Origin of the sequence: Sphingomonas sp. (assembly GCF_030145815.1) — a bacterium.
In the GTDB taxonomy this organism is placed as follows: Bacteria; Pseudomonadota; Alphaproteobacteria; order Sphingomonadales; family Sphingomonadaceae; genus Sphingomonas.
Genome location: NZ_JAIXHL010000015.1, coordinates 1 through 112,361 on the forward strand (window position 1 = coordinate 1; position 112,361 = coordinate 112,361).

A 112,361-nucleotide genomic window follows, 5' to 3' on the forward strand; every position below is an offset into this window, starting at 1 on the left:
TCGCTCAAACCCAGTCTCCTTGCGGAGCCTGAATCAGATCGCACGCCTCACATCAATGGGTCCTGACCCTAGTGATCGCCGGCCGGATCGCGCATCCGGGTTCGTCGGCATGGGCGCAGTTGGTGAATTTACAGGCAAGCGTCCAAGCGACGATGTCATCGAACACCTCGGCGACGCCAGCCCGAACCTCGGACAGCGCAAGCTCGCGCATACCAGGCGTATCGATCAGCCACGCGCTTGCACTCGGGCCATGTCCGAGGCGGTGCATCTGGCGCACCGTGGTCGTGTGAAGTCCCTTGCCGTCGGTCTGGCGTACCGGCTGAGTCGCGATGCGATCCGATCCGGTCAACGTATTGACGAGGGTCGATTTGATCTGCCCCCCGCTGAGTGGCCCAGAGACTATGATAGTCTGGACCACGATAGCCTCACCCCATCTCTGGTCCGGCCTTTGTGAGAAAAGCCGGCTTCTTTTGCATCAGGGCAGGCATGCCTGCCCTGATGCAAAAGCGCGCTCCATCGGGGTTTGGTTGCCGAGGGAGCTATGCGGACGGTGTTCGTTGTAGTCGCGCCGCCACGCCTCACATTTTACCCGTGCGTCGTCCAAGCTCAAGAACCAGTATGCGTTGAGGCACTCGGCCCCGACCCGGCCGTTGAACGCTTCGGCGAACGCATTATCGGTGGGCTTGCCGGGTCGACTGAAGTCCAGCACCACATCGTGCTGGTAGGCCCATAGGTCGAGGTCCTTCGAGATAAACTCGGGACCATTGTCCAGACGGATGCGCTGAGGACGGCCATATGTCGCTGCGATGCGGTCGAGCGTCTCGACCACGTCAGCGCCGCGATAGCTCGTCCTTACGTCGAGCGCTGGTGACACGCGCGTGAAGTTGTCCACGATCGACAGCACGCGGATCTTGCGCCCGTCGAACAACTGGTCCGACAGGAAGTCCATCGACCAGCACTCGTTGGGCGCCGTTGCCGTTGTCCGGTCGTCACGCAGCTTTGCCTTCACCTTGCGCTTGGGTGTCTTGTTGCGCAGCTGCAGCCCCAGCTCACGATAAAGGCGGTGGGTGCGCTTGTGGTTGATCTCCCAGCCTTCACGCCGCAGCAGTACGTGGATGCGTCGGTACCCGTAGCGAACTCGGGTCGCAGCCAACTCCTTGATCCGCATTTTAAGCCGGCCTGATCGAGACGGCGGGACTGATAGCGCTGGGTCGATCGATTGATCGGAAATGCGCCACAGGCTCGCCGTTCGCTGACCTGGTAGCTCGCCTGCAAATAGCCGACGATCTCCCGGGCTCGACCAGGCCCTACATTTTTCGGCGGATGACGTCCTGCAGCATCTCCTTGTCCAGGCTCAGGTTGGCCACCAGCCGCTTCAGCCGCAGATTCTCCTCCTCGAGCACCTTCAGCCGCTTCATCTCCGATGGCATCAGCCCGCCATATTTGCTGCGCCATCGATAGTAGGTCTGGATCGAGATGCCGGCCTTCCGGCACACTTCCTCAACCGTCGTCCCGTCCTCAGCCTGCTTGAGGATGAACGCGATCTGCTGCTCACTGAACCTCGATTTCCACCAGCAAATTCCCTCGTCCGGCAACATTCAAACCTAACCGGGAATTTCTCACCAAAATCGGACCAGTTTCGAGGGCTCAGGTCAATCACGCGACGCACAGTTTAAGGTCTCAATCGTAGCGACGAGCCGCACTGCTGGAGCATCGCCGAGGGTAGGATCTTGAAATTGAGGGTGGCGAACTTCAATGCCCGGTCGATCAACGTAAAGCGGGTCTAAGGTAACGAAGTTTCGTGTGACGTGTGACTGCTTCGCGCGGCACCGCGTGACGGAGCTCAACGAGAAATCGGACTATTGGTTCGAGGCGCAGGGGTTGCTGATTGAGCAGTGTGCGCATCTCGGTTGTGACACGCCAAGGTTTAGGTCTTGAGGTGATCGGCTATTTTCTCGGCCAGCATTAGCACAGCCAAGTTGATATTGGCGCTAGGTATCGCGGGGAAGGCCGATGCGTCCGCAACTACCAATCCCTCCATGCCCTTGACCCGACCCCTGTTCGACAGCACTGCCATCCGGTCGTCGTTCGCGCCCATGCGGCATGAACAGCTAGCATGCCACACCCCCGCTACGGCGGAACGCACGAACGTCTCCAACTTGGCGTCGTCGGCAAGCAGCACACTGAGTGCTTCGCCCTCCATTATCATGCGCTCGATGAATGCGCGGCGCACCGGCTTCGGGCCGTCTAGGCACAAGGCAGCGATCCGCGTCAGGACGCGGTTCTTCAGGTTGATCGTCCCGATCTGTCGCACCTTTTCGCTATAGCTGGCCGGAAACGGATCCGCGATCGCCGAGGCGAGTTCGGGCGACAGGTGGATCGCCGCCATGCGCCGGAAGCCATGCATCAGCCGCTGGACGTCGCGGCTGTCGGACAAGAGGTTGAAGTCAACCTGCGCTGCCTGGCGCGGATCGGCCGAGAGCAGCCGCACATGTCCTTCCTCCGAAAGAGGACGGTTGATCCAGAATGCCAGCGTGCCGAGCCGCTCGCCCACCGCGTGCCAGGCCGCCTTGGTCGAGACCAGCCCGAGCATATCTCCCGCCGGATAGCGGGCGGGATCGCTCGAGAAGCGGACGCCCAGCATGATATGCCGGCGCTCGTGCCGCAGGCGGGAGGCCGACGGCAGATAGGAGGCGATCGCGATCGACGGATGATCCGAGAGTCCGCGCCCGACGCCAGGCGAGTTGATCCGTACCCGGATACCGAGCGCTTGAAGATCGTCCGCAGGGCCGATGCCGCTGCGTAGCAGCAATTCCGGCGTGAAGAGCGCGCCGGTCGACAGGATGATCTGTGCGCCGGATATCTCCTCCGCGCCGATTCTGACCCCTATCGCCCTGCGACCATCGAACAGCAGCGCATCGACGCGCGTGCTGGTCCGGATGTGCAGGTTGGCGCGCGCGCGGACGGCCGGGGTGAGCCACGCCATCGCGGCGGTGACGCGGTGCCCGTCGACATTCGAGATCGGCAACGGAAAGTGACCGTCCGCGAATTCCGCGTTCTGGTCGGCGAGCAGTGGTAGTCCCGCCGCCGAAAATGCTTTAGCGAAGGCAAGCGCCTGCCCCGGCCAATGCGATTGCGGTATGCGGCGGATCGGGAGTGGCCCGCTCTTCCCGTGCAGCGGTCCATCAAAATCGAGATCGGTTTCGAGTTTGCGGAAATAGGGCAACACGTCGCTCCAGCCCCATCCCTCCGCGCCGCGTGCAACCCAGCCGTCATAGTCCCATGGCAAACCGCGATTGGCGAGTTGGCCGTTGATGGCGGATCCTCCACCCAACACGTGCCCTTGCTCGTATCGGCGCAGCGGCAGATCGACCCCGGTGGCGCGATTGCCCAGCGGGTCGATCGTGATCCGGCGATCAATCCAGGTGAAGCGCGCGTCGAGATAGGCGCTGCCGGGATAGCCGTCGAGGATCGCGGCCGGCTCCATCCCCGGCGGCGTGTCGGGGCCCGCTTCGATCAGCAGGACCTTGTTGGCGCCTCTTTCCGAAAGGCGGCTCGCCATCACGCAGCCCGCCGATCCGCCGCCGACGACGATGTGGCTATACTGCATCGCTCAGCTGACCACGTTGACGCATTTGACTTCCTGGAAGATGCGCAACCCTTCTATGCCACGCTCGCGGCCAACTCCGCTCAGCCGGCGCCCCCCTCCGGACGCGAAGGCACTGAGCGCGCTCCCGTTGACGTTGACCGTACCGGTTCGCAGTCGACAGGCGACATCGACCGCAGTCTGTACGTCCTTGCCGAAGACGTGGCCGGACAGGCCGTAGGCGGTATCGTTCGCCATCGCCACGGCATGATCGATATCGCGGTAACCGATGACGCAGGCGATCGGGCCGAATATTTCCGCGCGCGCGGCGGGATTGGTCATGTCGTCCAAATCCAGGATGGTCGGCGCAAAATAGTGGCCGCGGGTCGGCCGGGGCGGCCGCGTACCGCCACAGACAACCCGAGCTCCGGCATCGACCGCGATCTTCACGAAATCTTCGCAGCGCTGCACGGCGTCGTCGTTGATGAGCGGCCCCATCACCGTCTTCGGATCGTCGGCCGGGCCGATGACAACCCCAGAGAGCATGTCAGCTATTGTGACAAGGATCTCGGGCTTGGCTTCCTGCGGCACGAAAATCCGCGTGCCTGCGACGCAGACCTGGCCGGAATGGGGTACGCAAGCACGATTGCCGGCGGTTCCGGCGAGTCCGGCGGCGTCGGGCAAATAGATCTGCGCCGATTTGCCGCCCAGTTCGAGCTGCACCCGTTTCATCGTTCCGACGGCCTGCCGGGCGACCTGTTGCCCGACCAAGGTCGATCCGGTGAAGCTTATCATGTCGATCGCCGGATCGGTGCCGAGCAGGATTGCGCCATCGGAGCTGGCTTCAGCCAGGACATTGAAGACGCCTGGCGGTAGCGCTGCGGCCTCCGCCGCCTCGCCCAAGATCAGCGACGAAAGTGGGGTCAGCGGGCTGGGCCGCAGGATCACGCAATTGCCGGCGATCAGTGCGGAAATCACCTTCCAGATGCTGATGACGAACGGAAAATTATATGCCGAAATGGCGACGACCACGCCGATGGGCTCATAACGCCGGAAGCTCTGGACGGTGGTCGAACCGGTGAAACGCTCGCCCAGCGGAAGCGGATTGTCCTCGACTTCCGGCAGTTTGAGAAACAGATCGATCAGATCGGTGGCGTGCTTAAGCGGCAGGTCAAGCTGACCGGCCCGTACCGCTGATGTCCGAACAACACCGGCCTCCGCGACCAAAATGTCTTCGATCCGCTGCCGATTGCCGTTCAGCCAGGCGATCATGGCCCTGAGGCAGGCCGCGCGGTCCATGGCCGGCATCGCCGGCCATGGACCGTCGTCGAAGGCAGTTCGCGCGGCTGCGATCGCGTAGCCGATTTGGTCCCCCGATACGCCGGTCACCGCGGCGAAATCCGAGCCGTCTGAGGGATTGGTGACGGTGAAGCGCGTGCCTTTGCCCGCGACAAAGCCGCCGCCGACATAGTGCCGATGGGCTTGCTCGATCCCCATGGTCTGATCACCTTTCGTCGCTCTCGCGCACGACTATCGTCCTGTGAAGGCGGGCGCGCGTTTCTCCACGGCTGAAGCAACGGCCTCATGTTGGTCGTCGGTCTGCTGCACGACCGCCTGCATCGCGGCTGCGATTTCGAGTGCGGCGGGCAGGTCGAGCCGTTCGGATTCGCGGAGCAGTCGGCGATTCAGCCTGATGGAGTGCGCCGGATGCCGTGCGATTTGATTGGCGAGCGACAGTGCCTCATCCATCAACGCCTCTGCCGGCACGACCCGCGATACGAGCCCTAATTCCAGCGCGCGGTGCGCATCGATGGAGTCGCCGGTCAGCGCCATCTCTGCGGCGGCAGCGGCACCAATTGCACGGGTCAAAAACCATGCACCTCCCGCCGCCGAGGTGAGACCCAGCTTAATGAAGCTCTCCGCGAACACGGCCCTTTCGGAAGCGATCCGCAAAGTACACATGGTGGCGAAGTCCATCCCCGCGCCCATGGCGGGCCCGTTCACCGCGGCGATGATCGGCACCTCGAGATCATAGAGAGCGCGCGCGATCGTCTGAACGCCGGTCAGGTAGGTTCGACGGATTTCGGCAGCGTTTCCCGCAAAATGGTTCGTACGAGCGTACATGTCCTTGAGGTTGCCGCCCGCGCAGAAGACATTGCCCGCCGCCGTCAGGATAGCGCAACGTATCCCGATATCCGCGTTCACGTTGTCGCAGGCGCTGACGATTTCTCGCGTGAGCAGCGGGCTCAATGCATTCTTCGTGGCAGGATCATCAATGGTCAGGATCGCGACGGATCCGTGTCGCTCCACCCGGAGCACCGATGGCTGATCGTCCATCGTCATACCTCCCGCTCGGAACGGCCCACCTGCTCGCGCGCGGTCAGCTTCAATATTGGGCCGGGGAATTCGTCCGGCCTGTCGAGGATCGCGCAGACATGGCGACCGACCTCGATCTCGGTGAGCCATTCGGGCTGCGCCCGTTCACGCTTGCTCCGGCCGTTGACCATGGAAACGATCATTAGTTCGCGCAGCTCGGCCCCACCTTTACGTTCGCGCGCGATGCCGCGATACATCATGCGCAACGCCGCCTGCATCATCGAGATGAAGGTCATTTTCGGGACGATGAAGTCCGCGGTGCCGCCGCCGATGCCGATGCACAGTCCATCGTCAGAAAGCCGGGGCAGAAAAGTCTTTGCGGCGATGAAATGCGTGAACAGATTTGCTGCGGCGATCGCCGAGAGCTCGTCGACATCCATCTCCATCAGCGGCTGCAGCCGGGCGGGGGCATTGACCGCGACGACCACGGCATCGATGCCGCCGAATTTTGTCACTGCCTCTTCCCAGAGCGCGGTGGCGCCGGCTTCGGTCGCGATATCGCCGACGATGACAGCGAGTCGCTCCGAAGCCTCGCTGGCCGCAAGTTCGTCCAGCTTATCGGCGCTCCGTCCCGCCGCGACCACCGAACGTCCGCTGGCAAGTGCCGCCGATACGATGCCCAGCCCGACATCTCCGGTCGCCCCGATTACCAATAGCCTGCCGTGCTTCACCATCGCTCTCCTGTCCGCGCATCATCAATGTGCGCAATCGCATCACTGGATGGCACAACACCCCTCATTGAAATAGGTAGCTATTTAAAGGCGCATGGTTCTGATGCTTCGCGCCGATGATGGAGAGGGATATGCGCGTGACATTCACTCTGGTGGATCGACCGGAGATCGCGGTGGATATCGCCGCGGGGGAAAGCGTGATGCGGGCCGCAGTCGATAACGGGGTTCCCGGTATCTATGGTGATTGCGGCGGTCAGTGCGCGTGCGCGACCTGCCACATTTATATTCACGAGGAGTGGATCGATCGCGTCGGCCGCGCGCCGGAGGGGTCGGTCGAGGGTGCGATGCTCGAAGGCGCGCCCGCCGACGTGCAGGCGAATTCGCGCCTCGCATGTCAGGTTATTTGCGAGCCGTCCCTCGACGGACTCATCGTGCTGGTGCCGGAAGGCCAATAGAAAGGTATTGCGATGACCGGACTGGATGCTGAGACGGTAGCCATTGAAGCGATCGACGTCAGCCAGCCTGCCTTGTATCGCGACGATGCGTGGCGGCCTCTGTTCGCGAAACTGCGCGAGGAAGACCCCGTACATTATTGTTCGCACAGCCGGACCGGGCCATATTGGGCGGTGACCCGCTATGAGGATATCGTGCGCGTCGATACCGACCCCACGACCTTTTCCTCATCTTATACGCGCGGCGGCGTGACGCTGGAGAACCGCACCTCCAGCCAGAGCTTCATGCAGATGGATCCGCCCGCCCATACGGCCAAACGCAAGAGCGTGACGCCGATCGTTGCGCCCAAAAGCCTGGCGCAGATGGAAACGCTGATCCGCGAACGCGCCGGCCGACTTCTCGATACGCTGCCGCGCAACGAGGAGTTCAACTGGGTCGATATGGTGTCAATCGAACTGACATCGATGATGTTGGCGACGCTGTTCGGGCACCCGATCGAGCAGCGTCGCCAGCTGGTGCACTGGTCCGACGTCCTCACCGCCGATCTGGAAGATCCTGACAGCCCGATCCGCAGCGAGGAAGAGCGACAGGACGTCATGCGCGATTTCTACATGAGCATGGTCGGTACCTGGAAGCGGCGGCAGGAGGAGGAGCGGGGCTTCGATATCATCTCGCTTCTCGCCCATGACCCCGACATGCGCGACGCATCGCTTCAGGAAATCACCAGCGTTTTCGGCCTTTTCCTGGTCGGCGGCAACGATACCACGCGCAACTCGATGTCAGGCGGCCTATGGGGGCTGAGCCAGAGCCCGAACGAATGGGCGAAGCTGAAGGCCGATCCTAGGCTGCTCGGTAACGCCGTATCGGAGATCATCCGTTTCCAGACACCGGTGCTCTACGAACGCCGAACCGCGACATGCGACGTCGAGGTCGGGGGCAAGCGGATCGCGGAGGGAGACCGCGTGGCGATGTACTATATCTCCGGCAATCGCGATGAGGCGGTGTTTCCTGATGCCGACATATTGAAGGTCGATCGCCCCAATGCGCGGCAGCATCTGTCGTTCGGCATGGGGCCGCATCGCTGCATCGGCTCGCGATTGGCGGAGATGCAGTTGCGGATATTGTGGGAGGAAGTTCTTGCCCGCAACATGGAGATAGAGGTGTTGCAGGCACCGACCTATGCTTTCTCCAATCTCGTGCGCAGCCCTGTGAAGCTGCCGGTGCGGATCAAAGGATGATAGGCGGGGAGCCGTTTCGCACGGAGCTGCTCGCTGGGAAGACCGCCTTCATTGCGGGCGGCACGAGCGGGATCAATCTGGGCATCGCTCAAGCCTTTGCGCGGGCCGGCGCGCGCGTGGGAGTGGCCGGCCGCAATGCGGACAAGGCTGCTGCTGCCGTCGCAATCCTTCGGGCCGAAGGCGCGCAGGCGCTGGGCCAGTCGATGGACGTTCGCGCCTATGATGCTGTGGAAAGGGCACTCCACGAAACCCACGACCGGCTCGGGCCGATTGACATCGTCATCTCCGGGGCCGCAGGTAACTTCCTGGCGCCTGCGAGCGGCATGTCGTCCAATGCCTTTCGTACTGTTATTGACATCGACCTGATCGGGACGTTCAACGTCTTTCGCGCAAGCCACCGCTTCCTCAACGCACCGGGCGCGTCGCTGATCGCGATCAGCGCGGGGCAGGCCGTCAGTCCTGTGATGCACCAGTCGCATGTCTGCGCCGCAAAGGCGGGGATCAACATGCTCGTCAAGGTCCTGGCAATGGAATGGGGGCCCTCTGGCATCCGCGTCAACGCGATCTCGCCGGGCCCGATCAGCGAAACCGAAGGCATGGCGCGGCTTACACCGACCGCGGCGGATAAAGCCGCTTGGACGCAAAAGATCGCGCTACGCCGTTTCGGTGAGAAGGCCGATGTGGCGAACATGGCGATGTTCCTTGCCAGTCATTCCTCAAATTATGTGACCGGCGCGATCTTCGGCTGCGATGGCGGCTGGACGCTGGGCGACTCGTCCGGGGCAATCCCGGCCCCGGCGACTGAGAAGGCCCGATGACCAAACCCAAGGGGCTCGCTGGCCGGCGCATTATCGTGACGGGTGCAGCGCAGGGGATCGGCGCGCCGCCGCCCCGCCGCCCGACCTCGGCGAACAGGTCACGATGCCAATGCCGACAAGCTGCGATCGGTCGAGGCCGATAGCGGCGCGCTTGCATCGCGCTTTAGTGCCATGCTGTCGGTTGTTGGGCGCCGTTCCGGATATAGCGGGTATGTTGATGTGGTTCCTGCCGGAAGATACGCGTCGCCTATTGGTGTATGCCGCGTGCGTGCTTTCCGGCGCGAAGGCGAAGGCACTGGGTGTCTTCGCGACGCTGGGCCCTTCGCCCGCAGGAGCCGCCGTGGCATTGGCGCAGCAGACTGCTGCACAATGCCCGCGCGTGATCCGGATGCGAAGACGCTGCTCAGCGAAAGCCGGAGCCTAGCTGCCGCTCATGCCCTCGCGATGGAATCCGACGCACAAGCGGTGCTGATCGGCGGACCCGACCCGCGTGAAGTAATGTTCGCCAGCACGTATGTCGCCGGCATCATTTGCCGACGTCGATTAAGGGTCAGATATCGGCATCCCACAACATGACCATTTCTTGGCTCAGAAGAGCTTCATCGATTTTGGCTTCCGAGACGATTCTGTTGCTGGTGTTGATGTGCGATAAGGAGACCATATCCTTCTTCAGAACAGCCTCCATCATTCGCGCTCTGCCTATTCGGCGACGCTGCATCAATTCAGATTTATCTCTAAATATTGATGGGAATGCTGCGATCCCTACAGCATATAGTGTTTTTAAAAGCAGCTCGGTTGCGGGGTTTCCGGCCATCTCACCTAATAAGGAAATGGTCTGGAATTCTTCATCCTGAAATTGCTCGAGTGTCTGGGCACGGGAAGGGCACAACATTTGATTCACAAGGGATTGTGCTCGTTCGCACATTTCAGGGTCATTGCATGAGATCGCTTGGAGACTGGCCGCATCGATGAGACTCCCGGTAATTTCCAACATGTCACGCAATGTTGTCCTTCGGGTCATCAAATATGCTGTGGCTGGTCCAATTACGCCCCCAATGTCTGGACGGCGACTGTAGATGCCTCCTCTTGTGCCACGAACAACTTCCACAAGCTGTTCGTGCGCAACAAGATTGACCGCTTGTCGAAAGGTAGGGCGGCTGACGCCAAATGTGGCCATCAGCTCCTTTTCCGAACCCAGGAATACGTCTTGACCGCGTGCCAGCGAGAGACGTCTGAGCCGTTGCGCCACTCTGGCGGTAAGAGGGCGGAGGCGGACATCGTTTGCGATCATTCTCGACGATCCACAGCGTTGCTGGTCGCTTGAGTTGACGGGATCCGGACCGACAGGCCTTCCCGCGTACGATGAGCTTTGCGGGTGTAAGGCAGAATGTGAACTAACATGCTCGCTTGGAAATCCACTGCCTCATTGAAGGCGGGTGAACGATAGCAATTATCAGCGGACCCAAATGACCGCAATGTGAGCGGAAAGCTGTCGCGCGATCTGAAGCCCCACATCGGAGCCCTTGTCGCCTCCGGTACCCGGTGCCTCCGATGCTTGGAAGTCAACCTGGTATTTGGGTGGGAGCCAGGACAGCTGCTTACGATGTTCCTGCCAGCGCATCGCGCAGCCGCTGTACCTGCTCGTTGAGCGCGATCATCTCCTTCACCTCGAACCCAGAATTGCGGAGCAGCGCATCGGTAAGGCAGGCGGTTTCGCTGCGCAGGCCATTACCTTTGGCGGTGAGGAAGACCTGCACCTGGCGCTCGTCGGCCGGGTTGCGCTGGCGCGAGACGAACCCGGCTGCCTCGAGCCGCTTCATCAGCGGGGTGATCGTGCTCGGCTCGAGCGCGAGCCGGTCGGCGATCGCGGAGATCGTCTGGCCGTCCTTCTCCCACAATGTGCTCAGCACCAGATATTGCGGATAGGTCACGCCGAGCGAATCGAGCATGGGCTTGTAGAGCCGGTTGATCGCGATCGTCGTCGAATAGAGCGAAAAGCAGAGCTGCGCATCGAGCGGCAGCGGTTCGCTGGTGGTCCGGGCCATCAAATCCTCACTTTCGAATCAGGCATTTATCACAAAATGTATATCGCGATAATTTAATGCTGGACAAGACCGATCCAGCGGATGTAGCTAAACATTATCGCGATAATGAATATCGCGGAAGCAAATGAAAGGAGATTGATCATGACTAAGTCGAACAAGCTTCTCCTCGCCGCCGCTGCCTCGCTCGCTCTGGGTGCTGCTCCCGCCATCGCCCAGGACAAGACCGCCGAGCCGGTCAAGTCGGTGGTGCTCGTCCATGGCGGCTTCGTCGATGGCTCGGGCTGGATGGACGTCTACAAGATCCTCAAGAAGGACGGCTACAAGGTGACGATCGTCCAGAACCCGACGCTCTCGCTCGAGGATGACGTCGCGGTCACCAAGCGTGCGATTGCCGCCGCCGATGGCAAGGTGATCCTGGTCGGCCACAGCTATGGCGGCGTGGTCGTCTCCGAAGCGGGTACCGATCCCAAGGTCGCCGGCGTCGTCTACATCGCCGCTTTCGCGCCGGACAAGGGCGAGTCGGTCTCCAGCCTGATCGCCAACCCCGCGCCGGGTGCTCCGGTGCCGCCGATCCTGCCGCCCAAGGACGGCTTCCTGTTCCTCGACAGCGTCAAGTTCGCAGCCTCCTTCGCGGCGGACGTCCGCCCCGATCTCGCGGCGTTCATGGCGGACTCGCAGGTCCCCTGGGGCGTCGCCGCGCTCGACGGCAAGGTGACCGCCCCGGCCTGGCGGGTGAAGCCGAGCTGGTATCTGGTGGCAAGCGAGGACAAGATGATCCCGCCCGCAGCCCAGCGGCAGATGGCCGCCCGTGCCGGTGCCAGGGTCGAGGAAGTCGCGGCCAGCCACTCGCTCTACGTCTCGAAGCCCGCCGCCGTCGCCGCGATCATCGAGAAGGCCGCGAAGAGCCCTGAATAGACCGTCATCCTTGACCATATTTACTGGCGTCGGCTCCCCGGGCCGGCGCCAGCCGCATCATAAGGGCAGCTTTCGCAGATCGCTCCTTCTAGGATGAAGTGAGGGCGTGTTTCGGCTCGGCGGGTAGCTAACCGGTTCGAGCCGTCCGATCTCGCGCAATGCGTCGTCGGCTATGCATTGGCAATGCTCTGCCAACTTCTGACGAGCCGGGCACATGTATCATTCGTGGTTATGGCCCGTTCCTGCTTCATATGGGCCGCATAATTTTCGTCTTGCTGCGGCATTTCTCTCCGCTCCGCTTCCAACTTGCCGTTTGAAACGAGATTAGGAAATCGACGCCACCCTATTCGGCCAAGCCCTTCAACGGCATCTTCGAATCGGCGAGCAGCGCAGGGTCTATCGCCCGCCGCTCGACCACCAGCTTGCGGCCCTGGACATAGTCCTTGGTGGCGTTGACGCAGTCGAGCGCGATGATGTGGCCTTCCTTCGAGTAGAGGACCGAGAAGCTGCGGGTCGCGGGATCACCGCGGACGATGGTGGCGTCGTGGCCGGTGGAGAGGCCGACGGTCTGGAGCTTCAGGTCATACTGGTTCGACCAGAACCACGGCACTGCGTCATAATGCGCCTCGACGCCCGCGATGGTCTTGGCCGCGACGGTCGCCTGATCGTTGGCGTTCTGGACCGATTCCAGCCGCACCGGCATGTCGTCGGCATAATGGTTGGCGTGGAGCGCGCAGTCGCCGATCGCGAACACATCGGGCAGCGAGGTGCGGCAATGCCCGTCGATCGCGACGCCGTTGCCGCCCTCGGCACCTGCGTCGATCAGCGGCTGGACCGCGGGGACGATGCCGATGCCGACGATCACCATCTGCGCCGCGATGACGTGGCCGTCCTTGAGGCGGACGCCGGTGACCTTGTCGCCGTCGGTCTCGATGCAGTCGACCGCGACGCCGAGCCGGACATCGACGCCGTGCGCGCGATGCTCGGCCTCGAAGAAGCGCGACAGCGGTTCGCCCGCAACGCGCGCCAGCACGCGGTCGAGCGCCTCGAGCAGCACGACCTTCTTGCCCGCCTTGGCCAGAACCGCCGCCGCCTCAAGCCCGATATAGCCGCCGCCGATCACCACGGCCTGAGCGACGTCGGTCAGCTCGGCGACCATGCGGTCGGCATCGGCGCGGGTGCGCACGGTATGGACGCCCATGGCATCGCCCCCGTCGCAGCCGAGCCGCCGCGGCGAACCACCCGCCGCCCAGATCAGATGGCCATAGCCGATCGTCTCGCCGTCTTCAGTGGTGACGCTGTGCCCCTCGGGATCGACGCGCACGACGCGACGCCCGAGCAGCATATCGACCTTGCGCTCGTCCCAGAAGGCGGCGGGGCGGATCAGGATGCGCTCGAACGCCTTCTCGCCCGAGAAATATTCCTTGGACAGCGGCGGGCGCTCATAAGGCAGCTCGGGCTCGTCGCCGACGATCGCGATGCTGCCCTCGAACCTGGCCTGCCGCAGCGCGATCGCCGCCTGCGCGCCCCCATGCCCCGCTCCCACGATCAAGATGTCATAGCTGATCGCCATCTGCCTTACCTTCCTCCGGCTTGAGTTTGTGGCGCGCAAAGAAGCATTGCGACTGCGGCTGCGACCGATCCGAAAGCCGCCGGATCAGACAGTGATGCTTCCTTCATTCGCGGCACCCAGGCCGTCCCGATAGACTTGACCTTCACCGTGCGGCCCCGGCCTCATCGATCGGCATCAAATACCGCGCGCTTTGGCTGGCCATACGGTCTGGTTGGGCAGGTTGACCAATATCTTGTCCGCATTGGCCGAAGCATCAGCCTTATGCTGAATGCGCCGTATCGCGGGCTCTGGCTTTCGAGCCGAAACAGGGCGGGATAGGTTCGATGCGAACCATGAAGGTGAGGTGCATGAATTTCATTGCGCAACTGCGGGCCTCGCTGAACGGCGCGCCGGAACAAAGCCTGTTTGAATATCGCCGACGCGATTACCCGCGCGGTGAGATCAATACGATTGCCGAGCGGACGATAGCGCTCCTCGACGCGGCTTTGGTGCCTCACGCTGCTCGAATCGGTGTCGTCGTGCGCAATCGGCCGCTTCACGCGGCGGCAATGCTCGGACTCATTGCCTATGGGAGGGCACTGACCACCATCTATGCGATCCAGTCGCCTGAAGCGATGGCAGCGGAGGTCGAGGAAACGCGGTTCGGTGCGGTGATCGCGGACGTGGGGGACTGGACCCCGGCGCTCGAAGCGGCGGTTCGTGCAACAGGCGCTGCTGCGATCCTGCTCGACCACGATGCGATCGCGATCGAGGCGGCTGCGGGTTTCGAACGGATGGAACCCGGGCCTCGTCCATTGATCGAAGGGGAACGCGGCATCGAGATCCTGTCGAGCGGCACGACCGGAAAGCCAAAGCGGATTCTGTTTCCCTTCCGCATGCTGACGCGCGCCGTGGAGAGTGTCGCCGCAGCGCGGACGGGCATCGATCCCGAGCCCGATATCCTCACCTGGCCCTATGGCGGCATCGGCGGGATGTGCAATCTGGTAGCCGGGGTCATGCTCGAACGGCACACGACCTTGCTCGACAAGTTCAACGTGCCCGAGTGGATCGAGGCGGTGCGCAAGCATCGCCCCAAATTCCTGAGCGGCCCGCCGACGGTTGCGCGAATGGCGCTCGATGCGGGCGTGACGCGCGAGGACATGTCGAGCGTTCAATATTTCTTCGGCGGCGGCGCCGCCTTTTCACCTGAGCTGCAGGACGAGTTCGAAGCAGCCTATGACCTCAAGGTCATCTGGGCCTATGGTGCGACCGAGTTTTGCGGGACGATCATCAGCTGGACGCCGGCGCTCTACGAAGCCTATCGCGACAGCAAGCGCGGCGCGATTGGAAAGGCGCTTCCCGGCATCGAACTGCGTGTCACCGATCCCGAGACGGGCGAACCCGTGGCTGCCGGCGAGGTCGGATATCTCGAAGCGATCGTGCCGGTAGTGAAGGAAGGCTGGATCCGTACCACCGACCTGGTGACGATCGATATGGACGGCTTCGTCTTTCACCGCGGGCGCGGCGACGGTGCGATCGTCCGGGGCGGCTTCAAGGTGCTGCCTGAAAAGATCGTTTCGGCTTTACAGGAGCACCCTTCAGTCCTTGATGCGGCCGTTGTCGGCCTGCCCGACGTACGGCTGGGCGAGGTTCCTGTCGCAGCGGTCGAGCTGCGTGACGGTGCACCCCGCGTCGGCGAGGAAGCGCTGCGCGACTACGCCAAGAAGATGCTGGTCGTGCACCATGTGCCGGCCCGCATCCTCATCCTAGACCAGCTGCCGCGCACGACGTCGCTGAAGGCCGATCTGGGCGCGATCCGGCGCTTGTTCGCCGAAACCGAGCCGGTCTGAACCTCGCCTCCCATCGGCAACGAAAAAGGGGAGCCGGTCGAAACCGGCTCCCCTTTCTGTTCGACGCCTATCCCTTCAGAACTCGAACCGGACCTCGAAGCCATAGGTGCGTGGCGCACCGACAAACCCTGCCGTGTAGCCAAGGCCTGTATTGGCCAGCTCGGTGCCGCTTGCGATATATTCGGCGTTGAGCAGATTCTTGGCCCACAGGCTGGCGCTGATGCGGCTGCCGCCGATATCGCGCAGGTCGACCCGCGCGTTCACCAGCGTATAGTCCCGCATGATCGACGTCGGGGACACGCGCTGTTGCGCCGCGACCCAGTTATTGTCGGACATGTTGGTCTTTGTCTGATGGTAGAGATCGACCCGCGGCGCGAGCTCTCCGGCATTGCCGAGCGGTATACGCAGCCCGAAATTGGCGCCGATCGTCCATTCCGGCGTTCCGGCAAATTGCGAGCCGGAAAGATCGACGCCGTTGGCGATCCAGCGGCGATAGGCTGCATCGACATGGGCGATATTGACGCCGAAATCGATGAAATCGACCGGTTGAAGCTGCAGCTCGACCTCGAAGCCCTTGATCGTCGCTTCCGCCGCATTGACGATCGTCTGGGTGAAGACCCCGTTGATGAGCGACCCCTGGTTGCGCTGGATGTTGCGATAGTCCTGGGTATAGGCGGCAATGTTCAACCGTCCGCTGCCGGTACCCATGCGGAAATCGGTCTTCATGCCGATTTCATAGTCGGTCACGTCCTCGGGCAGGAACGGCGTGAACTGGGCCGGCGTCGTCGCGGAAATGTTGAACCCACCCGTGCGATAGCCGGTGCGATGGGCGAGATAGACCAGTACGCCGCGTGCGATCTTATAGTCCGCGGTGAGCGAATAGGTGAACTTGTCATAGCTCTTTGAATAAGAGGTCATGCACGGGTTCAACGGCACGCCGGCGCCATTGACCAGCCGACAGCTGCCATTGCTGACGATGTTGCGTGTTGTGAGTTGGCGAAGATCATGGGTCTGCCGTCCGCCCGCGGTGAGCGAAAGCCCGGGCGCGAAGGCCGGGCGCCAGGTGAACTGGGCAAAGGCCGAATAGCTTTGATTGCGGACCGGGTCGGCGAAGGTCACGCGGTCGCCCTGATAGATGCCGCCGGCGGAGACACCGCCCTGGCCGCCGGTCTGCTGGCGGTCGCTGCCGCGCTCGAGGAAATAGAAGCCTCCCAGGATATAGTCGAGGCTGCCGCCGAAGATCGTGCCAAGCAACTGAAGCTCATCGCTATATTGCCGCACCGTCATGTCTTCACGCGACGGGAAATAGGGAATGATGCTGCCGGCTGCATCGGTGAATGTCAGGCTCGAGCCGTCAAGATCGAACGGGATGCTGGAACTTACGAAGCGATAACCCGCGATGTTCTTGAGCGTGACCCCTTGGGCGATGTCGATCTCGGTCACGTTCGAGACCGAGAAGGTCTTGATCTTCGTCTCGAGGACAAGGTCGCTGGTCGTACTGTGAAACGGCAGCGCGTTCACCCGGTCGAGTTCGGCGACCACGTTGGGGGCGGAACCAAACCCGATCCCCGGAAGCCGGCCGAGCAGCTTATAGCCGATGCCGTTTTCGTCGGCGCGGAATCCGCTGACAACCGTCCGGTTCTCGATACCATCCGCCGGTGACAGGGTCAGCGACACCCGCCAATTGTCCTTGTGCTCGTCATCGAGTTGCTGGCCGGTGGTGACATTGTTGGTGAACCCGTCGCGACGCTGGAGCGATCCGGCGACGCGCAGCTTGGCCCAGTCTGCCAGCGGGACGTTCACTGCGCCTTCGAGCCGCCAGGCATCGTAGTTGCCGTAGCCGCCGACGACATAGCCCTCGAAACGATCGGTCGGCGCCTGCGGCGTGATCAGCATCGCGCCGCCGGTGGTGTTGCGGCCGAACAGCGTCCCCTGCGGCCCCTTCAGCACCTGAACCGATGCTACGTCGAAAAAGGCGGAGTTCAGTCCCTGCGGACGGTTCTGTACGACATCGGCAAAATATACCGCCACCGCCGGATCCTTGGTAATATAGGGATCGAACTGGCGCTGGCCGCGGATCGCGACCTGCAGCACGTTTGAGCCGAATGCCGAGGGCTGGATCGTGAGGCCTGGCACCTTCTGGGGCAAATCTGCGACCGTGACGATGTTCGCTTCGACCAGCGAATCCGAGGTGAGTGCGGTCACCGCGAGCGGTACGTCCTGCAGCCGTTCCTCGCGACGGCGCGCAGTGACGACGATCTCCGGCGTGCCGCGCTCGAGCTGCGGATCGACCTGGGCGTCAGGCACGCTGGTCTGGGCAAATGCCGGTGCCGTGCCCGCGGCGATGCCCATGACGAGCGGTGCCAACAGGATTCGTGTGAAGCGGGTCATGCGACGTTCCTCCCCATGATGTTTTGTTTTGCTTTGTTTTGCTGTCCGTCCGGCTGAGCCAAATTACCGAACCCGCCGGACGTGCCGGCATCCTGCCGCGCCGTTCAATGTGACGAAACGTCAATTCCTTCCTTGAGCCGAACGATCACGGATATGCTGCGGTGGCTGGTTCAGCCCGGCGGGGCGAGCGATGTGAGATAGGCAGTCATGGCCGCTGAAGGCTGTTTGCGAGACGGGTTGTAGAAGGGTGACAGCACGGTGAGCATCTGTTTCAGGTCGCGCTTGCGGGTCATCTTGCGGTGGCTCGCAACCCTGATCCTCGACTTCTCCCGCTGCGCCTCCGACATGCCTTCCCGGTCGATCGCGATCAGATAATCGGCCACGCTGTCCATGAAGCGGGTCAGGTGGCGATAAGCGTAGAGATAGCCCCAACAGCGATAGAGCCAGGCAAGGGGACCGCGCCCGTAAAGCGTGTGATAGACATCGAAACAGACGTGCCGGTGCTCGAACTCTTCGGCCAGATGCCATTTCCAGAGCTCGAGCGCAGCTGGGTCGGCGCTACGTTCAAGCAGCGGAAGGACCTGAAAGAAGGTTTCCGCATTGCTCGATCCAATCGCCTCGAAGCCTTCCGAATAAGCGAGGTTGAAGCGCAGGGACCGGTTCTCGAGCCAGTCCCTGTATTCTGCCGCGAGCCGCTTCTCGAAATCGATCAGGCCGGGATAGCCCTTTTCGCGCAGCATCTTGTTGAAAGCATTGTGGCGCTTGCAATGCTCGACTTCCTGCTTGTTGAAGACCTCGATGTCGCGCGAGAGTTGCGGGTCGTGACGTGCCACGCTGGGCTGAGCCTTGAGCATCACCCGGACAAGATAGGGCTCGATGTGCGAGGGTACGATCGACGCCGCATTGCAATGCTGCGCCAGTTCGCTGTTGCGCGACCAGTGCGGATCGACCGAGCCGAATTCCATCTTGGGATATCGTGGGGTCATCGCGGCGGGATAGGCCAGCCTTGCCCGCGCGCACATATCGCCGCGTCATTCAGCATATGGGTGATGGAGCGGCCTTATCTCTTGTTCCTGTACGAGATGCGGCAAAGGGTAGCGCAAAGCCGGAGAGGAATTCATGAGCAAAGCCACGCTGCCGCATCTCGCGCACCATGCAAATGAGACGCCCGACCGGCCTGCGGTGATCATGGCGGGCGCGGGCACGCTGCTGACCTATGCCGAACTCGAGGCGCGTTCGCATGCGCTGGCCGGCCAGCTCGCGGCACAGGGCATCAAGGCCGAGGACCATGTCGCGATCCTGATGGAAAATCGCGCGGACTTTCTGGTCGCGGCCTGGGCCGCGCAGCGCGCCGGCCTCTATTACACGCCGGTCAACTGGCATCTGACCGCCGACGAGGTCAGCTATATCGTGCAGGACTGCGGCGCACGCGCGATCCTGTCGAGTGAGGCAAGGCGCGACGTGCTGACGGGGGTGGCCGAGACCTGTGCCGATGTGGCGATCTGGCTGTGCGATTGCGGTGGTCCCTCCGGGTTTGCGCCCGAAAACGGCAACCCGCCAGCGGCTGCCGACTATGCGTCGCTCGAAGGCTCCTCGATGATCTATTCGTCCGGCACATCCGGGCGACCCAAGGGGATCAAGCGCCGTATCACGGGCGCGACGTTCGGCCAGCTTGGCGCGGGCGACCAGATGCTTCGCGGCCTCTATGCCTGGGACGCGGATACGGTCTGCCTCAACCCCTCGCCATTATACCATGCCGGGCCGCTCAACTTCGCGATGTCGACCCACCGGTCGGGCGGAACGGTCGTGCTGATGCGCGACTTCGATCCGCTCGAGGCGCTCGAGGCGATCGAGAAATACCGGGTGAACAAGGCCTGGTTGGTGCCGACGATGATGATCCGCATGCTCAAGACGCCGGATCGCGACCGCTATGACATCAGCAGCATCACGCATGCGGTCCACACCGCGGCGCCCTGTCCGCAGGATACCAAGCGGGCAATGATCGACTGGTGGGGGCCGGTGCTCTACGAATTCTACGCCGCGACCGAAGGCAATGGCCTGACCGCGATCACGCCGCAGGAATGGCTGGCACATCCCGGTTCGGTGGGGCGCTCGCCCGATGTCCGGATCGTCGGGGAGGATGGCGCGGTGCTGCCGGCCGGCGAGGTGGGCGTGATCTATTTCGCGTCGGACTGGACGGTGTTCGAATATCACAATGATCCGGCCAAGACCGCGGAAGCGCATGACCGCAACGGTTGGACGACGATCGGCGATATGGGGTATCTGGACGAGGAGGGCTATCTCTACCTCACCGACCGCAAGACCAACATGATCATCGCCGGCGGGGTGAACATCTACCCGCAGGAGGCGGAAAATGTGCTCGCCGTCCATCCCGCGATCGAGGATGTCGCGGTGATCGGTGTGCCGCATCCCGAATATGGCGAAGAGGTGAAGGCAGTGGTGCAGCTGGCGGCGGGACAGTCGGCATCGACTGAACTGGCGGCCGAACTGGTGGCGCACTGCCAGTCGAAGCTGGCCAAATACAAATGCCCGCGCAGCGTAGATTTTGTCGAGGCGCTGCCGCGCATGCCCAATGGCAAGCTGCTCAAGCGCGACTTGCGCGCGCGCTACTGGAACGATGCGAAGATCCGCATCTGATCAGTGGAAGGTGCGGCCGCCATCGACTGCCAGAACCGTGCCGGTGACATAGGAGGACGCTTCGCTGCTCAGGAACAGGATCGCCTCGGCCAGCTCGGACGGGCGCGCGACCCGCTTCATGGCATATTGCTGGACGAATGGCGCGTCGTCCGGGCTGGCATAGCCACCAAGCACGCCCTGAACCATCGGCGTATCGACGATACCCGGGGCGATGACATTGGCACGGATCCCCGGTGCGAGCTCCGCGCCCAGTGCCTTGGTGAAGGCGACAAGCCCCGCCTTGGTCGCAGCATAGGCAGCGATGCCCGGCGCGTTGGGCAACAGCGCCTGCCCCGAGGCGATATTGACGATCGTCGCGTTCCCGGTGACCTGCAAATGGGGTAAGGCCGCGCGACAGATCAGATAGGGCGCGGTCAGGTTGATCGCGACGAACCGGTCCCAGCTTTCGCGATCGAGCGCGTCGAGCGGCTGCGATCCGGCGATGCCCGCACTGTTCACGATGCCGTCGATTCCGCCCATCGCCTGCGCCGCCTTCGCTACGGCCGCGAGCAATTGAGCTTCGTCCGCCAGATCGGCGAGCATTGCCGTTCCAGCGGTTGCCTGGGCTGCCGATCGCAAGAGGTCGTCGCGGCGATCCAGCAGCGCCAGCGCCGCGCCTTCGCGAGCAAATAATTCGGCCGTCGCGCGACCGATGCCGGAGGCCGCGCCGGTGATCAGGATCCGTCGCCCGGCCAGCTTCATGCCACGGCCTCTGCCGCCCGCCGCGCAGGTGCCAGTGCCAGCCTGAACAGGGCGGCCGCACACAGACCCACAACCACATACATGATCGTCAGCGACCAATGGACCTGCATCGGATCGTGCAGCACGAAGGTGGTGATGAACGCGACCGAGGGGGGGCCAAGGCACATGCCCATCAGGTTGAACACCAGCACGAACAGCGCGGATATGCGCCCGCGATATTCGTTGGGCGTCACGATCTGGAGGTGCGCGACGGCCGGGCCGGTGAAAGGCTGGAGAAAATGGAGCAGCGCATAGGCGGGGATGAATAGCCAGAGGATGCCATCGGCAAGCTGGAAGGCGATGATCGCCATCGCGACGCCGATCAGGCAGGCATAGACGAAGTATCGCAGATGCGCGTCGCGCTGGCCGCGCGCGAACCAGCGATCGACGAACCAGCCGCCGAAGATGAAACCGGGAATGCCGCTGACCGCGCCGACGGTGCCGAGAATGATGCCGACCTCCGCAACACCGAGGCCGTAGCGGCGCATCAGCATCGCCGGTGCCCAGGCCGCAGTGCCATAGGCCATGACCGCAACCAGCCCGAAGCCGAGGAAGTGACAGATGAAATAGCGGCGGTTGGCGAGGAGGAAGTGCATCACGCCCCGATCGGGAGCGTCAAGGTCGAGCTTGCGGTGCCGGCGAACCGGCTCGGGAACGAGGAACATCAGGGCGGCGATGCCGACGCCGGGCAGCCCGGTGACGAGGAAGACCAGCTGCCACGGCTCCAGCACGCCGACACCGGGCAATGCCATGGCACCCATCGCCTCGAACTTCGCGATCAACGCGCCCCCTGCCATATAGGCGAGCGCGCCACCGATCGACGATCCCGTTGCGAACACGCCCAGCGCCAGGGCCAGGCGTCTGGGCGGAAACAGGTCGGCGATCATCGAATAGGCGGCGGGCGATAGCGACGCCTCCCCGACACCTACGCCGAAACGAGCCAGAAGCAGATGGGTGTAGGTGGAAGCGAGCCCGCAAGCGCCGGCCGCCAGCGACCACAGGGTCATGCCGAAATAGATGATCTTGCGCCGCGAATAGCGATCGACGAGCCATCCGATCGGCAAGCCGAACACGGCATAGAACAGGCCGAACGCCACGCCCTGGAGCAGTCCGATCTCGAAATCGCTGACGCCGAGGCTGGCCTTGATCGGTTCGACCATCAGCGAGATGATCTGCCGGTCGAGATACGACATGATCGCGACGAGCAGCAGGATCGTCACGCTGAACCAGGCGATACGCGGCGAAACCGCCGATGGGACGTCGGTTTCCGCACCAACCGTGTCGACTGTCCTCATCCCCTGACCTCATTTCCTTGCTTTGGGCATGATGGGTCAAGCCCAGGCGCCGGTCACGCCCGCGCGCCGATTGCGCACATCTATGCTCGATCAGCGCGGAAGTTGTTCTTCGATCGCTGCGAGGATCGCCGGGTCGGCGGGCAGCGTATCGGGTGCGAACCGGGCGGTGACGCTACCGTCCGGAGCGACCACGAACTTCTCGAAATTCCATTGCACTTCGGGTGCTGGGTTCACCGCGATGCCGTGGCTCTCCAGCTTGGCACGCATCGCGCCGCCGCTAGTGCTGACGGCGGCAGGCTGCGCTTCGATCAGAGCAGCATAGAGCGGGTGCTTGTCCGGGCCGGCCACGACCATCTTGGCGAACATCGGGAAATCGACGGCGTAGGCGGACCGGCAGAAGTCGGCGATCTCGGCATCTGTTCCCGGCTCCTGCCCGCGGAAATCGTTGGAGGGAAACCCCAGCACTTCGAACCCCCGGTCGCGATAGGCGCGGTACAGCGCCTCGAGCCCTTCATATTGCGAGGTCAGGCCGCATTTGGAGGCGGTGTTGACGATCAGCAGCGCCTTGCCGGCATGTTCGGCGAGCCGCGTCTCGCGGCCGTCGATCGTTCTTACCGGGATGTCCTGAAGCTTCGTCATGGCGACGCAATTCCTTTGCCGTTCGTTGGCGGATGTGAGCGGTGCTGGTTCCAATCCAGCCAGCGCAGGATTGCGCCGCCCATGACCAGATCGCGCGCCTGTCCTTTGAGCCAGGGCAGCTCCTCGTGGAAGAAGCGCACCAGCGTCGGATAGGGGCAGGGCAGGCGGCTGAGGTCCGATCCCCAGAAGGTCCGTTCGGCGCCAAAGGCGTCGAACAGCCGGCGCAGATAGGGGGTGACGTCGGGCCAGGGATGGCCCGCCGCGCTGTAGCCGGGCAGGCAGGTCGCCTTGATCGCAACATTGGGCAGCGCGGCCATCGCGATCACCTCCTCAACCTGCGCGAACGCCGTTGCGCCGGTCTCGTGAACCCGCGCACCCATATGATCGATGATCAGCCGCAGCGCGGGATATTCACGCGCGATACGGGCGAGCAGCGGCACCTTGCCGGCAGGGGCGATCATGAGCGGGACATTCTGCGCCTGCGCTTCGGCCCAAAGCCAGTGATCGACAGTCTCGGCACCCAGGATGATCCGGGCGCCCAACATGCCGGGCTGATGCCGCCACCGGGCCAGCGAACGCAGATCGGGCGGGAGACGCCCCATCACCGCGAAGCGGTCCGGGTGCGCCGCGGCGGCGGCGAGAACGAGGTCGTTGCGCTCGCCTTCCCAGGAAGGCGGGACAAGGATTGCGCGGGTGACGCATGCTGCGTCCATCGCCGACACCGCCTCGGCTGCGGTCATAGGATTGTCGCGCTGGGCCCGAGCGGTCCGGCCATTCGCGCCGGCGCGCGGCCATGGACGCTCGGGACAATCCTTTCCCCAGATATGGATCTGCGCATCGACGATCATGTGCCGGCGATAGCATCGCAGCAGCGATCCGGCCCATCACCTGTGTGATCAAACGCCCGGTTGCTTGATCCAGGAAGATGGACGGAGAATCGTCGCCCGCGAAGGAGAGAGTGCATGACCGGCCGCCTGCTCAGTCCCATCGGCACGAACAGCGTCGAGCGCCATCCCATCGCCCCGCGGCTCGATACGCTGAACGGCAAGAGGATCGGCCTGCTCGACAACACCAAGAAGAATGCGGGGCTGCTGCTCAAGGCGGCAGGCGAAATCCTGCAGCGCGACCATGGCGTGGCGGAGGTACGCGCCTACCGTAAGATCAGCTCGTCGCCGGGCGCTCCCGCGGCGACGCTGGACGCGCTGGCAGCGTGCGACGCAGTGATCAACGCTTATGGCGACTGCGGCTCGTGCACGTCCTGGTGCATCCATGATGGCGTAACGCTGGAAAAGCGCGGCGTGCCGACGACGACCATCAACAGCGACGCGTTCGTGGTGCTCGGGCAGCAGGAGGCGATCGCACTGGGCCTGCCCGGACTTCCAATCGTGATGGTGCCCCACCCGATGGGCGATATCGCAGCAGAAATCGTTGTCGAACGTGCGCACGGAATGATCGAACAGGTGGTGCGGGTCCTGACCGGCAGCGCGGCGCAGCTCGAGAGCGACTATACCGACCGCTATATCGGCGAGAGCAACAATTTCGCGCGTAGCAACATGTTCTGCGAGATCTGATCCATGACCGACGACCGCTATCTCGACCTGGCCGACGATCTCGACTTCGAGGCGGCGAACGAGGCGCTCTATCAGCTGGGCGTGACCGACGGGCTGCCCGTGATCCCGCCGACCGAAGCGCGGGTGGCGCGGATGCTGGCCGGGACACGCCGCGATGCTGGCCAGTCGCTTGGCGCGATGGGGCCGGGTTACGGCAAGGCGACGATCGAGAAGATCGCGGTCAACGCAGTCATGGCAGGTTGCCGTCCTGAATATCTGCCCGTGCTGATTGCCGCGTGCGAGGCAATGCTGGAGGACGAATTCAATCTCTATGGCATCAACGCCACCACCCATCCTGTCACGCCGATGCTGGTCGTCAATGGTCCCGCGGTCGAGCGGCTGCGCATCAACTCGGGCTATAACTGCATGGGGCCGGGCTGGCGTGCCAATGCGACCATCGGACGGGCGATCCGCCTGATCCTTATCAATATCGCCGGAGGATCACCGGGAAATGGCGACCGCGCAACGCACGGCACGCCCGCCAAATTCTCCTTCTGCATGGGCGAAAACGAGATGGCATCGCCCTGGGAGCCGCTGCACGTCCGCCGAGGGTTCGACCCCGGAGTGAGCACCGTCACCGTTCACGGCTCCGAAGCGCCCCATGAGATCAATAATCATACCAGCGAGGACGGAGAAGGCATCCTCAAGACCTTCGTCAGCACGATCTCGACGCTGGGCCATAACAATAGCTACCTTGGACATGGCGAGGTCGCGATCTGCATCGGCCCCGAACATGCCGATACGATCGCGCGCGACGGCATCGGCCTGCGCGAGGTTCAGGAGTATCTGTTCGCGAATGCGGGCAACACCCTGTCCCGACTGGTCGGGATCACCCGCGACAATTACGACGCCATGGCGCCGTTCAACCGTGACTCGGTGAGTGATCCGTTCGTGCCGCTGGTGTCGCGCCCGGAGGATTACCTCCTCTATGTGGCAGGCGGCGTCGGCAAGCACAGCATGGCAATGCCGAGCTTTGGCCTGACCAAGTCGGTGACCAGGGCGATCGAACTGGATTGACCGGTCAGGGCTGCGCCGGAGCGCCCCGCCGCAGCCGTTCGATCACATCGTCGAGGTCGCGCTGCCCTTCATAGCGGCCGCCCATGTCAAGGATCAGCGCGGGGTCGACCGGCGCGTTCAGCACATGATCGACAGCGAAGCTGCGATGCGCGATCCGCCAGCCGCCGTCGCGCCGCGTGAAGCTGTCGCCATAGCGGACACGGTAGATACGATCGACCGCCGGGGTACCCCTATGCTGCTCGACGGCGAGGCACCAGCTTTCGACGAATGCGGTGTCGGCCGCGGTGAATTCGATCAGGTGATTGGCCACCATATGCGACGCACGGGGAACGCCGGGGTGGCGCGCCGCGACCGTCGCGATGAAATCCGCCACCGGCACCGCACCATCGCCCTTGTCGATGATTGCGTCGGGGTGGAATACCGTCGCGAGCAGAGCCATGTCGATCCGGTCGATCGCGCGGCAATAGAGATAGAGCTGCTCCTCGATCTGCAACCGGTCGACGATGCGTTGGGGCGACCAGTCGCGCATTCTAGGCTGCGCGCCGGTTGCCGGTATCGGCGATCGCCGGCCAGAATTCCTCGCGGCTGCAGGTCACGAACCCGCCGGCGAGGCGGCGCCGCCAGAACTGGACGCTGCCGAAATCGTCTCGCCAGGCCATCAGCCGGCGCGTGCGGTGGTTGAGCGCATATTCCTTGCTGAACCCCATCGCGCCATGGACCTGATGGCCGATGCCGATCGCGGCGTCGGCGGCATCGCCCAGCCGCGAGCGAGCGGCAGCGATGAGCGTTTCCCTGCCCGCGTCCGCCGCTGCTTCAGCAATACCCGCGGATGCGAGCATGTGCGCGGCGAGTTCGGCCAGCATCTGCTGGATCACCTGGAATTTCGAGATTTCACGGCCGAACTGCTTGCGCTCACCCGCATAATCGATGCTGCGTGCCAGCGTCCATTCGATCGCCCCCAACATCTGCCCTGCGCGCAGAATGGCGGCGGTGCGCAACGTGGCGGACGTGTCGAGCGCGACGATCGCGCCGAGTGACCCTCTCAGCGTGTCGCGCGGCTCGTCCGCCGCATCGAGCGCAGCTTCCATTTCCCAACTTGCCGAGGCGCTCAGCGAAATTCCGGACGGGGTGACCGCCAGCACATGATCGACGCCGCCGCCCCAGGGCACCGCATGCAGCACGGCCGCGCCATCGTCGGCAAAGGCAAGCGCGATCAACCCGTCTGCGGGTTCAAGTCCGGCCTCGGCCAGCAGCTTGTTGCCCAGCATCGTTTCGACAATCGGTCCGGGTGCAGCCGCGGCACCCATGGCGCGCAGGATCGCAAAGGAATCGCCGATATCCGCGCCGATCCCGCCCTTGCCCTCGGGTACCAGCATTCGGGTGACGCCATTCTCCTCCAGTGCCTTGTAGAGCGCCGCCGGCAGCATGCGCCGTTCGCTCGCCTCGATCCTGCTCTGATCGAGCGTGTCGGCAAGGATCTGCTCGACCGTTTCGCGGAAGAATGCGCGGTTCTCGCTCATCTCAGGCCAATCCCTCGCGCGATGATTCCGCGCAAAATCTCGTTGGTACCACCACGAATGGTGAAAGCGGGCGCATAGACCTGCGCATGGCTCAGCAGGCGCCTGAGCCGCGCATTGCGGCCATTGGCGGTCAGATCTTCTGAGGCGACGAGGTTGCGCACGACGCGCACCGCCTCCTGCTCGAACTTGGTGCCGAGGTCCTTGACGATCGAGGCCTCGAGATTGGGAGACAATCCGCGCTGGATCATGCTGGCGACCGACATTGAAAGCTGGCGCAGCGACAGGAGATGCGAGAGCAGCCGCCCCAGTTCCTCAAGGCTCGCCGGCTGGGCGTCCGGGCCGAGAATGTCGATCAGTTCGGAGACCAGCCGGAAGCTTGACAGCCACCGTTCGGGTCCGGATCGTTCATAGGCGAGTTCGGCCGAGACCTGGTTCCAGCCATTGCCTTCCTGCCCGATCAATGCGTCGTCCGGGACGAACACGTCCTCAAGCAGCACCTCGTTGAAGTCATGTTCGCCCGCCATCGAGATGATCGGACTGATGGTGACGCCCGGCGTCTTGAGATCGACGATCAGCTGGCTGAGACCGGCATGGCGCGAACCCTCGACCGTCGAGGTACGAACGAGCGTGATCATGTAGTGAACGCGGTGCGCATTGGTGGTCCAGATCTTGCGCCCGTTGATGCGCCAGCCGCCCGCGACCTTTTCCGCGCGCGCCTTGAGCGAGGCGAGGTCCGACCCCGATTCCGGCTCGCTCATCCCGATGCAGAAATAGCAGTCACCCGCAGCGATCCGGGGCAGATAGAAGTCTTTCTGCGCGTCGTTTCCGAACTTTAGCAGAACCGGACCACTTTGCCGGTCCGCTACCCAATGCGCGCCGACGGGGAGCGCGGCGGCGAGCAGCTCCTCGTTCATCACATAGCGTTCGAGCGCGGTTCGCTCGCCGCCGCCATATTGCCTGGGCCAGGTGAGGCCGATCCACCCCTGTGCCGCGATCCGCTTGGTGGTTTCGATATCGAAGCCGAGGCCGATCCTTTCCGGCGGCGGCAAATGTCCTTCCGCGCGTTCGCGGGCGACGAAAGCGCGGACCTGCGCACGCAGCGTCTCGGCGGCTTCGGGGAGTTCGGGCAGATCCAGATGGAGCGCGGTCGCGGACATAGGCTCAGGCCGTGATGTGCGAACCGCCGTTCACCGACAGATGCTGTCCGGTGATGAAGGCGGCGGCGGGAGATAGCAGGAAGGCGATGGAATTGGCCGCCTCCTCCTTGGTCAGGAACCGGCCGAGCGGAATATTGGCGAGATAGCGATCGCGGAACTTTTCGCTGCGCACCGTCTCGGTCATCGCCGTTTCGACGACTCCGTAGGCGACCGAGTTGGTGCGGATCCCGTAGCGGCCCCATTCACGTGCGGCCGACATGGTCAGGCCCAGTACACCGGACTTGGCCGCGCCATAGTTGATCTGGCCGATCGTGCCCTTGCGGCCCGCATCCGACGAGATGTTGACGATGGCGCCGGGATCGCTCTCCCCGCTCTTGGCGCGAGCGATCATGTCCATGCCGACCGCCTGAAGCATGTTGAACGCGCCGGTCAGGTTGACGTCGATCACCGCCTGCCAGTCATCGGCGGTCATCTTGTCGATCATCGCAGTGCGGGTGATGCCCGCATTGTTGACCAGGCCATGGATACCGCCGAAGCGCGCAGCGGCCTCCGCCACAGCCTGTTTCACGAACGCGCGATCCGTGACGCTGCCGGCGATCTTCATCGCCTTACTCGAATCGAACGATGTCAACGCCGCGTCGAGTTGTTCTTCGCTGCGATCGAGCAAGATGACATTGGCGTCGAGCGCAGCGCAAAGCTGTGCGGTCGCAAGCCCGATCCCCTGTGCGGCTCCCGTGATCAGGATGGCGCGGCCTGACAGGTTCATTGGATTGGTCACGAAATTATTCCCCGAAATCTAAGTCTCGCGATCCGGTATGACGCGGCACGCTCAGGGGGCAACCGGCGCAGGGCAAGCATCACGGGGATGCTGAAACAGCGTCATGAACGCTTATCCGGGCATGGTCGCGCCACCATTCACCCGCAGGATCTGACCGGTGACATAGCGGCTGGCATCGGAGGCGAGGTAAAGCATGGCATGGGCGATGTCGGCAGGCTCGCCGGTCGCGCCGATCGGCGAGCGGGCAGCGTTGCGGCGGAGCGTTTCCCCGAGTTTTTCCGCTGTCATTCGTGCCTGGCCGGTCATCCCGGTCAGGACGAAGCCGGGCGCGACAGCATTGACGCGTATCTGCTTCGGCCCGAGTTCGACCGCCAGGCTGCGTGTCAGCATATTCACCGCGGCTTTGGTCATCGCATAGACCGACAGGCCCGCCATCGGTTGGTCCGCGGCGTTGGACGACACGTTGATGATCGTGCCGCCTCGCGTCCCCATTGCGCGCGCGGCGGCTGCGCAGCCCCAATAGGTGCCGTCCATGTTGATCCGCACGATGCGCGCATAGGCATCCGGCTCGGCATCGACCAGATCGAACAGGCCCGCCGTCCCAGCGACGTTCGCCCAGATATCGATCGGGGCGATGGACGCGGCGAACCGGGCCAGCCGTTCGAGCGCCTGGGGAGCGGACAGGTCGGCAGCAAATGCATGCGCGCGCTTGCCGATCTCGGCTGCGCGTGCGGCCAGCATCTTTCCATCGATGTCGGCCATCACGACCGTTGCGCCCATCGCGACATAGAAGCGTGCCGTTTCGAGCCCGATGCCAGATGCCGCCCCGGTCACGACAGCGAGCCGGTCGTCCAGCCGATACACCGCGAGCGGATCCATCACTTGCCCTTATAGGCAGGCGGGCGTTTCTCCACCGCAGCCGCGACCGCCTCATGCTGATCTTCAGTTTGTTGAACGACGGCCTGCATCGCCGATGCGATCTCCAGTGCAGCGGATAGATCGAGCCGCGCCGATTCGCGCAGCAATCGCGTATTGAGCCGGATCGAATGGGCGGGATGCCGGGCGATCCGCTTCGCAAGTGCCTTGGCTTCGTCGAGCAGCGCGGCGTGCGGCACCACGCCACGGACAAGTCCGATCTCGAGCGCACGTGCAGCATCGATCGTGTCGCCGGTAAGCGCCAGTTCCGCCGCCGCTGATGCGCCGATCGCGCGATTGAGGAACCATGCCCCGCCGGCCGCCGAAGTCAGGCCGAGCTTGATGAAGCTCTCCGCGAACTTTGCCCGTTCCGACGCGATGCGCATGGTGCACATCGTGGCGAAGTCCATCCCCGCGCCCATCGCCGCGCCATTGACCGCTGCGATCGAGGGGACTTCGAGGTCATACAGCGCGCGCGCGATCGTCTGCACGCCGGCCTGATAGGTCCGGCGGATTTCCGCCGCATTACCTGCGAAGTGATTGGCGCGGGCATACATGTCCTTGATGTTGCCGCCCGCGCAGAACACGTCGCCTGCGCCCGTCAAGATCACGCAGCTGACGCTCATGTCCGCATTGGCTTCGGCGCAGGCGGCAACCAGCGCGCGCGTCAGCTCGGGGCTCAGCGCGTTGCGCGTCGCGGGATCGTCGATCGTCAGGATCAGGATCGGCCCCTCACGCTCGGCCTTGAGGACGGGGCCGCTCATGCAAAGGCCCTTTCGAGCGCCGTTTCGGGTTTGCCGATCTGGTCGCGTGATTCCAGTCTCAGGATCGGTCCGGCGAAGGTTTCGGGATCCTCGATGATCGCGCAGACATGCTCGCCGACCTCGGTGTCCATCACCCAATGCGGTTCGGCGATATCGCGCTTGCGCTCGCCATTGATCATGCTGATCAGCATGAGCTCACGTATCTGCGCACCGTCGCGATATTCCCTGGCGAAGCCGCGGTACATCATCCGTTGTGCCGCCTGGAGCATCGAAAGCTGCGCCATTTTGGGGAGGATAAAGTCCGCCGTGCCGCCGCCGATCCCGATCAGCATCCCGTCTCGCGGCAGCTGCGGGAGCATCGCCTTGATCGCATGGAAATGGGTCAGCAAATTGGTCGCATAGACCTCCGCCATTTCGGCGCTCGACCATTCGAGCAGGGGCTTTGTCGCATTGGGCGCATTGACCGCGATGGCGACTGCATCGATGCCCCCAAACGGCGCCTGCGCCGCCTCCCACAATGCGATCGCAGCCTCGACCGAGCCGAGATCGCCGACCACGGTGGCGATGCCCGAACCGTCCTCATAGCGAACAAGGCGCTCGGCGTTTCGGTCCCCGGCGACAAGCCGGAAGCCTCGTGCGTGCGCGCCGCGGACGATGCCCTGTCCGATGTCCCCGCAAGCGCCGAGGACGAGAAGCCGCTTGGCTGCCATTTTGCTGTTCCTTCCGGGCACGATCCTAGCCGCGGTGTCGCGCGCTGACACCGTGGTGCCGATGATCAACACATCCGTGCTGGGATGGCTGGAATAGCCTAGGCTGTCGCGGCAGCCGGCTTGCGGGCGTAGCGATCCAGGACTTCCTGAAGGCCCTGCGGCGGCAACCGGTCGGCGGGCTTGTAGAAGGGCGACAGGATGCGCTTGAGATGCGCCTTGGCGTGCCGGCCGGTGACCTGCTGCACATGCTGCTGCCGCGCGATCGAGGCGGCGCGTTCCTCCGCGCTCATGCCCTCGCGGTCCTTCTCGAGCAGATAGGTCTGCACTTTGCGCACATGCCCGCGGATATGTTTCACCGCGTAGAAGAACGCCCAGATACGATAGAGATAGGCGATCGGTCCGCGACCGAACAATGCGTGATAGACGTCGTGCGCCACCTCGCGATGCTCATATTCCTCGGCCAGATGCCATTTCCACATTTCGACCGCCTCGGCATCCGCGCCATCAAGGAATGGCGCGAAATCCTCGAAGAAATTGTCGACCGCGACGGAGCTGACCGCCTCGAATCCCTCCGAATAGGCGACATTGAAGCGCAGCGATTTGGTCTTCAGGAAGCGATCGTAATCCGCCTCATATTCCTTCTCGATCGCCAGCATGCCTTCATAACCGTCAGCGCGCAGCGCCTTGTTGAACAGCAGATGCTGCCGGCAATGCTGCATCTCCTGCTTGATGAAGATCGCCAGATCCTTGTGGAGTTTCTCATGTCTGGTGGGCAGCGCTGCCTGCGCTTGCAGCATCACCTTGACCAGATAGGGTTCGATATAGGCCGGGACGGTCGATGCCGCGTTCTGCATCTGCGCGAATTCGCGATGCGGCGCCCAATGCGCCCGGACTTTCGAGAAATCCCATTTGGGAAAGCGTACCTGCATCGTGCCTCTCCGGATGCGGCGGTTCTAAAATCCGCCATGGCCAGAAAATAACATATTGTCGGCTTTTCGGGGAGGAGGGGGCGGCATATCACATATGTGATCCGTCTGCTATGGACAGCACGGATGTGATTGAGGCAGCTTGCGGTTGCCGATGGATCGCAAGCGCTCGTCAGCAGCGCCGAAATTAGGAGAGAACCGATGGCACGTCGCCGTTCGGCCCCGTCGCGAGACCGTATTCTGGTTCGCGCGCCGATTGAGAACAAGACCGTCAAATCTGCCGGTCGAGTGCTTGAAATCCTTGAATATTTTGACGATTTGCAACGCCAGTCGACGGTGATGGAGATCGCCGATGCGCTTGGCTATCCCCAGTCCAGCACCTCCGCGCTCCTTCGCAGTCTGGTGAGCCTCGGTTACCTCAATTATGATCCAATGGCGCGCACCTACATCACTTCGAGCCGCGTCGCACTCCTTGGTAGCTGGGTGAACTCGCAGTTTTTTGCAGAGGGCGCCATCATCTCCATGATGAAGGAGCTGAACGAGCAGACGGGTGACACCATCGTCCTTGCTGTCCGCAACGGTCTGCATATCCAGTATATCCATGTGATCCAGGCGACCAGTCCGGCGCGACTGCACATGACGCTTGGGACCGTGCGGCCGCTCGCCGCATCGGGCGCGGGCTATGCGTTGCTCAGCACCATGACCGATTCTGAGATCACCCGGCTGGTGATGCGGATCAATGCCGAAGCGCAGGATGGCGAAGCTCTGGTCAAGATTCGCGACCTGCTCGAGGAGATCGCCGTGATCCGGCGCAAGGGCTATGCCTTCACCTGCGACATGGTAACCCGCGGCGGCGGCATCGTCGCCGCGCCGCTGCCCCGGATCAGCGGCCAGCAGCGCATGATCGTCGGCATCGGCGGCATCAGCGAGGTGATGCGCGGGCGGGAGGAGGAGCTGTCCAAGGCTCTGATGGAACAGATCGACGCGCGTTTCGGCCGCGGCAGCCGCAACGTCGTGCAGATGCCCAACCGGGAACCATCGCGCATTGTCATGCCGAGCCTGCAAACTGCGTGATGCGCTGCGTGCCAATCTGACCAATCGGGGGATCGAATGACGAACATGAACAAGGGCGCGGCACCCCTTGCCGGGCGCCGCGTCCTTGACTTGTCGCGTGTGCTGGCCGGCCCCTGGTGCACGATGGTGCTCGCGGACCTGGGTGCCGAGGTCACCAAGGTCGAGCATCCGCGCGGCGGTGACGACACGCGCCATTGGGGGCCGCCCTATACTGGTGGCGAATCGGCCTATTATCTGTGCGCCAATCGCAACAAGCGCAGCATCGCGCTCGATATCTCGAAGCCAGAAGGGCAGCGCATCGTGCGCGACCTGGCAGCGCGGGCCGATGTGCTGGTCGAGAATTACAAGCTTGGCGGGCTGGAGAAGTTCGGCCTCGGTTATTCATCGATCGCCGAGATCAACCCGCGCATCGTCTATTGCTCGATCTCGGGCTATGGGCGGCGCTCGCCCATCGCGGAGCGGCCGGGCTATGACTATGTGATCCAGGCCGAGGGCGGGTTGATGTCGGTCACCGGCCCGGTCGATGGCGAGCCGATGAAGGTCGGGGTGGCTGTTGCCGATCTCTTCACCGGCATGGCGGCGGCGCAGGCGATCCTGGCGGCGCTGATCGCCGCCGATCGCGATGGGGTCGGGCAGCATCTCGACATGGCGCTCTATGATTGCCAGCTTGCGATGCTGGCCAATGTCGGCAGTGCCGCGCTTGTCGCCGGCACCGAGCCGCGCCGCTATGGGAACGGTCATCCGACGGTCGTGCCCTATCAATTGTTCGATACCCTCGACGGACAGGTAGTGGTCGCGGTCGGCAATGATGCGCAGTTCACGGCCTTCGCAACCCGTCTGCTCGACCGGCCCGATCTCGCGACGGATGAACGGTTCGCGAAGAATGGTTCGCGCGTCGCCAATCGCGATGCGCTGCTCGCGGAGATCATGCCGCTGATGCGCGAGCACACGACCGAATGGTGGTTGGCGGGTCTGCGATCGGTCGGCGTACCGACCGGCGCGGTGCGTCAGGTTGGGGAAGCGCTCGCCGCGCCGGAAGCGACTGCGCGCGATATGGTCGCCACGGTCGCGCATCCCAGCGCGGGCGAGGTGAAGCTCGTTGCTTCCCCGCTCAAGCTTGGCCGTACGCCGGTTGTCTCGCCGGTCGCCCCGCCGATGCTGGGCCAGCACAGCCGGACCGTGCTGGCAGAGCTCGGCTATCGAACCGACGAGATCGAGGCGCTCCTCGAGAGGGGCGTTATCGCCTGAACGCGGTCACGTATGTGATGAAACAGACAGTTGCACACGCAGCTTTGGAAAGCTGACACAATGTCAGCTATGCCGCGGGCAGGAGAAGGATGAACATGGCGGGAATCGACGTCGTCATCACTGGCATCGGACAGTCTGCGGTCGGGCGAAAGCTGGCGCAGTCGGGCCTCGAGCTGACCGTGGACGCGGCGCTTGAGGCGATCGCCGACGCCGGGCTGACTGTCGCCGACATCGACGGCATGTCGACCTTTCCGGGCCGCCGGCCCGATGCGATCCCGTTCTCCCCAGTCGGCACGATGGATCTCAAGGAAGCGCTCGATTTCAAACTGAACTGGTTTGCCGGGGCGATGGAAGGGTCGGCGCAGCTTGGTTCCATCATCAATGCCTATGCTGCGATCAAGGCGGGGTTGGCGCGGCACGTCTTGTGTTTCCGTACCGTCAAGGAAGGGTCGGGCGGGGCGTCGTGGAAGGAGAATGCCGAAGTCCGCACGCAACGCGTTCGGCTCGACGGCGAATTTCAGTATATTTTCCCCTATGACGCGATCTCGGCGACCAACTGGTTGTCGCAATATGCGCAGCGCCATTTTCATCTGTACGGGACCCGGCGCGAGCACCTTGGCGCGATTGCACTCAACGCGCGGCGCGGCGCGATGGACAATCCCAAGGCGCTGTTCCGCGATCCGATGACGATGGACGATTATCTGTCGGCGCGGATGATCAGCACGCCGTTCGGGCTGCTCGATTGCGATGCACCGACTGATGCCTCGACTGTGATCCTGCTCTCCGCAGCGGATGCGGTGGCGGACCGCAGCAAGCCGGTCGTGCGCATCGACTCGGTGGGTGGCGGTATCCATGGCCGCGCCGCCTGGGACCAGGCGGAAATGCCGCGCATGGCGGCACATGATGCGGCGCGGATGCTGTGGTCGCGAACCGACTTGAAGCCTGCGGATGTCGATGTCGCGCTGCTCTACGATGGCTTCAGTTTCCTCGCATTGACCTGGCTCGAGGCAATGGGGTTTTGCGGGATCGGCGAGGGCGGCGCCTTTGTCGAAGGCGGCAGCCGAATCGCGCGTGACGGCGCGCTGCCGCTCAATCCGCATGGCGGGCAATTGTCCGGTGGGCGCACCCATGGCTTTGGTTTCATTCACGAAGCTGTGGTCCAGCTTCGCGGGCAGGGCGGGGCACGGCAGGTTGCCGGAGATCCCAAGGTTGCAGCGGTCACCAATGGCGGCGGTCCGATGGCGGGCGCGATGCTGCTGGTGCGCGACTGAACAAGATGAGAGGATGATCATGACGAACCCCAACTGGTCCCCCGGCACGCAGACGACTACGGTCGAAGTGCTGCGGAGCGCCTTGGCGAAGCGCGGCCCCAACTGGGAGTTCGTGGATTATTCGGGCGAGAAATACACGCTTGGTTTCCTCGACGCGCAGAGTACGAGCCTTGCCCATGCCTTGCGGGCATCGGGCGCGCGTGCCGGCGAATGCGTGATATCGATCCTCGACAACTGCGTCGAACAGCTGCTGCTGCTGTTCGCCTGCGCAAAGATCGGCGCGGTCCATGTCCCGCTCAATACCGCCTATAAGGGCGAGTATCTGCGCCACCAGGTCGCGGATTCTCGGGCCGCTGTGCTGGTCGCCGAAAAGGAATATGTCGAGCGGCTGATCGCGATCGAGGGCGGCCTGCCCGACGCCCGGGTGCTGCTGATCAAGGGCGAGCTGCCGGAAGGCATGGCGGCGAACAAGCTCGAGATGCGTATGCTCGCCGATGTGCTGGTCCCGACCGAGGAACCCACGGGCCATGAGAGCAAGCCCGGCGATCTTGCGATGCTGGTCTACACCGCCGGCACCACCGGCCCCTCCAAGGGCTGCATGATCAGCCAGAACTATCTGTGCAATCAGGCGCGACAGCTTGCGACCTGCCTTCACTATGACGGGGATGATGTCGTGTGGACGCCGTTGCCCGGCTTCCACATGAACCAATATTCCGCGACCGTCCTGTCGTCGATGATGGTGGGCGGGAAATGCGCGATCTATCCGCGCTTCTCGGTGTCGCGCTTTTGGGACGAGCTGGAGCGGGTCGGCGCGACCGTCACCCATATCCTCTCGTCGATGGTGCGGTTCGTGGCCGAGGCGCCCGACAACCCCGCCTCGCTGCGTTACAAGGGCAAGCTGCGCGTGGCAGGGGGCGCGCCGTTTCCTGAAGAGCTGCAGACGATCTGGCGCGAACGCTTTGCGCCCAAACATGTCCATGCGCCCGTTGGCTATGGCCTGACCGAATGCGCGATCGTCACCAGCGTCGACATGACCGTGCCGCGCCCCACCGCAAGCTCCGGCACCCACAATGACGATTTCGAGGTGATGATCGTCGACGATGACGACGCCGAGGTTGCGGCCGACACGCCCGGCGAAATCCTGGTCCGCCCGAAAAAGCCCCATGTGATGTTCGAGGGCTATTGGGGCCGGCCCGCCGAGACGATGAAGGTGCTCAAGAACTTCTGGTTCCACACCGGCGACATCGGCAAGTTCGACGCTGACGGCTGGTTCTACTTCCTCGACCGGAAGAAGGACTATCTGCGCCGCCGCGGCGAGAATATCTCGTCGATGGAAGTGGAGGGGGTGTTCAGCCTGCATCCCGCTATCCAGGAAGTCGCCGTCCATGCCGTGCTCGCCGACCTGGAGGACGATGTGAAGGCGACGATCGTCCTTGTCGAGGGGGCGGCGCTGACTGAGGAAGAACTGTGCCGCTGGTCGGTTGAAAACCTGCCCTATTTCGCGGTGCCGCGCTTTATCGAGTTCCGCGCGGCACTGCCCAAGAACCCCGTCGGGCGTGTGCTCAAATATGAGCTGCGCGATCAGGGGATCACCGAGGCGACCTGGGACCGCGAAACCTCATCGGTCGAACTGGTCAAGCGCTGAGCTGAACCGCCTTTACGCAGGGTGCGGATTGTTGTAGTCAGAAAACCAACAGCATGTCAGTTTTAGGAAGAGGATCGATGCCATGAAGGTTGAGGATCTCATTATCGTCAGCGTCGACGACCATATCGTCGAGCCGCCCACCATGTACGACCAGCATCTTTCGGTGCAGCACAAGGCGATCAAGCCGGAACTGCGCAAGGATGCTAACGGCGCGGATTTCTGGCTGTACGAGGGCAAGCGCACCGGCTCGATCGGGCTGAACGCCGTCGTCGGCCGGATGAAAGAGGAATATGGCTGCGAGCCGGTTTCGTTCGAGCAGATGCGCAAGGGCGCGTGGGACATCGATTCACGCATCGAGGACATGAACGCCAACGGGATCCTGGCGTCGCTCAACTTCCCCAGCGTGGTCCGCTTCGACGGCGCGCTGTTCCACGAGTTCGACAACAAGGCGAACGCGCTGACGCTGTTGCGGGCCTATAATGACTGGCATATCGACGAATGGTGCGGCAGCCATCCGGGCCGCAACATCCCGCTGGCGCTGGTGCCCTATTGGGACATCGATGCTACGGTCGAAGAGATCAAGCGCGTGTCCGCAAAGGGCTGTCACGCGATCACCTTCAGCGACAATCCCTCGCTCAAGGGACAGCCGAGCATTCACAACGAGCATTGGGAACCGCTCTGGAAGGCGTGCGCCGACCACGACATCGTGATCAATATTCATATCGGATCGGGCGCGCAGGCCCCGCATGCATCGATGGAATCGCCGATCGATGCCTGGATCACGACCATGCCGATCTCGATCGTCAATTCAGCGGCGGACTGGCTGCACCTCAAGGCATTGCAGCGTTATCCGCTCCAGGTCTCGCTGTCCGAAGGCGGGATCGGCTGGATTCCCTATTTCCTCGAGCGAGCCGACTTCGTCCATGAACATCACAAGGCCTGGACTCACGCCGATTTCGGAAAGAAGAAGCCGAGCGACGTTTTCCGCGAACATTTCCTGACCTGCTTCATCGACGACGCCTTCGGCCTCGAGAATCTCGACAAGATCGGCGAGAATAATGTCGCCTATGAATGCGATTATCCGCACTCCGATACGGTGTGGCCGGAATCGGCCGACCGCCTGAGGGCGACGCTGAGCGGTATTTCCGACACGGCGATCGAGAAGATCACCCATGGCAATGCGCTGCGCCTGTTCAACTTCGACGCTTTCGGAATGATGGGCGGCCGGGAGAACTGCACCGTCGGCAAGTTGCGCAAGGCAGCCCAGCATATCGACACCGCGCCCCGAAGCTATGGCGGACCCGCCCCACTCGCCGAGGGCGAGGTCGCGCGCCGGGTGACCTCGGGCGACATCACCAAGATGTTCATGGACGTCGCCAAGCAGGACGGCGAACTCGAAGCGGCCGAGTGAGATGGGTGCCGGTTATCAGCGGATGCTGCCCAGGCTCGACGATCTGAACCGCTTCTATTGGACAAGCGGCGAAGACGGCGTGCTGCGCATGCTGCGATGCCAGGATTGCAGCCTCTGGGTGCATCCGCCCCAACCGGTCTGTCCGAAATGCCTGACCAAGCATCTCGCCCCCGAGCCGCTGTCCGGACGAGGCACGGTGTTCAGCTATACGGTGAACGAGAAGGCGTGGGGCCCGGGCCTCGAGGTTCCCTATGTCATCGGCGTCGTTCGGCTGGACGAACAGGACGGGCTTCAGCTCACTACCAACATATGCGGAATCGCATCCGATCAGGTCCACATCGGCATGCGTGTCAGAGTCACGTTCGATCACGATGAGGATATCTGGCTTCCGATGTTCGAACCCGAAGCAATGCGCAACGCGGCCTGATACGGCTGCGGCGATCAAGGAGAGAGATTGTGGCTGTAACGGCTGTACTTGAACGCGAACCCGAAACCCGCATTTTGCCCTATGCGGTCTATGACGGCGATGGACATCTCTATGAGACGATGGACACGTTCCGCCGCCATCTGCCCAAGCAGTTTCACAAGGATTTCCAGTATGTGCAGGTCGAAGGCCGCACCAAGCTGGCGATCAACGGGCATATCAGCGAATATATACCCAACCCGACCTTCGAGGTCGTCGCCGCGCCGGGCAGCCATGAAATCTGGTATCGTGGCGAGAATGCCGAGGGCAAGACGCTGCGCGAGCTCACCGGCGATCCGCTGGCCTATCAGCCCGAGTTCGGCAATCCCGAAGCCCGGCTGAAGCTGCTTGACGAGCAAGGCGTGCACGCCCAGCTCATTTTCCCGACCCTGGCCTCGATCATCGAGGGGCATATGGGCAACAATGTCGAACTGATGGCGGCGCTGGTTCATTCACTCAACGCCTGGGTGCTCGACGAATGGAGCTTCAACTACAAGGACCGGCTCTATCCCTGCGCCTATATTTCGCTGGCCGATGCCGAGAAGGCCGAACAGGAACTGGATTGGGCGCTGAAGCATGGCGCACGCCATATCCTGATCCGTCCGGCGCCGGTGCCCGGACTGTTCGGCCCGCGTTCCCCTGGCCTTCGCGAGTTCGACCGTTTCTGGGGCAAGGTCAACGAATCGAATATCTTCGTCGTCCTGCATGTGTCCGACAGCGGCTACGATCAGATCTATCGCTGGTGGGGCAGCGGCGCCAACGAAATGGTCGCGTTCGACCGCTCGGATCCGTTGAAGGCATGCATGGATACGCAGGGGCGCTCGATCGCCGACACCATCGCGGCGCTGATCGCGCATGGCGTGATGGATCGCTTCCCGAACATTCGCTGGATGTCGGCCGAGAATGGCTCGATCTGGGTTCCGCATCTGATGAAAATGTTCAAGCGCGCCCATGGCCAGATGCCGCAGGCCTTCAAGCGCCATCCGATCGATACGTTCCGAGAGAGCGTGTTCGTCGAGCCCTATTACGAGGAGGACCTGAACGAGCTGCGCGAATTCGTCCCGGTCGAGCGCCTGGTGTTCGGCAGCGACTGGCCGCATGCCGAAGGGCTCGCAATGCCGCTCGACTTCCTCCACGAGGTGAAGGATTTCACGCCGGCAGAACAGGAGATGTTCATGAGCAGCAACTTGAAGGGCCTGCTCGAAGGCAAGCGCTGAACATCGCGATAGGCAAGCTATGCCGCCCGGACCCTGGGTCCGGGCGGCTTCTCTATGCCTGTTGGCGAACTGAGGCGATCGCGCGATCTGCGGGCGAGCCTTTGACGGTCGGCGTGAACAGCAACGTCAGGATGTCGATCTCGGCCTGTTTCAGGTCATCCGGCGCGACGATCGCAGGATTCTGTCGCATCGTTGCAGGACGCGCCGCCATGCGCTCGATCGCCGAATAGATGATCACGCTGCGCGCCAGTGCCGATTTCGGATCGACATCGTCAGGGTGCGCCGCGAGGATGCGTTCGGCGATCGCATGGATCAGCGGCATTGCCGCTTCCTGACGGACGGCGAGGAAGGCGGGATGCGCGCTGTCCGACAAATAGTTGCGGACCGTGAGGATCGCTCGATGCCGGTCCCAATAGGCACTGAAGGCATCGATGAAGCGCGTCGCATGTTCTGCAGGCGAGGCCGATGTCCAGTCGCCGCGTAGCGCCTCCTGGACCTCATCCATGTCTGCCCCGGCCTCATGGCTGAGGGCCAGAAGGATCTCGTCGATATCCTTGAAGTACAAATAGAATGTTTGCGAAGCCAGTGTCGCAGCGCGGGCAATGGCACTGGCCGTCAGCTTGTGCGCCGGCTCGACCGCGATCAGCTGACGGGCCGCATCGAGCAACCGCCGCCGGCTTTCGGCTCCCTTGCGGCCGATCGACTGTCCATGCTTGTTCGTCTCGTCCATCGCGCTGTGGAACGCCGCGAGACGCTCCCTGTCAAGCGCGGGCGGACTCAGCTTCGCGATTTGGGCATGCCCAGCGACTTCTCGGCGATCAGGCTGCGGTGCACTTCGCTGGTGCCGCCATAGACGGTCATGGCGATGGCCCGCCGCATCGTTGTTTCGACATAGTCCATGTCGGGGTCGACACCGCGCACCAGCGACCCGGGTGCGCCGGCCTCGACGATCGCGCTGGCATCCCGGTACATGGTTTCAGTCGTGAACATTTTCGCCATCGGACCATAGCTGATGTCGTGGATGCCTTCGACATCCGCCCACACCTGGCGCCGGCAGAGCACATCCGCCACTTCGTCGTTGATTGCGGCACGAGCCAGCACGCGACGAAGGAACGGGTTGTCGATCGGCGCCGCGCCATTGCCGCTCGGCTTGCGCGCCCAGGCGAGGGCTCGGCGCATCATTGCGGTCTGCGCCGCGTGATAGCCTGATCCACCATGTTCGAAGCCGAGCGCCGATGCCATGACGCGCGCGCCGTCGCCGACCTCGCCGATGCGGTAGCGATCCGAAATGCGGACATCAGTGAAGTAGGTGATGTTCGTCTTCTCGTCCTGCAGTGTATAGACCGGGTGCAGTTCGATGCCGGGCAGCTTCATCGGCATGATGAACATCGTCAGGCCCTGGTGCTTCTTGCCGCTATTGTCGGTGCGGGTCAGCATCAGGATATAGTCAGCCTGGTGGCCGTTGGTGGTGAACATCTTCTGCCCGTTCAGCACCCATTCGTCACCCTCGCGTACGGCACTGAACTTGGTCCCGAACACGTCCGAGCCCGATTGCGGCTCGGAGAAGCCGAGCGCGCCCAATGCTTCGCCGCGGGCGATGGCGCCGACGATCTCTTCCTTTGTTTCCGGCTGCGACCAGAGTTGCGCCATCTTGGCGACGAACTCGGTGACAGCGATCGGCGTGCGGGTCCAACCGATATCTTCCCACATCGGTGCAGCGGCCATCACTTCGTAGCGGCTGCGGACTTTCTGGCCGTCGGCGCCAAGGTCTGGATAGGCATGGCCAGCCTCGGCCAGCTTCTTGTGGAAGCCGGGATGGTGGCCCGCGGTGGAGTGATGCTTCTTCGCTGCGATATCGGGGGCCATCTGCCCTTCGACGAAGCTGCGCAACTCGGCGGCATAGGCGTCGGCCTCTGCTCCCCATTCGAAATCGATCTCCACCTCCCCGGCGCGGGGCAGGGCTACGGTCTCGCCGTCCCAAAGGCGCGCGGCGATGCGGTCGAGCTCGGCATTGGGGTCGCCTGCGATCAGCGACAGCAGCTTGGCGCGACGGAAATAGAGCTGGACGTCATATTCCAGGCTGAGGCCATAGCCACCAAAGGTACGCACCGAATGCTGCACCGCCTGGTCCACGCTATGGGCCGCCCACCAATAGGCCATCGCTGCGCGCGCGCCTCCTTTGGCATCGCCCGCTGCAATCGAGGCAATGGCGCGCCATGCCAGCAGCTTTGCCCCGTCCATATGCGTCGCCGCGTCGGCCATCGGATGCGCAATGCCCTGATAGGCGCCGATCGGCGAGCCATAGGCATGGCGCTCGACCGAGTAGGCGGCGGCGAGCTCGAGCGCCCGGCGGCCAAGGCCGGCCAGATAGGCAGCGGTGAGGACCTTCCATTCCTCGCCCGCGGCGGCGAACTGCGATATCGCAGTGTCGCCGGTCGCCAGCACGAACCGCTCGCCCGCTCCGCTCGACAGATCGAGATTGGCGACCGCGGCGGCGGCGATATTAGGCGCTTTCGCGGCATTCAACCCGGTCAGGGCGACGAGGTCGTTTCCGTCAAGCGCGAGCACGACATGGGCGCGCGACCCGCCGAGCACCGGTTGGGCCACACCCGGCGCAACCGGGTTGAGCGCAAGTGTTGCGATCGCCCCGCTATCGACCGCGGACAACAGTGCGGCGGGGGCATCCAGCCGGTGCAGCAGCGCGATCGCCACGATCGCTTCGATCAGCGGCACGGGCGCGACATGGCGGCCCGCTTCCTCGGCAACGATCGCCGCATCCATCAGCGTCATCCCGCCATCCTGCGGTTCGATCGCCCGGATACCGACAATGCCCAGCTCAACCAGCTTGTCCCACAGCGCCTGATCGACCCCTGTATCCTCGGCGGCGCGCAGCCGCTCCGGCGTCGCCTCGTCTGCGAACAGGCGGGCGACGGTGTCCTTCAGCATCGACTGGCTTTCGGAGAGGGCAAGCTTCATTGGACGGAATCCTTCAGGCCTTCTTGTTGACTGCAGTCATTTCTTCGAGATTGGCGAGCGTGACCCGGCCTTCGGCGGCCCAGGCATTGGCATGGCCCAGAGAATGGGTGTCGAAGCACGCCTGGATCGCGGCATATTGTCCCATGATGTCCATCGTCTGATTGACCGCGCGCTTGGCCATGAGCAGGCCGTGCGGATGCTTGGTCGCGATGTCGTTCGCCAATGCCAGCGTGGCTTCATGCAGCTGCTCAAGCGGGACGACGCGATTGATCATGCCGACCTTCTCGGCCTCTTCGGCATTCATCCACCGGCCGGTGAACAGCATTTCCTTGGCCTTGCGGGGGCCGAACTCCCAAGTGTGGCCGTGATATTCGACGCCGCCGATCGCCATGTTGATCACGGGATCGGAAAAGCGCGAATTGTCGGCCGCGACGATCAGATCCATCGGCCAGATCAGCATCAGCCCGGCCGCGACACAGGCCCCCTGAACCGCGGCGATGGTGGGCTTGGGAAGGTTGCGCCACTTGTTCGAATAGCCGAGGAAATGCTTGCTTTCCCAGCGGTACATCCGAAGCAGGCCGTTCGCGCTGACATCGTCGAACATCGACAGCCAGGGTTCGTGCTTCACCACTTCCGCGGAGATGTCATGGCCGGCCGAAAAATGCTTGCCGCTGGCGTTCAGCACGATGACCCGGACATTGTCGTCGGCGATCGCCTTGTCGAACGCGGCGTCCAGTTCCGTCAGCAGCGGCGGGTGCTGCGCGTTGTTCGCCTCGGGCCGATTGAGTGTGACGATCGCAACGCGGTCGCGGACTTCGTACAGGATAAAACTCATCTTGCTGCTCCTCAGCGCATCGGCATGCGGATGGCGCCATCGAGACGCACGGTCTCGCCGTTGAAATAGCCGTTTCGTACCATTTCCAGCACCAGGCTGGCATATTCAGCCGGGGCCCCGAAGCGTTTCGGGAAGGGGACCGATGCCTCCAGTACGCTGCGCACATTGTCCGGCACGCCCAGCATCGGCGGCGTCGCGAAAATGCCCGGCATGATCGTGTTGATGCGGATCGCCGAGCCGGAGAGATCACGCGCGATCGGGAGCGTCATGCCGACCACAGCCGCCTTCGACGCTGAATAGGCCGCCTGACCCATCTGCCCGTCCTGGGCTGCAGCGGATGCGGTGCAAACGATCGCGCCACGCTCCCCGTCCACCGGGTCGAGCGTCAGCATGCCCGCCGCCGAACGGGTGATGCAGCGGAATGTGCCCACCGTGTTGACCATCAAAACCCAGGCGAACTTGTCGCTGGGGAAATACCTGATCTCACCGGTCTTCTTGTCGACGCCGGCAGTCTTGATCGAGTTGCCCGTCCCGGCGCAATTGACCAGCACGCGCTCCTGGCCATTTGCCGAACGGGCCTTCTCGAACGCCGCATCGACTGACTCGTCGGACAGCACATCGACCTTGCAGAAAATGCCACCGATTTCGGCGGCAACCTTCTCGCCCAGTTCCTCATTGAGATCGAAAATGGCGACTTTCGCGCCTGTTTCGGCGATCGCCTTCGCGGTTGCGTGCCCGAGGCCGGAGGCACCGCCGGTGACGATCGCGGAAATCGAGGAATCGAGTTTCATAAGCGTCTGCTCCAGGAAGCATTGTGAACGTATCGGCCCCTTCAGCCTGTCGGACATTGCGGTATGTCTCGCGCCGTCTCTGCGCAATGGAGCGGCAGCCAAGCGCATGGTTGTGATGCGTCGCGCCAAGGATACTAAACGGCGTCCGCATCCGATAGGCTCGCGCGGGGCAACAGGATATCGACATGGCCATCGCTGAACGGCTTCGGTGCAATCTCGAGCTACCCGTGATGGTGGCGCCGATGTTCCTCATCTCAAATCCGGCGCTGACGATCGCGGCATGCAAGGCAGGGATCATCGGAACCTTCCCATCACTGAACGCGCGCAGCGCGGCGGACTATGAGAGCTGGCTCGAGCAGATCGGCGCTGCGTTGGATGAGACTGATGCCGCCTATGGCGTGAACCTCATCGTCGGCAAGCAGAATGGACGGCTGGCTGAAGATCTGGCGATTACAGTGCGACGCCAGGTTCCGCTCGTGATCACCTCCTTCGGAGCGGATCATGATGTCGTTGCGGCGGTACATGACTATGGTGGCACCGTCTTTCACGACGTCGCCAGCGCGCGCCACGCCGAGATCGCAGCGCAGGCGGGGGTCGATGGCCTGATCGTGTTGACGGCGGGTGCCGGGGGGCACACTGGCTGGCTCAACCCCTTTGCAGTGCTGAACGAGGTGCGCGCCGTATTCGACGGCACCATTCTGCTGGCCGGGGGCATGTCAACGGGGCGGGATGTAGCGGCAGCGCGGATGATGGGAGCAGATCTTGCCTATATGGGTACCCGCTTCATCGCGACGCGGGAGGCATCGGTACATCCCGACTATCACGCGATGCTCATCGCATCGCGCGCAAAGGATGTGCTGGCGACACGCGGGATCACCGGGACGCCGGCGAATTTCCTGACCAGATCGCTCGCTGCCAATGGACTCGACCCGGCCTTGTTTCAGGCCGCGACCGGCCCGCTTCGCGTGCTTGACGAACGCGGACTCAGACCCTGGAAGGACATCTGGTCCGCCGGGCAGGGCGTCGGTGCGATCACGGACGTGCCGTCCGTCGCCGAACTGGTCGAACGCTGGTCTACCGACTACGCGGCCGCGATCGGGGCGGTTAGCGTGCCTTGAAGGCCGCGAGCGCGGCCTTCGCCTCATTGCTTCCAGACGTCGCGATCGCCAGTTCGCGCTCCACGTCCAGGCCTTCGGCAAGCGGCATCCCGCTCGCGCGTACCGCTTGACGTATCGCGGCCTCGGCAGGGGGACGGTTGCCTGCGCGTTGCAGTGCGAATTCGACTGCGGCCTCGATCACGTTCTCGCTGATCCGATCGATCAGCCCCCAGGCCAGCGCGGTGACCGGGTCGATCGGGTCGCCGCTCAGCATCAGGTCGAGCGACCGCGTCTCGCCGATCAGGCGGGGCAAGATCTGCGTCGCCCCATAAGCGGGTATCAAGCCGAGTTTCACCTCGGGCAGGCCTAGCACGGCATCAGGGTCGGCGATCCGAAACTGCAGTCCCAATGCGATTTCGAGCCCGCCTCCCAATGCGTAGCCGGAAAGCGCGGCGACCCCGATTTTCGGAAATGCCCGGAGCCGCTGGATCAACGCATGCATGTGACGGATGCGCAGCTCGCCATCCGCGCCCTTCTCCTTGAGGTCGGAACCGACGCAAAAAGCGCGCGGCGAACCTGTGATCACCAACGCGCGGCTGGCATCGTTCTCGATCGTGTCGAGATGGGTGTTGAGCTCAGCCAGCATCGCGGTGTCGATCGCGTTCAATCGCTCCGGGCGATTGAGCATGAGCACCGCGACATCGCGGTCATCGGTCCGCATTATCCTCATCACGGCTCACCTTCCTATCTCCGCAGTCCGCAGCGCAAGGCGCCGGTTAGAGCATCGCATATTCGATGCTTTCTGGTTGCGTTGGCGGCAGCGGGCGATCGGGTTAGATCGCGTAGAATCGAGTGTATTGGAGGATAGCGATGGGACATGTGATCGTCACAGGGGGACTGGGCGGATTGGGGCGCGCGGTCGTGACGACCTTGAAGTCCCGGGGGCATCGCGTGGTTGCAGTCGATATCGCATCGGGCGAGAGTGACGCGGACCGCGTCATCGCAGGTGTTGATCTTGCCGATGAAACGGCGGTGGCGGCAGCGTTCTCCGAGGCGGCGGGTGCGTTGGGCGAGATCGATGCGTTGATCAATGTCGCCGGCGGTTTCACCTGGGAGCCGGTGGAAACCGGGTCGATGGCAAGCTGGGACGCGATGTATCGCATCAACCTGCGCACCGCGGCAATCAGCTCGCGGGCGGTGCTGCCTCACCTGAAATCAGGTGCGATCGTGAATGTCGGCGCGGCGGCATCCGCCGCGCCAGGCATGGGCATGGCGCCCTATGCGGCCTCGAAGGCAGGCGTCATGGCGCTGACCGAGAGCCTTGCCGAAGAGCTTCGGGACAGGGGCATTCGCGTTAACGCAATTCTGCCGACCATCCTCGATACGCCGGCCAACCGCAAGGACATGCCCGACGCCGATCCGGCGGGCTGGGTGAGTCTCGAAAGCGCGGCGGCGGTGGTGGCATTCCTGGTCTCGCAGGATGCCGCAGCGATCACCGGGACTGGTATCAAGCTTTCACTCGGTACAGCGGGCGTCTAGATTCCACATCATGACGCGTGCTGATGCTCTCTTTCGATCCTCGTCGCCGCACGCGTTGGGCCGCAAGGGGCGCGAGACGCGTCAGCGCCTGGTCGACGCGGCCGCATTGTTGCTCACTTCGACCTCGCCGATAGATCTCACCGCGATGGCGATCGCCGCCGAGGCCGGAACCGCATCGGCAACATTCTACGTCTATTTTCGCGATGTGCAGGATATTCTCTATGCGCTCAGCGAGGCGGCGACCGAAGACATGCTGGCAGCATTTTCGAAGCTCGACATCTTCCGCAGCAACGCGCGGGTCGCGGAAGACAGCGAGGCATTCCTGAAGATGCTTGCCGAGCAATGGGAGCGGCACAATGCGGTGCTCTATTATCGTATGATGGAGGCGGACCGGGGGGATCCAAGGTTCACCAAGTTACGCGGCCGATGGGCGGAAGCGGTGCTCAGCCGCTTTTGGGAGTTGTTGAAGCGGGCGCCGCATCTGGAGCCCCCGCTGGATGAAACCGATGCCTATGCCGAGAGCATCGTGCTATTCGCATCGATTGAACGGCTCGCTGCTGCGGTGCACCGGGAACCCCGGCTGACTATATCGGCGCAGCGTATCCGCGCCGCGCAGGCGCGCATATTGACCCGCATGATCGCTCCGCAAGGTTAGGAAGGGGCCGGCTCGCCGGCCCCTGCGCTTCAGAGACCGATCGCCTTGCGGGTCAGACTGGTCTTGAGCCGCGCCCCCTCGGCCGACAGCGTCGAGATGGGCACGCGATACACCTTCATCTGCGCGGTGAAGGTAACGAAGCCGCCCGCATCATTCACTTCATAGACCTTGCCCAGCACGCGGCCGTCGGCGTCGATGATCGTTTGGTTCTTCTTTACGGCAATCGTAGCCGCGGGCGCGGCCTGCGCTGCCAATGCTTGCACCGGCGCGGCGAAGAGGAGTGCCGCGCACATGCACGTCAGATAGGGTTTCATGGTTTGATCGGTCTCCAAGCCTGTCCGCGGACAGCACGAACAACTCGCACTTGCCGCGATGCAGCATGGCTTGCAATCGTATTCTTGATGGATTGTCAGAATTAACGAGTAGGCTGTCTGTTCTTGCTTTGGGAAGGGCGTCGAGCGGGAAGCGGGATCATCGCGACCGAACATGATCGCTCTTGTTCGCTATAATGTTCGGCCTCGATCGTCATCGGCCCGCAAATGAAGACGGCGGACCGCAAGGCCCGCCGTCTCGTCATGACAATCGTCAGTCGGGTGTCAGAATTTCAGCTTGGCCTGAACACCATAGGTGCGCGGTTCGTTGTAGAACAGTGACGCATACCCGGCTGAAGTCGCGGTATTGGCACCACCGACCGCATAGACTTCATTGAACAGGTTGCGGGCGAAGACGCCCAGCGTCAGCGGGGTTCCGCCGACATCGGTCCAGTCCAGCCGCGCGCCAACCAACGCATAGGCACCTTGGCTCAACTGTTTGTCGTTCTTGAAGGGGCTGAAATAGGTCCGGCTCGCCCGATAGACATCGGCATTGAACGTCAGGCCGCCAATATCCGGGCCGAGAGAGGTTTCATAGCTGACATTGCCGCCCAGGGTGAGCGCCGGCGCATAGGGGAACGCTGTGTCCTCGGGCTTGGCGGGGAAGGCGTTTCGCGATGCAAGGACTGCCGGGGTTCCGGTATCCAGATATTTCGCATCATTGTAGCTGATAAAGCCGCCGAATGTGAGGCCGCGTGTCGGCGTGATCGTCGCGTCGATGTCGAAGCCCTGCACCCGCGCCTTGCCGGCATTGATGATGATCGTACCGGCCGATGGGTCGTTATTGGGATTACCGTCGCCATCGAAATTGTTGTTGGTTCCGTTAACGCCTCGCTGCGATCCGTTGTACGTGCCTCGGAAGACATCGATGTTGAACGTGCCGCGCACGCCGCCGGCAGACCAGCGCGCCTTCATGCCGATCTCGGCATCGACGACCGTCTCGGGTTCATAGGTCTGGAACGGGGTCAGGATCCCGCCAAGAACCGGCGTATTGACGCCGCCTGCGCGATAGCCGCGGCGAACGGTAGCATAGAGGAAGATGCTCTCCGTCGCCTGATAGTTGACGCCCAGGTTCCAGGTCCACGCCGCGGAATCCGCGACGGCTTGTGTCCCCTTCACCGTCACGGGCGCGCCGTTCACCGTGAGCGTTCCGCCGTTCCGGCACTGATCGAGCGATGCGACAGGCGTGCCGGGAACATACGGATTGTTCGCGCTATAGCCAGTCGCGCACGACGTGGTCTTGTCCCATGTGTGACGGACACCCGCATCGATCTTGAAGCCGCCGCCCAGGTTGAAACTGGCTTGTCCGAACAGCGCTTTGCTTTCCTGCGTACGGTAGCTCAGCACAAGCGAAGCCGGCAGGCGGGGCGTGAAGGGAGCGACGATCAGACCGGTGCGGCCGCTGGGCTTTGATTTGAGATAGAATGCGCCGAAGATGGTATCGAGCCGGTCCTCGAGGAAGCTTCCCTGGACCTGGAACTCCTCGCTGAACTGGCTGAAATCCTGAAGATTCTCAGCCGTTGTCAGCCCCATCTCGGTGCCGTCGGTATCGGTCATGCTGTAGTGATAGGCGGTTCGATAGCCCAGAATGTTCTTCAGCGTGATGTTGCCGAGGTTGAGCGTGGTCGTGTTCGACAAGCCCTGAAGCTGAACATTCTGGAAGACGCGCGGAGCGGTGAAGTTCTTGCGAACCCCCGCCGCCTGTTGCCGCGCGAGCGCGAGATCGACATCGCAGGAGGCCGAGGTGCCGCAATCGAAGAAAGTGTTGAAACCGGGAAAGCGCGGCGTGATCGTTCCGGGATAAAGATAGGTCAGGACGGCAGCGTCGCCCTGCCGCTCCCAGCGGATGTTGTCATAGACAGTAGTGTTCTGGAAATCGCCGAGTTCGATCAGCAGCGACACGCGGAACGACGTGTCGTTGATGTCATTCAGATCCTGCCCGGTGACCTGGGATATCGTGTGTCCGTCGCGCTTGTTGCGCTGGCCGGCGACGCGGATCGCAACCTTGTCCTGGACGATCGGCACATTGAGCGCGCCTTCGACAACGATCGCGTTGTAATTGCCATAGCTGGCCGACAGATAGCCGCCGAGTTCGTGCGACGGCGCCGTGGGATAGACCAGCACCGCGCCGGAGGTCGAGTTGCGGCCGAACAGGGTACCCTGCGGCCCTTTCAGAACCTGGACCGACGAAAGATCGTAGGTCGGGATGACACTGGCCACATAAGGAAGCGGCACATCGGCAAAATAGGTAAGAACCGGCTGCGCGGCATCGCCGATATTCGAGCGGCTCTGCGCACGGATCACGATCTGCGGGTTGGCGCTGCCGCCCGAGCGGCCATAGGTGAGACCAGGCGTCGCCTGGGTCAGCTGATCGATCGAGGTGATCGAACGCTCGGCCAGCATTGAGCTGTCGAATGCGGTGACGGCAACCGGAACGCGCGACAGGGCTTCCTCGCGGCGGCGGGCCGTCACGACGATTTCTGCCGCGCCGGCGTCGTCCTGTGCGGCCGGCGCGCCCGGATTCGCAGCCGTTTGCCCGGCCGTTTGGGCCGGCAATGCCGCGCCGGCCACAGGCTCGTCCGCGGCGAAGGAAGGCGTGGAGATCAATGCGGCGATTGCACTTGCGGTCAGCAAGGCGCGCTTGGAAACAGGCTTCATATCCCCTCCCTCGGGTCCATCATGGCCGTATCTGGTCCGGCTCTTGAGTAACATACAGCATGTCGGTTCTTAGGCCATGCGGCGGACGGTTTCAGCACATTCCTGTTGATGAACCGTCAGAAATCGCTGTGGCTACTCGTCCGCCACGGTGGTTCGCCGCATGTCGCGACGGTAAAGATCGTCCCGAAACGGGGTGGCGCGGTGCATCGTGCAGCGATTGTCCCACATCACCAGATCGCCATCGCGCCAGACATGGCGATGGACGAAAGGCGCACTGGTCGCATGCGCGGTAAGCGCGTCGAGCAGCGCGCGACTCTCACCTTCCGGCCAATCAACGATCCGTTCGGCATGCGAAGCCAGATAGAGGGCGTCGCGGCCCGAGGGATGGCGCCGCACCAACGGATGCTCCGCGCCCGGCAGGTTGCGTGCTTCTTCCTCGCTCAGGGTCGGAGCGCCTGCCAGGCGACGGGACCGGTCGAGCGAATGGTGGACGATGAGCGTTGCGATCCGGTCTCGGGTGGATTGATCGAGCGCATCATAGGCCGCGCGCATATCCGCGAATTCGGTATCACCGCCTTCAGGTGGAAGCGTCCGCGCTGCCAGGAATGTGTAGCGCCCCGGCGGATTCCGGAACGAGCTGTCGGTATGCCACAGCCGTGCGGGCTTCTGGAGCAGCCTGCGCCGGTCGTCCGCGGCCAGCCTCTGTCCCGCTTCATCGACATTCGAGATGTCGCTGAGTTCGTCGCGTTTCAGGCGTCGTTCGGTGTCCTTGCGATGAACCGTGATCGAATGCTGGAGCGGGCCGAACAACGCGCTGAACGCGATCTGCGCATCGTCATCCATCGCCTGCTGATCGCGAAAGACCAGCACGGCATGTTCGTCGATCGCCCGCTGCAGGACCGCAACCTGATCGTCGTGCAACGATTGCGAAAGGTCGAGGTCCACCACCTCGCCGAAAAACTGGGGATGAAGCCGGTTGATTCTCATTTGGCACCTATTTCGATGACGATTTTTCCGGTTGCCGACCGTTCGGCCAATGCCGCGAGCCCCTCGGCGGCGCGCTCGAGCGGCAGGCGCCGGGAAATATGCGGACGGATCGCTCCGGCAGCGTGCAGCGCGACAATTTCCGACAGATATTCGTTCCGCCTGTCCGGGTTCCGGCGGGTGAAATCGCCGTAGAAGACCCCGACGAACGACGCGCCCTTGAGCAGCAGCAGATTGAGAGGAGGCGTCGGAATCCCCGCGGTGAAACCGACGATCAGATGTCGTCCTTGCCACCCGATGCTTCGCACAGCGGCTTCGCTGAGCGGGCCGCCGACGGGATCTAGGATCACGTCGATCGGTCCCTCGGCTTTCAGGGCGTCCGTGAACGCGCGCTGGCTGTCGCGACCCGACAGATCCGCCGGGTAGACAATCGTTGCATCCGCACCCTGATCACGCGCGAGCGCCGCCTTTTCGGGCGAGGACGTAGCCGCGACGACGCGCGCGCCAAATGCCTTGCCAAGCTGGATCGCCGCGACGCCGACGCCGCCGGTCGCACCCAGTATGAGCAGCGTTTCTCCGGGACGAAGCGCTGCCCGGTCGCGCAGTGCATAATGGCTGGTCGCGAAGGTGACGATCAGGGCGGCGGCTTCATCGAATGGCATGCCCGCCGGGATTGCGATGCAATTCACTTCGGGAACGATGAACTGGGTCGCAAGGCCGCCCCATGCTGCCGTGCCGATGACCCGCTCGCCGACACGAAAGCGGGTAACGCCGCTGCCGACCGCCCGCACCACGCCTGCGACTTCCGACCCCGGTGCGAAGGGGCGCGGCGGGCGAATCTGGTAGAGGTCCTGGATGAGCAGGATGTCGGGGTAGTTGAGCGCGGCGGCATGCACATCGATCAGCACTTCGCCAGGGCCGGGGGCGATGTCGGGCCTTTCCTCAAGCACGAGCGTTTCCGGCCCGCCGGGGAGGTGACTGAGCAGCGCCCGCATCATATACCGCCCCCAACCGCGATATCGGCACCGGTGGTGTAGGAAGCGGCGTCGGATGCCAGGTACAAGGCGACGCCGACGATCTCGTCGGGCTGTCCGAACCGCTTCATCGGGATGCCTGCCTCCATCGCCGCGGTATTCACCCAGTGCCGCGCGATGTCGGTTGCGAACATACCCGGCGAAATCGTGTTGACGCGCACCGTCGGGGCAAACTCGCGTGCGAGGCCCAAGGTCATCGCATTGAGCGCGGCCTTGGCGCCGGCATAGGGGATGATGCCCGGTTGCGGGTTCTTCGCGCCCAGCGACGAGACGTTGATGATCGATCCGCCGCCGGCCTCGCGCATTCGCGTGCCGAGCAGCGCGGCGAGACGGAACGGCCCCTTGAAGTTCACTGCGATGATCTTGTCGAACAGCGCTTCGCTGGTGGCCAAGCTGCTGGGTTCGACCGGGGACATGCCCGCATTGTTGACGAGTATATCGACCCGTCCCCATTCGCTCCAGGCCGCGTCGGCGAGCGTCTCCATCTGGCTCCATTCACCGGCATGCGCGGCGAGGGGGAGTGCGCGCCGGCCGAGCGCACGGACCTCCGCCGCGACTGCCTGGCATGAGTCGAGTTTGCGGCTGGCGATGACGATGTCCGCCCCTTCGCGAGCGAAGGCGAGGACCATCTCGCGACCCATTCCGCGACTGCCGCCCGTGACGAGCGCAATCTTGCCTTGGAGACGGCCGGTCATGGTCTCGCGCCACGGTTGCGAGGCATTGCGTGGTTCATCCAACTCTCCTTGGCTGGACAATCGTCCAGCCAACTGCCACCTGTCCATTGTCATGGACCAGCGATCACATATGCATTGGACAAGGGGCCGCCGGTGAGCCTCGAGCGGCCGGTCACCCGGCAGGAGCAGCGGCGCCTCACGCGTCGCCGTATCGCCGACGCTGCGCGCCAGTGTTTCTACGAGCATGGTGTCGCCGAGACTTCGATCGACCAGATTGCGCGGGTGGCGGGGGTCGGGCGGGCGACCCTCTATCTTCACTTCGCGAACAAGGACGCGATCCTGCGTGAGTTGCTCGCCGCCAATATGCGCGGCGTACGACTGATCTTCCGCGAGCTGTGCGATGCACCGCTTGTCGATGTTGCCGCCGCCCGGCATTGGCTGAGCGAATATGTCGCTGCGCTCAAGCGGCATCGGGATGCGATGCCGCTGTTTCACCTCGGCCTGGCGAGTGATGCGGACGCGCGCGCCTTGTTGCGCGAGCACCGCGCCCTCGTGTCGACGACGCTTGCCGAGCGGTTTCCGGCCCTGGCGACGTTCGACGCGCGCGATCGCGCGCGGCTTGCTCTCACGCTCGCCCGGATCGACCAGTTCGCCAGCACAGCGGCGGAAGACGACGCCGCGATCGATGTGGAAGCCGGGCTGGATCTGGTTTCGGAGGAGCTTGCCGCGCTGCTGGACGATCAGCCCGCATAGGCGGCCAGCGAACCGCCTTCCGATGCGAGCTTGAGCAATAGCGCTGCAGGCTCGACCCCCATTCGGCGAAGTCCGTCCACGACATGGGTCAGCCCGATCGCGTCGGCATGGAACATGGGTCCGCCCGTCTGCGCGGGCCAGCCATAGCCGGTGATCCATACCAGATCGATGTCGGACCCACGTAGCGCGATCCCTTCCTCCAGGATCTTTGCGCCCTCATTGATCATCGGCAGCAACAGCCGATCGAGGATTTCCCTGTCGGAAATGTGGATTGATCCGGGAGCTACGCTTGCGAGGTCGGCGATCACATCGAGTGTCGTCTGCGAAGGCCAGGGCGTCTTGTTCTCATAGTCATAGTAGCCAGCGCCGCTCTTCTGTCCCTTGCGGCCAGCTGCGACGAGGCGCGATTTGACGCTGTCCGTGTCGCCCTCCCAGCCGATATCGAGTCCGGCAAGATCCAGCATCGCGAACGGCCCCATCGGAAAGCCGAACCCGGTCAATACCCGGTCGATGTCCCAGGGCAGTACCCCCGCCAGCACCATCGCATCGGCATGGATCTGGCGCGCCGCCAGCATCCGGTTGCCGATAAATCCGAAACAGACGCCGGAGACGACCGCCGCCTTGCCGAGCTTCTTGGCCAGGGCCATCACGCTCGCAAGCACCGCTTCGCTGGTCTTTGCGGCTCGCACCACCTCGAGCAGCCGCATGACGTTGGCCGGGGAGAAGAAATGCATCCCGAGCACGCGCTCGGGCCCGACCGCACTGGCGGCGATGGCGTCGACATCGAGGAACGAGGTATTGGTCGCGAGAATCGTGTCGGGCCGAACGATAGCGGAGAGCGTGCCGAACAAGGCCTGCTTCGCCGCCAGATTCTCGAAGATCGCCTCGACCACCAGATCGGCGTCCGCGAGCGCCGGTAGATCGAGCGTCGGGGTCAGCGCCGCGATCTGTGCCTCCGCCTTGTCTGCCGCGAGCTTGCCGCGCTCAACCCGCGATTGCAGCGTCGCCGTGATATGCGCCACACCCCGGTCCAGTGCTGTCTGCTGCGTCTCCACGATCGTCACTGCGAATCCGGCGGCAAGGAACGCCATCGCGATGCCGCTCCCCATCGTACCGGCGCCGACGATGCCGACCTTGGTGACGGGGATCAGCGGCAAGTCGGCGCGCAATCCGGGTATCTTCTGCGCAGCGCGTTCGGCCATGAAGACATGGCGGAGCGCGGCCGATTGCGGACCGGCCAGCAGTGTCTGGAATTCGGTACGCTCGATCGCGAGACCCTTTTCCCATGGACCCGCGACCGCTGCCTCGACGCAGCGGACGATTGCCTGCGGGGCGTCTAGACCATTTAGTTGCTTTGCGTGCGATGTGCGGAACCGGTCGAACAGGCTTGCATCCTCGCGATCTGCAGCCACCTTGGCCTCGGAATCCCGTATCCGTTTGGGCGGCTCCCCTGCATCGACCAATTCCTTCGCAAAGGCGATCGCGTCCTCGCGCAACGCGCCTTCGGCCGCCAGCCGGTCGATCAGCCCGATGGTCAACGCTTCCTTCGCGCCGACCTGCCGTCCACTGATCAGCAGGTCCAGCGCGGCCTCCGCGCCGGTGATGCGCGGCAGGCGCTGTGTACCGCCGCCGCCGGGTAGCAGGCCCAGATTGACTTCAGGCAGACCCATCCGCGCCGATGGGACCGCGATGCGGTAGTGAAAGGTCAGCGCAGTTTCCATGCCGCCGCCAAGCGCCGTGCCATGCAGCGCCGCCACGGTCGGCTTGGGGCTGTTCTCGATACTGTCCTGCAACGCGAAGAAATCGACTTTGGGCTGAACCTTGCCCAGCGATTTGAGGTCGGCGCCAGCAATGAAGGTACGGCCCGCGCAGATCAGCACGATCGCTTTCGCCGCATCGTCGCTCAGCGCGGCCATCAGCGCGTCGTATAGGCCGTCCATCAGGGCGGGAGACATTGCGTTGACGGGAGGAAAGTCCAGCGTGACGATGGCAACGCCATCCTCGATGGTGAGTGAGGTACCCTCATTGATTGCAGTCATTGCATGCTCCGTCAGCGGCTGGGCTGGATCTGGTCGAACGGCACCGCCTTGTCGGGGCGATAATCCTGGGGAAGACCAAGCAGCCTTTCGGCGATGGTGTTGAGCAGCATTTCGTCCGCGCCGCCCGCGATGCGCAGCGTGGGAACGGTCAGCCAGCTATGCGCCCAGTCGTCCTTGGGAAAGGCATGCGGATCGAGTTCTGCGCCCATCGCACCCTTCAGATCCATCGCGGCTGCTGACAGCCGCTGCCGCAAGCGCATCGACACCAGCTTGTGGATCGATCCTTCGGCACCCGGCTCGGCTCCTTCCTGCAGCGCCATGAACGTCTTGGTGCGGATCGCGACCAGCGCGCGTTGCTGGCGGAACGCATTGGCGATCTCCCGGCGGGTGCGTCCGTCCTCGATCGCGGGCTTGCCGTCGATCGTCGTTGCCTTGGCCAGCGAAACGAATGAATCGAGCGCAGGGCCGAACCCGGCCTCGTCCGCGGCCGAATAGCGTTCGATCATTAGCGTATCGATCGCAACGCCGAAGCCGCCGCCGACCGGTCCGAGCCGTTGGCTGTCGGGAATGCGAACCTCGTCGAAGAACACCTCGTTCACATCCTCCTCGCCATTGGCGAGGCGAATGGGGCGAACGGTGATGCCCGGCGTCTTCATGTCGAGCCAGAAATAGGTCAGGCCCTTATGCTTCGCGACGGTCGGATCGGTTCGGGTGACGATCACGCCATAATCGGAATATTGCGCCCAACTCGTCCACAATTTCTGTCCGTTGAGAACCCAGTCGTCGCCGTCGCGAACGGCGCGCAACCGGATGCCTGCAAGATCAGACCCCGCAGCGGGCTCGGAAAAGAGCTGGCACCAGATTTCCTCGCCCTTCAGCGCGGGATGCGCAAAACGCTGGCGCAGATCTTCGGAGGCATATTTCAGCATGACCGGGATCGGCTGGCCGAGCGAGATGCCGAAATAGCTGGTGCCGAAATTGAACTTGGCCTCTTCCTCGGCGAAGATTGCCTGCTCAAGTTCGCTCAGGCCGGCGCCGCCATAGATTTTCGGCCAGGAGATGCCGGCATAGCCGGCATCATATTTGGTGCGCTGCCAGCGACGGGCAAGGGCAAGGTCGTCGGCTTCGCTCAAGCCGCGGCGCGCTTCTACGCCGAACTCTGCGGCATGACCGGCAAGCCAGGTGCGGACCTGGCTGCGAAAGGCATTCAGATCGGACATTATGCGGCCTCCAGATAGCTGGCGATGCGGTCTTCCCAATAAGTCGCGCCGCCCGCCTCCAGCGCGAGGCTGCGTGCACGGCGATAGTGGAGGTGGGGCTCGGCCTCCCAGGTCACGCCGATACCGCCATGGACCTGGGTGGTTGCTGCAGCGGCATAGTCATAGCCATGGTTCGCGTTCAGCCGTGCCGCCGCGACATAGGCTTCGGCATCATCATCGCCATTTTCGAGCCGCACCGCCGCATCGAGAACCGACGCGCGCGCCAGTTCGTTCGCGACATAGATTTCCGAGATGGCGTGCTTCACCGCCTGGAACTTACCGATCGCCTGACCGAATGCCTGACGCTGATTGGCATAGTCCGCGGCCATTTTCAGGCAAGCTTCGATGCCGCCGACCCCCTCCGATGCGAGGTGCAGCGCGAGCCGCGCGAGGCATTGCCGGGCGACCAGCGCTGCGTCGTTCAACGGCAGCACCGTTGCGGTTGCGCCGTCGAATGACAAGGCGGCGAGGCAGCGGCTGTTGTCGATGCTGGGGATGGCAGCGCGGGTCACGCCGGCGCTGTTGAGGTCGATCAGCGCGATCGCCGGGACGCCGCCCGCGTCGCGGCACAGGATCAGTGCCATATCGGCAACGGCGCCGCCCAGAACCGCGGTCTTCTCACCGGCAACGCGGCCGTCGGGCCCGATTGTCACGGCAGGGTCGAGGGGGAGCGGCTCGTTTCCTTCGCTGAAGGCAAGGGCCACGATCTTCTGGCCGCCGGCAAGCGCGCCAAGCAATTCGGGCTCGTCCCCGAGCTTGAGCGCGTGCGCCGCGGCGAAGCCGGTTGCCAGAAACGGTGCGCCTGCCAGCACCCGCCCCGTTTCTTCGGCCACGATCATGGTCTCGACCAGCGAGAGCCCCAAACCGCCATCGGCCTCGGCGACATTCATGGCGGTCCAGCCCATGTCGCGCGCCGTTTGCCAATAGCCTTCATCATATTGGCCGCTGGTCTCGAGCAACCTGCGTAGCGTCGCGGGATCGGCCGTGCCGGACAGGGTGCGACGTACTTCTTCGCGGATCTGGTTCTGCTCGTCGGAATAGAGATAGGGCATGGTCGTTCATCCACTCCTTTGCATCTGTCCCTGATCCATTGGAGGGCGGCGCGTAAAGGGCTGGCGCGTGCTCGCGCCAAGTATCCGATATGTGCTGCGCAACGCGTTGACCTTTGGACCTCCGGCGCGCCAAGCCCGTGGGGAAGGAGAAGGGCGATGTTTGCAGAGGGGTTGTTGCGGAATTCCCGTATCCTTGTCACCGGCGGGGGCAGTGGCCTGGGCAAGGAGATCGCGCGGGCCTGTGTCGCGCTCGGCGCAACCGTCTATCTGTGCGGCCGCCGTTCCTCGGTGCTCGAGGAAGCCGCGGCGGAACTGGGGACGGGCGCGATCCCGATCGTGTGCGACATCAAGTCGTCCGAGGCGATCGAGGCGATGCTCGATACGATCTGGGCCAGCGGTCCGCTTACCGGACTCGTCAATAACGCCGCCGGAAATTTCCTTGCCCGGACGGAGGACCTGTCGATGCGCGGGTTCGATGCCATCGCCGACATCGTGTTCAAGGGCACGTTCCAGATGACGCAAGCCTGTGGCAAACGGTGGCTCGCCGGAGGAACCAAGGGATCGGTCGTGTCGATCCTGGCGACCTGGGTGTGGAACGGATCCCCCTTCGCGGTGCCCTCGGCCATGTCGAAGGCCGGGGTTCATGTCATGACGCAAAGCCTGGCAGTGGAATGGGGCGGGCGCGGCATCCGGCTCAATGCGATCTGCCCCGGCCCGTTCGAGACCGAAGGGGCCAGCGCGCGCCTCAATCCCACGGGCGACAGCCGCTTCGGCTGGAACCCGATGGGGCGCCACGGCACGCCGCAGGAACTGGGCAATCTGGCCATATTCCTGCTCGCGCCGGGCGCCGAGTTCATCAATGGGCAGACCATCGCGATCGACGGGGCCGCCTGGCAAGGCACGGGACAGAATTTCTCGGCATTGACCGAGTGGAGCGACGCGCAATGGGCGGACGCCAAGGCTGCTGCCCGCGGGATCGACGCGCGCGACAAGGCCGCGCGCGGCTGATCATTCAGGCTGCCGGGCCATGGTCCGGATATCGGCCCAAGGTCCCGAGCAGCAGCGCGGAGAGACCGGCCAGGGGAATGACGATCCACAGAAACAAGTCATAGGCCCCGGTGGCGTCGCGAATCGTTCCCGCGATCCACGGTCCCAGCCCGACGCCTGCGAGCAGCGCGGACGTGATCCAGCCGAACAGGCTGCCGAAGCTGCGCATCCCGAAATAGCGCGTGGAGAGATAGATGACCGAATCATATTCGCCACCGATACACAGGCCGAGAAACGCGATGGCGACGATCGCCATCGGAACCGAGCCAGGGAAAGCGAGCAGCAGCGCTGCGGCGATGATCGGCAACGCAACGCTGATGGCGCCGACCGGCGGACCGGGCAGCCGGTCCAGCATGAACCCCACCCCCAGCCGTCCGATGATCGAGAAGATGCCGGCGATCCCGGCGGCATAGGTCGCGTTCGCGCGGCTCAGCCCCATTTCCGACAATAACGGCACGAGATGAAAGACAAAGCCGACGATCACGCCAGTGATGATGATCGCCGTAAGCAGGAGCTGCCAGAATTGCCGCGTGCGGACGCCTTCGCGCAGCGTGTACCCGGTCACGGCATCGGAAATCTTCTTGCCGCTGCCATCCCGTTCGAAGCGCGCGTCGTGAAAGAAGAACCAGAGCACGGGGACGACGACCAAGGCAAAACCGGTGCCTAGTGCAAGATATGCGCCTCGCCAGCCCAAACCGTCGATCAGCAGCCGGGTGATCGTCGGCAGGCATGCCTGCGCGAGGCCAGTGCCCGACAGCATGACCGCCAGCGCCAGCCCGCGCCCGGCCGAGAAATGCGACGATACCGCGGTCGACCATATCGTCGGCTTCAGGAAAAGCGTGGCGACCCCGAACACGGCCCACAGCGCCCACCAGCTGTAGATCGAGGGACCCGCAAGCGACAGCGAGGCGGTAGTGGCACAGACCATGATCGTGCCGGGGATCGCCATCCGCCGCGCACCCCATCGGTCGATGAAAATCCCGAACAGGGGCGACAACGCTACGCCAAGCAGCGCGGGCGCCATCAGCGCCGCCGATATGTCCGCGCGCGACCAGCCGAACTCGGCTTCGAGCGGGGCCACGAACACGCCGGTCGCATAGATCTGAACACTGCCCAGCGCGACGCCGCAACAGGCTGCGACGACCAGCGCCCAGCCGGTTCGCCATTCAGCAAGCGTTTGACCGCGCGAGGGTTCAGGCGCTGACGGGTGATGCATCGATACGCTCCAGTTCGAGCCGGATTTCGGCATGACGGGCCGCGGTTAGCGGATAACGAAAGGCGACCCAGGCAGCCGCGCAGCACAAGAGGATCGGCAGGCCGATATAGAGGATCTGCAGGCCCATCATTGCCGACGCGGCGTTGGTGGCGCCGGGCGCGGGGTTGAATGCGAACAGCGACAGCGCCCAGAACATCAGGCCGACGGACACGGCTTGGCCGATCTTCCAGACCCCGATCAGCAGCGCGTAGAGCAAACCGGTCCGTTCCTGCCGCGTACGAAGCCGCTCCTTGTCGCTGACATCGGCGATCATTGCGCGGGGCAGCAACGACGAGCCGCCATAGGCGATGCCGACGATGCCCTGGGCCAGCAACAGCAGGACAAGCTGTCCGGCCGGTACCGCCCAGATCGCCACCTGACCGGCCGCATAGACCAGCGCGGCGACGGCCAGCGCGTGATGCTTGCCGATCGCAATGGCCAGCCGCGACCAGAGCGGCGTCAAGGCCATGCCGGCGATGGCATGAACGATGAACAACAGACCCAGATCGGCCGCGTCCAGCCCCTTGGTCCGCGTGAAGTAGAACAGCGCCAGCGTCGATGTCGCGCCGCCGGTAATTCCGAGTAATGCCTCACAGGCAAGCAGGCGCTGAACGGTGCGGTTGCGCATCATCTCCAAATAGTCGCGCAGTCCGCCGCCCTGGCGTTCTGCCACCACGGGACGTTCGCGGACCAGCGCCAGCGTGATGCTGACCATCACGGGCGCAAGAACGATCACCAGCCAGGCCATCGCTGCCATGCTTGCCGCCTGCCCGGTAATGCCGGCCATGCCGACAAGCTTGGGCATGAGCATCGCCCCGATCATGCCGATCGAGAAGGCGATCTGCCACCAGCCATAGATGCGGGAGCGTTCATGATAGTCTGGTGAGACATTGGCGGCGAGGGCGAGCTGCGCCAGCGTCATGATCGACCACCCGGCATAGGCTATCAGCAGCCAGCCGGTGAGGTAGAGCGGACCGACACCCGGTCGCGCCATGAACAGCATGCCCATTGAGAGCATGATGATGGGCGCGGCGATGGCCAGCCACGGGCGATAGCGCCCGAACCGGGTCTTCATTCGGTCCATCACCCCGCCGATAAACGGATCGAACCCGATATCGAGCAGGCGGACGACCATGAACACCGTGCCGACCATCGCGAGGTCCAGCCCGAGCGTCCCGGAATAATAAGCAGGGAGATAGATGACCAAAGGAAGGCTGAGCGCTGCCAGCGGAATGCTGGGCCCGGCAAGCGCGAGCATCACATGGCGGGGCAAATGTTTGGGCGTTTCGGTCATAGGATCGCCTGCGCGCGCGCATCGGACTCGAACCGCGCGATGAAGTTTTGGGGGTAGGGGATTGCCGGCGCCGACACCGTATCGAGCGCGGTGCGCTCGGCGGCGGTCAGCTCCAGATCGGTGGCGGCGAGGTTGGTGTCGAACTGTTCTTCAGAACTGAACCCGATGATGGCGGTTGCAACGGCGGGCCGTTCCAGTACCCAGGCAAGTGCGACCGCAGCAACTGGCACCCCACGCGCATCGGCGATCTGCTTCAGCACATCGACGATGCGGTGACCCTGCTCCCGGTCGAAGGGCAGCAGGTCCATCGAAGCCAGGCGGCCATTCTGTCCCCCGGGATCATCGCGCGTGTATTTGCCGGAGAGGAACCCGCTCGATAGCGGACTCCACACCATCGTCCCGATCCCCGCGTCCAGCGCCAGCGGCACATATTCCTGCTCGATGTCGCGGGCGATGAGTGAATAATACATCTGCCCGGTCACGAACCGGGCCAGCCCGTTCGCCTGTTGCATCGCGATTGCCTTGGCGGCGAGCCAGGCTGGCCAGTTGGAGAACCCGATATAGCGCGCCTTGCCCGCGCGAACCACGGCATCGAGCGCGGTGAGCGTCTCGTGCAGCGGGGTCAGCGGATCGGGGCGGTGGCAGATAAAGACATCGACCCAGTCGGTCCCGATGCGCGACAGGCTGGCATCGATCGATCCATGGATATGCCGGGCGGAGAGGCCGGCATTCTGCAGGCCCTGATCCATCCTCATGCCGACCTTGGTCGCGATCACCGCTTCGCCGCGCCGCTTGCCGAGCGCCCGCCCGAACAGCGTCTCTGACTCGCCTCGATGATAGACGTCGGCGGTGTCGAAGAAATTGAGTCCGGAGTCGAGTGCGCGATTGACGAGCGTTGTGCACGCGCGCGCGTCAATTGCGGCCAAAGGCCCCTTCCACGCGGAGCCGAGGGTCATCGTCCCGAAGGCGAGCTTTGAAACCAGCAGCCCGCTGTCGCCGAGCCTTGAATAACGCATCCGCTTCTCCCGATCGGGAGAGTGGGCGCGCATGCCGGCAAAGCCAAGCGGAGCCCCCATGCGAACAGATAGGCGATGAATCGCGGCCCCCGGTGGCGGGGGAAGCGCTTTTGGTCCTAGCTGCGGTTGAGGCGAGAAGTCCGAGAAGCGCGCGGGAGAGAGAAAGCGATGAACGGCCCTGTTCGGCCACTGCCCGCGGTCAATGGCGATAACCGGCCTTTCTGGACCGGCGGTCGCGATGGGCTGCTGATGATCGCACGTTGCGCCGATTGCGGCTATCATGTGCATCCGCCGGCGCGCTTCTGCCCGGCTTGCGAAAGCCGTACGGTCGCGCCGCAAGCCGTGTCGGGACGCGGGCGGGTCTATAGCTTCACCGTCAACTACAAGGCCTGGGTACCGGACCTGCCGGTGCCCTATGTGCTGGCGCTGGTCGAACTCGACGAGCAGGCGGGTCTGCGGTTGCCGGCGAATATCGTCGGCTGCGATCCGGACGATGTCGAGATCGGGATGGCGGTCTCGGTGCGGTTCGAGACGGTCGAAGATCTCCATGTACCGCTGTTCGGGCCTGCGGCATGAGCGGTTACGGCGAGAAGGAATGCGCGATCACCGGGATCGGCATGTCCGAAGTATCGCGCGGCGCCAGCAAGACACCGCTGAACCTCACGATCGACGCATGCATGGAAGCGATCGAGGATGCGGGACTGACGCGCGCCGACATCGATGGCGTGTCGAGCTATCCCGGTGGCGACAATAATGCTTCGGGCTTTTCGCCGGTCGGCGTGCCCGCATTGATGGATGCGCTTCGGATCGAGCCCAACTGGTATTCGGGCGGCGGCGAAACGCCGGGACAGCTGGGCGCGGTATTCAATGCCATCGGCGCCATCGCGGCGGGGCTTTGCAACCATGTCCTCGTATTCCGCACCGTCTATGAAGCCTCGGCGCGCAAGGGCGGGACCTTTGCCAACGCCTTGTTCAAGGGGCATGAGCGCGCTCATGGCCAGCTTGCCGAATGGGCGCCCTATTGGGCGCTCTCGGCGGCGGTACAGCAATCGCTCTATTTCCAGCGGTTCATCCACGATTATGGCGCGCGGCCCGACCAGGTCGGCTGGATCGCGGTCAACAACCGGCGCAACGCGGCGCGCAATCCCAAAGCGGTGTATCGCGACCCGATCACGATCGGCGACTATCTGGCATCCCCGCTCATATGCACGCCCCTGCACCTCTATGATTGCGACGTGCCGTGCGATGGCGCGGTGGCGCTGATCGTATCGCGCCGTGAGATTGCGCGCGATCTGCGCAACCCGGTGCTGCGCATCGAGGCGGTCGGGTCGGCACTCCATCGCCGCTACAGCTGGTCGCAGATCGAGACGCCCGCGACGCAGGCGACCCAGTCGGTGGCGAAGATGATGTGGTCGCGCACCGATCTCACGCCTGCCGATCTGGACATGGCGCAGCTCTATGACGGCTTCACCTACCATACGCTGGCCTGGCTCGGGTCGATGGGAATTTGCGACCACGCCGACGCCGCCGCCTTCGTCGAAGGCGGCAAGCGGATCGCGATCGAGGGTGAGATGCCGATCAACACCGGGGGAGGTCAGCTCTCGGCCGGACGCCTGCATGCTTATGGTCAGCTGCACGAGGCCTGTACCCAGTTGTGGGAGCGCGGCGGCGCGCGGCAAGTGCCCGGCGATGTGAGGGTGAGCGTAAACTGCACGGCCGGTGGCCCCCTGGCGGGCTGCATGCTGCTGGTGCGAGAGTAGGTGATGCGGGTCGGATTCATCGGTCTGGGCGATCAGGGTGGCCCGATGGCGCGCATGATTGCGGATGCGGGCTTTCCGCTGATGGTCTGGGCACGGCGGGCGTCTGCGATCGAGCGGTTTGTGGCGCGCGGGGCAGGGGTTGCGGCAGATCCTGCGGCGCTGGCGTCAGCTTGCGATCTGGTCTGCCTGTGCGTGACCGGTGATGCCGATGTACGTGAACTGCTGATCGATCGCGGCATGATCGCGGCCCTGCGCAAGCGAAGCCTGGTCGCGATCCATTCGACCATCAACCCGAAAACCTGTGTCGAGCTGGCGCAAATGGTTTCCGCCCGGGGCGCCGCCTTGCTCGATATGCCGGTGTCGGGATCAGGGCATGCCGCGCTCGCGCGCAAATTGCTGGTGATGACGGGGGGCGATGCCGGTGCGATCGCACGGACGATGCCGGTGCTCGAGAGCTACGCCGGAACGATCATCCGCATGGGCGATGTCGGCGCCGCGATGAATGCGAAGCTGGTCAATAACTTGATGGCCGTGGTCAATATCGGCCAGGCATTCCACGCGCTTGCGCTCGGCCGGAAGGTGGGAGTCGAGCCCGCGGCGCTGCGCCAGGCGCTGATGGTGGGAACCGGGCGCAGCTTTGCTGTCGATCTGATCGCGCGGCTGCATGTGCCAAAGCGCGCGCATCATGTGCGAGGGGTATTGGTGAAGGATGTCGACCTGGCGATCGAGGCCATGCCGGCGGACGAACGCGCCTATTGGCGGCCGCTGGCTCAGGCCGGGTTGGATGCACTCGAACAACTGATCTCCGGCGGGGTGACGCTTCTGCCGGTGAAGGAGGAGGAACATGGCGAATATATCGTCTATGGTACGGCCTGACAGGGCCGCCGCGCGCGCTGAATTCTATGCGCCCGAAATCGCCTTCGACCGCCCGGTGCCCAAAGTGCCGGCCGCGGCGTTCCGCGCGGAGCGCGATCGCGCGTTCGCGGCCGATGCAGCGACCGGTTCGATCCCTTGCGACCTGTCCGAGCAGCTGGGCAGCCCCTGGCCCGCGACCACGCCGACCATGCTGGCCCGCTATGTCGTGATCCGCGCGGGCGAAACGCTGCAGCATCAGCACTGCTCGACCGGCGAGGTCTTCTACGTCATGCGCGGCGCGGGGGAGACGGTGTGCCGGGCCGAATCCTTCGCGTGGAAGCGCGGCGATGCATTCTGCCTGCCCGGCGGTGAGCCGGTCGAGCATCTGGCAGCGCAGGATGCGATCCTGCTGCAAGTGACCAACGAGCCCGAGCTCGCCTATTTGCGGGCGGCGCCGGGCGACGCCGCGATCGAGCCGACGCTGTTTCCCGGCGAGATCGCCGCACAGCATCTCCACAACGTCCATGGCCGCAACAGCGAACAGCGTGCGGCGGGCAAGTCCGTCGTGTTCCTCACCACGATGATGGCAAGTCGCCGTGTCACGACGCCGACCCTGCTCTCGGCGCTCAACACACTGGAGCCCGGCGGCGACCAGCGGCCGCATCGTCACAGCTCGGTTGCGCTGACACTGAGCATCGAGGGCGAGGGCGTCTATTCGATGGTCGATGGCGAGCGCATCGACTGGGCGCCCGATACGCTGTTCGTCACTCCGCCCGGCGCGGTGCATTCGCACCACAACCGGGGAGACAAGATGATGCTGAGCTATGTCGTGCAGGATACCGGCCTTCACAGCCAGCTGCGGACCACCAACTTCGCTTGGACGGAGTAACACGATGCCGGTGATCGCTCCGTTGCCGATGGAAGAGATCGATGACGAGAGCCGCGCGCGGATCGCCGCCGGTCAGGCGACGGGCATGTACAGCCAGACGCTACCGCTTCAGGTCATGGCGCGTGCGCCCGCCGCGTTGCGCGCGATGGACGAGGGGTACAAGGCGATGTTCCGCCGGTCGCTGCTGGATGACCGGCTACGCGAGCTGCTTCGCATCCGCAGCGCCCAGCTCAACGGATGCGGACCCTGCTCGCAATCGCGCAAGGAGACGGACGTTGCCGAAAGCGACGTCGCGTGCCTGATCGATCCCGACGCCGGCAGCTATTCGCGGCGTGAACGTCTCGCGCTCCAGTTCCTGGTGCGTCTGTGTACCGAACCCGATGCGATCACGCCGACGACCTATGTCGAATTGGCTGAGGCGTTTTCGGTCGCGGAGATTGTCGAGCTGGGCTGGACCTGCGCACAGACGATGGCGGGGCATCGATTCATGCATACACTGGATCTGCTGGGTGACGGCGAGGCCGTTCTTGGATGATGCGTCGCTGGGCGCCGTTTGCCGCGGATGTGGACGCAGCATGGCGGCGAAGCGGTGAACGAAGAAGCTGATGGCGCCAGAAAGGACAGCGGCGCCTTCCAGCCGCTCGTCCATCGCAATTTTCGTGAGATATGGCTCGCCAGCCTGATGTCGAACCTGGCGCTGCTGATCACTGGCGTCGGTGCAGCCTGGGCGATGACCCTGCTGACGGACAGCGCGCAGATGGTGGCGCTGGTCCAGTCCGCGCTGATGCTGCCCTTTCTGTTCCTCGCAATGCCGGCGGGCGCGATCGCCGACAGCTATGACCGGCGCAGGGTGGCCATCCTTGCGATGGGCGGCGCCGCCTTGTCCAACCTGCTGCTCCTTGGCGTGGCCCTATCAGGCCTGCTTACGCCCTGGCTGTTGCTGGCGCTGTGTTTTCTGGTCGGCATCTTCAACACCATGTTCACGCCCTCCTGGCAGTCGGCAGTCTCCGAACAGGTGCCGTCCGAGGATCTGCCGCGCGCGGTCGCCCTCAACGCGATCAGCTTCAACATCGCGCGCAGCTTCGGGCCGGCGCTGGGCGGCGTGATCGTCGCGGCCATCGGCGCGGCGGCGGCATTCGCGGCATCGGTACTGCTCTATGTGCCGATGATCGCCGCCTTCTTGCGCTGGAAGCGCGTGCCGGACACGCCGCGCCTGCCGCCGGAGCGCGTGGGCGGAGCGATCGTCTCGGGGATCCAGTATATTGGACATTCGGGGGCGATGCGCGCGGTGATCGTGCGCAGTTTTCTCTATTGTGCAGGGGCGTCGTCGGTCGCGGGATTGCTGCCGTTGATCTCGAAGCTCCATCTTCAGGGCGGCCCGCTCGTCTTTGGCCTGCTGCTTGCCTGCTATGGCGGCGGTGCGGTGATCGGTGGGGTGTTCCTGCAGCGGCTGCGCAGCATGCTGGGACACAGCCCGACCGAGAATGGCGTTGCGCTGACGGCGGCCGCGATGATTGCCTTGGCCTTTGCAGGGTCGCTTTGGGTAGCGGCGCCGATCCTGATCTTCCTGGGCGCGGTCTGGACGCAGGCGCTGACCGCGCTGAATGTCGCGGTTCAGACGGGCGCGCCGCGCTGGGTCTCGGGACGGGCACTCGCAGGCTTTCAGGCGACAGCTGCGGGAGGTTTCGCGCTCGGCAGCTGGGTGTGGGGCTATGTCGTGGAGGAATCGTCGCTGACAGCGGCGATGATCGCATCGGGTGTCGCGTTGATGGCCTTTTCGATTGCCGGGCGCTTGATGAAATCGCCCAAAGATATCCCTAACCCTGCCGCCGCCCGATACGATCCGGCCGACCCCGAGATCGACCTCGCGTTAACCGGGCGCAGCGGCCCGATCGCCATCCAGGTCGTGCATATGGTGCCCGAAGAAGATGCGCGCGGCTTCTATGACCTCATGCTGGAAATCCGCCGCATCCGTCGCCGCAACGGGGCCAGCGCCTGGTCGCTTGCGCGCGATATTGCTGACGCGCGCCGCTGGATCGAGCGATTTCACTGTCCGACCTGGCATGACTATCTTCGCCATCGCACCCGCCTGACCGCCGAGGAGCTCGGGCTCCTGAGCGTTATCGCCGAACGCTATGGCGAGAATGGTCAGCTTCGCATGACCAGGCTCCTCGAGCGGCCGGTCGGGTCGGTGCGTTGGCAGGCGGACACGCCTGATCGGGGCGAGCTTCCCGCCACGCTCGCCCCCTGAGGACGATCAGCCGCTCCGCGTGAAGTCCGGCGGCCGTTTCTCGAGAAAGGCGCTGACCACCTCGCGAAAGTCGCCCGAACCGCCGCACAGCAATTGGGTCCGCGCTTCCAGCGCAATGGCGGCCTGCATCGAAGCGGTTTCCAGGTTGCGGCGGACGACATCCTTGGTCATCGCAACGCCAAAGGGCGCGTTCGCGGCGATCAGGCGGGCCGTTTCGAGCGCGGTATCGAGCAGCACATCGTCTGCCACAGTCCGCACGACATAGCCGATCCGCTCGGCCTCCTCGGCATCGAATTTTCGGCCGGTCAGCATCAGCTCGAATGCGCGCGACAGCCCGATCAGGCGCGGCAACAGCCAGGAAATTCCGCACTCGCCAGCCGAGAGGCCCAGCCGGGCGTTGGCGATGGAAAAATGGGCCGAGCGCCCGGCGATGCGAATATCGGCGGCTAGCGTGAAGGCGAAGCCGCCGCCCGCCGCCGCGCCGTTGACTGCGGCGATCACCGGCTGGCGCAGATTGGCAATGCGCTCCATCAGCCTGGCTAGGCGAAGCTGTGAAGCCAGCGACTCTTCGGGTCCGGCGCTTTCCACGAAATCGCTCTTGAGGTCAGCGCCGGCGCAGAAGGCGCGGCCGGCGCCGGTCAGGATCAGGACCCGGGCCTCGCGATCCGCGTCCAGCCGGTCGAACAGTGCCTCGAACGACGCGATCAGGTTGCGGTCGATCGCATTCATGCGCGCCGGACGGTTGATCGTGGCGATGACGATGCCGCCGTCGTGCCTGTCGATCTGCAGTTCGCTCATCTGGCCCTCACTGGAAATGGGAGCCGCCATCGACATTGGTGTTGGCGCCGGTCATGAAGGTGGAGATGCGGGAGGCGGCGAGCAGGATTACGGGCGCGATCTCATCAGGATGTGCCACGCGGCCGAGATCGGTGCTGCTGCCGAACCGCGACTTGAGCCATTGACCCGATGCGGCAAGGTCGTCGGGATCGACACTACCCTCCGACCCCGAACTGACATAGGCACGCAGATTGGCCGACATGACCGGGCCGGGCGAGACGATGTTGACCAGGATACCCTCGCAAGCCAGTTCGAGTGCCATGTTCTTGCTGATCGAAACCAGCGCGGCCTTGGCGGCGGTATAGTCCGCCAGCCCGCGCGAATGATGCTGGGTCGACATCGCGGACAGGTTGACTACCCGCGCCCAGGGCGCCGCGCGCAGCAAGGGCAGGGCGGCGCGAACGCACCGCATTGCGCCGAGCGCGCCGATGCTGAACGAGTCGATCCACCGGGCGTCATCGATTTCGTGCCATGGCTGGCCGCAGGTCTGCGGTCCGGCGGCGTTGACCAGCGCATTGAGATGCGGCCAACGTGCCGCGATGGCCGCAAATGCAGCATCGACCGATGCGGTGTCGCCGATATCGGCAACCGCGGTCAACACGTCGGGACTGCCCAGCTTGCGCAGCGCGCTGGCGGTTTCGCCGAGGCGGCCGGCGTCGCGCCCGATCACGGCAATCTTTGCGCCCTCGCGCGCGAAGGCCTCCGCCGCCGCCCGGCCCATGCCTGCGCTGCCGCCGGAAACGCAGACACAGGCGTCACCCAAGCCGATATCCATGCCTAATCTCCCAATGTCCAGAGCAGCTTGACCCGGCGATGCGCGATCCGCCAGCCGGCCGCCCCCCGGACAAAGCGGTCGACATAGCTTCCTTCCTGGATCACCTGGCCAGCGCGCATCACGAAGAAATAAGTCCAGCCCTGTGCGTTGCCCGCGTCCGTGAACTCAATCCGGCTCGTCGTCAGATGATGGCGCGATCCGCGCAGATCGATCCCCTCCGATCCGGTCGCGGCGACGCCGGACAGGAATCCCGCGATCGCCTGTTGTCCGCGATGGATCGCATCGGGAATCTCCAACACTCCATCTTCGGCAAACACCGCCGCCACCTCGTCGATTTTCCCGCGATCGCCAGCGCTGTTGTAAACGCTTTGAAGATGCCGAATCTCGGCGCGCGCCTGTGCCTGCTCGGACTCGGTCATGACGCAAGCTGCCAGTGGCCGGTCTCGGAGCGATGCCATCCGCCGGCCGCCGTGATGCCACCGTCCACCGGGATGGTGGCTCCGGTCACCCAGGACGCAGCCGGGGAAGCAAGGAAGGCGATGACCGATCCTGCTTCATGGATCGTCGCCATTCGACCCAGCGGCACATGACGATCGCGCGCCGCGATCCTGGCTGGCTCGGTCGGCATATGCGGGCGCAGGCCGGGCGTATCGATCAGGTCCGGCGCGATGCAGTTCACCCGAATCGCCCGCGGGGCAAGCTCAAGCGCCATCGTCTTGGTGAACTCGACCATCGCCGCCTTGCAGGCAGCATAGACGCTGAACCCTGGCGCCGCCCGCAACGCTTCGGTGCTGGCGACATTCACGATCGCGCCCCCGTTCGCCATCACCCGCGCCGCCGACTGGGTCGCGGCCAGCATGGAGGTGAAGTTGAGATCGGTGACGCGCTGCCAATTGCCCTCATTCTGATCGAGAAAGGCGCGCGGGCGCACGCCGCCTGCATTGTTGACCAGAATGTCGATCCGCCCGAACTCGGCCGCTGCGAAATCCACCAGCGCGCGCGCCTGATCGGCCTGCATCATGTCGGCGGGCCGGAAGGCTGCGCGGCGGCCGATCGCTTCGACCGCTGCCGCGACGCGCGCGCCGTTGCCGGCATCGATATCGCCCAGCACGATGTCGGCGCCCATGCCCGCCAAAGCGAGCGCTGCGCCCTCTCCGATTCCGTTCGCGCCTGCGGTCACGACCGCGACCTTCCCTTGGAGCTGCACTATTCTCTCCTGTCGCTGCGATCTCGACCCAAGGCTTCGGAACCGTCCGGCGCAACCCGCAAGCACATCGCATCATGGATGCGATGGAACATGAGGCTTGCTGGACACTTGTCTAGTCAAGTGTCTAGCGAAGCGCGAACGGAGAGGAATCGGATGAGCGATCTATTCACGCCCGCGCAATTCGAAGCGCTCGACGCGTGGCTGACGGCCAATGTTCCCGCGCTGGGCGATGGCGTGCTGACAGCGAGTTTCGTGACCGGCGGCACCAGCAACATCGTTGTCCGGCTGAGCCGCGGCGATATCGCGGTCGTGCTGCGCAAGGCGCCAGAGCAGGCGCCCCCCGCCAGCGCGAAGGCGATCCAGCGTGAAGCGACCGTGCTGAAGGCGCTCGGCGGATCGCGGGTCCCGCACCCTCGCTTCCACGGCTATTGCGAGGACGCCTCGATCGCAGGCGGTCCATTCTACATCATGGATCTGGTTGATGGTTGGGCCGCCGATCTCAGCCCGGTCGATAACCAGATGCGCTTCAATGCCGCCTTTACCGGGCCCGATCTGCATTATCTCGCGCATGCCATGATTGACGGCATCGTCGAGATGGCCAATCTCGACTATGTCGCGGCGGGACTGGAGGGCTATGGCAAACCCGACAAGTTCCTGGAACGCCAGGTGGAGCGGTGGCGCAGCCAGCTCGCGAGCTATCCCGACCGTTATCCGGGCTTCGAAAGCCGCCAGCTGCCGGGCCTCGATTATGTCGCCGACTGGCTGAGCGCGAATGTGCCGACGACCGGCCGGCGGGGCCTGATGCATGGCGACTATGCGATGAACAATGTGCTGTTCGCCAATCGCCCGCCTGCGCGGCTCGCGGCGATCATCGACTGGGAAACCTCGACCATCGGCGATCCGATGATGGATCTTGCCGCCTATTGCGGACAATTGCGCCGCGGCAACGGACCGCAGCCGGCCAGTCCCTATCTCGATCCCGTGCGGTTTCCCTGGTTCGAGGATGCAGTTGACTATTTCGCGGAGCGCACGGGGCGCGACGTGTCCGCCATCGACTATTACCAGATTCTCGCCAAATACCGGATGGCCTGCATCATCGAATACAAGGTCGCCGAGGCAGCGATCGGCCTCGCGCCGCCCGAAAAGGGCCGGCGTTTCGACGGACTTGTCCGCGGCTTGCTGTCCGAAGCCGAAAGCATCGCCCGCGCCAGGGGCTGACACCTTATCTCCAGGAGACTAGCCATGGATTTCACCGTCGACGCCGAGTTCCAGAAGAAGCTCGACTGGATGAAGGACTTTGTCGAGAACAAGGTCCGGCCGCTCGAATTCATCTATGATTACGACAAGGATGCCGCCTACGACATCGAGAACAAGCCGCTTCGCAAGGTCATCAAGCGCCTCCAGCAGGAGGTGAAGGACAATGGCATGTGGGCTGCCCATCTGCCCGAACATCTGGGCGGAAGCGGCTGCGGCGCGGTCAAGCTCACCTATATGAACGAGATGTTCGGCACCTCCGCCTTCGGCCCGGTGGTGTTCGGGTGCCAGGGGCCGGACACCGGCAACAGCGAGATCCTCGCAATGTTCGGCACCGAGGAGCAGAAGGCGCAATATCTGCAGCCGCTGCTCGATGGAGACATTTTTTCGACCTTTGCGATGACCGAGCCCCAGGGCGGGTCGGACCCGACCAATTTGCGCTGCGTCGCGGTTCGCGATGGCGACGACTGGGTGATCACCGGGGACAAATGGTTCGCATCCAATGCCAACCATGCCAGCTTCATGATCGTGATGGCCGCCACCGATCCGACGGCGCCGCCGCATAGCCGAGCGACGATGTTCATCGTACCGACCGATGCGCCGGGCTTCGAGATCGTCCGCAACATCGGCTTCTGGACGGACAGCCCCAATTCGGGCGGCCATCCCTGGATCCGCTTCAACGGGGTACGCGTGCCGGACAGCGCCCGGCTGGGACCGGTGGGCGAAGGGTTCAAGGTCGCGCAATCGCGGCTGGGCGGGGGGCGCCTGCATCACGCCCAGCGCACGATCGGGCTGGTCAAGCATTTGATCGACATGATGGCCGAGCGCGCGGTCAGCCGCATGTCGGGCGGGGAACCGATCGGCAACAAGCAGGCCGTGCAGGCGATGATCGCCGAAAGCTATATCGAATATATGCAGTTCCGTCTGCTTGTCCTCTACACCGCCTGGATGTTCGACCAGCAGCAGGAACATGGCCGCGAGGGCCGCAAGATGATCAGCGCGATCAAGGCCGCAATGGCGAAGATCGCGCAGGACGTGACGATCCGCGCGGTGCATCTGCATGGCTCGCACGGCCTGTCGAACATCATGCATTTCGGCGAGTATCTCGCGGTGGCGCTGCACGAGGGAGCGGCGGACGGCGTGACCGAGCTCCATCTCGGCGCCGTCGCCAAGCAGGTGCTGCGCGACTACAAGCCGCGCGAAGGCAGCAACTTGCCGAGCGAGACGACATTCCTCAAAAAGGCGTGGGCGGAAAAGCAGCTCAAGCCGATCCTCGATGAGCTTGGCCTGACCTTCGACGATGGCCGCGCGGACATCGAGAAGAACCTGCCGGTCGAGAAATATAACCTGAAGCGGGTATCGGCCTGATGGATCTCTCGATCGGATCGCTGTTCACGGTCGCGGGCAAGACCGCGATCGTGACTGGCGGGTCGAGCGGAGTGGGACGGATGATCGCGTCCGCGCTCGCCGCCAATGGCGCGCGGACCTGTATCGTCGGTCGCAAGCGGGCCGCGCTCGAGGCGGTAGCGAGCGAGATCGGCTGCGATTTCATCGTCGCCGATCTGTCGCTCCCCGATGCGATTGCCCGGCTCGCAGGGGAGATCGCCGCGCGCGAGGCCGCCATCGACATCCTCGTCAACAATGCGGGCACGACCTGGGGCGCGCCCTTCCCGGCATTTCCGCTGGAGGGGTTCGACAAGGTGTTCGCGCTCAACGTCCGCACGCCGTTCCTGCTGACACAGGCGCTGTTGCCGCTGCTCGAGGCTGGAGCGAGCACCAAGGACTTCTCGCGCGTCATCAATATTAGCTCGGTGGGCGCGCGGATGGTCGGCGAGGATGGCGGGTCGGTTGCCTACGGCCCGTCCAAAGCCGCGGTCGAACAGATGACACGCGTGATGGCACGTCAGCTTGGCAGGCACCGCATCACCGTCAACGCCATCGCGCCTGGCTGGTTTCCGTCCCGGATGAATGCGCCGCTCGGCGATCAGGCGGCGGAGGACTGGATTTCGCGGACACCTGCCGGACGCCTCGGCACCGCGCGGGATATGGGCGGGCTGGCGCTGTTCCTGTGTTCGCCGGCCGGGGCCTATGTGAGCGGGCAAATCATCGCTATCGATGGAGGCCGCTCACTCTAGGCGCTGCGGGCCTTTGTGGCGATCGCCTCGCGGTCGAGCGATTCCTTGCGGAACGACTGGTTGGCATCGCGTGATCTGCGATGCTCATTGTCGATCGCGTCGGCATAAGTGAGACCGAAATTCTCGTCGATCAGCGCGTTGTATCGGCGGATGACGGATGGGTCGTTCGCTGCGATGTCGTCGGCCAGCTTGAGCGCGGCTTGCATCAATTCCGCTGGTTCGACGACGCGGTTGACCAGCCCCCAACGTTCCGCCGTTTCGGCATCGATGGCATTGCCGCCGAGCGACATTTCCTTGGCGCGCCCGATGCCCACAAGGCGGGAGAGCAATGCGCTCATTCTTCCCCCCGGAATGACGCCCACGCGCGCATGGGTATCCGCGAATTTGGCGCCGCGCGCCGCAATGCGGATGTCGCAGCACATAGCGAGCTCAAGCCCGCCCGTAATCGCAAAGCCATTGATCGCGCCAATTACCGGGCCATCGAATGCCGCCATGCCGAAACGGCGATGGCCCGCACCCTGGTCCTCGTCCGGTGCTTGCAGCCCCGACTCGCCGCTCGACAATTCCTTGAGGTCCATTCCCGCGCAAAAGGCACGTCCCTTGCCGGTCAGGATCGCGACCCGCGTCGCGTCGGAAAGACCCGCAAAGGCAGCTGCAAGCTGCGCGGACAGGGCCCGCGACATCGCGTTCAACGCGTCAGGCCGATTCAGCGTGACGATCGCGATCGGCCCGCGATGTTCGACGAGGACGACGGGTTCTTCCATCATTCAGGCTCCAGCAAATGGGTGCGGATCGCGTTGATTTCGGCATCGCCAAGACCAAGCCACCCGAAATAGCCGACGATATCGCCATGGACCTCGTCGATCGCGGCAAACATCGCGTCGAGATAGGCAGAATCGACGATCAGCATCGGCTCCCACACCGCAGGATCGACGTCTTGCCGCCCGATATGGTTGTGGAAGCGGCGGCGGCCCGCATCGAGATAGACGTTGCTCAGCAGATAGTCCGCCATGATGTCCGGGCGGGCGACGCCGAGCACATCGAGCATGAGCGCAGCCAGCGCGCCGGTGCGGTCCTTGCCTCCGGCACAGTTGAACAGCAGGGGAAGCTCACCTGCTGCCGCGGCCTGAAATATCGACTTGAACGCCTCGGCCTGATCGAAGGGGAGGGCGCGGTAAAGCGCCAGCATGCCATCGCGCATGTCTGCAGCAGTCGGGGTCGCGGCGGCTGCGAGGGCGGGAAGATCTGCGCCGCTGTGGCGATAATCGCGCGCGAGACGACGGATCTGCGATCCCCAGCTGCGTGCCGGACGCCGTTCGCGTTCGATGCTCGTTCGCAGATCATAGATCAGGCGAAGATCCAGCGCCTCCAGCGTGGCAATATCGGCATCGGTGATCTTCGCCAGTTCGCCCGCGCGATAGAGCCGGCCCCGCCGGACCGTGCGGCCGAAGCGTGTCGCATAGCCGCCCATGTCGCGCACATTACTGGCGCGCTCGAGGTGGACATGGCGATCGACGACCTCGCCTGTTCGCAGTCGGACCCTGTTCGTCTTGCATTCCATGCCCCCACCCTGACCGGCGGTGGCGGTTGCGGCCAGCGTTGAAGTGCAAAGCATCGCATAGGTGCTGGGTGCGGGATTGCCTCGCCCGGCCCGAGCGGTGATGGTCCGCGGCCAAGGAGGGGCCGATGGTCAAGGCATTTGCAGTTGAGTGGAGCGAGCGCGAGGTCGAGGCGCTGAAGGCCCGGGTGGCGGCCTGTCCGCTTCCGCCGGCGCCTCAAGGTTCCGGCTGGGCGCTGGGTTGCGATCGGGATTTCCTGGAGCGGTTCCGCGACCGGTGGCTGAACGGCTATGACTGGCGTGCGGCGATGCGCGATCTCAACCTCTATCCCCAGTTCATTGCGGAGATCGACGGCCAGACGATCCATTTTGTCCATATCGAAAGCGCGGTCGCGGATGCGCGGCCCTTGTTGCTGACCCATGGCTGGCCCGGTTCCCATTACGAATTCTGGTCGGTGATCGAGCCATTGTCGGCCGCGGGGTTCGATCTCGTGATCCCGAGCCTTCCTGGCTATGCATTCAGCGGCAAACCCGATCAGCCGATCGGGCCGAAGCGAACGGCAGCGCTCTGGGACCGGTTGATGCGTGAGGTCCTGGGCTATCCGCACTATCTTGCGCAGGGAGGCGATTGGGGGGCGACGGTGACGTCGCAGATCGGTCTCAACCATCCCGAAGGCGTGCGCGGCATCCATCTCAACATGCTGGGCCTGCGCAGCACCGAGCCGCCGCAGAATGAGGCGGAGACCGCCTGGATGGCGAAATCCGGCGCCGCGCAGCAGATGCTCGGCGGCTATTCGGCGTTGCAGATGGTGAAGCCCCTCTCGCTCGGCTGGCTCGGGGCAGGCAATCCGCTGGGGCAAGCAGCGTGGATACTCGAGCGGTTTCACGACTGGGCCGATCTGTCCCAGGGCGATCTCGAGACCCTATTCGGCCTCGACCATCTGATCACCAACGTCATGCTCTACATGATGACCGACAGTTTTGCCTCGTCGCTTTGGTTCTATCACGGACTGATCCGAGAGGGCGGTATCAACGTGGCTGCCGGGCAGCGTTGCGAAGTGCCGACGGGCTTTGCCGCCTTCCCCCGCGATGCGCTCATGCCGCCACCGCCCAGGAGCCGGGTCGAGCTATGCTTCAATCTCGTCCACTGGACCGAGCCGGGCACGGGCGGGCATTTCGCCGCGATGGAGGCGCCGCAGGCCTTCGCCGCCGATGTGATCAAATGGGCCGACAAGGTCTGGCTGACGGAGACTCACGCATGACCGACTTGATTCCCGACGGGTATAGCTATGCCGAGTCGCCAAGCGCATTCCCGAATCATGTCGGGCGCATCTTCCACAAGACGGTCGAAGTCCCCGGTGGCGAGCCGGAGAAGTGGGTCGCGCTCTATGTCGAGGACCATCATGTCAACAGCTGGGGCATGGCGCATGGCGGTCTGATCGCCTTCCTCGCGGAAGTCGGAACCGCCGGCGCTGCTTGGGATCCGGCTGGGCCGCCCGTGGTAACGATCTCCCTCACCATCCAATTCCTTCGCGCGCCCAAGCTTGGTCAGTTGCTGGAAGTGCGGGCTAAAGCTTCGCGCCGCACCCGAAGCCTGGTGTTCGTCGATGCGCAGGCCTTTGCCGGTGGCGAGCTTCAGTTCACGGTAACCGCGGTGAACAAGGTGATCGGCGGCTAGGAGGCTCGGTCGAGCGCCGCGATCACCTCGTCCGCGGTCGTGATGCGCGCGAGCATGCGCAATTGTTCGGTGACGATCACGCGATGCGTCTCGGGGTCGGCGCCTGCGGTGCAATCTTCCGGGATCACGACATAATAGCCCAGATCGACGGCGGCCATGGTGTTACCGGGCATGGCGATATTGGTCGAGACGCCGGTGAGCACCACCGTCTGGATGTCCATGCGCCGCAGCGTCGCATCCAGATTGGTCCCGTTGAACGCGATCAGGCCGGCGGGCCGGTCAAGCACGAAGTCCTGAGGATGCGGCTTCAACTGCGGCACGAATTCCGCCTCGACGCTCCCTTTCTTCAGCTTGCCGCCCTTCAGTGTCAGTGCGTTGATCAGCGAATTGGGCTTGATGTCGGCGAGATCGTCGCGATGGACGACGGGGGCATGAAATACCGGCAGCGCCCTGGCGCGGAATGCATCGGCCAGCGTCGCGATGCGATCGAGGATCCCGCGCTCGGCAACCTGGTCGGCCAGCCCCCTGAAGCCAGCATAGGCCGCATCGACGACACCAAGCTGGCATTCGTTGATGATCAGCGCGGCGCGACCCTCGATCTTCATTTCCTTTGCCATTGCATGCTCCTCTGTGGCGAGCCGAGGTAGCGCAAACGAGCCGTCTATTCCCGCACATCCTTGATCAAATGCGCCGGACATTGCGGCGTTGCGCGCAGGCGGGAAGAGGTAGGGCATGGACCAGATGAAGCCAGCCGGAGTGCTTGCCCCTTATGCCGGTGCGCCGCCGCCTGCGCCTGCATGGTATCGATGGGCAATAGACCAGCTACCCGAGCGATCGATCTTCGAATGCGACGGTGTTCCCGTCGAGCTGTTGACATGGGGTGAGGTCGGCAAACCGGGGCTGCTGTTCCTCCATGGCGACAGCGCCCATGCGGACTGGTGGTCCTATACCGCGCCCTTCTTTGCCGACGAGTGGCGATGCGCGGCGATCTCCTGGAGCGGGATGGGCAGTTCGGGGCGCCGTCCTGGCTACACATTCGACGCATGGGCCAGGGAGGCGATCGCTGCGATCGACGCCGCTGCGCTCGACAATGGCACCGGCACCATGGTCGTCGCGCATTCGCTGGGCGGCTACCCTGCGCTCATTGCGAGCGCACGCGAACCCCGCATCCGCGGCATTGTCTCGCTCGACAGCGCGATCATCCCGCAGGATCTGATGGCGGAGGTGCCGCGCCCGAAGCCTCGCCCGCACAAAGTCTATGTGAGCGAGCAGGAGGCGCTCGGGCGGTTCCGCTTCATGCCGCCGACCATCGGCGACCAGCATTATGCGGTGGATCACATCGCGCGGCGCGGCCTGCACGAAGCGGAGGGCGGTTGGACATGGCGCTTCGACCCTGAAATCTGGCGCGACCTTGAAAGCCGCAGCGGGGAGAACCTCGCCGACTTGCCGCGCAGGGCGCAGTGCCCCCTAGCGCTGATCGTCGGGGAACGGTCGGAACTGATCCGCGATGAAATCGCCACCTACATGCGCGGCATCTATCCCGAAGGAACGCCCTTCATCGGCATCCCGGATGCAGGGCATCACATCATGGCGGACCAGCCGCTGGCGCTGATCGCCGCGCTGCGGAGTTGTTTCGCCTATTGGCCGGAGAGGACGCCATGAAGCTTGCAGGCAAACGGTTCATCGTCACCGGGGCGGCGACGGGCATGGGCGCGGCGACCACCGCTGCGTTCGTTCGCGAAGGGGCGAAAGTCATCGGTTTCTATCGCAGCAGGGGCTATGAGGCATTGGCCGAGCGCCTCGCCGGGGAGGCCGGATCAGCGCACTTCCTGAAGGTGGACGTTGCCGAGCAAGATCAGGTGTTGCCGGCATTTGCGCAGGCCGTGGACTGGCTTGGCGGGCTGGACGGCCTGATCCACGCAGCCGCGATCTGCCCGACAACGCCCGCGGAAGATATCCGCCACGAGCAGTTGATGGACGTGCTTCGCGTCAATGTCGGCGGAACAATGCTGACCAACCAGGCTGCGCTGCCCTATCTCAAGGCCAATGGCGGCGGACGGATCATCAACTTCGCCTCCTCTACCGGTGCGACGGGGTCGGCGATCAAGGCCGACTATGCCGCGTCAAAGGGGGCGGTGATGGCATGGAGCCGATCGATCGCCACCGCCTGGGCGAAGCATGACATCACGGTCAATATGATCTGTCCGGTGATCAGCACCGACATGTATCTGGCGACGCGCGCGGCGATGACGCCCGAGCAGCTTGCCGCGCATGACGCCTCGCTGGCGACGTCGATCCCGCTGGGCGGGAGGTTCGGCGATGCCGAACGCGATTTCGCGCCCGTAGCGGTATTCCTGGCCGGTGACGGCGCGGGGTTCATGACCGGGCAGATGTTCTCGGTCGATGGTGGCGTATTGATGGTACGATAGTCATGAGCGTGGGGTAGGGATCAGCCGCCTGGCCCGGCCGCGGCTTATAACGGCTTCCTGCCTCGAACCCGATGACCATCCTCCTGCAGCTCGCGGGGCGCCGCGTCCCGAGGCGTACCGTCTGCGACATGGAAGGCCGGCCCATGTTTGCGGTTCCTTGTCGGCCGTTGCCCGCCATCCGCGGGTCAGCAGGCCAGCTTCGGCGTTTTCGCATATTGTGCGCTCAGCGCCTGAACCGCGCGGTAGGACATGTGCACGGCGTCACCGATGCGCCCGACTTGACGGCTGTCGCCGACCACGCTGACGGCGATCCCGGCATCGCCGAGCGCCGCGGCCAGTTCGTCGGCGGATCGGCGCCCCTGGGCGAGCAACAGGCGATCCGCTTCGATCTCGCGGGCGACGCCGCCAGTTTCGATCGTCACCTTGCGATTCCCGACGCCGCGGACATGACTGTTGTCGACGATCGTGATGAGCGGATTTTCGTGCAGGCGGCGCAGCAGGCCCATCCGATAGACCCACTCCGCCGAACGGGCGAGCTTGTCGGCCGGGGAACGACTGACCAACGTCACATGAACGCCGTGATGCGCGCAGAATTCCGCGGTCTCGCAGCCGGTTTCGCCGCCGCCATAGACGATCGCATGCTGTCCTTCGACCAGCCCGAGGTCGCGCTCGCGCATCAACAGGTCATAGGCATCCATCACGATCGGATCGTCAAGGCCCTCGATGGGCAGGTCGATGCGGCGCGTGCCCGCAGCGAGGATCGCGACATCCGGGTCCAGCGCGATGATATCCTTCAGTTCCGCCCGCTTGCCGAAATGACGGACGACCGCGCTCTCGGCCAGCCGGTTGCTCAGATAGTCCGAATACCAGAACAGCTTGTCCTTGCCCGGCGGGGTGGCCGACGCGATGATGCCGCCGCCGGTGAATTCGCGGGTCTCGAAGATGTGCGTCTCGAACCCCGATTGCTGCAACAGCAGTGCCGCCGAGGCGCCGCCCGGACCTGCGCCGATCACGACAGCGCGCTTGCCCTTGCCCATATCGGCGGGAATCGGCGGATCGAGTTCGGTGCCGGTGCGTGGATTTTCAGCGCAGCCGACCTGGACGCGTCCCGGGTGCGGGCTGATGCACCAGTTGCAGGAAGTGCATGGGCGGATCAGGTCGCGCCTGCCCGCCTTCGCCTTGTTCGCCCATTCGGGATCGGTCAGCATTGGCCTGCCCAGCGCGATCAGATCGGCATCGCCGCTCGCGACCGCCTGTTCTCCCGTCTCGGGCCACCGGATCTGGCCAACCGCGATCACCGGGACGCCCGTCGCAGCCCGGATGCGCGCCGCATAGGGAATGCGCCAGCCCTCGGGCATCGACATGGGTTCCACCACTTTCTCGAAGGCGGGGCCCACGCCCCACCCCATCGAGACATGCAGCGCATCGGCCCCCGCCTCGACCAGCCTCGGTGCGATTTCTTCCATGTCGTCGATCGTCAGCCCGCCGGGCCGGAACTCATCGGCGGAGAGCCGATAGACCAGCGGCAGCTCACCCAGTTTCTCGCGAACCGAACGGATCACCGCCAGCGGGAAGGCAAGGCGCCGTTCGGCATCGCCGCCCCACTCGTCGTCCCGTTTGTTGCCCAGCGGCGACATGAATTGCGTGAGCAGATAACCGTGCGCGCCATGCAGCTCGACGCCGTCATAGCCGGCCTCGACGGCCAGCGCGGCGGTGTTGCCGAAGGATATGACGAGCTTGGCGATCTCTTCGGACGTCAGTCCGCGGCAGGTCATCTGCTCGGGATCGCGCTTCGAGAAGATGTCGCTTGGCCCCACCGGCATACCGCCAGGCAGCACCTTGCGATTGGCATATTGGCCGCAATGCTGGATTTGCATGAAGATCTTCGCGCCCGCATCATGAACGGTGCGGACCAGACGGCGATGGCCGTCGAGGTTCTTCCGGTCGTCCAGCGTCAGCTGATATTCGTGTGCGCGGCCGGTATCGGGATCGACACAGGTATATTCGACGATGATCAGGCCCATGCCGCCCAGCGCACGCTCGCGGTAGAAAGCGATCATCGCGGGCGTGACCTCGCCTTCCAGCCCGCCCAGCTCGGTCGACATCGGCGCCATCACCAGCCGGTTCGGCAGTTCGACGCCGCGCAGACGCAGCGGCGTGAACAGATTGGGAAAGGCGGTCGAACCGGTCATTGGCTGCGGACTCGTTCAGGACAGCGACGGGGAAAGACCCCCGTCGACATGGAAATTGATACCGTTGATGAAATCCGATCGCGGGCTGGCGAGCATGACGACGGCATAACCGATGTCGCGCACCTCGCCGATCCGATTGACTGTTTGCCCGCCGCCTTTGGCGATATACTGCTCCGCCTTGGCGAGGTCGTCGCCCCAGCCATGCTTGTCCGCCATCTTTTTCAGGACTTTGATCAGGCCTTCGGTGCGGATCATGCCCGGAGAGACGCTGTTGACGGTGACGCCGGTCTGTTTCAGCGCCTTGGACAGACCGAGCGACATGTTGAGCATCGCCGCCTTGGCCGGCCCGTAATCGGCTTGCCCGGAAGTCGGCGTGATGGCGGCGGCGGTACTGATATTGATGATCCGGCCCCAGCCGCGCTCCTTCATCTCGGGCGCGAAGGCATGAATCAGCCGAACCGCGGCCAGCGTGTTGCGCTGATAGGTCTCGACCCATTGATCGGTATCATAGGCGAACCAGTTGGGGCTGTCCGACGCAGCGCTGCCACCGGCATTGTTGACGAGGATGTCGATGCCTCCGAATGCGGCGTTGGCGGCTTCGGCCACCGCGGCGCACCCCTTCGCAGTGGACAGATCCCCACACGCGGTCGCCGCCCGATGGCCCTGATCGGCAAGGCGCTTCGCGATCGCATCGACACGCGCAGAATCGCGGCCGTTGACGACGACCGATACCCCTTCTGCCGCGAGCATTTCAGCGATGGCAACGCCGATCCCCGAGGAACTGCCGGTGATCAGCGCCCGCTTGCCTTCGAGATTCAGTTCCATGCCGTTCCTCGATCCTTCTTGGTGGCCGGGAAGCCGGGTCAGGCGCGCTGGTTGAAGCGCCGCCCGACCAATGCGGATGCGATGTTGGTTTTCTGAACGTCGGTTGTGCCGCCCGCGATGCCCCAGGCGTAGCTGTCGCGCACGCGCTGCTCCATGCGATACTCCTTGGAGTAGCCATAGCCGCCCATGATTTGCAGTCCCTTGGACGCGACCTCGACCACCATTTCGTTCGAGAAGCATTTGGCGAGCGAGCTGTCGAGGATCGAGGGCAGGCCCTGGCTGGCGTTTACCGCGGCGCGATAGATCAGCAGGCGTGATGCCTCTACCTTCATCGCCATCTCGGCGAGCTTCAGCTGGATCGCCTGGAAATCGACGATCGGCTTGCCGAACTGCTGGCGTTCCTGCGAATATTCGGTCGCCTCCTCCAATGCAGCGGCGGCGATGCCCAGGCCCATGGTAGCGTTGCCGCAGCGTTCGAGGCTGAACGCTGTCATCAGCTTGCCGAAGCCGCCCTTGGGCACGATCAGATTGTCCTTCGGCACGCGTACTTCGTCGAGGTAGATGTCGGCCGAGGGGATGCCGCGAAAGCCCATCAGGCTTTCCGGACGTCCAAAGCTGATCCCCTTGCACTCCTTCTCGACCAGCACCGCGCCGATGCCCTTGGCGCCCGGCTCGTCCTCGAAGCGGCAATAGACGATATAGACGTCAGAATGGCCACCGCCCGAGCACCAGCGTTTCTGGCCTGACACGACGATCTCATCGCCCTCGTAGCGGGCTGCGGTCTTGAGGTCGGTGAGCGCGGTGCCTGCCCCGGGTTCGGACATGGAGACCGCGACAATCTTCTCGCCCCTGATGACTTCGGGAAGAATGCGCGCCTTGAGGGTCTCGCTCGCGAAATGTTCGACGGTGCGTACAGGGCCCGTGGCGCTCTCGAAGATGGGCCATGCGACGGCCGGCGAAATCATCGCAAACTGTTCGAGCACCAGCAGTGCTTCGAGGTGCCCGAGACCCAGGCCACCATATTGCTCGGGCAGGTTGATACCCAGAAAGCCCATTTCGGCGTAGCGTTTGCGCATTGCGTCGGGGAGCGGCATCGCCTTCTCCTCCATCTCACGCGAAAGCTCCATCAGTTCGGATCGCGCAAATTTTCGTGCGGTTTCCTGTAGGTCTTTCTGGTCGTCGCTAAGTTGGAAATCCATCATTCTGCCTTTGTCTCGATGACTGCGTCGAGCGCGACGACCCCACCCTGACCGGGTCGCGCCACAAGCGGATTCACTTCGATCGTCGCCAGCGTGTCGCGATGCTGCACGGCGAGGATCGACAGGCCCGAAATGGCCTTCGCCAGTGCTTCGATGTCGTGGCGCGGTGATCCGCGCCATCCGGTCAACAGCGGCGCGGTCTTGAGGCTCTCGATCATCTTTCGCGCCTGCGCTTCGCTGACCGGGGCCAGGGCGCACACCGTGTCCTTGATCAGTTCGACCAGGGTTCCACCAAGGCCGAAAGTGACGACCGGCCCGAACGCTTCGTCTTGGTGGATACCGACGATCGTCTCGACCCCGCCGCTCACCATTTCGGAAATCAGGTAGCCGTCGATCTTTGCATCCGGCAGGTGCTGGGGGATGCTCTCCGCCATCCGCGCGACCGCATCATGTACGGCCTCCGCCGACGCGAGGCCCAGCGCGACGCCCCCCACTTCGGTCTTGTGCAGGATATCGGCGGAAACGACCTTCACGACGACGGGAAAGCCGATTCCAGCGGCCAGCTGCACCGCGTGCTGTGCATCGCTCGCCAGCGCTTCCTTGGGCGATGGCACGCCGACCTGTTCCAGCAACGTCTTCGCTTGAGCTTCGTTTAGCTTGCCGTGAACACCGAGTGGTGTCGCAGGGGGCAGGGCCAAGGGCTCGCGCGCAGGCTGCGCGAAGGTATCGTGGAACTTCGACAAGGCTGAGAGCGCAGCGATGGCGCGCGAGGGGTCCTCGAACGCGAGCAGTCCCTTCGCATCATATTCGCGGACCATTTCAGCGTCTGTCGTGACTGAGACGAAGACGAGCTGATCGGGCGCGCGGGCATGGGCATTGGCAATCGCCTGTTGCAACGGACGAGCCATCGAAGGCGCGGCACCGGCAATGCCGAGAAAGATCAGCGTCGCGTCGAATGCCTTGGAAGCGAACACCGCATCCAGCGTCTTTTCCATGATGTCATGGTTGGTCGTGACCAGCCCGGTCATGTCGATCGGATTGGCGGGCGAGCAATGCGGCACCAGCGCCTTCAGCGTCGCCTGGGTCTCCGAGGGAACCGTACCCATCTTCAGGCCCGCGTCGCTGACGAAATCGGCGATCTGCACCCCGACCCCGCCGGAGATGCTGATCACGCCGACGCGGGGCCCCTTGGGCAGTACACCCTTGGACAGCGCATAGGCGATGTCGAGCAGTTCGTCGGTCGTGCGCGCCCGGTGGACGCCATATTGGTCGAAGACCGCGTCATAGATGCTGTCCTCGCCGGTCAGCGATGCCGTGTGGCTTGCAGCCGCGGCGCTTCCCTCGGCCGTGCGGCCGACCTTCATCATCACGACCGGCTTGTTCGCGCGGCGGGCGCGGTCGAGCGCAGCGATCAGCTTGTCCGCGTCGCGCAGCCCCTCGATATAGGCCAGCAGCACGTCGCTTTCGTCCTGGCCCGCCATCCACCATAATGCGTCGCCGATATCGACATCGGCCTCGTTGCCGGTCGTCACCCATTGGCTGATGCCGAGGCCGCGCCGGAACAGGTGCTTCATCAGATAGCCGCCATAACCGCCGCTCTGGCTCGCGACGGCGATCCGGCCAGGGGCGGGAACGCCCTCCTCCAGCGCCGAGGCGAAGGTGCCGTAGAAGCGGGCATGGGTGTTCATCAGGCCCATGCAGTTCGGGCCGAGCAGCCGCATCCCCGCCTCGCGCGCAGTTGCAACGATACGGTCCTGCCGCGCGCGGCCCTCTTCGCCCGTTTCGGAGAAACCGGCGCCATACAGCACCGCGCTCTTTACACCCCGTGCAATGCAATCCTCGATCGTCTGCTGCGTCGCATCGGCGGAAATGGCGAGGATCGCGCAATCGACGGGTCCGGGGACATCCAGAATCGACGGATAGGCGGTCAGCCCCTGGATATCCGGTCGGCCCGGGTTAACGGGGTAGACCGGCCCTTCGAAGCCCGCTTCGAGCAGATACTGGATCGGACGCCCGCCGAAGCGACGCTGGTCGCTCGACGCGCCGATGACAGCGACGGAGCGGGGCGCAAACAATGCGGTGAGGTTGTCGGCTTCCGGCGAAGATGGTTTGAGTAAAGTGGCCATGATTGGGTTGCCTTTGACCTGAAGCGGCGGCGCTTCCAACCGTCGCGCCGAAACCAACACATCCATGCTAACCCCCGGGGACGGGGCCTGCACCGGTATACGCCCGCCGACCAACTGGATACATCATCAACGCCAATTCAGCGCCGGACAGCGGGATCATCGCGTCTGTCGAGCGGTATTTGATTACAGGGGCTTCATGTCGGAATTCATTCTGCAGCGCGAACAAGATGGCGTCGTCGTCTTGACGCTGAACGTGCCGCAATTGCGCAACGCGATCTCGCTCGAAATGCGCGAGGCATTGCTTGGCCATCTGCGCGAAGCGGGCAATAATCCCGACATTCGGGCGGTGGTGCTGACGGGGGCACGAGGAAATTTCTGTTCGGGCGGTCAGTTGCAGCCGACGAACGGCGCCGTCGCGCCGGACGCGCAGCGGACCAAGCGCAACATCGCGATCCTGCAGGACATTGTGCGGTTGCTGAGCGGCGGACCCAAGCCGACGATTGCGGCGGTCGAAGGCTATGCCTATGGCGCGGGCATGTCGCTTGCTACGGCCTGCGACGTCCTGGTGGCGGGCGAGAGCGCACGCTTCTGTGCATCCTTCGGCAAGATCGGGCTGATGGCGGACGCAGGGATGCTCTGGTCGCTGCCGCAGCGCGTCGGGCCGGGGCGCGCGCGCGAGATGATGCTGACGGGACGGATCGTCGAAGCAACTGAGGCTGGTGCCTTGGGTCTTGCGAACCGGGTGGTGCCTGCGGGAAGCGCACTGGCTACGGCCCTGGAAGTTGCTGCGGGTTTTGCCGGTGTCGCGCCGCTCGCCATTGCCGCGATGAAGCGGGTCATGGCGCGGGGACCGAATTCGCTGGAAGATGTGCTTCATGCCGAAAGCGATGCGCAGCCGGTCCTGGCGTTGAGCCAGGACTATGTCGAGGGCCGTACGGCGTTCAAAGAAAAGCGCGCACCGATGTTCCGGGGGGCCTGAACGATGGATTTGAAGATCCCGCCTGAAGCCGAGGCGCTGCGCGAGGAGATGCGGGGCTTCCTGCGCGACAAGCTTCCTCCCGAACTGGCGGAGGCGACGCTCTATGGCAGGAAGCTGAGCAAGGACGACCATCAGCGCTGGCAGCGAATCCTGGAGAAGCAGGGCTGGCTGGCGCCGAGCTGGCCCACGCAATGGGGCGGCACCGGCTGGGGGCCGCTCGAACGCTTCATCTGGGACGAGGAATCGGCGCTGGCGGGCGCCCCACGCGCGAATATCCCCTCGCTCGACCTGCTGGGGCCGGTGATCGTCGAATTCGGCACTGAGGCGCAGAAGCGGGAATTGCTGCCCCGGATCCTGTCAGGCGAGGACTGGTGGTGTCAGGGCTTTTCGGAGCCGCAGGCCGGGTCGGATCTCGCTGCGCTTCAGATGCGAGCGGTGCGCGACGGCGACGACTATATCGTCAACGGCACCAAGCTGTGGACCAGCTGGGCGCACATGGCGAACAAGATCTTCTGCCTGGTCCGCACGTCCGCTGACGGACCCAAGCAGGCAGGGATCTCGTTCCTGCTGATCGACATGGAACAGCCGGGCGTGACGGTCAGTCCGATCCTGACGCTGGGTGGCATGCACGCGGTCAACGAGGTGCAGATCACCGATGTCCGCGTGCCGGTCGCCAATTTGCTGGGCCAGGAAGGCGATGCCTGGACCATCACCAAATTCCTGCTGGGCCACGAGCGGCTGGTCGGCGCCGGCATTGGCCCGAGCATGGCGTTGTCGCGGCAGTTGCGTGGCGCGCTTGGCCGTATCGGGCCGGGTGGGGCGCCGCTGGGCGATGATCCGGTTCTCGCCCAGCGCGTCGCGGAGGTCGAGACCGATCTGCTGGCGCTACGCTACACCGCCTATCGCGTGCTGGCCGATGAATTGTCGGGCAAGGCACCCGGACCGGAAGTCTCGGTGCTCAAGATACGAGGCGGCGAGGTCCAGCAGGCGCTGACCGAATTGCTGATGGAGGTCGGCGAGATCGTCAGCCTGACGCATCCCCTGACCGTGTCAGCGGGCGTGGTGCCGATCGAAAGCGCCTATATGGCGCAACAGCATTTCGACCGGCGCAAGCTCACCATCTACGGCGGCAGTTCCGAGATTCAGCGCAACATCATTGCGCGCCGGCTGCTGAACGTCTGAGGGCGGAACGATGGATTTTCATTACAACGACAACCAGCAGATGCTGCACGACACGGTCGACCGGTTCCTGACCGACAAATACGACCTCGTTACACGAAACAAGTTGCTCGGCGACCTCGAGGGGCAGGCGCAGTTATGGCGCGAGATGGCCGAACTGGGCTTGGTCGGCGCCGCCTTCCCCGAAGAAGTCGGGGGCTATGGCGCGTCGCCCGTCGATGCGTTGGTGGTGATGGAGCGTTTCGGACGGCATCTGGTGACGCTGCCCTATCTGATGACCGCGATCGTGTGCGGCCGGCTGCTGATTGCGGGCGGGCGCACCGATCTGATCCAACAGGTAATTGCGGGCGATGCGCGGTTGGCGCTGGCGGCGGGCTCGACGCACGTGCTGCGCAGCGCAGAGCATCACAGCTTTACTGCGGCTGCAGCGGGCGCCGGCTGGACGATCAGTGGGCGGATGCCGGTGGTGATCGGCGGTGACAGCGCCGACACGTTCATCGTGGCGGCGCGGACCTCGGGCGCATTGGGGGAATGCGACGGCATAACCTTGTTCCTCGTCGCTGCAGACCAGGTCGCCCGGCGCAGCTTCCGCATGATCGACGCGCACGGTGCAGCGGAAGTCGTGATCGACGCACTGAGCGTCGGCGAAGATGCGGTGCTGGGCGAGATCGGCGGCGGTGTTGCGCTGGTCGAACTGGCGCTCGACCATGGTATCGCTGCAGCATGTGGCGAGGCGATCGGGTCGATGGGCCATCTCGTGCCCGCCACTGCCGAATATACCCGCACCCGCGAACAATATGGCGCGCCGCTCGCCAAGTTTCAGGTGCTGCAACACCGTATGGCGGACATGTACATCCAGACCGAAACCGCGCGCTCGATGGCCTATGTCGCGGCGATGTCGCTCAATGACGATCCGGTTGAGCGGGCACGCATCGTCTCTGCCGCCAAGGTCCAGATCGGCAAGTCAGGCAAGTTCGTCGGCTATCAGGCGGTCCAGCTTCACGGCGGCATGGGCGTGTCCGAGGAACTGGATGTCGGCCATCACTATATCCGCCTCAACACGCTGAATCAGATGTTCGGCGATCCCGCTTTCCATCTGCGCCGTTTCGCTGCGGCAGGAGCACCGGCATGAAATTCGACTATTCCCGCTATGACAAGCTCAGCGTCCAGCTTGACGGCGCTGTCCTGCGTTTGACGCTGAACCGGCCCGAAAAGCGCAATATCATCGACGATCCGGTGAACGAACAGATCTCGGATGCCTTCCATGACGCGACGTTCGATGAGCGAGTGCGGTGCGTGGTGTTGTCGGGCGAGGGCAAGTCGTTCTGCGGGGGCGGTGATTTCGCCCAGATGAAGCGCAAGGTCGAGGATCCCGGACTGTTCTTCAAGGGCATCTGGAACTCGCGGCGGCTGGTCTATACCGTGCTGGATTGTCCCAAGCCGACCATCGCCCGGATCCACGGCCATGCGATGGGTCTGGGCGCGACGCTGCCGTTGCTATGCGATTTCGTGGTGGCGACGGACGATACCAAGATTGCCGACCCGCACGTCAATATCGGGCTCGTCGCGGGCGATGGCGGGTCGCTGATCTGGCCGCAAATGATGGGTTATGCCAAGGCGCGCAAGTTCCTGATGCTGGGAGAGCCGATCACGGGCAGGGAAGCTGCGGACCTCGGTCTGATCGCCGAATCCGCGCCCACGTTAGAAGATGCGACTGCGATCGCCGATCGCTGGATCGAGAGGCTGGCCAATGGTGCGAGCATGTCGATCTACGGCACGAAGATGACGATCAACCAGCCGCTGCGCCAGCTTGCACATGCTGCGATGGATACCGGCATGGCCTATGAAGGCCTGTCCAACATCAGCCGGGATCATGCCGAGGCGATCGAGGCCATCGGCGAAAAGCGCAAGCCGAACTTCAGCGGGGAGTGACGGTGGCCGACGCGTTCACCGGCTACCGGCGGCGTGTTCGCGTCGTGCCGGGAGACGGGCGCATCGAGGTCGACATGGAGGATGACGCGCATTGCTTTGGCGTGTCGCTGATCCATGATGGCACCCGGATCGAAGCGGTGGAGACGCGGGCGCCGCGCTACCCCTGGTCGACCTGCCCCGCCGCCGGGGAGTTTCTTGCCGAGCGGATGGCTGGGGTCGCGCTCGCCGAGGCGGCGCTGGTTGAAAATCAGCGCGATCATTGCACGCATCTGTACGACCTGTTCGTTGTCGCCGCGCGACATGCGCTCGATCCTGCGCCGTTCACCTACGACATTCGCGTATCCGATCCGGTCGGGGGCGTGACCGTTGCCGAGATTGATCGCGATGGCGAGACGCTGTTGCACTGGCAGTTCGACGATGTTCGCGAAAACTCGGTCGGCGTGCCAACGGGCGACCGGCGGGCGTTCGATGCCTGGACCCGGGCGCAGCCGGAGAATCTCATCGAAGCCGGACTGATGCTTCGCCGGGGTGTGATGGTGTCCGGTACCCGCTTTTTCGATTTTCCCGTTGGCGCTGCGGCAAGCGGGATGAACCAGATGATCGGATCCTGCTTCACCTATGCGCCCGAGCGCGCCGGACAGGCACTGCGCGAACCCGACACGATTCGGGATTTCTCGAATCATCCAGAAAAAATGCTGAGCGGAGAGCGGGATGACTGACGTGTTGCGCGGTTTCAAGGTGCTCGATCTTGGTGCCGGACAGGCGGTGTCCGCGGCAGGATTGCTGTTGGCGCAGAGCGGCGCCACGGTGATCAAGCTCGACCGCGACGATGCGCTTCTCAGTCCCGAGCAAGATGCGCTGTGGAACCGCTACAAACAGCGCGAGCCATTCAGCACGGCGCGGCTTGATGCGCTGCTCGGCGAAGTCGATGCAGTGATCCACGACGTGCTGCCCGCCGCCGCGGGCGCGCTCGGCCTCGATAGCGCGACGCTCTCCGCGCGTCACCCGGCACTGATCCATGTCGCGGTCGGCGGCTGGCCTGCCGGTCATCCGAGTGAGAATCGCCCGGTCAGCGATGCGCTCGTCCTGGCCGAAGCCGGCCTGCTGGACGAGCAGAAGGCCGTGGCACGCGATGGCCCGGTCTGGCTGCGCTTTCCGCTGGGCAGCGCGCATGCGGGCTATCTCGCGGCGATCGGCGTGCTGGCGCGGCTCTACGCGCGCCGGCGGACGGGCAAGGGCGGACCGGTAGCGACCAGCCTGTTGCAGGGCGCGCTGATTCCGACCGCGCTGATCTGGCACCGCGCCGACAGGCCGTCGCCGGCGCTCAAATTCGGGTTTCCGAAGGATGCGGGGGCGACGCTGTTCGAATGTGGGGACGGTCTGTGGATGCACACCATGGGCCAGCCGATCAAAGCGCCCTCCGTCGCGCGCGCGCTGGCGGCAATGGACCCGGACACACGCGCCTCACACAACGCCAGATATGCGAACGCCGTGATCAAATATATCGAGGATCGCGGTGCGATCGAGGCGATCTTCAAGACCCGCCCACGCAGCGAGTGGCTGGAGGAACTCTGGGCGTCCGATGTGCCGGTCCAACCGGTGCAGAACATGGGCGCACTCTATGATGACGAGCAGGCGGCGGCGAATTCCTATGTCGTCGATGTCGAAGATGCGCGGTTTGGCCGGACCCGCCAGCCCGGGCCGCCGATGCAGGTCGCGAGCGGAACGCCGACAGGCCAACCCATGGTCGAAGCGTGCGCGATGGCGTCGCCGCTGCAGGGCTTGAAGATCGCCGATTTCGGCAATTTCCTGGCAGGGCCGCTGGCACCGCAGTTGCTCGCCGATATGGGCGCGGACGTCGTGAAGGTCGAATCGACGACGGGCGACCCGCTGCGCCATGCCGACTGGGCGTTCAATGGATGCCAGCGCAACAAGCGGGACATCGCAGTCGCGCTCAAGCATCCCGATGCGGGCAAGGTGCTCGAGAAGCTGATCGGATGGGCCGATGTGGTCCACCATAATCAGCGGATGCCTGCCGCGGAAAAGCTGGGCTTTGGCTGGGATGCGGTTCGCGCCACCAACCCGCGCGCCGTCTATTGCCACGTCAATTCCTATGGCCCGCAGGGGCCGCGCAAGGACTGGCCCGGCTACGACCAGTTGTTCCAGGCTGCTTCCGGATGGGAAGCGGCGAATGCGGGCGAGGGTAATCGCCCGACCTGGTGTCGTTTCGGGATGATGGATCACCTCTGCGCGCTTGCATCGGTCGTGGCGACGTTGCTCGCATTGCTCAGGCGTGACGCGACGGGGGACGGCGAGTTCGTCGCGGCGTCATTGCTCGGCGGCAGTCTCGCGACGATGGAGACCTTCGTCCTCCCCGACGGCACGCTCGCCGCCATGACGAGACTTGATCATGACCAGATCGGGATCGGGCCGGCGCAGCGGCTGTTCGAATGCGCGGATGGCTGGATTGTCGTCGATGCTTCGGGTCGCGATGCCCTGCCCGGCGAGTTGAGCGAGACGGCAATTGAGGCGATGACCAAAGCAGCGGCGGTGGCGGCGCTGACCGCTCGGGGATATCCGGCCGCCGCCGTCGCACTGGACAACGGCGCCGCCTTTCTCGCCGATCCCGACAATCGCGCAGCGCGCCTCGTCGCCTCGTTCGACCACCCAGCCTATGGCGGTTATGACCAGGTCGGCGTGGCGTGGAGTTTCGGCGATCTCGCGACGCCGCTCCGCCGGCCGCCGCCGTTGCTTGGCGAGCATAGCGCGCAGCTTCTGGAGGAGCTCGGCTTTGATGCCGATGCGCGCGCCGCGCTGTTCGCTGCCGAAGCTGTGAAAGCAGCATGACCAGCTGGCTCAGGGGACTGGGTGGTATAAGGCTGGCGGCGAGCATGTTCGGCCCGGTCGATGGGCCGCCCGTGCTGATGCTGGGCGGATTGGGCCAGACCCGCCACGGCTGGTCGCGCGCGGCGGAACGGCTGAGCGAGCGAGGCTGGCGCGCGATCACGCTCGACCTGCGCGGGCATGGCGAAAGCGATTGGTCACCCGATGGCCATTATGGCTATGCCCGCACGGTCGGCGACTTGCTGGCCGTAGTCGACGGACTCGGCCGGCCATGTGTACTTGTCGGCGCGTCGCTCGGCGGCAAGATCTCGCTCGTGGCCGGAGCACAGGCCGGACCGGACAGGGTCCGCGCGCTGGTGATCGTCGATACCGTCCCGCGGACCAATCCGGCCGGGGTAGCGGAAGTGACGCAAGTGCTGCGTGCGCCGCCCGAAGGGTTCAGCTCGCCCGACGAAGCCGCGGCGGAACTGGCGCGCATCCGCGGGCAGGAACCGAGGCTGGGCGCGGGCGAACGCTTGCAGAGAAACATGCGTGTCGATGGTGCAGGGCGCTGGCACTGGCATTGGGATCCGGCCTGGATGGACCGCGAACAGGGCATCGGACTTGCCGCAGCCACGGGCTTTCTCGAAGAAATGTCCGCGCGGCTGACCATGCCGGTCCTGCTGACCCGTGGCGAGCGGAGCCAGGTCGTGAGCGACGAGGGGCTGGCGGCGTTCCGTGCGATCGTCCCCCAGCTTGAGGTCGAAACGATCGCGGGGGCGGGGCACATGATCGTCGGCGATCGCAACGATGTCTTTGCCGATGCCGCACTCGCTTTTCTGGAGCGGATGTTCGGCCTTCACCCCGTATGTGATTGATTGCTCCGCGCACTTGCCTTGTTCCCCGCATCGACGAAGAGCGAACGGGCAATCATAAAGGGCTTTCGACCGACGTGCTTTCGAGCTTCTTCACGCCCGCCAGTATCGCCGTGGTCGGCGCAGCCGACGATCCGTCCAAGCTTCGCGGCAAGCTGCTCAAGCTGGCAAAGGACAGCGCCTATCCGGGCGCGGTGCATGCGGTTCATCCCCGGGGCGGTACGATCCAGGGGCAGGCCGCCTATACCAGTCTGAGCCAGATTCCCGACGGCGTGGAGCTCGTGCTGATCGCGACTCCCGGCGCAACGGTGCCCGGCGTGGTGCGCGAGGCGGTGGCGGCAGGCGCGAAGGCGGCGGTGATCCTGTCCTCGGGCGTCGATATGGCGGAACTGACCGACGCGATCGGCGATAGCGGGCTGCGCTATATGGGGCCGAACACCGAGGGGTATTTCGATCTCGCCGGTATCGCTTCTACCTTCGCTGCAGTGGTCGAGGAGGCGCTGTCGCAGAGCAGGGCCGCGCCGCGCCCGGGGCGCAAGGTTTCAATCGTGTCGCAATCGGGTGGCCTGGGCTTTTGCCTGTTCGGGCGCGGGCTGTCGGAGAATCTCGACTTCCAGTCCGTCATCACGACCGGCAATGAAGGTGACCTCGAATCCCTCGATTTCGTCGATCACCTGCTCGACGAGGGCGGGAGCGGCGTCATCGTCATGTTCATCGAGGGGCTGAAAAACCCCGCGCGCTTCGCGTCGGTAGCCGCGAAGGCGGCCGACAAGGGCGTGCCCATCGTCGTCATGAAAGTCGGTCGCTCTGAAGCGGGGCAGCGCGCCGCTGTCAGCCACACCGCCCATCTGACCGGAGCGGACACCGCCTATGACGCGGTGTTCGACCGCTATGGCGTGATCCGGGTGTTCGATATGGAAGAGATGCTGGCGGCCGCAGCAGCGCTGGCGCGATTCCCGCAGGGCCGCGTGGCCCGTGCGGCGGTGGTGTCGACTTCGGGCGGCGCAGGTGCCTGGGCAGCCGATCTGCTGGGCGCCGCGGGCATCGACGTCCCGGTTCTGTCTTCGGATTTGCAGGCCAGCCTTCAGGAGTTCATTCCCGAATTCGGGTCGCCCGCCAATCCGGTCGACGTCACCGCGCAGGCGGTCGAGGCAGGCGGGCGGCCGCTGGTCAAGGTGCTCGAACGCCTGCAGCATAGCGATGAGATCGACGCGATTGTCGTCAATATGGGCCTGCACAAGCCGGGCCGGGTCAAGGCGCTCGCCGACCTGCTCGGGCCGCTCTATGCGGGCGCGACCAAGCCGATCCTGTTCCATTCGCATATTCTGCCGCACCCCGAGAATATGGCGGCGCTGGCGGAACTGGGGGGACAGGGCTTTGCAAGCTTCCGTGGTTGCGCCTCTGCCCTTTGGGCGCTGAACAAACATGCTGCCTTCCTTGCCGACTGGAAGGCGCGCGCGCCTGTCTTGCCGCCGGCAGCAGCACCGGTTTGCGACGATATCGCGCCGGGCGTATTGAACGAGTTGCAGACAAGCTCGCTGCTGTCGGCCTATGCCATCCCGGTGCCATCCAACGCGCTGGTTTGCGATCGAGCGGCGGCACTCACACAAGCGCGCGCGATGGGCTTCCCGGTCGTGCTGAAGATCCAGTCGCCCGATATCGCCCATAAGACCGAGGCTGGAGGTGTGGCGCTCAACGTCGGCGAAGGCGATGTAGAGGCGGCGTTCGACCGGATCATGGCGTCGGCAAAGGCCTATGCGCCCGATGCCCGAATCGAAGGCGTTCTGGTCCAGAAGATGATGCCCAAGGGGCATGAAATCGTGATCGGCATCACCCGCGATCCCGATTTCGGACCGCTGGTGATGTTGGGATCCGGCGGCATCTATCTCGAGGTCCTGAAGGACGTGGTGTTCGCGCCGCCGCCCATTTCGACCGAGGCGGCAAAGACGCTGATCGGGCGTTTGAAGACCGCCCCGATCCTGGAAGGTGTCCGCGGGGAAGCGGCGGGAGATCTCGACGCGCTGGCGGCGCTCATCTCCCGCGTCGCCGACCTCGCGCGCGCCGAAGGCAATATCGACCAGCTCGATCTCAATCCCGTATTTGTCTACCCGGCGGGTGAAGGCGTTGTCGCGGTCGACGCGCTCGCCGTCGCCGGGCAGCCCGTCGGCGGAGGCCATTGATGCAGCCCGAAGAACAATATCTCGCGTTTCTCGCCGAAGGGCGCTTCATGCTCCAGCGCGCGAAGGGGAGCGGGACCTATGTCTTCTTTCCGCGCGTCGCCGTGCCGGGGACGGGCGAGACGGATCTCGAATGGGTCGAAGCGTCGGGGAACGGAACCGTCTATTCGACCACGGTGGTTCGCAGCAAGCCGCCCGCCGAAGACTATAATGTCGCGCTGATCGATCTCGCCGAGGGGGTGCGGATGATGGGCCGCGTCGTCGATATCGATCCGGCAGCCGTGCAAATCGGACTGAAGGTGAAGGCGAAGGTCGGTGAGATCGACGGCAAGCCCGCGGTCCTGTTCACGGAGGCAGGCGCATGAGCTTTCCACGCGGCAAGACGGCGGTGGTGGGCAGCGCCACCTTCGGTATCGGATCGGCACCGGGCTATACGGCGGCGGAACTGCTGGCCAAGGCATCGCTGGCGGCCATCGCCGATGCGGGGCTGAAGCCTTCGGACATCGATGGCGTCTTTGCGATGCTGCCGCAGGACCCGTTCTGTGCGATGTCCGTTCCTGAATATCTGGGCATCCGGCCCAAAATAGTGGAATCGACGCGCACCGGCGGGTCGGCGTTCCAGATTCATGCGATGTGGGCGGCGCTCGCACTCGAAGCCGGCCTGTGCGACGCTGTCCTGATTGCTTACGGCAGCAACCAGCGGTCGGCATCTGGCGGGCTGGTGTCGAGTGGCGCAGCCCCTTTTCCCTACGAGCAGGTCTACAAGCCGCGCAATCCGCCGAGCAGCTACGCGCTCGCCGCCGCGCGGCACATGCAAGAATATGGCACGACGCGCGAGCATCTGGCCGAGGTTGCGGTGGCCGCACGCAAATGGGCGCAACTCAACCCTGACGCATTCGCTCGCGATTCGCTGACGATCGAAGACGTGCTGGCCGCGCGGATGGTGTCCGATCCCCTGACGGTGCGCGATTGCTGCCTCGTTACCGATGGCGCTGCGGCGATCGTGATGACGCGCGCCGATCGGGCAAGAGACTTGCCTCAACCTCCCGTCTATCTGCTGGGCGCGGCGTCGGCGACCTGGTTCAAGAACATCTCCGAAGCAACCGACCTGACCGTGACTGCAGCATCGGAAGCCGGCGCGCGGGCCTATGAACAGGCCGGCGTGAAGCCATCGGATATCGATGTCGTCGAACTCTATGACGCCTTCACGATCAACACGATCCTGTTCCTCGAAGATCTGGGATTTTGTCCGAAGGGAGAAGGCGGACGGTTCGTCGCCGGAGGCGGGATCGCGCCGGGAGGACGGCTGCCGGTCAACACCAATGGCGGCGGCCTGAGCTGTGTCCATCCCGGCATGTATGGGCTGTTCACAATGGTGGAGGCGGTGACCCAATTGCGCGGTCAGGCGGGCACGCGGCAAGTGGCGGACGCGAAGCTAGCGCTCGCGCACGGCAATGGCGGCACGCTTTCCAGCCAGTCGGTCACGATCTTCGGCACAACGGAGACACTCTGATGCCGCTCAATGCCGACTATATCCTCTCGCGCGAATTCGCGCCGGTCGAATCCGTGGTTACCGACCGCGATGTCATGTTCTATGCGCTGTCGATCGGCCTTGGCCGCGATCCGATGGACCTGTGGGACCTGCGCTATGTGTTCGAGAAGGACCTGAAGGTCTTTCCGACCATGCCCCTCGTCATCGGCCACCCCGGCAACTGGATGACCGATCCCGAAACCGGGATTACCCGAACGATGGTCGTCCATGGCGCGCAGCGGCTGACGACGCTTCGCGACTTGCCCGTCGGCGCGACCGTGATCACTACCAACCGTGTGTCCCAGATCTGGGACAAGGGCGACAAGGGCGCGGTCATGGACCTGGTGCGCGAGACCATCGACAAGGCGACCGGAGCGTTGATCGCACGCAGCGAATCGAGCGTCTTCTGCCGCGCTGATGGCGGCTTTGGCGGACCTCAGGGCGAGTCGCACGTCTTTGAACCGGTGCCCGATCGCGCCGCCGACCGGTCGGTCGAGATGCCGACCGATCCGAACACGGCGTTGATCTATCGCCTCAACAACGATCGCAATCCCCTCCACGCCGAACCGGCCTTCGCCGCCAAAGCCGGCTTCGCGCGTCCGATCCTGCATGGGCTGGCCACCTATGGCGTCGCTGCGGTCGCGGTCGCGAAGACATTTCCCGAAAGGGCGATCACCTCGTTCGAAGCGCGCTTTTCCAAGCCGGTGCTGCCGGGCGAGACGATCGCGGTTGATCTCTGGGATGAGGATGGCGCGGTCGCATTTCGGGCGCGCGTCGGCGACAAGGTCGTACTCGACCGAGGGCGGGCGATATTGGCGTGATGCCGCTTGAACGCCGGCTGATCGACGAGGTCGAGATCCAGCGTCTGGCCGCTGCGTACAGCCATGCGGTGATGCGGCTCGATGGACTCGCGGCCGCAGCGACCTATGCCGAGGACGGCGTTCTGACTGCCTTCTCCAAGCCTGGCATCCTCGGTCGCGCCGCGATCGCGGAGGCGCTGATCCTGACGCTGGAACCGCTCGCCTTTCTCGCTCAGAATTGCGGCGCGGGCGTCATCTCGGTCGACGGCGACAGCGCAACCGCAAACTGGACCGTCACCGAATTGCTTCAGCGCAGGGGTGAAGACCGTCTGTCTTGCTGCTTCGGCAGCTATCAGGACCGGTTGGTGCGCACAGCCGATGGCTGGCGGTTCTCCCACCGGACTTTCATACCCTTCTTCCGGGGACGGATCGAGGCGGACGGGCGCTCCTACCCCAATCCGGCCTTCTCCGGACCGGCGGGACCGCCGGGCGCGCTTAGCTGACCGGGCCGGGCAGCGGGTTCCCCTTCGCTTTCCACGGTTCGCGGTCCTTGAGCGCCGGCACGGTACCTTGCTTCGCGCCATTTTTGTCCAGCAGCGCCAGATAGTCGGCCATGTCCTGCTCCGACCAGAATGCCTCGCCACTGCCGGCGATCACGCCGAGCAATTCACAGCCGTCAGGCCCGGCGACCCAGGGGCCGAAGCGGTCGCCATGCATCAGGAAGATGTGCGTGCCCTTGGGGCATAGCCGGTCGCCGACCGTCACTTCGCCTTCGAGCACGAACACGGTGTGATCGCCCTGGTGTCCATGGGTGAGCGAGATCATCCCCGGCTCCCATCGATTGTAGAATGCGAAGTAGCGTGGCATCGATTCGAGGAAGCGTTCATAGATCGACGCCGTTCGCCCGTCCGCAAACTCGATGCGAACGACCTCCTGCTCGTAAACCTCGTCGATATGTTTGAACCGCGGTGCGCCCAGCATCTTCGCTCTCCCGTCTGTTATCGCATCATCAAGGCCCCGCCATCGACGGGAATGATCTGTCCGGTCATGAAGTGTGCGCCGTCTGAAGCGAGGAACGCGACCACCGGCACCAGATCGCGCCGGATATCGCCGAGCTTGCCGCCGATCGGGATCGCGACCTTGAGTGCGGCATCATGGGCAGCCAGCTGGTCGGCGCTCATGCTGTCTCGGGTCTTGTCGTACATCGGTGTCCAGATGGTGGGCGCGATGGCGTTGACGCGGATATTGTAGCGGCCCCATTCGCTGGCGATTGAGCGCACCCAGGCAACCACCGCGCCCTTGGCGGCGGCATAGGCTGCCTTGCCCGGATAGCCCTTGATCCCAGCCGACGATGCGAAGTTGATGATCGCGCCGCCCCGATCCTTGAGGTGCGGGAACACCGCCTGATTGACCAGGAAGGTGCCGGTCGCGTTGACGGCGATGGCTTCAAGCCATTGCTCCGGCGGGATCGATTCGGCAGGCGCGCCGGGCGCTATTCCCGCAGCATGGATCAGCACGTCCAGCCCATCCAGCGCAGCGACGGCTTGGTTCGTCGCGGCATCGACCGAGGCCTTGTCCGTCACGTCGACCCCAAGGAAAGTCGCACCCGCTTCTCCGGCGACCCGTGCGCCGGCATCGGCGTTGAGGTCGAGCGACACGACGCGCGCGCCCATCGCGGGCAGCGCGCGGACCAGTCCTTCGCCCATACCGCTCGCTCCGCCCGTCACGATGATCCGGCGGCCGTCCAACATCCTGTCTGCCATCGAGCTCTCCTTGGACCCTCGATAGCACCGACCAGCTGTCCAGCGGATCGCGGCTGTGATCGTTAGCCTCAACGCGTTGCGAAATCCCCGCGACTGGCGATCCTTTGGACGACAGGCTCGAGGGAGAGAGACGATGGATTTCGGTATCCGCGACAAGGTCGCGTTCGTGTCGGGGGGGAGCAAGGGCATGGTGCGCGAGGCCGCGCTGATGCTTGCCGACGAAGGAGCGAAGGTGGCGATCGTCGCCCGCACGCAAGGGCCGATCGACGACACGGTCGCTCAGATCCGCAGCGGGGGCGGCACAGCGATGGGCTATTCCGCTGACCTGACGACACGCAGCGGCGTACGTGACGCGGTGGCCGCAGTGCGTGAGGAATTCGGCGACCCGGACATCGCGATCAGCTGCGTCATGGAGAATATCGCCGGCGACTTCGACGATGTGAAGGATGAGGATTTCGAACGCTTCTTCATCGTCTATGCCATGTCGGTGGTCTATCTCGCGCGCGAGGTCATTCCGGCAATGAAGACCAAGGGATGGGGCCGGTTTGTTGCGGTCGGATCTGGCACCGCGAAGGAGCCTGTCGGCAACATCCACCATATGCTCGCGAACACGACGCGGCCCGCTGCCGTCGGTTTCGTCAAGACGCTGTCGGACGAAGTGGCGAAGTACGGCATCACCTGCAACACGGTCGGCCCGGGCTGGATCGGCACCGACAATATGTACAATTATCTCGAGAAGAAGATGGGCGTGACGCCTGACAAGGTCGGCGAATTCCTGCACGATCTGATTCCGGCGGGCCGGGTCGGCCGGCCAGAGGAGATCGCATCGACCATTGCCTATCTATGCTCCGACCTGGCCGGCTATATCAGCGGCAACTGGATCGGCGTGGACGGTGGCAAGCACAAGTCGCTGTTCTGACGGGGCGACGCGGCGGCCGGGCTATAGCTCGACCACCGCGCGCGTCGGTGTCGTGCCCTCGGGCGCTTCATAAAATTGTTCGCTCCATTTGCGTAGCGCCATGTACCCGGCAATGTCCTGTTTCGCGAACACCGGGCGCTGAACGAAGACCTGATGTCGCCAGATGCGCGCATCCTCCTCGAACAACTCGATCGTATGGTTCGCGAATTCACGTTTCGCCTGGGGCATCACGTCGGGGGATGCGGGTTCGCGGGGCAGGAAATAACTGACACGAAGGTCCGACAAGGCATCGTCTACCGGTGTCGCAGTCAGGATCAGGCGATAGGGATTGCGCCCCTCGAATGCAGCGAAGGACAGCCCCGGGCCCATGTTCAGCGTGTGCAGCGTCATCGCCACCTGCTTGGTCTTTGCCGACTTGAACCCCATGCGCGAGCGCCAGCGCGTTCCGGGCGTTTCGAACCACAGGAGTTCGGGATCTTCCGGCGCGCCGTGCGTGAAGCGGAAGTGCATCGAATCTGCCGCATTCTCCTGGATGAGCTGCGGGTGGATCGGCTCGGAGGGCTTGTCGACCACCGCTTGCGGATAACAGGGATAATAGTCCGCCTCGCTTCCCGGCAGATCGAAATCGGCGAACAGATCAGGCAGCTCCCAGCCCTCGCGCGGCGGTCCGCCGGCCGGATCGTGCCACATGAAGATCAACCCGTGCCGCTCGATGACGTGGCGGGTGCGCAACCTCGCGCCGGTCGGCTTGTCTTGATAAGGGATCTGGGCGTTCCGGCCGTCTTTGTCCCACATCCAGCCATGATAGGGGCAGACGACGCAGCCATGCTTCACCTTGCCGCCATAGCCGAGATGCGCACCCAGATGCTTGCAGTGCGCATCCATGACAGCGAGGTCGCCGGCCTGATCGCGAAACGCCACCATGTCGGCGCCGAAATAGCGCATCGGAACCACGCCGCCCGGGGCGATCTGCGCGCTCCAGCCGATCTGGAACCAGCCTGTCGGTTTCATGCTCAGTTTCAGCATCGATCGTCCTTCGGTGTAGCGGTTGTCAAAGGGTCTCGACAAAGGGGGTCGGCGAAGTGCCAGCCTCGCCTTCGTAGAAGCGTTCGCTCCAGTTGCGCAGCATCGTGTAGCCCTTGATATCCTGCTGGGCGTAGACGGGGCGCTGGACGAAAATCTGATGCCGCCAGATGCGGGCATCCTCTTCGAACAACTCTGCGGTATGGGCGGCGAAGTCGCGCAACTTGAGCGGCATCGTGTCGGGCGATGCCGGATCGCGGGGCAGGAAGTAGCTGACCCGGAAATGGGCCGCTTCGTCGTCGATCGGCGTCGCGGTGAGGATCAGGCGATAATGGACATTGTTGCCGTCGAAAAAGGTGAATGATAGGCCGACATTGGGTTTGATGCCGCGGTTGAACAGGGCGAACTCGCCGGTCTTCGGCGACTTGAACGCCATGGTGCTGCGCAGGCGGTTGCCCTCGATCCGGCAGTCGGTGAGCTGCGGATATTCCGGCGCACCATGGGTGAACACGAAGTGCACCGAGTCGGCCGTGTTCTCCATCATCAGTTGCGGATGGATATGCTCGCCCGGACGATCGACCACCGCTTGCGGGTAGCAGGGATAATAGTCAGCCTCGTTCGCGACGCCCTCAGGAAAATCGGCGAACAGGTCGGGCAATTCCCACCCGTCGCGCGGCCCCTCGCCGCTCGGATCGTGCCAAAGGAAAATCAGCCCGTGACGTTCGATCGCCGACCATTTGCGCAGCTTCGCTCCGGTCGGCTTGTCCTGATAGGGGATATTGGCATTGCTGCCGTCCTCGTGCCACGCCCAGCCATGATAGGGGCATATGATGCAATCCCCGCGAACCTTGCCACCATGCCCGAGATGAGCGCCCAGATGTTTGCAATGCGCATCCAGCACGCTCAGGCGGCCGTCAGCGCTGCGAAAGGCGACGAGGTCATGCGAGAAATAACGCAGAGGCACGGCTTGACCGGGAGCAATTTCACCGGACCATCCGATCTGGAACCAACCGGTGGGCTTCATGTTGAGCTTGAGCATCGCGGCCTCGATTTAATTCGAAAATCGAAATATCATGCGCGATGCGCGGTTTCACCTCTGCGTGCCGATCCACCACATATGCGATGGCGGCGGCCGGAGGGATCGGGCAGCGTGACCGAATGAGCGAGGACCTGCCCAAGACTGTCGCGCATTTGCAGGCCCGGCTTCCATCGGGTCCGATCGGGCGATTGCTGGCGTCGATCGGCAATCTGTCGACCTCGTTGGGCGCGATCCATGCCCGCTTCGCCCAGGACCATGGCCTCGGGCCTCGCGGGATCTGGATCATGAGCTGGATTTCGGAAGGTCAGGGCAATCCCGGCGCCATCGCCCGCGCGATGATCCTGCCGCCCAGCGTCATCTCGGGGGACCTCAACCGGCTGGTCGAGCAAGGACTGGTCGTCCGGCAACGGGGCGCAGCGGACGGCCGGCGGCTCGACTATAGCATGACCGAAACGGGACAGGCATTGCTGGCGAAAGCGCATGCCCGCTATGTCGCGATCCTCCAGGACAAGTTCGCCGAATATTCGCCCGACCAGATCGATGCGCTGCTGCGTATTCTCTTCGAGATCAGCGGTCATGTCCGGTCGCATCTCGATGCCGCGGACGATTAAAGGCGGATCAGTCGTTTACCGATCCCCGCGCCCTGCAGCATGTTGAGATAGGCTGCGGGAGCCTGTTCGAGGCGATCGATGATCGTTTCGCGATGCACAATCGTGCCGCTTGCAATGCCGTCCGCCAGTTCGGCGCGAGCAGGTTCGAACAGCTCTGGGTGCTCGGCGGTGATGAACCCGCGCAATGTGAGCGCGCGATAGAGCAATGTCTTGAAATGCCTGAGCGCCAATGGCGCCTCGTCATTATAGTGCGCCGCCAGTCCGCACAGCATGATCCGGCCGCCCTGCACCATGGCGGGCAACGCCGCATCGAGACTGGGACCGCCGACATTTTCGAACAGGATATCGATGCCGTTGGGTGCCGCCGCGGCGATCCGGCCCGCCAGATCGGGGTCGAGATGGTCGAGGCAGGCGTCGAACCCCAGCGTGTCGACGACATAGGCGCATTTGTCGGCACCTCCGGCAGTACCGACAACGCGCAGTCCGCGCGCCTTTCCAAGCTGGCCGACCACGCTTCCCACCGGGCCGCTGGCGGCCGAGACGAGCAGGGTTTCGCCCGTTGAGGGCCGAGCAAGGTGAAGCCCGACCCACGCCGTCATGCCCGAGCGGCCCAGCACCCCCAGCGCCAGCCGGGGCGGATTGATCGCCGGGGAAATTACTTCGGCACGAGCGGCGGCAAGGGTTTGCACCGCTTGCCAGCGTCCGATGGCCAGCACGGTGTCGCCCACGGCATAGCCTGGCGCTTGCGATGAAAGGACTTCGCCTACGATCCGGCCATGGATGGTGCCGTCCGCCCATTCCGGAACCTCGCCGGTCCAGTTGCGCATCGCCCGCGCCAGATAGGGGTCAAGGGCGATGTATCGCGTATGGATGGTGATCTCGTTCTCGGCCGGTGCGCGCAGTTCGTCCGCGGCGAACACGAAATCGGCCAGCGTCAGCGTTCCGCAGCGCCGGCGCACGCGCCAGAAGCCGTTGCTGTCCTGCATCGCTACCTCCCGTCCGGGGCTTAACGCATCCATGCCGCATCGCCAGCCGGCAGGGCGTAGAGCGCACATACCTGCGCAATCGGCGTACGACTTGAAACTTACATCTTGTCGGCTTTAGGGCTGTGAGCAACGTCGAGATACGCCCAGAGGAATTGGATTCCATGCCATCAGCCGTGATCGTCAGCGCAGCGCGCACCGCCGTTGCCACTGCCCGCAAGGGAACGCTCGCCAATACCAGCGCGGAGACATTGGCTCTGGCCGTGCTTAAGGAAGTTGTGACGCGTTCGGGCGTCGCGCCGGACAGCGTAGACGATGTGATCCTCGCCGAATCGCTCTATGGGGGCGGCGCAGTCGCGCGGCATGCCGCTGTCGAGGCCGGGATGACGAAGGCCGGGGGGATGGCGCTCAACCGGCATTGCGCGGGCAGCCTGACTTCGGTCGGTCTTGCCGCAGCTCAGGTCATGTCGGGGATGGAAACATTCATCGTTGCCGGCGGGGTCATGTCGATCTCGACCGCACCGAAGATGCAGCGCAGGGTGCCCGGTACGGACGAGGTCCAGGATTTCTGGATGCCGCCGACTCACCCGGACAGCCCGGAGGCACCCAATCTCGACATGTCGATCACGGTCGGCTGGAACACGGCCCGGGCAGCAGGGCTGACGCGCGAGGAACAGGATGCCTGGGCGGTCCGCTCGCACCAGCGTGCGATTGCGGCCATCGACGCGGGATATTTCAACGAGCAGATCGTACCTGTCCAGGCATTGATGCCGGATGGCTCTGCCGTGGAGTTCAAGGTCGATGAGCACCCCCGCCGCGACTCGACCATTGAGAAACTCGCCACGCTGAAAGTGCTGCATCCTGAAATCGAGGGCTTCTCGATTACGGCCGGCAATTCGAGCGGCGTCAATGATGCGGCATCGGCGATGATGGTGACCACCGACGCGGTTGCCGCGGCGCAAGGCCTCGGGGTGATGGCGAAAATTCGTGCCTGGACCTCGGTGGGCATCGATCCGGCGAAGACCGGACTTGGCGTTCTCGATGTTATCCCCAAGCTGCTGTCGCGAGCCGGGGTGGATCAGTCCGACGTGGCGTTGTGGGAGATCAACGAGGCGTTCGCCTCGGTCCCGCTGGCGGCATCGCGAATGCTCGGCATCGATGACGAGACGATCAATATCTCGGGTAGCGGATGCTCAATCGGCCATCCTGTCGCGGCGTCGGGCGGGCGGATGCTGATCACGCTGATCCATGATCTCAAGCGCCGCGGCGGGGGGCTCGGTGTCGCGGCGATGTGTGCCGGCGGCGGTCAGGCGGGTGCCGTCCTCATCGAGGTCTGATCAGTCCCGGTACCGCGGATCGGCCCGGTCGAGCTGCCGCAGCAGCGCGGGCCATTCGCGACCGCCATCGGTCGAGACGTCCGCACTCCCCGTTTTCGGGGCGAACAGCGCTGCGGTGCGCCGCTGGCTTTCCGCGCTCGGCATGACCGGGGCGCCGCCGGCCAGCGCCGCCACCTGGATCTGGCACGCCGTCTCCAGCCGCTGCATCAGCAGGAACGCTTCCGGGATCGATCGGCCGACGGTCAGCAGTCCGTGATTGCGCAGGATCAGCGCGTCGTTGGCGCCGAGCGCAGCGATCAACCGGACCCGCTCGCCCTCGTCGATCGCCGGTCCTTCGAAATCATGATAGCCGGTGCGGCCGAGGAAGCGCAGCGCGGTCTGGCTGATCGGCATCAGCCCCTGCGGCATGCACGAAACCGCGACGCCCGCGCGGGTGTGCGTATGAATGACCGCCTGCACATCGGGCCGGGCCGAATGCACCGCGCTGTGGATGACATAACCAGCCCGGTTGATCCCATAGTCCGTATCGCCCGGGTCGAGGACATTGCCCTCGATGTCGATCCGCACCAGGGAACTGGCGGTAATCTCTTCATATAGCAGTCCGAACGGGTTGATCAGCAGATCCTCCGTATTCGGGATGCGCGCCGTGATGTGATTGAAGATCAGATCCGTCATCCCGTAACGCGCGATCAGGCGATAGCAGGCGGCAAGGGCGATACGGGTGTCGCGTTCGATCGGGTTCATGCCCGATGTTCTGCGCCGATCTGCACGAACCAACAATCGCGGATGGGATGCTTTCGTTTGAACCTTTCGCCCGGGCATGTGCTGGGGCAATTTCGGCAGATGATCAGGATCTTTGGCGGACCAACCCGCTATGTGCAGGGCCCAGGCGCCATCGGCGAACTCGGCACGCTTACGGAACGGCTGACAAAACGGCCTTTGCTTGTGGTCGATGCCGATGTGCTGCCCTTCGTCGAGGCGCAACTCTCGACCGCCTTTACCGGGCGCCCCACCATCACGCTCGCCTTTCGCGGCGAGGTCACCCAAGCCGCCATCGACCTGCTGGTCGAACAGGCGGGCGACGCGGATTGCGTGATCGGCATCGGCGGGGGCAAGGGACTCGATGCGGCCAAGGGGGTCGCATTCAAGCTGGGCCTCCCGTTCATTGCCGTGCCGTCGATCGCGTCCAACGACTCGCCCACGGGCCGCTCGATGGCGATCTATAATGACGAGCATGTGCTGGTCGCGATCGAGACGATCCCCGACAGCCCGTTGCTGGTCGTCACCGACACGCAATTGATCGCAAACGCGCCCGCACGCTTCCTGCGAACGGGCATGGGCGACGCGCTCGCCAAGAAGTTCGAGGCGGAGCGAGCGGTGGCCGACGGCGCGAGCAACTTCTTTGGAACACGCCAGTTGCGCACGGCATTGGCGATTGCCGATGCCTGCTATCACACGCTGCGCGAACATGGCGTAGCGGCGATGGCGGCAGCCGAACGGCATGAGCCCGATGAGGCGTTCGAGGCGGTGGTGGAGGCGAATGTTCTGATGGCGGGGCTCGCCTGGGAGAGCGGCGGCCTGTCCTACGCCCATGCTGTCGTACGCGGGCTGGTCAAGGCGCGCGGCGCCGCCAGCGCTCCGCACGGCGACCATGTCGGCTATGCGACGCTGGTTCAGCTTGCCATCGAGGGACGCGATGACGGGTTTATAGTCGACGTGATCGGCTTCAACCGAAGCGTCGGTCTGCCTGCCTCGTTGGCGGAGCTGGACATGGGATCGCCGACGCCGGATGAAATCGCCGAAATCGCACGGCTGACGACAATCGGGCCGAAGGGCGGGCGCATCATCGTGAACGCCACCCCCGGCCAGATCGCGGACGCCATCGTGCGAGTCGAGCAACTGGCGACCCGGATATCGTGACGGCATCGCTCTTTACGCCGTTCACTCTTCGCGGCGTTTCGATGCGTAATCGCATTGGCGTGTCGCCCATGTGTCAATATTCCGCAACGGACGGGCTGGCGAACGCCTGGCATCTGACCCATCTGGCGAGCCGCGCGGTCGGTGGCGCAGGACTGGTGGTCACCGAAGCCGCCGCGGTGGTGCCGGAAGGCCGGATCAGCCCGGCCGATCTTGGCCTATGGTCCGATCGGCATGTCGAGGCGTTGCGGCCCGTTGCCGCCGCGATTGCAGCCGCCGGCGCGATCCCTGGAATCCAGCTCGCTCATGCAGGACGCAAGGGCAGCACTCAGGTACCATGGCTAGGCCGCGAGGCGGTGCCGCTCGAAGCAGGGGGCTGGAGGGCAGGGAGTGCGACCGCCGCGCCGTTCTCGGCCAGGTCGGCGCCAACCTATGCGCTCGATACCCCCGCTATTGCGGCGATCGTCGATGGCTTTGGCGCGGCCGCGCGCCGGGCCGTCGCTGCAGGATTCCGCTGGGTCGAATGCCATTTCGCGCACGGCTATCTGGTCCATTCCTTCCTGTCCCCGCTCGTCAATGATCGCACCGATGACTATGGCGGCAGCTTCGAGGGACGGGCGCGGCTGGCATTGGAGATCGTCCGGGCCGTCCGCGCCGCGATGCCGGACGATGTTCCGGTCGCGGTGCGGCTGTCCTGCGTCGACTGGACCCCCGGCGGCTGGACACTCGACGAGTCGGTGCGCCTTAGCCGGCTGCTCGGTGAAGCCGGAGCCGACCTGATCGATTGTTCGAGCGGGTCCGCGATAGCCGGTGATGCTCCGCCGAACGGGCCGGCGGTCCAGCGGGATTTCGCGCGCATTATTCGGGCCGGGACGGATATGCCGACCGCAGCGGTGGGCGGAATTGTGGCGGCTCAGGAAGCCGAGGCCATCGTCGCGGAGGGGGGCGCTGATATCGTCCTGCTCGCGCGTGCCATGCTGCGCGATCCCTATTGGGCGCTGCATGCGGCCCGAGCCTTGGGCGAAACGCCGTCATGGCCGCCACAATATGCGCGCGCGATTGGGACCGCATGACCGACGACATCATCGCAAGGCTCGACCGGATGGAGGCACTCGAAGCGATTCGGCAACTGGCATTCGGCTATGCGCTGTGCGTCGATGCGCGCGATCTCGACGCGCTGGTTTCGCTCTATGTCGATGATGTTCGAGCGGGTGGGGGCAAGCAGGGGAGGCCGGCACTGCGCGAAACCTTCGACGCGGCATTGCGCCAGTTCACCACCAGCGCGCACCATGTGACCAATCACCTGATCGAACTGCTCGGCCCCGACGATGCCATCGGGTTGGTGAGTTGCCGGATCGAGCATGAAGTCGGCCCCGATTGGGTGACGGCAAGCCTGCTCTATCATGACCGCTATGCGCGGCGGAATGGCGTGTGGCTGTTTCGCGGGCGGGTGCAGACCCGGCTCTATGCGACGGCGCAGGACGATCCGCCGGTGGGGCCGGCCAAGATGCGCTGGCCGGGCGCGCCGGTTGCGGAAACCGGCTTCCACGATTCGTTGCCGTCCTGGGCCGAATATTGGGATGGCGGGGCGGGAACGGCATGGGACGGAGAGGGTGCGGATCGGCTCGTTTCCCGCCTGCGGCGCGGCACCCGCCTGCCGCCACCGCCGCGCTACATCTTCCGGGATCAGACGGAGGAATAGCCCCCGTCCACCGGCAACACGACGCCGGTGATGAAGCTCGCCTTGTCCGAACAGAGGAATGCCACCGCATCGGCAATGTGGCGTGGCTCGCCCCAGCGGCGCATCGGTGTGCGGCCGATGACGCGCTCGCGCAGCGCTGGGTCGATCTGACGGTCGGTCAGCGGCGTGACGATCCAGCCTGGTGCGACGGCGTTCACGCGAACGCGCTGTTCAGCCCAGGCGATCGCAAGGCTCTTGGTCAGCAACGCAACGCCGCCCTTGCTCGCAGCATAGCCCGGCGCAGTACCGCTGCCGAAAAGACTCATCATCGATGCGATGTTGACGATCGCGCCGCCGCGTACAGCGAGGGCCGGCCGAAACGCGCGGCAGCAGCGCATCGTACCGGTGAGGTTGACGTCCAGCACATGCTGAAATGCCTCCTCCTCGAACGCCGCGTGACCGCGTGCGGTCGTGCCCGCGCAATTGACGAGGAAGTCGAT

At 64.1% G+C, this 112,361-nt stretch carries 107 protein-coding genes and 1 pseudogene (1 of these 108 running past the window's edge); 51 read left to right on the forward strand and 57 right to left on the reverse strand.

Features of this window, described 5'->3' with window-relative positions:
- Positions 1-52: 52 nt before the first annotated feature.
- The 6 genes and pseudogenes from rsgA to KYX69_RS14150 form a co-directional block, all read right to left on the reverse strand.
- On the reverse strand, positions 53-418 hold the full coding sequence (gene rsgA, locus KYX69_RS14125; RefSeq protein WP_241231060.1) for a GTPase RsgA: 366 nt from the start codon (positions 416-418) through the stop codon (positions 53-55).
- A 60-nt stretch (positions 419-478) separates the two neighbouring features.
- Positions 479-1,598, reverse strand: a pseudogene (locus KYX69_RS14130) (transposase); the annotation flags it as partial.
- A 329-nt stretch (positions 1,599-1,927) separates the two neighbouring features.
- Entirely contained in the window at positions 1,928-3,610 is a 1,683-nt protein-coding gene (locus KYX69_RS14135) for a GMC family oxidoreductase (protein ID WP_300498429.1), read from the reverse strand.
- 3 nt (positions 3,611-3,613) lie between these two features.
- Positions 3,614-5,083, reverse strand: coding sequence for an aldehyde dehydrogenase family protein (locus tag KYX69_RS14140; protein WP_300498431.1), 1,470 nt, complete (start codon positions 5,081-5,083; stop codon positions 3,614-3,616).
- A 33-nt stretch (positions 5,084-5,116) separates the two neighbouring features.
- Entirely contained in the window at positions 5,117-5,923 is an 807-nt protein-coding gene (locus KYX69_RS14145) for an enoyl-CoA hydratase-related protein (RefSeq protein ID WP_300498433.1), read from the reverse strand.
- A 2-nt stretch (positions 5,924-5,925) separates the two neighbouring features.
- The gene (locus KYX69_RS14150) at positions 5,926-6,633 is read right to left on the reverse strand and encodes an SDR family oxidoreductase (RefSeq protein ID WP_300498435.1); all 708 of its coding nucleotides are present in this window, start codon (positions 6,631-6,633) and stop codon (positions 5,926-5,928) included.
- Between the two features lie 131 nt (positions 6,634-6,764).
- Between KYX69_RS14150 and KYX69_RS14155 the strand changes: the two genes are divergently transcribed.
- The 3 genes from KYX69_RS14155 to KYX69_RS14165 are packed head-to-tail and all read left to right on the forward strand — an operon-like array spanning position 6,765 to position 9,142.
- Positions 6,765-7,088, forward strand: coding sequence for a 2Fe-2S iron-sulfur cluster-binding protein (locus KYX69_RS14155; protein ID WP_126003377.1), 324 nt, complete (start codon positions 6,765-6,767; stop codon positions 7,086-7,088).
- A 12-nt stretch (positions 7,089-7,100) separates the two neighbouring features.
- A complete protein-coding gene (locus KYX69_RS14160) occupies positions 7,101-8,324 on the forward strand; it encodes a cytochrome P450 (protein WP_126003378.1) in 1,224 nt (407 codons plus the stop codon).
- Complete coding sequence (locus tag KYX69_RS14165) at positions 8,321-9,142, forward strand: SDR family oxidoreductase (protein ID WP_300498440.1); 822 nt, start codon at positions 8,321-8,323, stop codon at positions 9,140-9,142. Before KYX69_RS14160 ends, KYX69_RS14165 begins: the two co-directional genes overlap by 4 nt.
- Before the next feature lie 550 nt (positions 9,143-9,692).
- Here the strand turns inward: KYX69_RS14165 and KYX69_RS14170 are convergent.
- Positions 9,693-10,433 (reverse strand): GntR family transcriptional regulator, encoded by a 741-nt coding sequence (locus tag KYX69_RS14170; RefSeq protein WP_300498442.1) that lies wholly within the window; start codon positions 10,431-10,433, stop codon positions 9,693-9,695.
- Between the two features lie 307 nt (positions 10,434-10,740).
- Positions 10,741-11,187, reverse strand: coding sequence for a MarR family winged helix-turn-helix transcriptional regulator (locus tag KYX69_RS14175; protein WP_126003381.1), 447 nt, complete (start codon positions 11,185-11,187; stop codon positions 10,741-10,743).
- Positions 11,188-11,328: 141 nt separating this feature from the next.
- Between KYX69_RS14175 and KYX69_RS14180 the strand changes: the two genes are divergently transcribed.
- Positions 11,329-12,102: an alpha/beta hydrolase gene (locus KYX69_RS14180; RefSeq protein ID WP_126003382.1), complete on the forward strand. Its 774-nt coding sequence runs from the start codon at positions 11,329-11,331 to the stop codon at positions 12,100-12,102.
- A gap of 343 nt (positions 12,103-12,445) precedes the next feature.
- Here the strand turns inward: KYX69_RS14180 and KYX69_RS14185 are convergent, their stop codons facing one another.
- Positions 12,446-13,675 (reverse strand): FAD-dependent oxidoreductase, encoded by a 1,230-nt coding sequence (locus tag KYX69_RS14185; RefSeq protein WP_300498446.1) that lies wholly within the window; start codon positions 13,673-13,675, stop codon positions 12,446-12,448.
- 347 nt (positions 13,676-14,022) lie between these two features.
- Here KYX69_RS14185 and KYX69_RS14190 point away from each other — a divergent pair, with 347 nt between their 5' ends.
- Entirely contained in the window at positions 14,023-15,504 is a 1,482-nt protein-coding gene (locus KYX69_RS14190) for a class I adenylate-forming enzyme family protein (protein WP_164523204.1), read from the forward strand.
- Between the two features lie 75 nt (positions 15,505-15,579).
- On the opposite strand, the gene KYX69_RS14195 is transcribed toward KYX69_RS14190, so the two are convergent.
- Both KYX69_RS14195 and KYX69_RS14200 read right to left on the reverse strand, forming a co-directional pair.
- Positions 15,580-17,895 (reverse strand): TonB-dependent receptor, encoded by a 2,316-nt coding sequence (locus tag KYX69_RS14195; RefSeq protein WP_300498450.1) that lies wholly within the window; start codon positions 17,893-17,895, stop codon positions 15,580-15,582.
- A 170-nt stretch (positions 17,896-18,065) separates the two neighbouring features.
- On the reverse strand, positions 18,066-18,881 hold the full coding sequence (locus tag KYX69_RS14200; protein ID WP_300498453.1) for a metal-dependent hydrolase: 816 nt from the start codon (positions 18,879-18,881) through the stop codon (positions 18,066-18,068).
- A 133-nt stretch (positions 18,882-19,014) separates the two neighbouring features.
- On the opposite strand from KYX69_RS14200, the gene KYX69_RS14205 reads away from it, so the two are divergent.
- Positions 19,015-20,553, forward strand: a complete 1,539-nt coding sequence (locus KYX69_RS14205; protein ID WP_126003387.1) for an acyl-CoA synthetase — start codon at positions 19,015-19,017, stop codon at positions 20,551-20,553.
- On the opposite strand, the gene KYX69_RS14210 is transcribed toward KYX69_RS14205, so the two are convergent.
- From KYX69_RS14210 to KYX69_RS14225, 4 genes are all read right to left on the reverse strand, one after another.
- Positions 20,554-21,294 carry an SDR family NAD(P)-dependent oxidoreductase gene (locus tag KYX69_RS14210; protein WP_126003388.1) on the reverse strand — a complete coding sequence of 247 codons (741 nt, stop codon included), beginning with the start codon at positions 21,292-21,294 and terminating at the stop codon, positions 20,554-20,556.
- Positions 21,291-22,628 carry an MFS transporter gene (locus KYX69_RS14215; protein ID WP_300498456.1) on the reverse strand — a complete coding sequence of 446 codons (1,338 nt, stop codon included), beginning with the start codon at positions 22,626-22,628 and terminating at the stop codon, positions 21,291-21,293. Before KYX69_RS14215 ends, KYX69_RS14210 begins: the two co-directional genes overlap by 4 nt.
- 90 nt (positions 22,629-22,718) lie before the next feature.
- Entirely contained in the window at positions 22,719-23,267 is a 549-nt protein-coding gene (locus KYX69_RS14220) for a glutathione peroxidase (protein ID WP_126003390.1), read from the reverse strand.
- Positions 23,264-24,115, reverse strand: coding sequence for an amidohydrolase (locus KYX69_RS14225; protein ID WP_300498459.1), 852 nt, complete (start codon positions 24,113-24,115; stop codon positions 23,264-23,266). Before KYX69_RS14225 ends, KYX69_RS14220 begins: the two co-directional genes overlap by 4 nt.
- Positions 24,116-24,229: 114 nt before the next feature.
- Here KYX69_RS14225 and KYX69_RS14230 point away from each other — a divergent pair, with 114 nt between their 5' ends.
- Positions 24,230-24,838: a UGSC family (seleno)protein gene (locus KYX69_RS14230; RefSeq protein WP_300498461.1), complete on the forward strand. Its 609-nt coding sequence runs from the start codon at positions 24,230-24,232 to the stop codon at positions 24,836-24,838.
- A 3-nt stretch (positions 24,839-24,841) separates the two neighbouring features.
- The gene (locus KYX69_RS14235; protein WP_126003393.1) at positions 24,842-25,894 is read left to right on the forward strand and encodes a hypothetical protein; all 1,053 of its coding nucleotides are present in this window, start codon (positions 24,842-24,844) and stop codon (positions 25,892-25,894) included.
- Positions 25,895-25,898: 4 nt separating this feature from the next.
- Here the strand turns inward: KYX69_RS14235 and KYX69_RS14240 are convergent, their stop codons facing one another.
- The 8 genes from KYX69_RS14240 to KYX69_RS14275 all read right to left on the reverse strand — a co-directional run bounded on the left by KYX69_RS14240 (position 25,899) and on the right by KYX69_RS14275 (position 32,667).
- A complete protein-coding gene (locus KYX69_RS14240) occupies positions 25,899-26,423 on the reverse strand; it encodes a nuclear transport factor 2 family protein (RefSeq protein WP_300498463.1) in 525 nt (174 codons plus the stop codon).
- Position 26,424: 1 nt separating this feature from the next.
- Positions 26,425-27,414: an acyl-CoA dehydrogenase gene (locus tag KYX69_RS14245; protein WP_300498465.1), complete on the reverse strand. Its 990-nt coding sequence runs from the start codon at positions 27,412-27,414 to the stop codon at positions 26,425-26,427.
- On the reverse strand, positions 27,411-28,571 hold the full coding sequence (locus KYX69_RS14250) for an acyl-CoA dehydrogenase family protein (RefSeq protein ID WP_126003396.1): 1,161 nt from the start codon (positions 28,569-28,571) through the stop codon (positions 27,411-27,413). Before KYX69_RS14250 ends, KYX69_RS14245 begins: the two co-directional genes overlap by 4 nt.
- A 4-nt stretch (positions 28,572-28,575) precedes the next feature.
- Complete coding sequence (locus tag KYX69_RS14255; protein ID WP_206431311.1) at positions 28,576-29,349, reverse strand: SDR family NAD(P)-dependent oxidoreductase; 774 nt, start codon at positions 29,347-29,349, stop codon at positions 28,576-28,578.
- 111 nt (positions 29,350-29,460) lie between these two features.
- The gene (locus KYX69_RS14260) at positions 29,461-30,228 is read right to left on the reverse strand and encodes an SDR family oxidoreductase (RefSeq protein ID WP_126003397.1); all 768 of its coding nucleotides are present in this window, start codon (positions 30,226-30,228) and stop codon (positions 29,461-29,463) included.
- On the reverse strand, positions 30,228-31,028 hold the full coding sequence (locus KYX69_RS14265) for an enoyl-CoA hydratase-related protein (protein WP_126003398.1): 801 nt from the start codon (positions 31,026-31,028) through the stop codon (positions 30,228-30,230). The genes KYX69_RS14260 and KYX69_RS14265 overlap by 1 nt, the downstream gene beginning before the upstream one ends.
- The gene (locus KYX69_RS14270; RefSeq protein WP_300498470.1) at positions 31,025-31,738 is read right to left on the reverse strand and encodes an SDR family oxidoreductase; all 714 of its coding nucleotides are present in this window, start codon (positions 31,736-31,738) and stop codon (positions 31,025-31,027) included. Before KYX69_RS14270 ends, KYX69_RS14265 begins: the two co-directional genes overlap by 4 nt.
- A 98-nt stretch (positions 31,739-31,836) precedes the next feature.
- Positions 31,837-32,667, reverse strand: a complete 831-nt coding sequence (locus KYX69_RS14275) for a metal-dependent hydrolase (RefSeq protein ID WP_126003400.1) — start codon at positions 32,665-32,667, stop codon at positions 31,837-31,839.
- A 198-nt stretch (positions 32,668-32,865) separates the two neighbouring features.
- Here KYX69_RS14275 and KYX69_RS14280 point away from each other — a divergent pair, with 198 nt between their 5' ends.
- The 7 genes from KYX69_RS14280 to KYX69_RS14310 all read left to right on the forward strand — a co-directional run bounded on the left by KYX69_RS14280 (position 32,866) and on the right by KYX69_RS14310 (position 40,993).
- Positions 32,866-33,738, forward strand: a complete 873-nt coding sequence (locus KYX69_RS14280; RefSeq protein WP_300498472.1) for an IclR family transcriptional regulator — start codon at positions 32,866-32,868, stop codon at positions 33,736-33,738.
- 36 nt (positions 33,739-33,774) lie between these two features.
- On the forward strand, positions 33,775-34,986 hold the full coding sequence (locus KYX69_RS14285; protein ID WP_206431312.1) for a CaiB/BaiF CoA-transferase family protein: 1,212 nt from the start codon (positions 33,775-33,777) through the stop codon (positions 34,984-34,986).
- A gap of 95 nt (positions 34,987-35,081) precedes the next feature.
- Positions 35,082-36,257 carry a thiolase family protein gene (locus tag KYX69_RS14290; protein ID WP_126003402.1) on the forward strand — a complete coding sequence of 392 codons (1,176 nt, stop codon included), beginning with the start codon at positions 35,082-35,084 and terminating at the stop codon, positions 36,255-36,257.
- Positions 36,258-36,276: 19 nt separating this feature from the next.
- On the forward strand, positions 36,277-37,902 hold the full coding sequence (locus tag KYX69_RS14295) for an AMP-binding protein (protein WP_300498473.1): 1,626 nt from the start codon (positions 36,277-36,279) through the stop codon (positions 37,900-37,902).
- Between the two features lie 82 nt (positions 37,903-37,984).
- Positions 37,985-39,313, forward strand: a complete 1,329-nt coding sequence (locus KYX69_RS14300; RefSeq protein ID WP_126003404.1) for an amidohydrolase family protein — start codon at positions 37,985-37,987, stop codon at positions 39,311-39,313.
- 22 nt (positions 39,314-39,335) lie between these two features.
- Positions 39,336-39,740 carry an OB-fold domain-containing protein gene (locus tag KYX69_RS14305; RefSeq protein ID WP_300498475.1) on the forward strand — a complete coding sequence of 135 codons (405 nt, stop codon included), beginning with the start codon at positions 39,336-39,338 and terminating at the stop codon, positions 39,738-39,740.
- 29 nt (positions 39,741-39,769) lie between these two features.
- Positions 39,770-40,993, forward strand: a complete 1,224-nt coding sequence (locus tag KYX69_RS14310; RefSeq protein WP_241231063.1) for an amidohydrolase family protein — start codon at positions 39,770-39,772, stop codon at positions 40,991-40,993.
- A gap of 52 nt (positions 40,994-41,045) precedes the next feature.
- On the opposite strand, the gene KYX69_RS14315 is transcribed toward KYX69_RS14310, so the two are convergent.
- Genes KYX69_RS14315 through KYX69_RS14330 form a run of 4 tightly spaced genes read right to left on the reverse strand, consistent with a single transcriptional unit; the run spans position 41,046 to position 45,595 of the window.
- Positions 41,046-41,723 (reverse strand): TetR/AcrR family transcriptional regulator, encoded by a 678-nt coding sequence (locus tag KYX69_RS14315; protein ID WP_126003406.1) that lies wholly within the window; start codon positions 41,721-41,723, stop codon positions 41,046-41,048.
- A gap of 47 nt (positions 41,724-41,770) precedes the next feature.
- A complete protein-coding gene (locus KYX69_RS14320) occupies positions 41,771-43,969 on the reverse strand; it encodes an acyl-CoA dehydrogenase family protein (RefSeq protein ID WP_300498478.1) in 2,199 nt (732 codons plus the stop codon).
- 13 nt (positions 43,970-43,982) lie between these two features.
- Positions 43,983-44,804 (reverse strand): enoyl-CoA hydratase, encoded by an 822-nt coding sequence (locus KYX69_RS14325; protein ID WP_300498479.1) that lies wholly within the window; start codon positions 44,802-44,804, stop codon positions 43,983-43,985.
- Positions 44,805-44,815: 11 nt separating this feature from the next.
- Positions 44,816-45,595 (reverse strand): SDR family NAD(P)-dependent oxidoreductase, encoded by a 780-nt coding sequence (locus KYX69_RS14330; protein ID WP_126003409.1) that lies wholly within the window; start codon positions 45,593-45,595, stop codon positions 44,816-44,818.
- A gap of 185 nt (positions 45,596-45,780) precedes the next feature.
- On the opposite strand from KYX69_RS14330, the gene KYX69_RS14335 reads away from it, so the two are divergent.
- Positions 45,781-46,713 (forward strand): nitronate monooxygenase family protein, encoded by a 933-nt coding sequence (locus KYX69_RS14335; RefSeq protein ID WP_300498482.1) that lies wholly within the window; start codon positions 45,781-45,783, stop codon positions 46,711-46,713.
- Here KYX69_RS14335 and KYX69_RS14340 read toward each other — a convergent pair.
- The gene (locus KYX69_RS14340; RefSeq protein WP_126003411.1) at positions 46,700-47,422 is read right to left on the reverse strand and encodes an enoyl-CoA hydratase/isomerase family protein; all 723 of its coding nucleotides are present in this window, start codon (positions 47,420-47,422) and stop codon (positions 46,700-46,702) included. The genes KYX69_RS14335 and KYX69_RS14340 overlap by 14 nt on opposite strands.
- 140 nt (positions 47,423-47,562) lie before the next feature.
- Here KYX69_RS14340 and KYX69_RS14345 point away from each other — a divergent pair, with 140 nt between their 5' ends.
- On the forward strand, positions 47,563-48,231 hold the full coding sequence (locus KYX69_RS14345; protein ID WP_126003412.1) for an SDR family NAD(P)-dependent oxidoreductase: 669 nt from the start codon (positions 47,563-47,565) through the stop codon (positions 48,229-48,231).
- Positions 48,232-48,241: 10 nt separating this feature from the next.
- The gene (locus KYX69_RS14350; RefSeq protein ID WP_164523207.1) at positions 48,242-48,886 is read left to right on the forward strand and encodes a TetR/AcrR family transcriptional regulator; all 645 of its coding nucleotides are present in this window, start codon (positions 48,242-48,244) and stop codon (positions 48,884-48,886) included.
- A gap of 29 nt (positions 48,887-48,915) precedes the next feature.
- Here KYX69_RS14350 and KYX69_RS14355 read toward each other — a convergent pair whose 3' ends face one another.
- The 5 genes from KYX69_RS14355 to KYX69_RS14375 form a co-directional block, all read right to left on the reverse strand.
- A complete protein-coding gene (locus tag KYX69_RS14355) occupies positions 48,916-49,200 on the reverse strand; it encodes a hypothetical protein (RefSeq protein WP_164523208.1) in 285 nt (94 codons plus the stop codon).
- A gap of 282 nt (positions 49,201-49,482) precedes the next feature.
- The gene (locus tag KYX69_RS14360; RefSeq protein ID WP_300498486.1) at positions 49,483-51,915 is read right to left on the reverse strand and encodes a TonB-dependent receptor; all 2,433 of its coding nucleotides are present in this window, start codon (positions 51,913-51,915) and stop codon (positions 49,483-49,485) included.
- A gap of 132 nt (positions 51,916-52,047) precedes the next feature.
- Positions 52,048-52,902 carry a TauD/TfdA family dioxygenase gene (locus KYX69_RS14365; protein WP_300498488.1) on the reverse strand — a complete coding sequence of 285 codons (855 nt, stop codon included), beginning with the start codon at positions 52,900-52,902 and terminating at the stop codon, positions 52,048-52,050.
- Positions 52,899-53,894: an NADPH:quinone oxidoreductase family protein gene (locus tag KYX69_RS14370; RefSeq protein ID WP_126003630.1), complete on the reverse strand. Its 996-nt coding sequence runs from the start codon at positions 53,892-53,894 to the stop codon at positions 52,899-52,901. The genes KYX69_RS14365 and KYX69_RS14370 overlap by 4 nt, the downstream gene beginning before the upstream one ends.
- Positions 53,894-54,628, reverse strand: a complete 735-nt coding sequence (locus KYX69_RS14375; protein WP_300498491.1) for an SDR family NAD(P)-dependent oxidoreductase — start codon at positions 54,626-54,628, stop codon at positions 53,894-53,896. The genes KYX69_RS14370 and KYX69_RS14375 overlap by 1 nt, the downstream gene beginning before the upstream one ends.
- A 132-nt stretch (positions 54,629-54,760) precedes the next feature.
- On the opposite strand from KYX69_RS14375, the gene KYX69_RS14380 reads away from it, so the two are divergent.
- Positions 54,761-55,360, forward strand: coding sequence for a TetR/AcrR family transcriptional regulator (locus tag KYX69_RS14380; RefSeq protein WP_164523210.1), 600 nt, complete (start codon positions 54,761-54,763; stop codon positions 55,358-55,360).
- Here the strand turns inward: KYX69_RS14380 and KYX69_RS14385 are convergent.
- Genes KYX69_RS14385 through KYX69_RS14395 form a run of 3 tightly spaced genes read right to left on the reverse strand, consistent with a single transcriptional unit; the run spans position 55,348 to position 59,710 of the window.
- Positions 55,348-57,399, reverse strand: coding sequence for a 3-hydroxyacyl-CoA dehydrogenase NAD-binding domain-containing protein (locus KYX69_RS14385; protein ID WP_300498493.1), 2,052 nt, complete (start codon positions 57,397-57,399; stop codon positions 55,348-55,350). The two genes, KYX69_RS14380 and KYX69_RS14385, sit on opposite strands and share 13 nt — an antisense overlap.
- A gap of 11 nt (positions 57,400-57,410) precedes the next feature.
- Positions 57,411-58,619 carry an acyl-CoA dehydrogenase family protein gene (locus tag KYX69_RS14390; RefSeq protein ID WP_126003420.1) on the reverse strand — a complete coding sequence of 403 codons (1,209 nt, stop codon included), beginning with the start codon at positions 58,617-58,619 and terminating at the stop codon, positions 57,411-57,413.
- Positions 58,619-59,710: an acyl-CoA dehydrogenase family protein gene (locus tag KYX69_RS14395; protein WP_300498495.1), complete on the reverse strand. Its 1,092-nt coding sequence runs from the start codon at positions 59,708-59,710 to the stop codon at positions 58,619-58,621. Before KYX69_RS14395 ends, KYX69_RS14390 begins: the two co-directional genes overlap by 1 nt.
- A 156-nt stretch (positions 59,711-59,866) precedes the next feature.
- Here KYX69_RS14395 and KYX69_RS14400 point away from each other — a divergent pair, with 156 nt between their 5' ends.
- Positions 59,867-60,718: an SDR family oxidoreductase gene (locus tag KYX69_RS14400; protein WP_126003422.1), complete on the forward strand. Its 852-nt coding sequence runs from the start codon at positions 59,867-59,869 to the stop codon at positions 60,716-60,718.
- A 4-nt stretch (positions 60,719-60,722) separates the two neighbouring features.
- On the opposite strand, the gene KYX69_RS14405 is transcribed toward KYX69_RS14400, so the two are convergent.
- The 3 genes from KYX69_RS14405 to KYX69_RS14415 are packed head-to-tail and all read right to left on the reverse strand — an operon-like array spanning position 60,723 to position 64,322.
- Positions 60,723-61,973 (reverse strand): MFS transporter, encoded by a 1,251-nt coding sequence (locus KYX69_RS14405; RefSeq protein ID WP_164523211.1) that lies wholly within the window; start codon positions 61,971-61,973, stop codon positions 60,723-60,725.
- Positions 61,951-63,306 carry an MFS transporter gene (locus KYX69_RS14410; protein ID WP_300498498.1) on the reverse strand — a complete coding sequence of 452 codons (1,356 nt, stop codon included), beginning with the start codon at positions 63,304-63,306 and terminating at the stop codon, positions 61,951-61,953. Before KYX69_RS14410 ends, KYX69_RS14405 begins: the two co-directional genes overlap by 23 nt.
- Positions 63,303-64,322: an aldo/keto reductase gene (locus KYX69_RS14415; protein WP_126003425.1), complete on the reverse strand. Its 1,020-nt coding sequence runs from the start codon at positions 64,320-64,322 to the stop codon at positions 63,303-63,305. Before KYX69_RS14415 ends, KYX69_RS14410 begins: the two co-directional genes overlap by 4 nt.
- A 168-nt stretch (positions 64,323-64,490) precedes the next feature.
- Between KYX69_RS14415 and KYX69_RS14420 the strand changes: the two genes are divergently transcribed.
- Genes KYX69_RS14420 through KYX69_RS14445 form a run of 6 tightly spaced genes read left to right on the forward strand, consistent with a single transcriptional unit; the run spans position 64,491 to position 70,077 of the window.
- Complete coding sequence (locus tag KYX69_RS14420; RefSeq protein WP_126003426.1) at positions 64,491-64,898, forward strand: Zn-ribbon domain-containing OB-fold protein; 408 nt, start codon at positions 64,491-64,493, stop codon at positions 64,896-64,898.
- On the forward strand, positions 64,895-66,082 hold the full coding sequence (locus KYX69_RS14425) for a thiolase family protein (RefSeq protein ID WP_126003427.1): 1,188 nt from the start codon (positions 64,895-64,897) through the stop codon (positions 66,080-66,082). Before KYX69_RS14420 ends, KYX69_RS14425 begins: the two co-directional genes overlap by 4 nt.
- A 3-nt stretch (positions 66,083-66,085) precedes the next feature.
- Complete coding sequence (locus tag KYX69_RS14430) at positions 66,086-66,958, forward strand: NAD(P)-dependent oxidoreductase (RefSeq protein ID WP_126003428.1); 873 nt, start codon at positions 66,086-66,088, stop codon at positions 66,956-66,958.
- Positions 66,927-67,826, forward strand: coding sequence for a cupin domain-containing protein (locus tag KYX69_RS14435; RefSeq protein ID WP_300498502.1), 900 nt, complete (start codon positions 66,927-66,929; stop codon positions 67,824-67,826). The genes KYX69_RS14430 and KYX69_RS14435 overlap by 32 nt, the downstream gene beginning before the upstream one ends.
- Positions 67,827-67,830: 4 nt before the next feature.
- Positions 67,831-68,361 (forward strand): carboxymuconolactone decarboxylase family protein, encoded by a 531-nt coding sequence (locus KYX69_RS14440; protein WP_164523212.1) that lies wholly within the window; start codon positions 67,831-67,833, stop codon positions 68,359-68,361.
- Between the two features lie 54 nt (positions 68,362-68,415).
- Complete coding sequence (locus KYX69_RS14445; protein WP_300498505.1) at positions 68,416-70,077, forward strand: MFS transporter; 1,662 nt, start codon at positions 68,416-68,418, stop codon at positions 70,075-70,077.
- A gap of 6 nt (positions 70,078-70,083) precedes the next feature.
- Here KYX69_RS14445 and KYX69_RS14450 read toward each other — a convergent pair whose 3' ends face one another.
- From KYX69_RS14450 to KYX69_RS14465, 4 genes are read right to left on the reverse strand one after another with little or no spacing between them, the layout of a single operon-like run.
- Entirely contained in the window at positions 70,084-70,875 is a 792-nt protein-coding gene (locus KYX69_RS14450) for an enoyl-CoA hydratase-related protein (RefSeq protein WP_300498507.1), read from the reverse strand.
- Between the two features lie 7 nt (positions 70,876-70,882).
- Positions 70,883-71,689, reverse strand: coding sequence for an SDR family NAD(P)-dependent oxidoreductase (locus tag KYX69_RS14455; protein WP_126003433.1), 807 nt, complete (start codon positions 71,687-71,689; stop codon positions 70,883-70,885).
- Between the two features lie 2 nt (positions 71,690-71,691).
- Positions 71,692-72,108, reverse strand: a complete 417-nt coding sequence (locus KYX69_RS14460; RefSeq protein WP_164523213.1) for a nuclear transport factor 2 family protein — start codon at positions 72,106-72,108, stop codon at positions 71,692-71,694.
- Complete coding sequence (locus KYX69_RS14465; RefSeq protein ID WP_241231065.1) at positions 72,105-72,896, reverse strand: SDR family NAD(P)-dependent oxidoreductase; 792 nt, start codon at positions 72,894-72,896, stop codon at positions 72,105-72,107. Before KYX69_RS14465 ends, KYX69_RS14460 begins: the two co-directional genes overlap by 4 nt.
- Positions 72,897-73,049: 153 nt before the next feature.
- Here KYX69_RS14465 and KYX69_RS14470 point away from each other — a divergent pair, with 153 nt between their 5' ends.
- Genes KYX69_RS14470 through KYX69_RS14480 form a run of 3 tightly spaced genes read left to right on the forward strand, consistent with a single transcriptional unit; the run spans position 73,050 to position 76,285 of the window.
- Positions 73,050-74,114 carry a phosphotransferase family protein gene (locus tag KYX69_RS14470; RefSeq protein ID WP_300498510.1) on the forward strand — a complete coding sequence of 355 codons (1,065 nt, stop codon included), beginning with the start codon at positions 73,050-73,052 and terminating at the stop codon, positions 74,112-74,114.
- 24 nt (positions 74,115-74,138) lie between these two features.
- On the forward strand, positions 74,139-75,518 hold the full coding sequence (locus tag KYX69_RS14475; protein WP_126003435.1) for an acyl-CoA dehydrogenase family protein: 1,380 nt from the start codon (positions 74,139-74,141) through the stop codon (positions 75,516-75,518).
- Entirely contained in the window at positions 75,518-76,285 is a 768-nt protein-coding gene (locus KYX69_RS14480; protein WP_126003436.1) for an SDR family oxidoreductase, read from the forward strand. The genes KYX69_RS14475 and KYX69_RS14480 overlap by 1 nt, the downstream gene beginning before the upstream one ends.
- Here KYX69_RS14480 and KYX69_RS14485 read toward each other — a convergent pair.
- The gene (locus tag KYX69_RS14485) at positions 76,282-77,052 is read right to left on the reverse strand and encodes an enoyl-CoA hydratase (protein ID WP_241231066.1); all 771 of its coding nucleotides are present in this window, start codon (positions 77,050-77,052) and stop codon (positions 76,282-76,284) included. The two genes, KYX69_RS14480 and KYX69_RS14485, sit on opposite strands and share 4 nt — an antisense overlap.
- Positions 77,049-77,846, reverse strand: coding sequence for a tyrosine-protein phosphatase (locus KYX69_RS14490; protein ID WP_300498512.1), 798 nt, complete (start codon positions 77,844-77,846; stop codon positions 77,049-77,051). The genes KYX69_RS14485 and KYX69_RS14490 overlap by 4 nt, the downstream gene beginning before the upstream one ends.
- A 125-nt stretch (positions 77,847-77,971) precedes the next feature.
- On the opposite strand from KYX69_RS14490, the gene KYX69_RS14495 reads away from it, so the two are divergent.
- Both KYX69_RS14495 and KYX69_RS14500 read left to right on the forward strand, forming a co-directional pair.
- Complete coding sequence (locus tag KYX69_RS14495; RefSeq protein ID WP_126003438.1) at positions 77,972-79,105, forward strand: epoxide hydrolase family protein; 1,134 nt, start codon at positions 77,972-77,974, stop codon at positions 79,103-79,105.
- On the forward strand, positions 79,102-79,521 hold the full coding sequence (locus KYX69_RS14500; RefSeq protein ID WP_066580735.1) for a PaaI family thioesterase: 420 nt from the start codon (positions 79,102-79,104) through the stop codon (positions 79,519-79,521). Before KYX69_RS14495 ends, KYX69_RS14500 begins: the two co-directional genes overlap by 4 nt.
- Here KYX69_RS14500 and KYX69_RS14505 read toward each other — a convergent pair.
- Positions 79,518-80,138, reverse strand: a complete 621-nt coding sequence (locus KYX69_RS14505) for a cysteine hydrolase (RefSeq protein WP_206431319.1) — start codon at positions 80,136-80,138, stop codon at positions 79,518-79,520. The two genes, KYX69_RS14500 and KYX69_RS14505, sit on opposite strands and share 4 nt — an antisense overlap.
- Positions 80,139-80,253: 115 nt before the next feature.
- Here KYX69_RS14505 and KYX69_RS14510 point away from each other — a divergent pair, with 115 nt between their 5' ends.
- Both KYX69_RS14510 and KYX69_RS14515 read left to right on the forward strand, forming a co-directional pair.
- The gene (locus tag KYX69_RS14510) at positions 80,254-81,183 is read left to right on the forward strand and encodes an alpha/beta hydrolase (RefSeq protein ID WP_126003440.1); all 930 of its coding nucleotides are present in this window, start codon (positions 80,254-80,256) and stop codon (positions 81,181-81,183) included.
- Positions 81,180-81,950, forward strand: coding sequence for an SDR family NAD(P)-dependent oxidoreductase (locus tag KYX69_RS14515; RefSeq protein WP_126003441.1), 771 nt, complete (start codon positions 81,180-81,182; stop codon positions 81,948-81,950). The genes KYX69_RS14510 and KYX69_RS14515 overlap by 4 nt, the downstream gene beginning before the upstream one ends.
- Positions 81,951-82,135: 185 nt before the next feature.
- On the opposite strand, the gene KYX69_RS14520 is transcribed toward KYX69_RS14515, so the two are convergent.
- From KYX69_RS14520 to KYX69_RS14535, 4 genes are read right to left on the reverse strand one after another with little or no spacing between them, the layout of a single operon-like run.
- On the reverse strand, positions 82,136-84,142 hold the full coding sequence (locus KYX69_RS14520; protein ID WP_300498515.1) for an FAD-dependent oxidoreductase: 2,007 nt from the start codon (positions 84,140-84,142) through the stop codon (positions 82,136-82,138).
- A gap of 15 nt (positions 84,143-84,157) precedes the next feature.
- On the reverse strand, positions 84,158-84,967 hold the full coding sequence (locus tag KYX69_RS14525) for an SDR family NAD(P)-dependent oxidoreductase (RefSeq protein WP_300498516.1): 810 nt from the start codon (positions 84,965-84,967) through the stop codon (positions 84,158-84,160).
- Between the two features lie 38 nt (positions 84,968-85,005).
- Positions 85,006-86,166: an acyl-CoA dehydrogenase family protein gene (locus KYX69_RS14530; RefSeq protein ID WP_126003635.1), complete on the reverse strand. Its 1,161-nt coding sequence runs from the start codon at positions 86,164-86,166 to the stop codon at positions 85,006-85,008.
- Positions 86,166-88,292, reverse strand: a complete 2,127-nt coding sequence (locus KYX69_RS14535; protein ID WP_300498517.1) for an acetate--CoA ligase family protein — start codon at positions 88,290-88,292, stop codon at positions 86,166-86,168. Before KYX69_RS14535 ends, KYX69_RS14530 begins: the two co-directional genes overlap by 1 nt.
- 196 nt (positions 88,293-88,488) lie before the next feature.
- Between KYX69_RS14535 and KYX69_RS14540 the strand changes: the two genes are divergently transcribed.
- From KYX69_RS14540 to KYX69_RS14595, 12 genes are all read left to right on the forward strand, one after another.
- Entirely contained in the window at positions 88,489-89,271 is a 783-nt protein-coding gene (locus tag KYX69_RS14540; protein ID WP_300498518.1) for an enoyl-CoA hydratase-related protein, read from the forward strand.
- Positions 89,272-89,274: 3 nt separating this feature from the next.
- Positions 89,275-90,453, forward strand: a complete 1,179-nt coding sequence (locus KYX69_RS14545; protein ID WP_300498519.1) for an acyl-CoA dehydrogenase family protein — start codon at positions 89,275-89,277, stop codon at positions 90,451-90,453.
- A gap of 10 nt (positions 90,454-90,463) precedes the next feature.
- Positions 90,464-91,582, forward strand: coding sequence for an acyl-CoA dehydrogenase family protein (locus KYX69_RS14550; protein WP_126003447.1), 1,119 nt, complete (start codon positions 90,464-90,466; stop codon positions 91,580-91,582).
- On the forward strand, positions 91,579-92,382 hold the full coding sequence (locus tag KYX69_RS14555) for an enoyl-CoA hydratase/isomerase family protein (protein ID WP_300498521.1): 804 nt from the start codon (positions 91,579-91,581) through the stop codon (positions 92,380-92,382). The genes KYX69_RS14550 and KYX69_RS14555 overlap by 4 nt, the downstream gene beginning before the upstream one ends.
- 2 nt (positions 92,383-92,384) lie before the next feature.
- Positions 92,385-93,101 carry a hypothetical protein gene (locus tag KYX69_RS14560; RefSeq protein WP_126003449.1) on the forward strand — a complete coding sequence of 239 codons (717 nt, stop codon included), beginning with the start codon at positions 92,385-92,387 and terminating at the stop codon, positions 93,099-93,101.
- The gene (locus KYX69_RS14565; protein ID WP_300498523.1) at positions 93,094-95,229 is read left to right on the forward strand and encodes a CoA transferase; all 2,136 of its coding nucleotides are present in this window, start codon (positions 93,094-93,096) and stop codon (positions 95,227-95,229) included. Before KYX69_RS14560 ends, KYX69_RS14565 begins: the two co-directional genes overlap by 8 nt.
- Positions 95,226-96,083, forward strand: a complete 858-nt coding sequence (locus KYX69_RS14570; protein WP_126003451.1) for an alpha/beta fold hydrolase — start codon at positions 95,226-95,228, stop codon at positions 96,081-96,083. Before KYX69_RS14565 ends, KYX69_RS14570 begins: the two co-directional genes overlap by 4 nt.
- A gap of 74 nt (positions 96,084-96,157) precedes the next feature.
- Positions 96,158-98,260 carry an acetate--CoA ligase family protein gene (locus tag KYX69_RS14575; RefSeq protein WP_300498524.1) on the forward strand — a complete coding sequence of 701 codons (2,103 nt, stop codon included), beginning with the start codon at positions 96,158-96,160 and terminating at the stop codon, positions 98,258-98,260.
- On the forward strand, positions 98,260-98,622 hold the full coding sequence (locus KYX69_RS14580; RefSeq protein WP_126003453.1) for a Zn-ribbon domain-containing OB-fold protein: 363 nt from the start codon (positions 98,260-98,262) through the stop codon (positions 98,620-98,622). The genes KYX69_RS14575 and KYX69_RS14580 overlap by 1 nt, the downstream gene beginning before the upstream one ends.
- Positions 98,619-99,770 carry a thiolase gene (locus KYX69_RS14585; protein WP_126003454.1) on the forward strand — a complete coding sequence of 384 codons (1,152 nt, stop codon included), beginning with the start codon at positions 98,619-98,621 and terminating at the stop codon, positions 99,768-99,770. The genes KYX69_RS14580 and KYX69_RS14585 overlap by 4 nt, the downstream gene beginning before the upstream one ends.
- Entirely contained in the window at positions 99,770-100,609 is an 840-nt protein-coding gene (locus KYX69_RS14590) for a MaoC/PaaZ C-terminal domain-containing protein (RefSeq protein WP_126003455.1), read from the forward strand. The genes KYX69_RS14585 and KYX69_RS14590 overlap by 1 nt, the downstream gene beginning before the upstream one ends.
- The gene (locus KYX69_RS14595) at positions 100,609-101,091 is read left to right on the forward strand and encodes a nuclear transport factor 2 family protein (protein ID WP_126003456.1); all 483 of its coding nucleotides are present in this window, start codon (positions 100,609-100,611) and stop codon (positions 101,089-101,091) included. Before KYX69_RS14590 ends, KYX69_RS14595 begins: the two co-directional genes overlap by 1 nt.
- Here KYX69_RS14595 and KYX69_RS14600 read toward each other — a convergent pair.
- On the reverse strand, positions 101,084-101,569 hold the full coding sequence (locus tag KYX69_RS14600) for a hypothetical protein (RefSeq protein ID WP_126003457.1): 486 nt from the start codon (positions 101,567-101,569) through the stop codon (positions 101,084-101,086). The two genes, KYX69_RS14595 and KYX69_RS14600, sit on opposite strands and share 8 nt — an antisense overlap.
- Positions 101,570-101,586: 17 nt before the next feature.
- The gene (locus tag KYX69_RS14605; RefSeq protein WP_126003458.1) at positions 101,587-102,351 is read right to left on the reverse strand and encodes an SDR family oxidoreductase; all 765 of its coding nucleotides are present in this window, start codon (positions 102,349-102,351) and stop codon (positions 101,587-101,589) included.
- Positions 102,352-102,484: 133 nt separating this feature from the next.
- On the opposite strand from KYX69_RS14605, the gene KYX69_RS14610 reads away from it, so the two are divergent.
- Positions 102,485-103,270, forward strand: a complete 786-nt coding sequence (locus KYX69_RS14610) for an SDR family oxidoreductase (protein ID WP_126003459.1) — start codon at positions 102,485-102,487, stop codon at positions 103,268-103,270.
- A 21-nt stretch (positions 103,271-103,291) separates the two neighbouring features.
- Here the strand turns inward: KYX69_RS14610 and KYX69_RS14615 are convergent, their stop codons facing one another.
- Entirely contained in the window at positions 103,292-104,296 is a 1,005-nt protein-coding gene (locus tag KYX69_RS14615; protein ID WP_126003460.1) for an aromatic ring-hydroxylating dioxygenase subunit alpha, read from the reverse strand.
- A gap of 25 nt (positions 104,297-104,321) precedes the next feature.
- Entirely contained in the window at positions 104,322-105,332 is a 1,011-nt protein-coding gene (locus KYX69_RS14620; protein ID WP_300498526.1) for an aromatic ring-hydroxylating dioxygenase subunit alpha, read from the reverse strand.
- A gap of 119 nt (positions 105,333-105,451) precedes the next feature.
- Here KYX69_RS14620 and KYX69_RS14625 point away from each other — a divergent pair, with 119 nt between their 5' ends.
- Positions 105,452-105,943 (forward strand): MarR family transcriptional regulator, encoded by a 492-nt coding sequence (locus KYX69_RS14625; protein ID WP_300498527.1) that lies wholly within the window; start codon positions 105,452-105,454, stop codon positions 105,941-105,943.
- Here KYX69_RS14625 and KYX69_RS14630 read toward each other — a convergent pair.
- Positions 105,940-106,929 carry an NADP-dependent oxidoreductase gene (locus KYX69_RS14630; protein ID WP_164523219.1) on the reverse strand — a complete coding sequence of 330 codons (990 nt, stop codon included), beginning with the start codon at positions 106,927-106,929 and terminating at the stop codon, positions 105,940-105,942. The genes KYX69_RS14625 and KYX69_RS14630 overlap by 4 nt on opposite strands.
- Before the next feature lie 161 nt (positions 106,930-107,090).
- On the opposite strand from KYX69_RS14630, the gene KYX69_RS14635 reads away from it, so the two are divergent.
- Positions 107,091-108,263 (forward strand): thiolase family protein, encoded by a 1,173-nt coding sequence (locus KYX69_RS14635; protein ID WP_300498530.1) that lies wholly within the window; start codon positions 107,091-107,093, stop codon positions 108,261-108,263.
- Here the strand turns inward: KYX69_RS14635 and KYX69_RS14640 are convergent, their stop codons facing one another.
- A complete protein-coding gene (locus KYX69_RS14640) occupies positions 108,264-109,085 on the reverse strand; it encodes a class II aldolase/adducin family protein (RefSeq protein ID WP_126003464.1) in 822 nt (273 codons plus the stop codon).
- 21 nt (positions 109,086-109,106) lie between these two features.
- Here KYX69_RS14640 and KYX69_RS14645 point away from each other — a divergent pair, with 21 nt between their 5' ends.
- Genes KYX69_RS14645 through KYX69_RS14655 form a run of 3 tightly spaced genes read left to right on the forward strand, consistent with a single transcriptional unit; the run spans position 109,107 to position 111,882 of the window.
- A complete protein-coding gene (locus tag KYX69_RS14645; protein WP_164523220.1) occupies positions 109,107-110,183 on the forward strand; it encodes a glycerol dehydrogenase in 1,077 nt (358 codons plus the stop codon).
- Positions 110,180-111,253 carry an NADH:flavin oxidoreductase/NADH oxidase gene (locus tag KYX69_RS14650; RefSeq protein ID WP_300498533.1) on the forward strand — a complete coding sequence of 358 codons (1,074 nt, stop codon included), beginning with the start codon at positions 110,180-110,182 and terminating at the stop codon, positions 111,251-111,253. The genes KYX69_RS14645 and KYX69_RS14650 overlap by 4 nt, the downstream gene beginning before the upstream one ends.
- Complete coding sequence (locus tag KYX69_RS14655) at positions 111,250-111,882, forward strand: nuclear transport factor 2 family protein (protein WP_300498535.1); 633 nt, start codon at positions 111,250-111,252, stop codon at positions 111,880-111,882. The genes KYX69_RS14650 and KYX69_RS14655 overlap by 4 nt, the downstream gene beginning before the upstream one ends.
- Here the strand turns inward: KYX69_RS14655 and KYX69_RS14660 are convergent.
- Positions 111,867-112,361: the 3' portion of an SDR family NAD(P)-dependent oxidoreductase gene (locus tag KYX69_RS14660; RefSeq protein WP_300498537.1), read on the reverse strand. It continues 228 nt past the right edge of the window; only the last 495 of its 723 coding nucleotides appear in the window; its start codon lies beyond the right edge, outside the window; the stop codon is at positions 111,867-111,869. The two genes, KYX69_RS14655 and KYX69_RS14660, sit on opposite strands and share 16 nt — an antisense overlap.

Coding starts and splice junctions, on each gene's coding strand:
- KYX69_RS14405 (WP_164523211.1), bottom strand. CDS start 61,973: ATGCATCACCCGTCAGCGCCTGAACCCTCGCGCGGTCAAACGCTTGCT.
- KYX69_RS14640 (WP_126003464.1), bottom strand. CDS start 109,085: ATGCCCGGGCGAAAGGTTCAAACGAAAGCATCCCATCCGCGATTGTTG.
- KYX69_RS14585 (WP_126003454.1), top strand. CDS start 98,619: ATGAGCTTTCCACGCGGCAAGACGGCGGTGGTGGGCAGCGCCACCTTC.
- KYX69_RS14655 (WP_300498535.1), top strand. CDS start 111,250: ATGACCGACGACATCATCGCAAGGCTCGACCGGATGGAGGCACTCGAA.
- KYX69_RS14505 (WP_206431319.1), bottom strand. CDS start 80,138: ATGGCAAAGGAAATGAAGATCGAGGGTCGCGCCGCGCTGATCATCAAC.
- KYX69_RS14525 (WP_300498516.1), bottom strand. CDS start 84,967: ATGGAACTGAATCTCGAAGGCAAGCGGGCGCTGATCACCGGCAGTTCC.
- KYX69_RS14250 (WP_126003396.1), bottom strand. CDS start 28,571: ATGTCCGCGACCGCGCTCCATCTGGATCTGCCCGAACTCCCCGAAGCC.
- KYX69_RS14500 (WP_066580735.1), top strand. CDS start 79,102: ATGACCGACTTGATTCCCGACGGGTATAGCTATGCCGAGTCGCCAAGC.
- KYX69_RS14620 (WP_300498526.1), bottom strand. CDS start 105,332: ATGCTCAAGCTCAACATGAAGCCCACCGGTTGGTTCCAGATCGGATGG.
- KYX69_RS14395 (WP_300498495.1), bottom strand. CDS start 59,710: ATGCCCTATCTCTATTCCGACGAGCAGAACCAGATCCGCGAAGAAGTA.
- KYX69_RS14425 (WP_126003427.1), top strand. CDS start 64,895: ATGAGCGGTTACGGCGAGAAGGAATGCGCGATCACCGGGATCGGCATG.
- KYX69_RS14190 (WP_164523204.1), top strand. CDS start 14,023: ATGAATTTCATTGCGCAACTGCGGGCCTCGCTGAACGGCGCGCCGGAA.
- KYX69_RS14300 (WP_126003404.1), top strand. CDS start 37,985: ATGAAGGTTGAGGATCTCATTATCGTCAGCGTCGACGACCATATCGTC.
- KYX69_RS14455 (WP_126003433.1), bottom strand. CDS start 71,689: ATGGATATCGGCTTGGGTGACGCCTGTGTCTGCGTTTCCGGCGGCAGC.
- KYX69_RS14270 (WP_300498470.1), bottom strand. CDS start 31,738: ATGGCAGCCAAGCGGCTTCTCGTCCTCGGCGCTTGCGGGGACATCGGA.
- KYX69_RS14200 (WP_300498453.1), bottom strand. CDS start 18,881: ATGACCCCACGATATCCCAAGATGGAATTCGGCTCGGTCGATCCGCAC.
- KYX69_RS14285 (WP_206431312.1), top strand. CDS start 33,775: ATGACGAACATGAACAAGGGCGCGGCACCCCTTGCCGGGCGCCGCGTC.
- KYX69_RS14320 (WP_300498478.1), bottom strand. CDS start 43,969: ATGAAGCTTGCCCTCTCCGAAAGCCAGTCGATGCTGAAGGACACCGTC.
- KYX69_RS14590 (WP_126003455.1), top strand. CDS start 99,770: ATGCCGCTCAATGCCGACTATATCCTCTCGCGCGAATTCGCGCCGGTC.
- KYX69_RS14450 (WP_300498507.1), bottom strand. CDS start 70,875: ATGAGCGAACTGCAGATCGACAGGCACGACGGCGGCATCGTCATCGCC.
- KYX69_RS14390 (WP_126003420.1), bottom strand. CDS start 58,619: ATGTCCGATCTGAATGCCTTTCGCAGCCAGGTCCGCACCTGGCTTGCC.
- KYX69_RS14260 (WP_126003397.1), bottom strand. CDS start 30,228: ATGGATCCGCTCGCGGTGTATCGGCTGGACGACCGGCTCGCTGTCGTG.
- KYX69_RS14570 (WP_126003451.1), top strand. CDS start 95,226: ATGACCAGCTGGCTCAGGGGACTGGGTGGTATAAGGCTGGCGGCGAGC.
- KYX69_RS14610 (WP_126003459.1), top strand. CDS start 102,485: ATGGATTTCGGTATCCGCGACAAGGTCGCGTTCGTGTCGGGGGGGAGC.
- KYX69_RS14480 (WP_126003436.1), top strand. CDS start 75,518: ATGGATCTCTCGATCGGATCGCTGTTCACGGTCGCGGGCAAGACCGCG.
- KYX69_RS14555 (WP_300498521.1), top strand. CDS start 91,579: ATGAAATTCGACTATTCCCGCTATGACAAGCTCAGCGTCCAGCTTGAC.
- KYX69_RS14485 (WP_241231066.1), bottom strand. CDS start 77,052: ATGATGGAAGAACCCGTCGTCCTCGTCGAACATCGCGGGCCGATCGCG.
- KYX69_RS14530 (WP_126003635.1), bottom strand. CDS start 86,166: ATGGATTTCCAACTTAGCGACGACCAGAAAGACCTACAGGAAACCGCA.
- KYX69_RS14615 (WP_126003460.1), bottom strand. CDS start 104,296: ATGCTGAAACTGAGCATGAAACCGACAGGCTGGTTCCAGATCGGCTGG.
- KYX69_RS14235 (WP_126003393.1), top strand. CDS start 24,842: ATGACCGACGACCGCTATCTCGACCTGGCCGACGATCTCGACTTCGAG.
- KYX69_RS14205 (WP_126003387.1), top strand. CDS start 19,015: ATGAGCAAAGCCACGCTGCCGCATCTCGCGCACCATGCAAATGAGACG.
- KYX69_RS14135 (WP_300498429.1), bottom strand. CDS start 3,610: ATGCAGTATAGCCACATCGTCGTCGGCGGCGGATCGGCGGGCTGCGTG.
- KYX69_RS14545 (WP_300498519.1), top strand. CDS start 89,275: ATGGATTTGAAGATCCCGCCTGAAGCCGAGGCGCTGCGCGAGGAGATG.
- KYX69_RS14540 (WP_300498518.1), top strand. CDS start 88,489: ATGTCGGAATTCATTCTGCAGCGCGAACAAGATGGCGTCGTCGTCTTG.
- KYX69_RS14315 (WP_126003406.1), bottom strand. CDS start 41,723: ATGGACGAGACGAACAAGCATGGACAGTCGATCGGCCGCAAGGGAGCC.
- KYX69_RS14265 (WP_126003398.1), bottom strand. CDS start 31,028: ATGAGCGGCCCCGTCCTCAAGGCCGAGCGTGAGGGGCCGATCCTGATC.
- KYX69_RS14225 (WP_300498459.1), bottom strand. CDS start 24,115: ATGATCGTCGATGCGCAGATCCATATCTGGGGAAAGGATTGTCCCGAG.
- KYX69_RS14360 (WP_300498486.1), bottom strand. CDS start 51,915: ATGAAGCCTGTTTCCAAGCGCGCCTTGCTGACCGCAAGTGCAATCGCC.
- KYX69_RS14385 (WP_300498493.1), bottom strand. CDS start 57,399: ATGACTGCAATCAATGAGGGTACCTCACTCACCATCGAGGATGGCGTT.
- KYX69_RS14335 (WP_300498482.1), top strand. CDS start 45,781: ATGGCCATCGCTGAACGGCTTCGGTGCAATCTCGAGCTACCCGTGATG.
- KYX69_RS14645 (WP_164523220.1), top strand. CDS start 109,107: ATGATCAGGATCTTTGGCGGACCAACCCGCTATGTGCAGGGCCCAGGC.
- KYX69_RS14290 (WP_126003402.1), top strand. CDS start 35,082: ATGGCGGGAATCGACGTCGTCATCACTGGCATCGGACAGTCTGCGGTC.
- KYX69_RS14400 (WP_126003422.1), top strand. CDS start 59,867: ATGTTTGCAGAGGGGTTGTTGCGGAATTCCCGTATCCTTGTCACCGGC.
- KYX69_RS14515 (WP_126003441.1), top strand. CDS start 81,180: ATGAAGCTTGCAGGCAAACGGTTCATCGTCACCGGGGCGGCGACGGGC.
- KYX69_RS14470 (WP_300498510.1), top strand. CDS start 73,050: ATGAGCGATCTATTCACGCCCGCGCAATTCGAAGCGCTCGACGCGTGG.
- KYX69_RS14240 (WP_300498463.1), bottom strand. CDS start 26,423: ATGCGCGACTGGTCGCCCCAACGCATCGTCGACCGGTTGCAGATCGAG.
- KYX69_RS14230 (WP_300498461.1), top strand. CDS start 24,230: ATGACCGGCCGCCTGCTCAGTCCCATCGGCACGAACAGCGTCGAGCGC.
- KYX69_RS14420 (WP_126003426.1), top strand. CDS start 64,491: ATGAACGGCCCTGTTCGGCCACTGCCCGCGGTCAATGGCGATAACCGG.
- KYX69_RS14345 (WP_126003412.1), top strand. CDS start 47,563: ATGGGACATGTGATCGTCACAGGGGGACTGGGCGGATTGGGGCGCGCG.
- KYX69_RS14550 (WP_126003447.1), top strand. CDS start 90,464: ATGGATTTTCATTACAACGACAACCAGCAGATGCTGCACGACACGGTC.
- KYX69_RS14520 (WP_300498515.1), bottom strand. CDS start 84,142: ATGACCGGTTCGACCGCCTTTCCCAATCTGTTCACGCCGCTGCGTCTG.
- KYX69_RS14330 (WP_126003409.1), bottom strand. CDS start 45,595: ATGAAACTCGATTCCTCGATTTCCGCGATCGTCACCGGCGGTGCCTCC.
- KYX69_RS14350 (WP_164523207.1), top strand. CDS start 48,242: ATGACGCGTGCTGATGCTCTCTTTCGATCCTCGTCGCCGCACGCGTTG.
- KYX69_RS14415 (WP_126003425.1), bottom strand. CDS start 64,322: ATGCGTTATTCAAGGCTCGGCGACAGCGGGCTGCTGGTTTCAAAGCTC.
- KYX69_RS14140 (WP_300498431.1), bottom strand. CDS start 5,083: ATGGGGATCGAGCAAGCCCATCGGCACTATGTCGGCGGCGGCTTTGTC.
- KYX69_RS14295 (WP_300498473.1), top strand. CDS start 36,277: ATGACGAACCCCAACTGGTCCCCCGGCACGCAGACGACTACGGTCGAA.
- KYX69_RS14410 (WP_300498498.1), bottom strand. CDS start 63,306: ATGACCGAAACGCCCAAACATTTGCCCCGCCATGTGATGCTCGCGCTT.
- KYX69_RS14595 (WP_126003456.1), top strand. CDS start 100,609: ATGCCGCTTGAACGCCGGCTGATCGACGAGGTCGAGATCCAGCGTCTG.
- KYX69_RS14160 (WP_126003378.1), top strand. CDS start 7,101: ATGACCGGACTGGATGCTGAGACGGTAGCCATTGAAGCGATCGACGTC.
- KYX69_RS14215 (WP_300498456.1), bottom strand. CDS start 22,628: ATGAGGACAGTCGACACGGTTGGTGCGGAAACCGACGTCCCATCGGCG.
- KYX69_RS14490 (WP_300498512.1), bottom strand. CDS start 77,846: ATGGAATGCAAGACGAACAGGGTCCGACTGCGAACAGGCGAGGTCGTC.
- KYX69_RS14145 (WP_300498433.1), bottom strand. CDS start 5,923: ATGGACGATCAGCCATCGGTGCTCCGGGTGGAGCGACACGGATCCGTC.
- KYX69_RS14170 (WP_300498442.1), bottom strand. CDS start 10,433: ATGATCGCAAACGATGTCCGCCTCCGCCCTCTTACCGCCAGAGTGGCG.
- KYX69_RS14580 (WP_126003453.1), top strand. CDS start 98,260: ATGCAGCCCGAAGAACAATATCTCGCGTTTCTCGCCGAAGGGCGCTTC.
- KYX69_RS14565 (WP_300498523.1), top strand. CDS start 93,094: ATGACTGACGTGTTGCGCGGTTTCAAGGTGCTCGATCTTGGTGCCGGA.
- KYX69_RS14630 (WP_164523219.1), bottom strand. CDS start 106,929: ATGCAGGACAGCAACGGCTTCTGGCGCGTGCGCCGGCGCTGCGGAACG.
- KYX69_RS14185 (WP_300498446.1), bottom strand. CDS start 13,675: ATGGCGATCAGCTATGACATCTTGATCGTGGGAGCGGGGCATGGGGGC.
- KYX69_RS14635 (WP_300498530.1), top strand. CDS start 107,091: ATGCCATCAGCCGTGATCGTCAGCGCAGCGCGCACCGCCGTTGCCACT.
- KYX69_RS14435 (WP_300498502.1), top strand. CDS start 66,927: ATGGCGAATATATCGTCTATGGTACGGCCTGACAGGGCCGCCGCGCGC.
- KYX69_RS14355 (WP_164523208.1), bottom strand. CDS start 49,200: ATGAAACCCTATCTGACGTGCATGTGCGCGGCACTCCTCTTCGCCGCG.
- KYX69_RS14325 (WP_300498479.1), bottom strand. CDS start 44,804: ATGAGTTTTATCCTGTACGAAGTCCGCGACCGCGTTGCGATCGTCACA.
- KYX69_RS14600 (WP_126003457.1), bottom strand. CDS start 101,569: ATGCTGGGCGCACCGCGGTTCAAACATATCGACGAGGTTTACGAGCAG.
- KYX69_RS14195 (WP_300498450.1), bottom strand. CDS start 17,895: ATGACCCGCTTCACACGAATCCTGTTGGCACCGCTCGTCATGGGCATC.
- KYX69_RS14175 (WP_126003381.1), bottom strand. CDS start 11,187: ATGGCCCGGACCACCAGCGAACCGCTGCCGCTCGATGCGCAGCTCTGC.
- KYX69_RS14460 (WP_164523213.1), bottom strand. CDS start 72,108: ATGACCGAGTCCGAGCAGGCACAGGCGCGCGCCGAGATTCGGCATCTT.
- KYX69_RS14495 (WP_126003438.1), top strand. CDS start 77,972: ATGGTCAAGGCATTTGCAGTTGAGTGGAGCGAGCGCGAGGTCGAGGCG.
- KYX69_RS14245 (WP_300498465.1), bottom strand. CDS start 27,414: ATGAGCGAGAACCGCGCATTCTTCCGCGAAACGGTCGAGCAGATCCTT.
- KYX69_RS14475 (WP_126003435.1), top strand. CDS start 74,139: ATGGATTTCACCGTCGACGCCGAGTTCCAGAAGAAGCTCGACTGGATG.
- KYX69_RS14375 (WP_300498491.1), bottom strand. CDS start 54,628: ATGACCGGCCGTCTCCAAGGCAAGATTGCGCTCGTCACGGGCGGCAGT.
- KYX69_RS14370 (WP_126003630.1), bottom strand. CDS start 53,894: ATGCGGGCGCTGCTCAGTCACCTCCCCGGCGGGCCGGAAACGCTCGTG.
- KYX69_RS14430 (WP_126003428.1), top strand. CDS start 66,086: ATGCGGGTCGGATTCATCGGTCTGGGCGATCAGGGTGGCCCGATGGCG.
- KYX69_RS14155 (WP_126003377.1), top strand. CDS start 6,765: ATGCGCGTGACATTCACTCTGGTGGATCGACCGGAGATCGCGGTGGAT.
- KYX69_RS14210 (WP_126003388.1), bottom strand. CDS start 21,294: ATGAAGCTGGCCGGGCGACGGATCCTGATCACCGGCGCGGCCTCCGGC.
- KYX69_RS14440 (WP_164523212.1), top strand. CDS start 67,831: ATGCCGGTGATCGCTCCGTTGCCGATGGAAGAGATCGATGACGAGAGC.
- KYX69_RS14340 (WP_126003411.1), bottom strand. CDS start 47,422: ATGAGGATAATGCGGACCGATGACCGCGATGTCGCGGTGCTCATGCTC.
- KYX69_RS14280 (WP_300498472.1), top strand. CDS start 32,866: ATGGCACGTCGCCGTTCGGCCCCGTCGCGAGACCGTATTCTGGTTCGC.
- KYX69_RS14305 (WP_300498475.1), top strand. CDS start 39,336: ATGCTGCCCAGGCTCGACGATCTGAACCGCTTCTATTGGACAAGCGGC.
- KYX69_RS14365 (WP_300498488.1), bottom strand. CDS start 52,902: ATGAGAATCAACCGGCTTCATCCCCAGTTTTTCGGCGAGGTGGTGGAC.
- KYX69_RS14535 (WP_300498517.1), bottom strand. CDS start 88,292: ATGGCCACTTTACTCAAACCATCTTCGCCGGAAGCCGACAACCTCACC.
- KYX69_RS14165 (WP_300498440.1), top strand. CDS start 8,321: ATGATAGGCGGGGAGCCGTTTCGCACGGAGCTGCTCGCTGGGAAGACC.
- KYX69_RS14275 (WP_126003400.1), bottom strand. CDS start 32,667: ATGCAGGTACGCTTTCCCAAATGGGATTTCTCGAAAGTCCGGGCGCAT.
- KYX69_RS14180 (WP_126003382.1), top strand. CDS start 11,329: ATGACTAAGTCGAACAAGCTTCTCCTCGCCGCCGCTGCCTCGCTCGCT.
- KYX69_RS14605 (WP_126003458.1), bottom strand. CDS start 102,351: ATGGCAGACAGGATGTTGGACGGCCGCCGGATCATCGTGACGGGCGGA.
- KYX69_RS14220 (WP_126003390.1), bottom strand. CDS start 23,267: ATGACGAAGCTTCAGGACATCCCGGTAAGAACGATCGACGGCCGCGAG.
- KYX69_RS14510 (WP_126003440.1), top strand. CDS start 80,254: ATGGACCAGATGAAGCCAGCCGGAGTGCTTGCCCCTTATGCCGGTGCG.
- KYX69_RS14625 (WP_300498527.1), top strand. CDS start 105,452: ATGAGCGAGGACCTGCCCAAGACTGTCGCGCATTTGCAGGCCCGGCTT.